This is a genomic window from Actinoplanes cyaneus (genome assembly GCF_016862095.1).
In the GTDB taxonomy this organism is placed as follows: domain Bacteria; phylum Actinomycetota; class Actinomycetes; order Mycobacteriales; family Micromonosporaceae; genus Actinoplanes; species Actinoplanes cyaneus.
This window is the reverse complement of the sequence record NZ_BOMH01000001.1, coordinates 1-115,343: the sequence shown is the minus strand read 5'-3', so window position 1 is coordinate 115,343 and position 115,343 is coordinate 1. Positions and strand designations below refer to the sequence as shown.

The 115,343-nt window shown below is 70.8% G+C and carries 88 protein-coding genes and 2 pseudogenes (1 of these 90 running past the window's edge); 52 read left to right on the top strand and 38 right to left on the bottom strand.

The window, feature by feature from the left end:
- The 3 genes in view from Acy02nite_RS00445 to Acy02nite_RS00435 are tightly spaced (each overlapping or abutting the next) and all read right to left on the bottom strand, a layout consistent with a single transcriptional unit that may run on beyond the window.
- Positions 1–718 carry the 5' portion of a biotin/lipoyl-containing protein gene (locus Acy02nite_RS00445; protein ID WP_203737353.1) on the bottom strand. It extends 395 nt beyond the left edge of the window, so the window shows 718 of its 1,113 coding nt (coding positions 1–718); its start codon is at positions 716–718; its stop codon lies off the left edge, out of view.
- Positions 715–1,713: an alpha-ketoacid dehydrogenase subunit beta gene (locus tag Acy02nite_RS00440; protein ID WP_203737351.1), complete on the bottom strand. Its 999-nt coding sequence runs from the start codon at positions 1,711–1,713 to the stop codon at positions 715–717. Before Acy02nite_RS00440 ends, Acy02nite_RS00445 begins: the two co-directional genes overlap by 4 nt.
- The gene (locus Acy02nite_RS00435; RefSeq protein ID WP_203737348.1) at positions 1,710–2,639 is read right to left on the bottom strand and encodes a thiamine pyrophosphate-dependent dehydrogenase E1 component subunit alpha; all 930 of its coding nucleotides are present in this window, start codon (positions 2,637–2,639) and stop codon (positions 1,710–1,712) included. Before Acy02nite_RS00435 ends, Acy02nite_RS00440 begins: the two co-directional genes overlap by 4 nt.
- A 309-nt stretch (positions 2,640–2,948) precedes the next feature.
- On the opposite strand from Acy02nite_RS00435, the gene Acy02nite_RS00430 reads away from it, so the two are divergent.
- Positions 2,949–4,058, top strand: coding sequence for a DegT/DnrJ/EryC1/StrS family aminotransferase (locus Acy02nite_RS00430; RefSeq protein ID WP_203737346.1), 1,110 nt, complete (start codon positions 2,949–2,951; stop codon positions 4,056–4,058).
- 2 nt (positions 4,059–4,060) lie between these two features.
- Positions 4,061–5,278, top strand: a complete 1,218-nt coding sequence (locus tag Acy02nite_RS00425; RefSeq protein WP_203737344.1) for an MFS transporter — start codon at positions 4,061–4,063, stop codon at positions 5,276–5,278.
- Positions 5,279–6,170: 892 nt separating this feature from the next.
- Here the strand turns inward: Acy02nite_RS00425 and Acy02nite_RS46290 are convergent.
- On the bottom strand, positions 6,171–7,424 hold the full coding sequence (locus Acy02nite_RS46290; RefSeq protein WP_239173998.1) for an acyltransferase family protein: 1,254 nt from the start codon (positions 7,422–7,424) through the stop codon (positions 6,171–6,173).
- 162 nt (positions 7,425–7,586) lie between these two features.
- Here Acy02nite_RS46290 and Acy02nite_RS00415 point away from each other — a divergent pair, with 162 nt between their 5' ends.
- A complete protein-coding gene (locus Acy02nite_RS00415; protein ID WP_203737340.1) occupies positions 7,587–9,332 on the top strand; it encodes an asparagine synthase-related protein in 1,746 nt (581 codons plus the stop codon).
- Positions 9,333–9,339: 7 nt separating this feature from the next.
- On the opposite strand, the gene Acy02nite_RS00410 is transcribed toward Acy02nite_RS00415, so the two are convergent.
- The 4 genes from Acy02nite_RS00410 to Acy02nite_RS00395 form a co-directional block, all read right to left on the bottom strand.
- Positions 9,340–9,828 carry a hypothetical protein gene (locus Acy02nite_RS00410; protein WP_203737338.1) on the bottom strand — a complete coding sequence of 163 codons (489 nt, stop codon included), beginning with the start codon at positions 9,826–9,828 and terminating at the stop codon, positions 9,340–9,342.
- 598 nt (positions 9,829–10,426) lie between these two features.
- Positions 10,427–11,536 carry a DegT/DnrJ/EryC1/StrS family aminotransferase gene (locus tag Acy02nite_RS00405; RefSeq protein ID WP_203737336.1) on the bottom strand — a complete coding sequence of 370 codons (1,110 nt, stop codon included), beginning with the start codon at positions 11,534–11,536 and terminating at the stop codon, positions 10,427–10,429.
- Positions 11,537–11,544: 8 nt separating this feature from the next.
- Positions 11,545–12,510, bottom strand: coding sequence for an NAD-dependent epimerase/dehydratase family protein (locus tag Acy02nite_RS00400; protein ID WP_203737334.1), 966 nt, complete (start codon positions 12,508–12,510; stop codon positions 11,545–11,547).
- The gene (locus Acy02nite_RS00395) at positions 12,507–13,565 is read right to left on the bottom strand and encodes a Gfo/Idh/MocA family protein (RefSeq protein ID WP_203737333.1); all 1,059 of its coding nucleotides are present in this window, start codon (positions 13,563–13,565) and stop codon (positions 12,507–12,509) included. The genes Acy02nite_RS00400 and Acy02nite_RS00395 overlap by 4 nt, the downstream gene beginning before the upstream one ends.
- Before the next feature lie 229 nt (positions 13,566–13,794).
- Between Acy02nite_RS00395 and Acy02nite_RS00390 the strand changes: the two genes are divergently transcribed.
- A complete protein-coding gene (locus Acy02nite_RS00390) occupies positions 13,795–14,388 on the top strand; it encodes an acyltransferase (protein ID WP_203737331.1) in 594 nt (197 codons plus the stop codon).
- Positions 14,385–14,846 (top strand): hypothetical protein, encoded by a 462-nt coding sequence (locus Acy02nite_RS00385; protein WP_203737329.1) that lies wholly within the window; start codon positions 14,385–14,387, stop codon positions 14,844–14,846. Before Acy02nite_RS00390 ends, Acy02nite_RS00385 begins: the two co-directional genes overlap by 4 nt.
- Before the next feature lie 10 nt (positions 14,847–14,856).
- Here the strand turns inward: Acy02nite_RS00385 and Acy02nite_RS46285 are convergent, their stop codons facing one another.
- Together Acy02nite_RS46285 and ligA are read right to left on the bottom strand one after the other, a co-directional pair.
- The gene (locus Acy02nite_RS46285) at positions 14,857–16,755 is read right to left on the bottom strand and encodes a sensor histidine kinase (RefSeq protein ID WP_239173996.1); all 1,899 of its coding nucleotides are present in this window, start codon (positions 16,753–16,755) and stop codon (positions 14,857–14,859) included.
- Positions 16,756–16,846: 91 nt separating this feature from the next.
- Positions 16,847–18,946, bottom strand: coding sequence for an NAD-dependent DNA ligase LigA (gene ligA, locus Acy02nite_RS00375; protein ID WP_203737327.1), 2,100 nt, complete (start codon positions 18,944–18,946; stop codon positions 16,847–16,849).
- Positions 18,947–19,144: 198 nt separating this feature from the next.
- Here ligA and Acy02nite_RS00370 point away from each other — a divergent pair, with 198 nt between their 5' ends.
- The gene (locus Acy02nite_RS00370) at positions 19,145–19,786 is read left to right on the top strand and encodes an SRPBCC family protein (RefSeq protein ID WP_203737325.1); all 642 of its coding nucleotides are present in this window, start codon (positions 19,145–19,147) and stop codon (positions 19,784–19,786) included.
- The gene (locus tag Acy02nite_RS00365; RefSeq protein ID WP_203737323.1) at positions 19,783–20,451 is read left to right on the top strand and encodes a DUF4166 domain-containing protein; all 669 of its coding nucleotides are present in this window, start codon (positions 19,783–19,785) and stop codon (positions 20,449–20,451) included. The genes Acy02nite_RS00370 and Acy02nite_RS00365 overlap by 4 nt, the downstream gene beginning before the upstream one ends.
- 14 nt (positions 20,452–20,465) lie before the next feature.
- Here the strand turns inward: Acy02nite_RS00365 and Acy02nite_RS00360 are convergent, their stop codons facing one another.
- Complete coding sequence (locus Acy02nite_RS00360) at positions 20,466–20,675, bottom strand: CDGSH iron-sulfur domain-containing protein (RefSeq protein ID WP_203737322.1); 210 nt, start codon at positions 20,673–20,675, stop codon at positions 20,466–20,468.
- Between the two features lie 50 nt (positions 20,676–20,725).
- On the opposite strand from Acy02nite_RS00360, the gene Acy02nite_RS00355 reads away from it, so the two are divergent.
- Positions 20,726–21,673 carry an iron-containing redox enzyme family protein gene (locus Acy02nite_RS00355; RefSeq protein ID WP_203737320.1) on the top strand — a complete coding sequence of 316 codons (948 nt, stop codon included), beginning with the start codon at positions 20,726–20,728 and terminating at the stop codon, positions 21,671–21,673.
- 304 nt (positions 21,674–21,977) lie between these two features.
- Here the strand turns inward: Acy02nite_RS00355 and Acy02nite_RS00350 are convergent, their stop codons facing one another.
- The 3 genes from Acy02nite_RS00350 to Acy02nite_RS00340 form a co-directional block, all read right to left on the bottom strand.
- Entirely contained in the window at positions 21,978–22,739 is a 762-nt protein-coding gene (locus Acy02nite_RS00350) for an ABC transporter permease (RefSeq protein WP_203737314.1), read from the bottom strand.
- A 73-nt stretch (positions 22,740–22,812) separates the two neighbouring features.
- Positions 22,813–23,553 (bottom strand): ABC transporter permease, encoded by a 741-nt coding sequence (locus Acy02nite_RS00345; RefSeq protein ID WP_203737312.1) that lies wholly within the window; start codon positions 23,551–23,553, stop codon positions 22,813–22,815.
- The gene (locus Acy02nite_RS00340; protein WP_425548084.1) at positions 23,550–24,491 is read right to left on the bottom strand and encodes an ABC transporter ATP-binding protein; all 942 of its coding nucleotides are present in this window, start codon (positions 24,489–24,491) and stop codon (positions 23,550–23,552) included. Before Acy02nite_RS00340 ends, Acy02nite_RS00345 begins: the two co-directional genes overlap by 4 nt.
- 193 nt (positions 24,492–24,684) lie before the next feature.
- Between Acy02nite_RS00340 and Acy02nite_RS00335 the strand changes: the two genes are divergently transcribed.
- Positions 24,685–26,322, top strand: coding sequence for a PHP domain-containing protein (locus Acy02nite_RS00335; protein WP_203737310.1), 1,638 nt, complete (start codon positions 24,685–24,687; stop codon positions 26,320–26,322).
- An 84-nt stretch (positions 26,323–26,406) separates the two neighbouring features.
- Positions 26,407–27,150 (top strand): hypothetical protein, encoded by a 744-nt coding sequence (locus Acy02nite_RS00330; protein WP_203737308.1) that lies wholly within the window; start codon positions 26,407–26,409, stop codon positions 27,148–27,150.
- 194 nt (positions 27,151–27,344) lie between these two features.
- Here the strand turns inward: Acy02nite_RS00330 and Acy02nite_RS00325 are convergent, their stop codons facing one another.
- The 7 genes and pseudogenes from Acy02nite_RS00325 to Acy02nite_RS47720 all read right to left on the bottom strand — a co-directional run.
- Positions 27,345–28,370, bottom strand: a complete 1,026-nt coding sequence (locus tag Acy02nite_RS00325; RefSeq protein ID WP_239173994.1) for a hypothetical protein — start codon at positions 28,368–28,370, stop codon at positions 27,345–27,347.
- 1,257 nt (positions 28,371–29,627) lie between these two features.
- The gene (locus tag Acy02nite_RS00320) at positions 29,628–30,044 is read right to left on the bottom strand and encodes a GNAT family N-acetyltransferase (RefSeq protein ID WP_203737306.1); all 417 of its coding nucleotides are present in this window, start codon (positions 30,042–30,044) and stop codon (positions 29,628–29,630) included.
- Complete coding sequence (locus Acy02nite_RS00315; RefSeq protein WP_203737304.1) at positions 30,041–30,211, bottom strand: hypothetical protein; 171 nt, start codon at positions 30,209–30,211, stop codon at positions 30,041–30,043. Before Acy02nite_RS00315 ends, Acy02nite_RS00320 begins: the two co-directional genes overlap by 4 nt.
- The gene (locus Acy02nite_RS00310) at positions 30,208–33,000 is read right to left on the bottom strand and encodes an FAD-binding and (Fe-S)-binding domain-containing protein (RefSeq protein WP_203737302.1); all 2,793 of its coding nucleotides are present in this window, start codon (positions 32,998–33,000) and stop codon (positions 30,208–30,210) included. Before Acy02nite_RS00310 ends, Acy02nite_RS00315 begins: the two co-directional genes overlap by 4 nt.
- A 146-nt stretch (positions 33,001–33,146) precedes the next feature.
- Entirely contained in the window at positions 33,147–34,463 is a 1,317-nt protein-coding gene (locus tag Acy02nite_RS00305) for an FAD-binding oxidoreductase (protein ID WP_203737560.1), read from the bottom strand.
- 53 nt (positions 34,464–34,516) lie between these two features.
- Positions 34,517–35,359, bottom strand: a complete 843-nt coding sequence (locus Acy02nite_RS47725; RefSeq protein WP_425548086.1) for a sulfurtransferase — start codon at positions 35,357–35,359, stop codon at positions 34,517–34,519.
- 69 nt (positions 35,360–35,428) lie between these two features.
- Positions 35,429–36,376 (bottom strand): annotated as a pseudogene (locus tag Acy02nite_RS47720) (ketopantoate reductase family protein); the annotation flags it as partial.
- Positions 36,377–36,475: 99 nt separating this feature from the next.
- On the opposite strand from Acy02nite_RS47720, the gene Acy02nite_RS00295 reads away from it, so the two are divergent.
- The 11 genes from Acy02nite_RS00295 (at position 36,476) to Acy02nite_RS00245 (ending at position 53,701) form a co-directional block, all read left to right on the top strand.
- A complete protein-coding gene (locus Acy02nite_RS00295) occupies positions 36,476–37,312 on the top strand; it encodes a LysR family transcriptional regulator (protein WP_203737298.1) in 837 nt (278 codons plus the stop codon).
- Between the two features lie 432 nt (positions 37,313–37,744).
- Entirely contained in the window at positions 37,745–38,482 is a 738-nt protein-coding gene (locus tag Acy02nite_RS00290; RefSeq protein ID WP_203737296.1) for an alpha/beta hydrolase, read from the top strand.
- Positions 38,479–39,684, top strand: a complete 1,206-nt coding sequence (locus Acy02nite_RS00285) for an LLM class flavin-dependent oxidoreductase (protein ID WP_203737295.1) — start codon at positions 38,479–38,481, stop codon at positions 39,682–39,684. Before Acy02nite_RS00290 ends, Acy02nite_RS00285 begins: the two co-directional genes overlap by 4 nt.
- Positions 39,681–40,820 (top strand): acyl-CoA dehydrogenase family protein, encoded by a 1,140-nt coding sequence (locus Acy02nite_RS00280; RefSeq protein WP_203737293.1) that lies wholly within the window; start codon positions 39,681–39,683, stop codon positions 40,818–40,820. The genes Acy02nite_RS00285 and Acy02nite_RS00280 overlap by 4 nt, the downstream gene beginning before the upstream one ends.
- Positions 40,817–42,445: an ABC transporter substrate-binding protein gene (locus Acy02nite_RS00275; RefSeq protein WP_203737291.1), complete on the top strand. Its 1,629-nt coding sequence runs from the start codon at positions 40,817–40,819 to the stop codon at positions 42,443–42,445. Before Acy02nite_RS00280 ends, Acy02nite_RS00275 begins: the two co-directional genes overlap by 4 nt.
- Before the next feature lie 15 nt (positions 42,446–42,460).
- Entirely contained in the window at positions 42,461–43,417 is a 957-nt protein-coding gene (locus Acy02nite_RS00270; RefSeq protein WP_203737289.1) for an ABC transporter permease, read from the top strand.
- Complete coding sequence (locus tag Acy02nite_RS00265; protein WP_203737287.1) at positions 43,414–44,283, top strand: ABC transporter permease; 870 nt, start codon at positions 43,414–43,416, stop codon at positions 44,281–44,283. Before Acy02nite_RS00270 ends, Acy02nite_RS00265 begins: the two co-directional genes overlap by 4 nt.
- Positions 44,284–44,356: 73 nt before the next feature.
- The gene (locus Acy02nite_RS00260; RefSeq protein ID WP_239173990.1) at positions 44,357–45,976 is read left to right on the top strand and encodes a dipeptide ABC transporter ATP-binding protein; all 1,620 of its coding nucleotides are present in this window, start codon (positions 44,357–44,359) and stop codon (positions 45,974–45,976) included.
- Positions 45,963–47,705, top strand: a complete 1,743-nt coding sequence (locus Acy02nite_RS00255; protein WP_203737285.1) for an ABC transporter ATP-binding protein — start codon at positions 45,963–45,965, stop codon at positions 47,703–47,705. The genes Acy02nite_RS00260 and Acy02nite_RS00255 overlap by 14 nt, the downstream gene beginning before the upstream one ends.
- A gap of 50 nt (positions 47,706–47,755) precedes the next feature.
- Complete coding sequence (locus Acy02nite_RS00250) at positions 47,756–49,504, top strand: ABC transporter ATP-binding protein (protein ID WP_203737283.1); 1,749 nt, start codon at positions 47,756–47,758, stop codon at positions 49,502–49,504.
- Positions 49,505–50,014: 510 nt separating this feature from the next.
- The gene (locus Acy02nite_RS00245) at positions 50,015–53,701 is read left to right on the top strand and encodes a S8 family peptidase (protein WP_239173988.1); all 3,687 of its coding nucleotides are present in this window, start codon (positions 50,015–50,017) and stop codon (positions 53,699–53,701) included.
- A 16-nt stretch (positions 53,702–53,717) separates the two neighbouring features.
- Here Acy02nite_RS00245 and Acy02nite_RS00240 read toward each other — a convergent pair whose 3' ends face one another.
- Entirely contained in the window at positions 53,718–54,665 is a 948-nt protein-coding gene (locus Acy02nite_RS00240; RefSeq protein WP_239173986.1) for a helix-turn-helix domain-containing protein, read from the bottom strand.
- Between the two features lie 317 nt (positions 54,666–54,982).
- Here Acy02nite_RS00240 and Acy02nite_RS00235 point away from each other — a divergent pair, with 317 nt between their 5' ends.
- Complete coding sequence (locus Acy02nite_RS00235) at positions 54,983–55,891, top strand: alpha/beta fold hydrolase (RefSeq protein ID WP_203737281.1); 909 nt, start codon at positions 54,983–54,985, stop codon at positions 55,889–55,891.
- Positions 55,892–55,954: 63 nt separating this feature from the next.
- On the opposite strand, the gene Acy02nite_RS00230 is transcribed toward Acy02nite_RS00235, so the two are convergent.
- Positions 55,955–57,055: a saccharopine dehydrogenase family protein gene (locus Acy02nite_RS00230; RefSeq protein ID WP_203737279.1), complete on the bottom strand. Its 1,101-nt coding sequence runs from the start codon at positions 57,053–57,055 to the stop codon at positions 55,955–55,957.
- A 102-nt stretch (positions 57,056–57,157) separates the two neighbouring features.
- Between Acy02nite_RS00230 and Acy02nite_RS00225 the strand changes: the two genes are divergently transcribed.
- On the top strand, positions 57,158–57,724 hold the full coding sequence (locus tag Acy02nite_RS00225) for a TetR/AcrR family transcriptional regulator (RefSeq protein ID WP_203737277.1): 567 nt from the start codon (positions 57,158–57,160) through the stop codon (positions 57,722–57,724).
- A 251-nt stretch (positions 57,725–57,975) separates the two neighbouring features.
- Here the strand turns inward: Acy02nite_RS00225 and Acy02nite_RS00220 are convergent, their stop codons facing one another.
- From Acy02nite_RS00220 to Acy02nite_RS00185, 8 genes are all read right to left on the bottom strand, one after another.
- A complete protein-coding gene (locus Acy02nite_RS00220; RefSeq protein ID WP_203737274.1) occupies positions 57,976–58,335 on the bottom strand; it encodes a hypothetical protein in 360 nt (119 codons plus the stop codon).
- Positions 58,336–58,535: 200 nt separating this feature from the next.
- Positions 58,536–58,970, bottom strand: coding sequence for a VOC family protein (locus tag Acy02nite_RS00215; protein ID WP_203737273.1), 435 nt, complete (start codon positions 58,968–58,970; stop codon positions 58,536–58,538).
- Positions 58,971–59,113: 143 nt separating this feature from the next.
- On the bottom strand, positions 59,114–62,974 hold the full coding sequence (gene fxsT / locus Acy02nite_RS00210; RefSeq protein WP_203737270.1) for an FxSxx-COOH system tetratricopeptide repeat protein: 3,861 nt from the start codon (positions 62,972–62,974) through the stop codon (positions 59,114–59,116).
- A gap of 7 nt (positions 62,975–62,981) precedes the next feature.
- Positions 62,982–64,022, bottom strand: a complete 1,041-nt coding sequence (locus Acy02nite_RS00205; RefSeq protein WP_203737268.1) for a TIR-like protein FxsC — start codon at positions 64,020–64,022, stop codon at positions 62,982–62,984.
- Positions 64,022–64,672 carry a TIR-like protein FxsC gene (locus tag Acy02nite_RS00200; protein WP_203737266.1) on the bottom strand — a complete coding sequence of 217 codons (651 nt, stop codon included), beginning with the start codon at positions 64,670–64,672 and terminating at the stop codon, positions 64,022–64,024. Before Acy02nite_RS00200 ends, Acy02nite_RS00205 begins: the two co-directional genes overlap by 1 nt.
- A 137-nt stretch (positions 64,673–64,809) precedes the next feature.
- Positions 64,810–66,906, bottom strand: coding sequence for an FxsB family cyclophane-forming radical SAM/SPASM peptide maturase (locus Acy02nite_RS00195; RefSeq protein WP_239173984.1), 2,097 nt, complete (start codon positions 66,904–66,906; stop codon positions 64,810–64,812).
- 347 nt (positions 66,907–67,253) lie between these two features.
- Entirely contained in the window at positions 67,254–67,808 is a 555-nt protein-coding gene (locus tag Acy02nite_RS00190; RefSeq protein ID WP_203737262.1) for a hypothetical protein, read from the bottom strand.
- A complete protein-coding gene (locus tag Acy02nite_RS00185) occupies positions 67,805–68,350 on the bottom strand; it encodes an RNA polymerase sigma factor (RefSeq protein WP_203737260.1) in 546 nt (181 codons plus the stop codon). The genes Acy02nite_RS00190 and Acy02nite_RS00185 overlap by 4 nt, the downstream gene beginning before the upstream one ends.
- Before the next feature lie 587 nt (positions 68,351–68,937).
- On the opposite strand from Acy02nite_RS00185, the gene Acy02nite_RS00180 reads away from it, so the two are divergent.
- The 4 genes from Acy02nite_RS00180 to chrA all read left to right on the top strand — a co-directional run bounded on the left by Acy02nite_RS00180 (position 68,938) and on the right by chrA (position 73,696).
- On the top strand, positions 68,938–69,375 hold the full coding sequence (locus Acy02nite_RS00180) for a Fur family transcriptional regulator (protein ID WP_203737258.1): 438 nt from the start codon (positions 68,938–68,940) through the stop codon (positions 69,373–69,375).
- Positions 69,372–71,612, top strand: coding sequence for a catalase/peroxidase HPI (gene katG / locus Acy02nite_RS00175; RefSeq protein ID WP_203737256.1), 2,241 nt, complete (start codon positions 69,372–69,374; stop codon positions 71,610–71,612). Before Acy02nite_RS00180 ends, katG begins: the two co-directional genes overlap by 4 nt.
- Before the next feature lie 116 nt (positions 71,613–71,728).
- Positions 71,729–72,484 (top strand): metalloregulator ArsR/SmtB family transcription factor, encoded by a 756-nt coding sequence (locus Acy02nite_RS00170; protein WP_203737254.1) that lies wholly within the window; start codon positions 71,729–71,731, stop codon positions 72,482–72,484.
- Positions 72,485–72,526: 42 nt separating this feature from the next.
- Entirely contained in the window at positions 72,527–73,696 is a 1,170-nt protein-coding gene (chrA, locus tag Acy02nite_RS00165; RefSeq protein ID WP_239173982.1) for a chromate efflux transporter, read from the top strand.
- Here the strand turns inward: chrA and Acy02nite_RS00160 are convergent.
- Positions 73,659–74,555: a LysR family transcriptional regulator gene (locus Acy02nite_RS00160; RefSeq protein ID WP_203737250.1), complete on the bottom strand. Its 897-nt coding sequence runs from the start codon at positions 74,553–74,555 to the stop codon at positions 73,659–73,661. The two genes, chrA and Acy02nite_RS00160, sit on opposite strands and share 38 nt — an antisense overlap.
- Positions 74,556–74,625: 70 nt before the next feature.
- On the opposite strand from Acy02nite_RS00160, the gene Acy02nite_RS00155 reads away from it, so the two are divergent.
- Together Acy02nite_RS00155 and Acy02nite_RS00150 are read left to right on the top strand one after the other, a co-directional pair.
- Positions 74,626–75,492, top strand: coding sequence for an EamA family transporter (locus tag Acy02nite_RS00155; RefSeq protein ID WP_203737248.1), 867 nt, complete (start codon positions 74,626–74,628; stop codon positions 75,490–75,492).
- A 52-nt stretch (positions 75,493–75,544) separates the two neighbouring features.
- Positions 75,545–76,525, top strand: coding sequence for a phosphotransferase family protein (locus Acy02nite_RS00150; RefSeq protein WP_203737246.1), 981 nt, complete (start codon positions 75,545–75,547; stop codon positions 76,523–76,525).
- A gap of 53 nt (positions 76,526–76,578) precedes the next feature.
- Here Acy02nite_RS00150 and Acy02nite_RS00145 read toward each other — a convergent pair whose 3' ends face one another.
- Positions 76,579–77,520, bottom strand: coding sequence for a hypothetical protein (locus Acy02nite_RS00145; RefSeq protein ID WP_203737244.1), 942 nt, complete (start codon positions 77,518–77,520; stop codon positions 76,579–76,581).
- A gap of 124 nt (positions 77,521–77,644) precedes the next feature.
- Between Acy02nite_RS00145 and Acy02nite_RS00140 the strand changes: the two genes are divergently transcribed.
- From Acy02nite_RS00140 to Acy02nite_RS00100, 9 genes are all read left to right on the top strand, one after another.
- Positions 77,645–78,154: a SigE family RNA polymerase sigma factor gene (locus tag Acy02nite_RS00140; protein WP_203737242.1), complete on the top strand. Its 510-nt coding sequence runs from the start codon at positions 77,645–77,647 to the stop codon at positions 78,152–78,154.
- Positions 78,151–79,248 (top strand): hypothetical protein, encoded by a 1,098-nt coding sequence (locus Acy02nite_RS00135; RefSeq protein ID WP_203737240.1) that lies wholly within the window; start codon positions 78,151–78,153, stop codon positions 79,246–79,248. Before Acy02nite_RS00140 ends, Acy02nite_RS00135 begins: the two co-directional genes overlap by 4 nt.
- A gap of 28 nt (positions 79,249–79,276) precedes the next feature.
- Positions 79,277–80,008: a YqjF family protein gene (locus tag Acy02nite_RS00130; RefSeq protein ID WP_203737239.1), complete on the top strand. Its 732-nt coding sequence runs from the start codon at positions 79,277–79,279 to the stop codon at positions 80,006–80,008.
- A 45-nt stretch (positions 80,009–80,053) separates the two neighbouring features.
- Positions 80,054–80,686: a TetR/AcrR family transcriptional regulator gene (locus Acy02nite_RS00125; RefSeq protein WP_203737237.1), complete on the top strand. Its 633-nt coding sequence runs from the start codon at positions 80,054–80,056 to the stop codon at positions 80,684–80,686.
- 117 nt (positions 80,687–80,803) lie between these two features.
- On the top strand, positions 80,804–82,630 hold the full coding sequence (locus Acy02nite_RS00120) for an acyclic terpene utilization AtuA family protein (protein WP_239174020.1): 1,827 nt from the start codon (positions 80,804–80,806) through the stop codon (positions 82,628–82,630).
- Positions 82,631–82,656: 26 nt separating this feature from the next.
- Positions 82,657–84,192 carry an acyl-CoA carboxylase subunit beta gene (locus tag Acy02nite_RS00115; RefSeq protein ID WP_239174018.1) on the top strand — a complete coding sequence of 512 codons (1,536 nt, stop codon included), beginning with the start codon at positions 82,657–82,659 and terminating at the stop codon, positions 84,190–84,192.
- Positions 84,192–86,066, top strand: a complete 1,875-nt coding sequence (locus Acy02nite_RS00110) for an acetyl/propionyl/methylcrotonyl-CoA carboxylase subunit alpha (protein ID WP_203737552.1) — start codon at positions 84,192–84,194, stop codon at positions 86,064–86,066. Before Acy02nite_RS00115 ends, Acy02nite_RS00110 begins: the two co-directional genes overlap by 1 nt.
- Positions 86,067–86,094: 28 nt before the next feature.
- Positions 86,095–87,237, top strand: coding sequence for an acyl-CoA dehydrogenase family protein (locus Acy02nite_RS00105; RefSeq protein WP_203737227.1), 1,143 nt, complete (start codon positions 86,095–86,097; stop codon positions 87,235–87,237).
- A 122-nt stretch (positions 87,238–87,359) separates the two neighbouring features.
- Complete coding sequence (locus Acy02nite_RS00100; protein WP_203737226.1) at positions 87,360–88,301, top strand: hypothetical protein; 942 nt, start codon at positions 87,360–87,362, stop codon at positions 88,299–88,301.
- Between the two features lie 6 nt (positions 88,302–88,307).
- On the opposite strand, the gene Acy02nite_RS00095 is transcribed toward Acy02nite_RS00100, so the two are convergent.
- Positions 88,308–89,489, bottom strand: a complete 1,182-nt coding sequence (locus Acy02nite_RS00095) for a putative acyl-CoA thioester hydrolase (protein ID WP_203737224.1) — start codon at positions 89,487–89,489, stop codon at positions 88,308–88,310.
- Between the two features lie 95 nt (positions 89,490–89,584).
- On the opposite strand from Acy02nite_RS00095, the gene Acy02nite_RS00090 reads away from it, so the two are divergent.
- Positions 89,585–89,998 (top strand): DUF6582 domain-containing protein, encoded by a 414-nt coding sequence (locus tag Acy02nite_RS00090; protein WP_239173980.1) that lies wholly within the window; start codon positions 89,585–89,587, stop codon positions 89,996–89,998.
- 4 nt (positions 89,999–90,002) lie between these two features.
- Positions 90,003–91,055, top strand: coding sequence for an acetate/propionate family kinase (locus Acy02nite_RS00085; RefSeq protein ID WP_203737222.1), 1,053 nt, complete (start codon positions 90,003–90,005; stop codon positions 91,053–91,055).
- 18 nt (positions 91,056–91,073) lie between these two features.
- On the opposite strand, the gene Acy02nite_RS00080 is transcribed toward Acy02nite_RS00085, so the two are convergent.
- Together Acy02nite_RS00080 and Acy02nite_RS00075 are read right to left on the bottom strand one after the other, a co-directional pair.
- Positions 91,074–91,547, bottom strand: coding sequence for a hypothetical protein (locus tag Acy02nite_RS00080; protein ID WP_203737220.1), 474 nt, complete (start codon positions 91,545–91,547; stop codon positions 91,074–91,076).
- Between the two features lie 85 nt (positions 91,548–91,632).
- Positions 91,633–92,244 carry a M48 family metalloprotease gene (locus Acy02nite_RS00075; RefSeq protein WP_203737219.1) on the bottom strand — a complete coding sequence of 204 codons (612 nt, stop codon included), beginning with the start codon at positions 92,242–92,244 and terminating at the stop codon, positions 91,633–91,635.
- Between the two features lie 87 nt (positions 92,245–92,331).
- On the opposite strand from Acy02nite_RS00075, the gene Acy02nite_RS00070 reads away from it, so the two are divergent.
- Together Acy02nite_RS00070 and Acy02nite_RS00065 are read left to right on the top strand one after the other, a co-directional pair.
- Complete coding sequence (locus tag Acy02nite_RS00070) at positions 92,332–104,076, top strand: LamG-like jellyroll fold domain-containing protein (protein WP_203737217.1); 11,745 nt, start codon at positions 92,332–92,334, stop codon at positions 104,074–104,076.
- Positions 104,061–104,723 (top strand): hypothetical protein, encoded by a 663-nt coding sequence (locus Acy02nite_RS00065; RefSeq protein WP_203737215.1) that lies wholly within the window; start codon positions 104,061–104,063, stop codon positions 104,721–104,723. Before Acy02nite_RS00070 ends, Acy02nite_RS00065 begins: the two co-directional genes overlap by 16 nt.
- Positions 104,724–105,360: 637 nt before the next feature.
- Here the strand turns inward: Acy02nite_RS00065 and Acy02nite_RS00060 are convergent.
- Positions 105,361–105,921, bottom strand: coding sequence for a GntR family transcriptional regulator (locus Acy02nite_RS00060; protein ID WP_203737212.1), 561 nt, complete (start codon positions 105,919–105,921; stop codon positions 105,361–105,363).
- 157 nt (positions 105,922–106,078) lie between these two features.
- On the opposite strand from Acy02nite_RS00060, the gene Acy02nite_RS00055 reads away from it, so the two are divergent.
- The 10 genes from Acy02nite_RS00055 (at position 106,079) to Acy02nite_RS00010 (ending at position 114,741) form a co-directional block, all read left to right on the top strand.
- Positions 106,079–106,402, top strand: coding sequence for a hypothetical protein (locus tag Acy02nite_RS00055; RefSeq protein ID WP_203737210.1), 324 nt, complete (start codon positions 106,079–106,081; stop codon positions 106,400–106,402).
- A 26-nt stretch (positions 106,403–106,428) separates the two neighbouring features.
- Positions 106,429–107,760 (top strand): FtsK/SpoIIIE domain-containing protein, encoded by a 1,332-nt coding sequence (locus Acy02nite_RS00050; protein WP_203737550.1) that lies wholly within the window; start codon positions 106,429–106,431, stop codon positions 107,758–107,760.
- Positions 107,761–107,854: 94 nt separating this feature from the next.
- Complete coding sequence (locus Acy02nite_RS00045) at positions 107,855–109,180, top strand: replication initiator (protein WP_203737548.1); 1,326 nt, start codon at positions 107,855–107,857, stop codon at positions 109,178–109,180.
- Positions 109,177–109,365: a helix-turn-helix domain-containing protein gene (locus tag Acy02nite_RS00040; RefSeq protein WP_203737209.1), complete on the top strand. Its 189-nt coding sequence runs from the start codon at positions 109,177–109,179 to the stop codon at positions 109,363–109,365. The genes Acy02nite_RS00045 and Acy02nite_RS00040 overlap by 4 nt, the downstream gene beginning before the upstream one ends.
- Positions 109,355–110,626, top strand: coding sequence for a tyrosine-type recombinase/integrase (locus Acy02nite_RS00035; protein ID WP_203737207.1), 1,272 nt, complete (start codon positions 109,355–109,357; stop codon positions 110,624–110,626). The genes Acy02nite_RS00040 and Acy02nite_RS00035 overlap by 11 nt, the downstream gene beginning before the upstream one ends.
- 233 nt (positions 110,627–110,859) lie before the next feature.
- Positions 110,860–112,041 (top strand): helix-turn-helix domain-containing protein, encoded by a 1,182-nt coding sequence (locus tag Acy02nite_RS00030; RefSeq protein WP_203737205.1) that lies wholly within the window; start codon positions 110,860–110,862, stop codon positions 112,039–112,041.
- 229 nt (positions 112,042–112,270) lie between these two features.
- On the top strand, positions 112,271–112,621 hold the full coding sequence (locus tag Acy02nite_RS00025) for a hypothetical protein (protein ID WP_239173978.1): 351 nt from the start codon (positions 112,271–112,273) through the stop codon (positions 112,619–112,621).
- Positions 112,615–113,154, top strand: a complete 540-nt coding sequence (locus tag Acy02nite_RS00020; protein ID WP_203737203.1) for a hypothetical protein — start codon at positions 112,615–112,617, stop codon at positions 113,152–113,154. Before Acy02nite_RS00025 ends, Acy02nite_RS00020 begins: the two co-directional genes overlap by 7 nt.
- Positions 113,155–114,032: 878 nt before the next feature.
- Positions 114,033–114,521 carry a DUF3990 domain-containing protein gene (locus Acy02nite_RS00015; protein WP_203737201.1) on the top strand — a complete coding sequence of 163 codons (489 nt, stop codon included), beginning with the start codon at positions 114,033–114,035 and terminating at the stop codon, positions 114,519–114,521.
- Between the two features lies 1 nt (position 114,522).
- Positions 114,523–114,741 (top strand): hypothetical protein, encoded by a 219-nt coding sequence (locus Acy02nite_RS00010; protein WP_203737199.1) that lies wholly within the window; start codon positions 114,523–114,525, stop codon positions 114,739–114,741.
- Positions 114,742–114,936: 195 nt separating this feature from the next.
- Here Acy02nite_RS00010 and Acy02nite_RS00005 read toward each other — a convergent pair.
- Positions 114,937–115,343: pseudogene (locus tag Acy02nite_RS00005) on the bottom strand (phosphoesterase); the annotation flags it as partial.

The following is a 115,343-nucleotide window of genomic DNA, read 5'->3' as shown; positions in this document are numbered from 1 at the left end:
CGCAGAGGGCCCGGAACTTGGCGCGCACCGCCGGTGACCGCCCGATCGCGATGATCGCCGCGTCGTAGGAGCCGTCCGCGAAGAGGGACCCGACCAGCGACGACCCGCCGACCACCGGGATCCCGTGCACCGTGGCGCCCCACCGGGAGGCGTCGTCGTCGACGATCGCCACGGCCTGCTGTGTCGTGCTGCCGGCCAGGATGTCCAGCACCTGGGTCGCCCCGAGAGCCGCCCCGACGATCAGGATCCGCTGACGGCCGGGCGCGCCGGGCAGGGGGACGGGCAGGTCGGCGGGAGCGGTGACCGGCACGGCGACGGTGGCTTCGACGTCCTTGACCGTGATGAGGCGGTCGAGTCCGAGGGTGGCCAGGTCGATCCCGAGCTCGGCGGCCCGCTGCTGGGCCTTGACCGTCGCCCTCGGGCCGGCGGTGGGCCTTTCCGCGACGAGGGCGGCCTGCTGTTCGACGTACGAGGTGCGGGCGGCGGAGTCCGCGAAGAGGTGCGCGATCGGCTGTGACAGCGGCACCTCGGTGCCTTTGGCGGCGCCGTGCAGCAGCACCCCGGCGACGGGGGCGAGCACCTCGAGGACCGCTTTGCTCGTCTCCACCTCGGCGAGCAGTTCGTCCTTCTCCACCTCGGCGCCGTCCTCGGCGAACCACATCACCAGGATGCCGTGCTCGCTGTTGACGTCGTTGGTGGGAACCAGAACCGGATTCAACTGGCCCTCCTGATGGCTGCCTCGATCTGAGCACTACCGACCAGCACGGCCGATTCCTTGGCCTTGGACGACGGGATGATCGTCGGCTCGCTGGCCACCACGTCCACCGGCCGCCGCAGCGTGCCGAACAACTCGCGGGAGACCACCGATGCCGCCTCGGCTCCCCAGGACCAGCCGCCGGCGCCTTCTTCGACGGTGACCAGGCTGCGGGTCGCGGTGACGGAGGAGAGCACCGGCGCCCAGTCCATCGGGGCGATCTGCGCCGGCACGATCAGCTCGGCGAAGATCTCCTCCTCGATGGCCAGGCGCTCGACGATCTTGGCCGCGAGGTGGGCCTGATATCCGTAGGCCAGCACGCTGACGGTGCAGTCCTCGCGGGGCACTGCCGACAGCCGGACCGTCGGGAGCATGCCGGAGGAGGTGGCGATCAGGTCCCCGACCATGCCGTTCACCGGCAGTGTCAGGTGCTGGGGGTAGAGCAGCTTGTGCTCCACGTAGAGCACCGGCTCGTCGCGCCGGAGGAAGTCCGCGAACACCACGCGCGGGTCGTGGTAGAGCGACGCGGCCACGACGCGCAGATGCGGCACCCCGAGGAAGTGCTTCTCCAGGCTCTGGCTGTGGGTGGGGCCGTAACCCCGATGGCCGCCGGTCGCGGCGCGGATGATCACCGGGCAGGTGGCCTGATCGGCGTACATCGTCTGGTACTTGGTGATGTGGTTGACGACCTGGTCGAACATCAGCGTCAGGAAGTCACCGAACATCACCTCGGCGATCGGGCGGTACCCGGCCAGGGCGAGCCCGGCGGAGACCCCGGCGATCGCTCCCTCGCTGATCGGCGTGGTCCGCACCCGGGCCGGGAACGCCGTCGACAGTCCGCGGGTCACCTTGAAGGCGCCGCCGTACGGGTCGGCGATGTCCTCCCCGAGCAGAACCACCCGCTGGTCGTCGGTGAGCGCGCCGCGCAGCGTGTCCCCGAGCTCCTTCGCGAAGATCACGGCAGGGCCCTCGCCGTCGCCACGACCTCGCCCAGCGCGGTCTCCACCTCGTCGTCGATCCGCAGCCGGTCGGAGTCGGAGAGCCGCCGGCCGTGCACCACGAGCGGCTCGACGAGCCAGCGTTCGGCGATCTCCTGCTCCGGGCGCTCGTCGTCGCTCTTCGAGTGGTGGCACAGCCGGTACGTGTGGATCAGCAGCACCCGCGGCCCCTCACCGGCGCGCACCGCGGCGATCTCCTGACCGGCGGCCTGACTGATCTCGGCCACGTCGGTGGAGTCGACGGAACGGACCGGGACGCCGAACGCGGAGAACCGGCCCGGGAACGAGCCGGCCATGTTGGCGGCGATCGGCGTGCTCTGCGCCCACCGGTTGTCCTCGCAGACGACCAGCAACGGCAGCTTCCACAGCGAGGCCATGTTCAGCGTCTCGTAGACCACGCCCTCGCCGAGCGTCCCGTCGCCGATGAAGACGACGCTGACCGCATCGTTGCCGGAGAGCTGGTTGGCCAGGGCGATGCCGGCCGCGTTCGGCACGATGCCGCCCTGCACGCCGTTGGACTTGAAGCCGGGCGCGCAGATGTGCTGGCTGCCGCCCAGGCCGCGGCAGACGCCGGCCTCCTTGCCCATGATCTCGGCCATCAGCCCCAGCGCGTCGCCGGAGTGCGCCAGGTAGTGCCCGTGGCAGCGGTGGTTGCTGAAGATGTGGTCGCCCTCGGTGAGGTGCTCGGTGACGGCGACGGCGTCCGCCTCCTGCCCGATGCAGGCGTGCGTGGTCCCGTTCAACGCACCCTCCTCGAAGAGCTGGAGCAGCGTCTCCTCGAAGCGCCGGATGAACCGCATCCGCCGGTAGCGCCGGTGATCGAGCGGTTCGCCGGGAACACCGGTGAGCCGCTCGTCGGTGCGCGCCGGCGCGAGCGCCGTCGACATCAAGATGATTCCTCCCCGAGGGCGTGATCCCAACGGGCCCGACCCTACCGACGGCGCGTCCTCCATTGCAGACACCTTCAGCCATCGTGGAGCCGACGGGGATCGTCGAATACGAGCCGAACGGCCGGTCCGCCGCACCCAACGGATGGCACCGGCCCGCGTGCGGCGCTGACTACAGTAGACGAGCCGGCGACGACGTACCGTGACGAAGACCGGCCTGCCGGATAGCCGTCACAGCACTGCCGCAGGGGTCGCCCCGGTAGTAGCGTCCGTCCACTCCAGACCCCTCAACTCCGGAGCGCACCCGACATGATTCCGCTCGTCGATCTGCAAGCCGCCCACGCCGAGGTCGCCGAGGAGGTCGACGCCGGCTTCAAACGGGTGCTGGCCACCACCGGGTTCGTCGGCGGTCCCGAGGTCTCGGCGTTCGAGCGCGAGTTCGCCGACTTCTCCGGCGTGGCGCACGTCGTCGGCGTCGCGAACGGCACCGACGCGGTCGAGCTGGCCCTGCGCGCGGCCGGGGTCGGGCCGGGCGACGAGGTCGTCGTCCCGGCGAACACGTTCGTCGGCACGGCCGAGCCGGTCGCCCGGATCGGCGCACGCGTCGTGCTGGCCGACATCGATCCGGCCACCTACCTGGTGGACGTCGACAGGATGCTCGCGGCGGTCGGCCCGAGGACGAAGGCCGTCGTGCCGGTGCACCTCTACGGGCAGCTCGCCGACGCTCCTCGCCTGCGCGAGGCACTGGCGGACACCGGCGTCGCTGTCGTCGAGGACGCCGCCCAGGCCCAGGGAGCGCTGCGCCACGGCCGGGCCGCGGGTGCCGACGGCATCGCCGCGACCAGCTTCTACCCGGGCAAGAACCTGGGCGCCTACGGTGACGCCGGCGCGGTGCTCACCCCCGATCACGATCAGGCGATTGCGGTACGGACGCTGGGCAGCCACGGCGGCCTCCAGAAGTACCGGCACGACCTGGTCGGCGTGAACTCCCGCCTCGACGCGCTGCAAGCCGTCGTCCTGCGGGCCAAGCTCGCCCGGCTCGGCACCTGGAACCAGCAGCGCCGCGCCGCCGCCGCCCGCTACCACGAGCTGCTCGCCGGCGTGGACGTCGTCCGGCCCGCCACCCTGGAGGGCAACGAGCACGTCTGGCACCTCTACGTCGTGCGCATCCCCGGCGGCCCGTCGCGGCGTGACGCCGTCCTGGCGAAGCTGCACGAGGCGGGCGTGGGCGCGGGCATCCACTACCCGTACCCTCTGCACCTGACGCCCGCCTTCGCCGACGAGAAGTACCCGGCCGGCAGCTTCCCCCTCGCCGAGCAGGCAGCCGGCGAGATCCTGTCGCTGCCGCTCTACCCGCAGATCACCGCCGACCAGCAGGAGCAGACCGTGCGGGCGCTGAAAGTGGCCTTGGAGAGCTGAGCGTGTACATCACCATCCGGGACCGGCCGGGCAAGAACGGGACGGCCGGCCCCAAGGCGCGAGTGGCCACGACGGTCGTCCTGCTCGGCGTGGTCAGCCTGCTCACCGACATCTCGTCGGAGATGGTGACCGCCGTCCTGCCGCTCTACATGACCGCCGAGCTCGGCCTGAGCCTGCTGGCGTACGGCGTCGTCGACGGCCTCTACCAGGGTGTCAGCGCCCTGGTCCGGATCTTCGGCGGCTACCTTAACGACCGCACCAGCCGCCCCAAGTGGGTCGCGGCGTTCGGCTACGGCATCTCCGCGCTCAGCCGCATCGCGCTGATCCCGGCGCACAGCTTCGCCGCGATCACCGGCGTCATCACCGCCGACCGTCTGGGCAAGGGTTTTCGCACCGCCCCGCGGGACGCGCTGATCGCCGACGCGTCCGAGCCGTCGATGCTGGGCCGGGCGTTCGGCGTGCACCGGACCCTGGACACGATCGGCGCCGCGCTCGGCCCGCTCGCCGCGTTCGGCCTGCTTCTGCTCGTCCCCGGTGGGTACTCGTCGGTCTTCGTGGCGTCGTTCGCGTTCGGGCTGCTCGGCGTGACCATGCTGGTGCTGTTCGTGCCGGATCTGCGTACGCCGGGCGGGGGCCTGGCCGCGAAGCGGTTGTTCCGCGAGCTGGCGAGCCCACGACTGCGTAAGCCGCTGCTCGCGGCCGGGCTGCTCGGCCTGTGCACGGTCAGCGACGGCTTCCTCTACCTGTCGCTGCAGCACAGCGGCGAGTTCGCGGCCCGCTGGTTCCCGCTGATGTATGTCGGGACCAACGTCGTCTACCTGACCCTGGCCATCCCGCTCGGGCGGCTCGCCGACCGGGTCGGGCGCGCCCGGGTGTTCCTCGGCGGGCACGCCGCGCTGCTGCTCACCTACCTGGTCGCGGGTGGTTCCAGCGGTGGCCTGATCGCCACGCTGGTCGCGCTGGGCCTGCTCGGGGCGTACTACGCGGCGACCGACGGCGTGCTGCCCGCGCTGATCAGCAAACGGGTCCCGGCCGCCGCCCGGGGCAGTGGCATCGCCGCCGCGCAGACCGTCGTCGTGCTCGCCCGCTTCGCCGTCTCGCTGTCCTTCGCCGGGCTGTGGCAGCTGCTGGGGCCGCAGCACGCGCTCTACCTGGCGGCCGGTTTCCTGGTCGCCGGCATCGGTGTGGCCGGGTGGCTGCTGAAGGGCATCGACACGTGAGTCCGCGTTCCAAACTGGCGGCGTTCGCCGTCGTGCTCGTGCTGGCCGTCGGCGGCACCCTCTGGTCGATCCTGCACACGCGGCAGGAGAAGGCCGACGAGGTCGCCGCGGCGCCGCCCGTGCCGGTCGCCGAGCTGGCGACGGTGACCGCCGAGCCGCATGTGGTGTTCCGCAGCACGGCGATCGGCGACGACTACGGCAAGGTGGCGATGGTGCCGCTCGACAACCCGGGCGGGCCGCGCGCGTTCACCGGGGTCACCTGCGATCGGGTCTACGCCCACCGCGACGAGGCCGTGTGCCTGTACTCGAAGCCGAGCCTGGTCACGACGTACACAGCGGAGATCTTGAATCAGAGGTGGGAGGTGCGCGCCCCGCTGCCGCTCAACGGCGTGCCGAGCCGCACCAGGCTCTCGCCGGACGGCTCGTGGGCGGCCACCACCACGTTCGTCTCCGGTCACGCCTACTCCTCGCCGGGCGACTTCTCCACCGAGACGCTGGTGACCCCGTCGTCCGGGGGCAAGAGCCTCAACCTCGAGACCGACTTCACGTTGTACGTCGACGGCAGGCGCACCACCGCGCAGAACCGCAACCTGTGGGGCGTCACGTTCGCCGGCGACGGCGACCACTTCTACGCGACCGCCGCGTCCGGTGACAAGACCTGGCTCGTCCGCGGCAGCCTTCGCGACCGTGCGCTGACCACGCTGCGGGAGGACGCGGAGTGCCCGTCGCTGTCGCCGGACGGCACCCGGGTCGCCTTCAAGACCCGCAACGGGCAGCCCGAAGGCCAGTGGATGATCGCCGTTCACGACCTCGCGACCGGGAAGTCCACCCTGCTGACCGAGAAGCACAGCGTCGACGACCAGATCGAGTGGCTCGACGACCAGCGGGTCCTTTACGGCCTGCCGCGCTCCGGCAGCGGCCCCTCGGCCAGCGACGTCTGGGTCGTCCCGGCGGACGGCACCGGCACCCCGTCGATCTTCGTCCCGGATGCCTGGTCGCCCGCGGTGGTGCGCTGACGGGGCGTCCAGTGCTTGAGTGACATGGCGGGGCGCTCCACGAGGTGCCACGACGGGATGGCCAGCGCGAACGTGCCGAGGCTGGCGAGCACGACGTAGGCGAACAGGCCCAGCTCCGGCACGCCGAACAGCGCCAGCAGCTGCTGGACCGGGAACGCGTAGATGTAGAAGCCGTAGGAGTAGTCGTGGCGCCGGCCGACCCGCCGGAACGGCTTCGGCAGGCGGATCGCCAGCCACAGCGTCAGGTACGCGAACGCCGGGTAGCCGACGACGTCGAAGCCGCCGAACTGCAGGCTTGCGATCAGCACCACGGCGGCGACGATCGCGCCGAGGTCGTTGAGGACGATCCGCTTGCGGTACACCTCGAACAGGGCGCCGAGCAGGAAGACGTACGTCAGATACACCAGCGAGTACGTGTCGAGGCCGCCGATGCCCAGGAACGGGCCGTGATCACCCTGCGGGCCGGGGATGTGCGGGGCCGTCACGAAGTCGCGGACGATCAGCGCGAACAGGCCGCCCGCCAGCACGGCGACCACCCATCGGGCGCGCTTGAGGACGCCGATCAGCGCGAGCCCGGCGACCATGAAGTAGCAGAGCACCTCGTACAGCAGGCTCCACAGCGAGCCGTCGAAAACCGACGAGCCGGTCAGCTTGCCGTACGGCGTGTCGAGCAGAAGTCCCGAGATCCCGTACTGCCGGATCGCGATCGCGGCGTTGTTCACCACGTAGCCGAACGGGCCACCCGGCTCGCTGAACACCCCGGTCAGGCTGCCGCGCTCGATCAGCGCGACGACCGGGGCGAAGACCAACGCCGTCACGATCAGGCACACCCACAGCCCGGGCAGGATCCGCAGGCCGCGATGCCACAGGTAGCGGGGGAGCGGGACCCGGCCGGCACTGCGCGTGATCAGGAACCCGGAGATCGTGAAGAACCCGAGGATGCCGATCTCGCCGAGCCCGGTCTGCCCGTGCGAGAGCCCGCCACCCGGATCCGGCTCGCCGTAACCCAGCGGCAGGGAATGGGAGACCAGGACGGCGAAGGCGAACAACAGGCGAAGGAAACCGAAACTGTTATCCGGCCCGGAGAAGGCCGCGTCGACAGTCCGCCGCGTCCAGATAGGAGCCCGCATCCAAGGATTAGACCACGCGCCGGGAAGTCAATTCCACAGCGTCGGAAGAACGACTCGGCAGTACGGGAAAGGGAGGCCGAATGTCGGATCCCGCTGCCCTCTCGGCGCTTTCTGACCGGCCTCTGTGGATACTAGGGTGAGGCACATGATTGGAATTGTGCGGTGAGGTCGTTCCTCGCGGTTTCCGGGGAGCTCGCTCCCGCCTCCACCGTCCTGGGCCTCCTCGCCGGGGAGCCGGTCGTCACCCGCACCGCGACCGGCTGGGTGGCGATGGGCGGCGCCGGCGAGGCCGACCGGGTCGACGACGGCTCGTTCACCGTCCGGCTCGGCAAGGCCGCCCGCACCCGGGGCGGTGACGTCTCCACCGAGGCGCTCACGGTGCTGCTGCGCGACGGCGTCAAGGCGGACGGGTCGCTGCTGGCCGCGCTGGTCCCGCCGTTCGGCGCGGCCCACAGCGACGGTGTCTCCGTGGTCGCCACCACCGACTGGCTCGGCTTCCAGCAGCTCTTCTGGTGGCAGGGCGACGGGGCCGCCGCCGTCTCCACCAGCGCGCTCGCCCTGGCCGCCCTGGCCGGCGCGGGCCTCGACCGGCAGGCGCTCGCCGTGCAGAGTCTCGTCGGGTGGCAGGTCGGGTCGCGCACCGTCTTCGCCGGCGTGCAGAAGGTCCCGGCCGGCACCCTCGCCGTGCTCGAGCAGGGCCGGGTCACCCTGCACCGGTATGTCGAGGAGTCCCTCGCCGTCGACGGCCCGCCGCCGTCGGTCGAGGAGGCCGCCGCCGAGCAGGCCGCCCTGATGCGCGAGTTCCACGAGAACTACCTGCGGGACCACCCGCGGTCGGTGCTCCAGCTGACCGGCGGTCAGGACACCCGCGTGCTGCTCGCCGCGATCCCGGCCGAGTTGCGGCGCGATCTGCCCGCGCTGACACTCGACGTGCACGGCGGCACGGACTCCCGCTTCGCGACCCGGCTGGCAGGCCTGACCGGCCTGAACCTCCAGGTGCACTGGATGGACGAGGGCCCCGCTGTCACTCCCGCGGAGGCTTTCGACCTGGCCGTACGGGCGGCGCGCGACCTCGACTGCATGGCCAGCCCACTGGCGCTGGCCCCGCTGCTGCGCGCCGAGTCGCGGCTGGACCAGGGTCACCGGCTCTCCGGTCTGGGCGGCGAGACGTGCCGCGGCTTCTACTACTTCGGCCAGCCCAGCGGCGCGACGACCGGTCCCCGGCTCATCGAGAAGCTGGCGACCTGGCGTCTCTACGCCAACGAGGCCGTCTCGCCGGACGCGCTCGCTCCCGACTTCGCCGCGTCCGCGCGGTCCGACGCGCTGTCGGTCATCGTCGAGTCGTTCGAGGGCTACCCGTCGGAGTGGCTGGCCGCGACCGACCACTTCTACCTGTACCAGCGGATGCAGCGCTGGTCCGGCGCGCACGGCTCGGTCGCCGCGGCCAACCGTCACTTCGTCAACCCGATGTTCGACCGCCGCTTCATCCAGCTCGCCCACGCCGTCCGCCCGTCGGAGAAGCGGAACGGCCTGCTCACCGGCCGCCTGATCACCCTGCTGGACCCGGCGTTGGCAGCCGTCCCGCTGGACTCCGGCCTGCTCCCGAACCGTCTTGGCAAGCCCGGTCTGGCCGCGCGCACGGCCGCCTACCGGGTCACCGCGCGGAAGGCCGTCCGCAAGATCCGCCAGAAGCTCCGTGGTCAGGGCCGCCCCCAGCTCGGCGCCGCCGAGATGTCCGCCCTGGTGGTCGCGCACCTGCGAGCCGAGCCTTCCGTCGCGACCCCGCTGCGCGACACGGGCTTCCTGCGCGACGAGTGGCTCGACGACGTCCTCGCCGGGCGTACCGACCCGGAGCCGGCCACCGTCGCCTTCCTGCTCAACCTGCTCGCCGCCGGAACACCCGCCTGACGTGCCCCTATCGCGGGAGCTGGTTGTAGGTCACGTTCCAGAAGTCCGCGATCTCCTGCGAGTCGGTCTCGACTCTCGTGACGTTGCCGCGGCTCATCATGCAGCCCAGCGTCACGGTCATGGGCTGCCGGTCGGCGTACTCGAACACGACGGCGTACTCGACGGCCGGCTGCCACAGGGGGCAGACCGTGGAGTCCTCCTCGGGAAGGTCGTTGAGATACCGGGCGGCCTTCGGCGCGTTCGCGGTCGCCGTCGAGGTCGCGGCCAGGGGCCAGGGCTCGCCGAGAATGGTCTGGTAGTGGCAGAGCAGCGCGAGCCGGGGATCGTCGGCGACGAGCGGACCGCGCACCGACCTCGTCACCTGGTTCCCCGGCCAGGTCGGCGGGCAGACGGCCGGACCGGGGGCGCCCGTGGCGGGCAGCGGCTCATACGGGATGCTGAGCCACTGCAGGTAGCTCCGGCCCGCGATCCCACCGGCCACCACCAGCGCCGTCACGGCCGCCAGGAGAGCACGTGTCCGGCCCCTGAGCACCGGATTCCTCATACGTCTCCTCGCCCCAGCTGATCTTGTCGGGGCATCATCATCCGAAGGCGGCCGCCCCCGCAACACACGAACGCACCCAAGCCGACCCCACTTCGCCGTGACACCGTCGCGCCCACCCGGATGCCCCGTTCCGTCCGGTGCTCGCCCTCGGCCCCGCCTCCGTGCGCTGAAGCACCTCTGGCGGCCAGCTGGTCCGGGTGGGCTGGCCTTCAGGTGTGTGTCCGGGTGCTGAAGCACCCCTGACGGCCAGCTTGCGGGGGTGGGCTGGATCTCGGGGTGCGTCAGGCGGCGTTGCGTGGTGGTGCCGGCGGGACTTGCGCGGGTCGGGGCCGGCTCGGGCGAATGTGCTTTGGGTTGACCGCGCCCACCCGCGGAGGCCGCCCTTTCGGGCTTTGCGTTCTGGGCCGGCCACGGCCCTGCGAAGCCCGCAAGGGTCCCCGCGGGAGCGACGATCTGTACCCCGGCGGAGATAGGCAATGAAGAATGTAAATGGGAAACGCCGATAGGCGAGACCGGCGAATCGGCCCCGCCTATTCTCGCGCCTCGAGGATCAGGCGAGCTCGCGCAAGATGTCGACGATGAATTGCTGATCGTCTTCGGTCACCTTGTGGTGCAGGGGGAGGATCAGGGAATCGCGGGTGATCCTCTCGGTGACCGGGAGCGGGCCCGGCGTGACGTCGGCATAGGCCGGCTCCAGGTGCGAGGCCATGATGCCGCGCCGCGCCGAGACGCCGCGGGTTGCCAGCTCGGCCAGGACGTCGTCACGGCCGGTGCGGTACGGCCGGTCGATCAGCACCCAGAACGACTGGAAGTTGGTCGTCCCGTGGGCCGGGTCCCGCACCGGCACCAGGCCGTCGATGCCGGACAGCAACTCCTGGTAACGGGCGGCCAGTTCGCGGCGCTGCGTGACCAGACCGGCGAGCCGGCCGAGCTGCACCAGGCCCACCGCGGCCTGGATGTCGGTCATCCGGTAGTTGTAGGCGGTCTCCAGGTACGCCTCCAGCACCGGCTGTGAGCTGGCGTGCCGGTCGGCGGCGGACACGTTCATGCCGTGCTCGCGCAGCCGGCGCAGGCGCACCGCGACCTCGGCGTCGTCGACCGTGACCATCCCGCCCTCACCGGTGGTGAGCACCTTGCGCGGGTGGAACGACCACGCGGCGATGGCGGCGCCGGTGCCGGCCGGCTGACCGTAAACGGTCGAACCGGCGGCGCAGGCGGCGTCCTCGACCAGCGCGACGCCCCAGTCGGCGGCGGCCTTGCGGACGGCGGCCGTGTCGAACGGCACGCCGCCCTGGTGCACCGCGATGATCGCGCGGGTCCGGTCGGTGCGGACCGCGTCGATCGTGTCGACGGTCAGGTTGCCGGTGGCGAGGTCGACGTCGGCGAAGATCGGGGTGGCGCCGACGTAGCGGACCGCGTTCGCGGTGGCGATGAACGACAGCGACGGCACGATCACCTCGTCGCCGGGCCGCAGATCGAGGAGCACCAGCGACAGGTGCAGGCCGGTCGTGCAGGAACTGACCGCGACGCCGTGGCCGGCGCCGACGGTCGCCGCGAACTCCTGCTCGAACTGCTTGACCCGGGGCCCCTGGGCGACCCAGCCGGAGCGGACGGCGTCCGCGGCGGCCTGCGCCTCCTCCTCCCCGAGCATGGGGATCATGACGGGGATCACTTGGAGGACCGCCACCAGTCGACGAGCCCCTTGAGACCCTCGGTGAGGCCGATCTCGGCGCGGAAGCCGATCGTCTCGTAGGTGTGCTCGACCTCGGCGAGCCGGCGGGTGACGCCGTTGACCGCGCGGGCCGGGCCGTGCTCGGGCGCCAGGTCCGACTTCATGGCCGCGGACAGCGCGGCGGCCAGGTCCTTGAGGCTGGTCTCCTCGCCGGACGCGATGTTGAACACGTCGTCGGTGACGTCGGCCGTCGCGGCCAGGATGTTGGCGCGGGCGATGTCGGCCACGTGCACGAAGTCCATGGTCTGCAGGCCGTCGCCGAGGATCAGCGGGGGAGTGCCGGACTCGATGCGCTCCATCCAGCGGATCAGCACCTCGGTGTAGAGACCGAAGATGTCCATCCGCGGGCCGTAGACGTTGAAGTACCGCAGCGCCACGTAGTCCAGGTCCTTCATGGCCTTGAAGCTGCGCAGCGTGGCCTCGTTGAACGCCTTCGCCGCGCCGTAGAACGTGTCGTTGTTGTACGGGTGGTGGCGCTCGGTGGTCGGGAACTGCTCGGCCAGGCCGTAGACCGACGCGGACGACGACGCGATCAGCTTCTTCACGCCGGCCTCGGCGGCCGCCTCGATCACGTTGAACGTGCCGTCGACGAGCACCTCGTTGGCCAGCCGCGGCTCCTCGGCGCACTGCGTGATCCGGATCGCGGCCAGGTGGAACACCAGGTCCTTGCCCGCGGTCACGGAACGCACCAGGTCGACGTCGCGGATGTCGCCCTCGACCAGCGTGACCGGGCCGTTCTCGCGCGCCCAGGTCAGGTTCTCCCGCCGGCCGCGCACGAAGTTGTCCAGGACGACGATCTCCGCGGCGCCGCCACGGACGAGTTCGTCGACCACGTGCGAGCCGATGGTGCCCGCCCCGCCGGTGACCAGGGCGCGCGCGCCCTCGATCGATACAGCCGTCACGCCATGTGCCCTTCGTCGATCGTGATCATCGTGCCGCCCTCGGCGAGGCTACGGGAGGCCGCCTGCAGCAGCTCCAGTACCCGCAGCCCGGAGCGGCCGTCGGTGAGTGCGGGCGTCTTGGTGGTGATCGCCCGCGCGTACTCGTCGACCATGGTGCGCAGCGCCTCCCGCTCGGTGAGCGCCGGCGCGACCATGTCGCCGGAGCGGTACGAGATCAGGATGTCCCGGCGCTGCTCGTCGCCGAGCTCGTCCGTGGACGCCACGTCGACGCCCCGGTCGTAGATGGCCAGCCGCTGGCTGGGGTTCAGGTCGTCCCACACGAGCGTGCGCTTGGAGCCGCCGAAGATCGCGGTGCGGATCTTCACGGGGGACAGCCAGTTCACGTGGATGTGCGCGATCGCGCCGTTGGACAGCTTCAGCGTCAGGTACGCCACGCACGCCCGGCCGGCGCCGATCCCGTCCGCGCCGTGCGCCGCGACGGCCACCGGGGTGACCCCCGGGGGCAGCACGAAGTCCAGGATCGACAGGTCGTGCGGCGCGAGGTCCCACAGGACGTCGATGTCGCGCTGGACGAGACCGAGATTGATCCGTACGGAGTCGAGGAAGTGCAGTTCGCCGAGCTCGCCGGAGTGCAGCAACTCGCGGATGCGCAGCACGGCCGGCGTGTAGCAGTAGGTGTGGTCGCACATCAGGGTCAGCCCGCGCTCGTCGGCCTCCTCGACGAGCTGAAGGCCTTCCTCGTACGTGGCAGCGAGGGGCTTCTCCACGAGGACGTGCTTGCCGGCGCGCAGCGCGGACAACGCCACCTTGAGGTGGGTGCCGGCCGGGGTGGCGATCGCGACGGCCTGCACGGCCGGGTCGGCGAGCACCTCCTCCAGGTCGGCGGTGACCTGCACGGTGGAGTAACCGCCGAGGACACGGTGGGCCCGTTCGACGTCGAGGTCGCAGAGCCACCGCAGCCGGAACCGGGTGCTGCCCTGGAAGTTGCGGACGAGGTTGGGGCCCCAGTACCCGGCCCCGATGACGGCGATCCCGATCGGCTCGGACGCGTTCAACAGACTTCCCGTTTCTGTGGTCGGGCATGGCGAACCCTTGGCAAGCTATCGATCCCCTTAGGAGTGACGCCAGGTCCATGTCGGAATCCCGCGCGCCCGCGGCGAAAGCCGATCCGTTCGGCCGTTCCGGTTAGACCAACGGTCACTTGAGGGTCTCGCGTCGCCTTCCTGACATAGCACCGGCAGGGCCTCCGCTACCCTGTGCGCGACCAGAGGTGAAAGGCTTTCCATGACCGACGTGACGGTGGCTCCGACGGCCGATGTGGACTCCCGCGCCGAGATCGGCCCCGGCACCCGGATCTGGCACCTCGCCCAGATCCGCGAGGGTGCTGTGCTCGGCGGCAACTGCACCATCGGACGAGGGGCGTACGTCGGTCCGGGCGTGACGATCGGCGACAACGTCAAGCTGCAGAACCACGCACTGGTCTACGAGCCGGCCAGGCTCGCCGACGGCGTGTTCATCGGCCCGGCCGCCGTGCTCACCAACGACGAGTACCCGCGTTCGGTAACCCCGGACGGCCGGCTCAAGGACGGTCACGACTGGACCGCGGTCGGCGTGACGATCGGCGAGGGCGCGGCGATCGGCGCGCGGGCGGTCTGCGTCGCCCCGGTGACCGTCGGCCGGTGGGCGCTGGTCGCGGCGGGCGCCGTGGTGACCAAGGACGTGCCGGACTTCGCGCTGGTCGTGGGCGTGCCGGCTCGCCGGATCGGGTGGGTCGGCAAGGCGGGCAAGCCGCTGACCCCGAAGGGCGACGGCGGGTGGGTGTGCCCGGAGACGGGCGCCTCGTACACCGAGGCCGGCGGGGTGCTCACCGAGGCATGAAGTACTGGCACGAGTTGTTCATCGCGGGGGTGCTGGCCATTCCGCTGGCCACCGGCACGGCGATCCTCTACTCGGCCGGTTACGACCAGGCGAAGGCGTACTTCGTCGGGCAGCCCGGCCAGGTCGCGCCGTTCCGGGACTGCGTGTGGGTCGAGGACGGGTCCAAGGACGACGGCTGGGAGTGCCGCGGCGTCTTCACCGGCGGCGGGTTGCGCATCGACGACGTGCGCATCCGTTACCGGCCGGCGCAGCGTCCGACCGGTCCGGTCCCGGCGATCGTCAGCGGGCCGGACGCGACGGCCGCCTGGACCGACTCCGGCGCCGAGCTGCTCTTCCCGGCGATCGCGGGGGTGGCCGTCATGCTGATCTCGCCCGGGCTCACCCTGCACTTCTACCGCGACGAGATCGTCGCCGGCATCGCCGGGTGGCGGCGCCGCAGGCAGTCCCGCCGCCCCTGACGGAGCGCCTTCAGCCGCCGCGCTGTCGCCGCGCGCGGCGCGGGATCCAGAACTCCACCTCGGTGCCCTGCCCCGGGCTGCTGTGGATCGTGGTGGTGCCGCCGAGGTCGCGGATACGACCGCGCATCGACTGGGCCACGCCCAGCCGGCCGGCGCGCGCCGCCTCGTCCAGCCGGGACATCACGAAGCCGGCGCCGTCGTCGCGTACCGTCACGCGCACGCCGCCACCCTCGTCCTGGCTCTCATCTTCCAGCAGGACCCAGGCCCGGGCGCCCGGGCCGGCGTGCCGGACCACGTTCTCCAGCGCAGCCCGGACCGCCGCGACCACCTCGCCGGCGGCCGGGAACACCACCGGCGTGGCCGGCGCGGCCACCTCCACCGCCGGCGTGGCGAGCGCGAGCAGGGCCGCCCGCAGATCGTCCCCCGGTGCCGGGCCGGCGAGCGAGCCTCCGCCGCTGAGCAGGGTGCGCAGCGCCACCTCCTGCTCGGCGGCCAGCTCCGCGAGGCGCGCGCCGGAGCCGCCGAGACCGGCGCCCTCGCGCTGCACCAGGGCGAGCACCTGCAGCACGCCGTCGTGGATGGGGCGGGCCAGCCGGTCCCGTTCCGCGGCCGCCGCCTCCAGCCGGATCAGCTCGGCGCGTTGACGCTCGGCCCACCGCTCGGTGATGTGGTGCGCCACGCCGAGGCCACCGACCGCGGCGCCCGCGGCCAGCAGCAGGTAACCGGCGGTGACCATGTGCGGCACCGGCGCCGTGGTGAAGTCGACAGGGGTGCGGCCCCGCACGAAACTGACCTGGGTCGCGAACATCCCGCCGAGCGTCAGCGTGCCGGCCAGCGGGCCCAGCGCGGCCGGGATCGCCCCGCGCCCGGCGAGGACCGGCGCGATCGCGCCCGTCACCGCCGTGGCGGCCGCGGTGACCAGCACGAGCAAAACCAGGGCCGGCAGCACCCGATGCTGGCCGACGGCTTTCTCGGGGTGGCCACCGGCTGCCTCGTACGCGATGAACAGGGCCGAGGCGGCCCCGACCGTCAGCAGCGCCGCGGCCGGGACCCGCCACCTGGTCGCGGCGACGGCCGCACCCGCCGCGACGCCGGCGATCGCGCCCGGCCAGGGTGACACGACCGTCCCGGCGAGCGCGGCGACGGCGAGCGCCAGTGGCGCCGACACGCCGATCTGGACCGTGGCGGCAGCCGCCGCGCCGGCCAGCGACCACTTCCCGGCGACCGCGGCGAGACCGATACCGATCATCAGGACCACCGTGCCGGTGATCGCGACCCGGGCCAGCGGATAGTGGTCGAAGGTGCTCTCGCCGACCCCGAGCCACAGCCCGAGGCGCCCGATCACGTCCAGGGACACCGGCGAGATCAGGAAAGCCGCCGTCGCGGCGCCGGCCATCAGCCGTACGCGTCCGGCGGTCCAGCCGGTGGCCGGCGTCCGGGACCGGACCGCGGGCAGCGGGGTCACCCCGGCAGCCCCGGCAGCCACGGCAGCCCCGGCCGCCGGTACGACAGCCGCCCCGGCTACCAGCACGACGGCCGCTCCGATCACCAGCAGCGCGATTGGAGCGGGACGGTCCTGCCCGGCGAGCGCATCGCCGAACAGCAGCGCGCCGGTCGCCACCCCGGTCAGCCCGGCGCCCCGCCCAGGCGCGCCCCGGTCCAGCAGGCTCTGCGCGGCGCCGAGCACGCCGACGACCAGCGGGGCGAAGGCCACGGCGGGCGCCGCCGGGATCAGTGCCACGCCGGCGAGCAGCAGGACGGGCCAGCGACGCACCAGCAGCAGCGACACCACGACGGCCGGAGCGAGAAGGTTCGTCGGGGTCGCGCCCGAGGACCGGTCCACCACGATCAGCAGGCAGCCGCCGAGCCCGGCCAGGACTGTCCACCGGTGTGCCGCTCGCTCACTCATGTCGATGATCAGCCTACTGATCGGGTGGTGCGGCGCGTGAGTACGGATACTCACCCGCGGTGAGCCCGGGCCGGCTCCCCGGCAGCGCCGGTCAGCTCGCGGCGACGTGCGCGGCCAGCAGCTCCGCGAACTCGTCGGCCGGCATGATCCGCAGCCCCAGCTCCTCGGCCTTCGCCGCTTTCGAGCCCGCGCCGTCGCCGACCACGACGAGGTCGGTCCGCTTGGAGACCGACCCGGACGACTTCCCGCCCAGCCGCTCGACAGCCTCGTTCCCCTCGTTGCGGGTCAGGCCGGGAACCGAGCCGGTGACGACGACGGTCATCGGCGACCCGTCCTCCTTCCGCAGCGGCAGGTCCACCGCGTCGGCCGGATCGGGAGCGCCTGCCTCGGCCTCGGCGAACGGCGTCACGCCCGGCTCCACCAGGGTGATGCCGCGCGCGGCCAGCTTCCCGATCACCGGCGCGAGTTCCGCGAGTTCCGCCGCGATCGTCGCCGCGCGTTCCGGCCCGACCGCCTCGACCTGCTGCAACTGCTCGACGGTCGCCGCGCACAGTGCCTCCATCGAGCCGAAGTGCCGGGCCAGCCGCCGCGACATCGACCGGCCGGTCATCCGCACACCCAGCCCGGTCAGCACCCGGGACAGCGGCTGCCGCTTGGAGCTCTCGATGTTCGCGATCAGTTTCGCCGCCGAGGTGCGCCCGAGCCGTTCCAGCTGGGACACCGCCTCGACGTCCAGGTCGTAGAGGTCGGCCGGGTCGGTGACCATCCCGGCCGCGACCAGGGCGCGGATCACCTTGTCGCCGAGGCCCTCGATGTCCATCGAGTCGCGCGCCGCGAAGTACGCCAGGGATTCGGCCGCGCCGCACGCCCGGCCCTGGGCGCACCGCCACCGCTTCTGCGACCGGTCGATGGCGCCGCCGCAGCGCGGGCAGACCTCGGGCGCCGCGAACGGCACGGAATCCGCCGGGCGCTCGTCCAGCTTGGCGCCGGTGATCTCGGGGATCACCTCGCCGGCCCGCCGGACGAAGACCGTGTCGCCGACCCGCACGTCCCGCCGGACCAGGTCACCGAAGTTGTGCAGGGTGGCCGAGGTGACCACCACGCCGCCGACCTGCACCGGCTCGATCACCGCGACCGGGGTGATCAGGCCGGTGCGCCCGACCTGCACCTCGATGCCGACCAGGCGGCTGGTGCGGGTGTCGGCGGGGAACTTGTACGCGACGGCCCAGCGCGGCGCGCGGCTGGACGACCCGGCCGCGTCCCGGTCGGCGGGGGAGTCCGCCTTGATCACCACGCCGTCGATGTCGAAGCCGAGCTTGTCGCGCAGCGCGCCGAGGCTCGCGATCGCGCCGACCAGCTCGTCCACGCCGGCGCAGCTCGCCATGCCGGCCGCCGAGCCGCCGGTGGTGGAGACGCCCAGCCCGGCGATCGCGGCCATCGCGGCGCTGTGCGTCAGGCCCTCGCCGCCGGGCAAGTCGTGCACCGCGTAGGCCAGGAAGGACAGCGGCGCCACATAGGCCCGGTCCTGCGCGCGCAGTGTGCCGGCGGCGGCGTTGCGCGGGTTGGCGAACGGCCGGCCGCCGTGGGCCGTGCGCAACTCGTTGGCCCTGGCGAAGTCGTCGTCGGTCATGAAGACCTCGCCGCGCACCTCGACCGTCACCGGTTCCGCCAGCCGGGCGGGGAGGCCGGCGATCGCGCGGGCCTGCGCGGTCACGTCCTCCCCGGCGCGCCCGTCGCCGCGCGTGGCGACTTGCACGAGCGCGCCGTCGACGTAGCGCGCGGCGATGGCCATGCCGTCGATCTTCGGCTCGACCGTGTAACCGGCGGCCGGCCGGCCCAGCACCCGGTCGAGACGGGCCGCCCAGGCGCGCAGCTCCTCCTCGTCGAACACGTTCGCCAGACTCAGCATCGGGGTGCTGTGCTCGACGTCGCCGGTCACGCCACCGCCGGCCCCGACGACGTCGGCGGGGGAGTCCGCCACCACCCAGCCGGGCTGCGCCGCCTCGGTCGCGGTCACCCGGGCCAGCAGCGCGTCATACGTCGCGTCGTCCATCGCCAGGTCGGCGCCGGCGTAGTAGGACGACGCGGCCGCCCGCACCCGCTCGATCGCCGCACGGTAGTCGTCGGCGGTGTCGAACGGCTGGGCGTGCGCCGCGTCGACGACAGGGGCGATCTCGGGCTCGGCAGGCATGGTGCGCTCGTTTCCTCGCAGGGTTGCGGTGTCCTCGACCTTGATACCGGACGGGTACGACAAAAGCCGGGGCGGCTCACGACGTACGCCGGAAGGAAGTTGACCTTGGAAGGTCGTGGCCGATTTCGGTCAGCCTCTTGAGCGATCGCTCAAAACTGTTAGGTTTGAGCAGTCGCTCAAGTCTGCGGGAGGTTGAGTATGGCCAGGATCTACGTGGAGACGGTGATCGCGGCGCCGATGGACCGGCTCTGGGCCGCGACCCAGGATCCGCGCGAGCACGCGCGGTGGGATGTCCGGTTCGGGCGCATCGACCCGGTGCCCGGCGAGCCCGGGGCGTTCACCTACGCCACCGCGGTGCTGCCCGGCGTGGAGATCGCCGGGCACGGCGTGCACAGCGGCGAGCGGCGCCGGCCGGACGGGAGCGCGGTGTCGGCGTTGCGGTTCGGCTCCGGCGACGTACGGTCGCTGATCCGCGACGGCTCGGGCTACTGGCGATATGTGCCGCTCGGCGACGGGGTGCGATTCCTTACCGGGTACGCCTACCGCGCCCGCTGGGGACGCCCCGGCCGCCTGCTCGACCTGGTGTTCGGGCCGCTCTTCGGCTGGGCCACCGCCTGGTCGTTCGACCGGTTGCGGCTCTGGCTCGAGCGCGGTGTCCCGCCCGAGCGCGCCCGATGGCACGCCGTCGCCGAGCTGCTGCTGCGTGCGGGGCTGACCGCCGTCGCGATCCGGACCGGCTGGTGGCTGCTGGCAGTCCCGGCAATCGCCCTGCCCCCGCACCCCCTGACGCCGGCCGCGCGCCGCTGCCGGCGACGCCCCCGAAACGAGACGGCACGATGACCTCGGTGTTCCAGCAGGCGCTCGGCGACGACTTCGACCGCCTGCACCCCCGGCTGCAGCGGCGCTTCGGCGTCGACGGCGACCGTGACCAGGGCTGCGTCGGCACGGGCACGATGGACCGGGTGTGGCGCGGCGGCGCGTTCACCGTCCCGTTCCTGCACCTGGGGACGCTGCGGCACGTGCTGTTCCCGGAGACCGGCACGAACATCCCGTTCACCATCGAGAACTACGCCTATCAGGACACGTACGGACGTCCCACGCTCACCTTCGTCCGCACCTTCCAGGTCCGCCCGCACCGGCGCCGCCGGTTCGACGCCACCATGGTCTACCACCCCGGCCGCAATGTGATCGTCGACTACCTGGGCACCACCCAGCACCTCGCCGTCGACCTCGACGTGACCACCGACGGGCACGGTGGCCTGCGGATCCGCAGCGGCGCGCAGGTCTTCCGCGGCGGGCTGCGCTGCCCACGGCAGGTGCTCGGGGACGCCGAGGTGCGCGAGTCCTGGGACGAGCGGGCCGGGTGTTTCCGCATCCGGGTGACGGTGACGAACCGGCGGTTCGGGCCGCTCTTCGGCTATCACGGGAGCTTCACGGCCGCGTACGTGCGATCGGGCGCCCCGGTCCCCGCCGCCGTGCGCCCCCTGCGGGAGAACCCGGCCTGACCCCTCACCACCCCTCACCGCCGGCGCGAGTCGTCCCCCGGCGCCTTGAACTGGATCGTCTTGTGCGTGCCGTCGCAGAACGGCTTGATCGCGGACTTGCCGCACCGGCACAGCGCGACCGTGCCGCGCGACGGATCGATCGGCTCGCCGTCGGCGGTCCGGAGCTCGAAGTCGCCGCGGACGATGAGCGGGCCGTCCTCGTACGGGGTGATGATCGATGTCATGCCGTGCAGATCCCCGTTTCGCGCCCGCGCAAACGGGAATCCGCCCGTCCATGAAGCTGCCCTCCCCGCGGGGATCACTGTCGGACACCCTGATCGGCGCCCTGGGCGGTGCGTCACCGCTCGGCATCGTCGACCCCGACGATGCCGAGGATCTCCAGCTGTCCCTGTTCATCTGCTACGAGCTGGCCTACCGCTCCTGGGACGGCGTCGACGACGCCTGGGAGTGGAACCTCGACCTGCTGCGCCTGCGCGCCGGCCTGGAGGAACGCTTCGCGGCCGGTCTGGGCCGGCCGGAACCCGCCGACCCGGAGACGGTCCCGGCCGCGCTCACCGCGATCGTGGCCGCCGACGACGGGCCGTCGCTCTCCGGTTACCTGCGCGGCCGCGCCACCCACGAGCAGTTCCGCGAGTTCGTCACCCATCGCTCGGTCTATCACCTGCGCGAGGCCGACCCGCACAGCTGGGCGATCCCCCGGCTGGGCGGGCGGGCCAAGGCCGCTCTCATCGAGATCCAGCTCGACGAGTACGGCGGTGGCGCCGTGCACAAGATGCACCAGGAGCTGTTCAAGCAGACCATGACGTGGTTCGGCCTGGACCTGACGTACGGCGCGTACGTGGACGTCGTGCCCGCCGAGACGCTCGCGGTCAACAACCTGATGTCGTACTTCGGTCTGCACCGCGCCCGCCGCGGGGCGATTCTCGGGCACCTCGCGGCGTACGAGATGACGTCCTCCCTGCCGAACCGCGCCTACGCGAACGGGCTGCGCCGTCTCGGCGGGGACGCGAGCGCGACAGCGTTCTACGACGAGCACGTCGAGGCCGACGCCGTCCACGAGCAGATCGCCGCCCACGACATGTGCGGCACGTTCGCCCGCGACGAGCCGGAGCTGGCCGGCCAGGTGCTGTGGGGCGCCCGGTGCGCGCTCGACATCGACAACGCCTGGTCACGATCGGTCCTGGACGCCTGGTCAGCCGGGGGGTCGTCCTTGCGGGTGTGACGTTTCGGGGCTGCCCGCCGGTGGTGTGCGACATGCATGGACCAGGACAAAGCACCCGTTCTCGACGCGATCGCGCGGTTCGGGGAGGACGATGAGTACACGTTCCGCTTGACCCGCTGACCCGCTGACCCGATTGACCCGATTGACCCGTCGAGCGTGACCGGCCGGCCGCGTGGTCTGTCGACCGCGTGACCAGTTCGCGGGATCCGCTTCTGGTCGCGCCCCGGCCGCGGCGCGCCGTTGCCGGCTGGTTCCCACGGTGGTTGTCCGCCCGGACAACCACCGTGAGAACCAGCCCGGGGCGCTAGGCGGCGAGAGTGCGGCCCAGGCGGCGGACCGCGACGGTCAAGCAGAGCGCGCCCATCGCCGCCAGGTAGACGGCCGCGACCAGGATCCGGGGGGAGAGAACGCCGAGCGCCGGGTTCCGCAGCAGCTCGATCGACTGGTAGAGCGGAAGCCACTGCACCACGAGTTGCACCGGTCGCGGGTACACCGACAGCGGGTAGAACGTCGTCGCGAACAGGAACATCGGCAGCATCACGAGCTGGATGTACTGCATGTCCTGCCAGTCCCGCAGGAACGTCACGACCACGACGCCGGCGGTGGCGAACGCGAACGCGATCAGGGCCGCGCCCGGGACGACCAGGATCGCCCACGGGGACTCGACCAGGCCCAACGCGGTGATCACCGCGAGGAACGCCAGGCTCACGAGCGTGCCGCGCAGCACCGCCCAGGCGATCTCGCCCAGCGCCACGTCACGCTCGGACAGCGGAGTGGCCAGCATCGACTCGTACGTGCGATCGGTCTTCAGTTTGCCGAACATCAGGAACGTCGTCTCGTTCATCGCGCCGTTCATCGCCGCGGTGGCGAGCAGCGCCGGGGCGACGAAGGCGGCATAGCGCACCGGCGAGCCGCCGGTCACGCCGGTGACCGAACCGACCAGGACACCGATGCCGACGCCGATGCTGAGCAGGTAGAGGATCGGCTCGAAGATCTCCGCGAGCAGCACGTACCACGTGTGCTTGTAGATCATCAGGTTGCGTTCGACGAGCACGGCCGCGCTCATGCCGCCACCTCCGCTGCGCTCCGGCGTCGCCATGAGTTAGGGACTGAGCTCGATGATTCGCTCGCAAGCTCGCTCATGCCGTCAGCCTCCTAGTGTAGGAACGCCGACCGGCCAGGTATCCGGCGACGATCAGCGCGAGCAGGACGAGCACGTGGATCACGATCGGGCCGGAGCCGCGGCACAGCTCGGTGCCGTGCCAGAGCGGACTGAGCCAGACCAGCGCCCGTAGCGGACCGGGAAGCTGCTCCGCCGGGAAGAACGTGCCGGAGAACATGTACAGGGGCATGATCACGAACCGGAACAGGGCGCTGAGCTTCGCGGGGCGGTCGGTGCTCACGGCGTACGCCGAGATCGGGGTGGCGAAAGCCAGTGCGGTGAGCACCGCGCCGGGCAGAGCCGCCGGTGACGCGGCCCCGAAGACGAGCAGGACCAGCAGGATCGCGGCCGAGTCGAGGGTGGCGCGGAACGCGGTGAACAGCAGGTGCCCGGTGAAGATGTCGGAAGGCTCCATCGGTGTGGTCACGGCGGCGCGGTAGTTCCCGCCGACGCGCGCCGACTGGAAGACCGGGCCGGAACCGTGGATGAAGCCCATCTGCATCGCCGACGCGGCGAGCAGGCCGGGGCCGATGAACGCCAGGTAGGAGCCGCCGTGCAGGTACGCGCTGTTCCGCTCGTCGACGAGCCGGCCCAGGCCGAAGCCGAGCGCGGTGACGAAGAGCAGCGGGTTCGCGATGCTGATCACCGCGGTGCCGCGCCAGGTCCGGCGATAGCGATGCCACCAGTAGCCGAATTCGTGGACCGCGGGCACGCTCATTCGATCAGCGTCCGCCCGGTCAGCGTGAGGAACACGTCCTCCAGGCCCGAGCGGCGGACCAGCGCGGTCAGCGGATCCAGCCCGCGCCGGCCGGCCTCCTCCAGCGCGGCCTCGCCGTCCGAGGTGTAACAGAGCAGCCGGTCCGGCAGGACCTCGATCCGCTCGCCGATCCCGCGGGCCTTCTCCGCCGCCTGTTCGTGCCGGTCGAGCGGGAACCGCAGCTCCAGGACCTCGCGTGTGACATACCGCTCGATCAGCTCCCGCGGCGAACCGTGCGCGACGATGCGCCCGCCGTCCATCACGGCGAGCCTGTCGCAGAGTTGCTCCGCCTCGTCCATGTAGTGCGTCGTCAGGATCAGCGTGACACCGTCCTGCTTGAGCCGGAACAGTCGCTCCCACAGCAGGTGGCGGGCCTGCGGGTCGAGCCCGGTCGTCGGCTCGTCGAGCAGCAGCAGATCAGGCTCGTTGACCAGCGATCGCGCGATCGTCAGCCGTCGCCGCATACCGCCGGAGAGATCCTGGACGCGGCTGGCCCGCTTGTCGGTGAGCCGTGCGAACTCCAGCAGCCGGTCGGTCCGCTCCCGGATCACGTCGCGGCGCAGACCGAAGTACCGCCCGTAGATCAGGATGTTCTCCTCGACGGTCAGTTCGGTGTCGAGCGTGTCGTCCTGCGGCACCGAGCCGAGCCGCGCCTTGATCGTCCGGCGGTCACGTGCGGCGTCGTGGCCGAGAATGGTCAGCTCGCCACCGCTGCGCGGCGAGACGCAGCCGATCATCCGCATCGTCGTGGACTTCCCGGCGCCGTTCGGCCCGAGGAACCCGAACGCCTCGCCGCGCCGCACGTCGAAGTCGATGCCGCCGACCGCGACGTGTTCGGGCGGTCCTTCGTAGATCTTGGTCAGCCCCCGTGCGCTGACCAGTGCCCCCGTGTGATTCACGACCGAACGCTACAAGTAGAGAACCGATCGACGCAAGAAGTTAACTGTTCACTGTAAAAACATGCGTTGTCGAGACGATCTGGATCGGGGCTCTGCTGCAGGCGATGGTCGGACCGGCCCGGTCACGTGGAGATCATCGGCTCGACACGTGGGAGTCAGGTGAGGATCCGCGCGTGTCCCTACGGTCGGGGTCATGAGTGCGCTACCCGAGTGGGCCGACCCCGCCGTACCAGAAGATGATCTTGATCCTCAGGGGGTCAGCCGTCGTGGCATCCTGCGGCGTGCCGGGCTGTTCGGGGCGGCCTTCGCCGCGACCACGGCGTTGCCCGCCACGGCGCCGGCCGCCGCCTCGAGTGGCACGGATCATGACCCTGAGCTGGTCTATCTGGTCGGCGACCACCACGTGCACAGCCAGTACAGCCATGACGCGAAGTACACCCCGTCGCAGGCGGCCCGCCGCGGCGCGCAGTTCGGCCTGGACTGGATGGTGCTCACCGAGCACAGCAACTTCGGACACCAGAACATCGGCGCCGCCCAGGAACACGCCGCGATCGTCGACGCCCGCGCCGAGAATCCGCGCCTGCTGATCTTCCAGGGCCTCGAGTGGTACATCCCGGGTGCCGAGCACGCGACGGTCTTCACCCCGCCCGGCGAGCACGAGGTGGACGTGCTGCGGCAGTTCGAGCAGGCGTACGACGGAAAGCTCCTCGCCCGCACCGAGGGCACCGCCGCGAACGAGGCCCTGGCCGTCGCCGCCATCAAGTGGCTCGCGGCGCAGAAGGCCTCCGGTCGCCTGGACGACGTGCTGGTGCTGGCCAACCACCCGTCGCGGCTCGGCATCGACTCGCCGCACGAGATCCGCGCCTGGCGTGACGCCGCTCCCCACATCATGATCGGGATGGAGGGCGCGCCCGGAGCCCAGGGTGCGGCGCTGCCCGGCCTGCGCGGCGCGACCAGCATCCGCGGTGAGTACGAGAACAAGCCCTCCGCGCAGTCCCACGCCGGTTACCCCCTCGACGCCTACGTCACCTACGGCGGCTTCGACTGGATGACCGCCACGGTCGGCGGCCTGTGGGACGCGCTGCTCGCCGAGGGCCGACTCTTCTCGATCACCAGCAACTCGGACAACCACCGGACCGTGCACGACACGCTGCGCAACGGCGATTACCCGGCCGGGGCGGCCTTCGACAGCCTCGGGAAGGTGCCCGACCCGATCGAGACCGGCGTGGAGCAGCCCGGCAGTGACTTCTGGCCGGGACAGTTCTCCCGGACTCACGTGGGCGTGACCCGCTACGGATACCGCGAGGTGATGGCGGGTCTGCGGGCCGGGCGGGTGTGGGTCGACCACGGTCAGCTCGTCGACGGCATCGACGTGCGGCTGGCCTCGGGCGGCGGCCGATCGGCGACGCTGGGCGGACGGCTGCGTGTGCGCCGCGGTGAGCGGATCACGCTGACCGTCACGGTGGACGGCGCGTCGCGTCCCAACTATCACGGTGTCCTCCCCAGGCTTGCTCATCTCGACGTGATTCGTGGCGTGGTGACCGGCCGCCCGGCGGCGGACCCGGACTCCTGGCGAGCGCCGGGCACCCGCGTGGTGGAGACAGTGGACGTCTCCCGGCGCGGCGGCCGTTACACGGTGCGCATCCCCCTGGGCAAGGTCACCTCCTCCGGTTACGTCCGCGTCCGCGGCTCGGACGGGAAACGGCACGGCGCCGGCCTGCTCGGCGCCGGCATCGACCCGCACGGCCCGATCGCCCACACCCCGGGCGACGGCGACCCGTGGCTGGACACCTGGCTGTACACGAATCCCATCTTCATCGACGTGGCGTGAGGCTGTCGGTAGTGCAGGCGTTACCACCAAGACTCACCCTGGCGTGATGGCCCTCGGGCGGGCGGCTCGGCCAGGCTGGTGCGCATGACATCACGCATCCCTGCCGCGCTCTCCGCCCTGGCCGTGTTCCTCATCGGTGCGTTCGTGCTGGCCCCGGGCCCGCTCTCCGGTGACCTGCCGGGCGGCCTCGGGGCGAGCCTGCGCCAGTCCTTCGAGGAATACTGGCGGGCGGGTCAGCGGGGCCACCTGCAGACGGTCGTCGACTACTGGTTCCGATACCACCTGTTCAAAGGCGCGATCGCGGCGCTCCTGCTGGCCGTCCTGATCGTGCTCGGCGTGCTGATCACGCGAAGGTTCCTGCACTCCGGCGGGCCGCTGCGCGCCGTGGCCGGTGTCGCCGTCGGGCTGCTCGGCCTCGTGGCGCTCGCCGCTGTCATGGCGAACCTGCAGGGAGCGATCGCGCCGCTCGCGTCACTGTTCCCGATGTTGCCGGCCGACGTGCTGGCGCAGATCGCACCGCAGCTGGCCGCGGGCGCTCACCCACCGGCGGCGGTCGCGGTGATGGTCGACGACTTCGCGCTCTACCACGTCGCGATGGCCGTGATCGCCACGGTTCTCGCCCTCACGTTCGTCGCCGCGACGGTCCTGGCCGGCCGGCGGTTCGTGCGGGCGGAGCGGGCCGACCGGCGCAGCCGCGTGGCAATCGGCTCGTTCGCCGCCGTGGCCGCCCTGCTGTCGATGGTCATGGTCGTCTTGGCGATGGCCAACACGACGGTCGCGGCCGACCCGCAGCCGGCGTTCCAGGCGTTCGTCGGCGGCGGATGGTGACACCTGCCGGCCGTTCGTGGCGTGGTCGCCTCGTCGCCGGACTCGGTGACGAGCGGTCGGCTGGGGCGGGGCTCAGGTGACGAGCGGTCGGCTGGGGCGGGGCTCAGGCGACGAGCGGTCGGCTGGGGCGGGGCTCAGGCGACGAGCGGTCCGCTGGGGCGGGGGTCAGGCGACGAGCCCGGTGGCGCGCGGGTTCACGAACGTCGGCGCCGGATCAGGGCTGTCGCGGCGGCCAGGAGCACGACGGCTCCGGCGATCAGGAAAAGCACGAGAGGAAGCCGGGACTTCGGTGTGCCGGCGGCCCGCGCCAGGGCGACGTCCGGGGACGCCGGCGCACCCGACGCCACGGCGGGCGACGACACCGTGGCCGCGGGGGATGACGGTGGGGGCGCATCGGGAAGGGGATAGCGCAGCAGTGACGGCTTCGAGCCCTCCGAGACGGTCAGCAGTGCGGTGCCGTCGGCCGTGTAGGCGACCGATTCGCCCTGGGGCTCGTCCGGCAGGGCGACCTGACGCGGCTTGCCCGAGGTGAGGGCCTTGACGACGTCGCCGCCGGTCACGTCGAACTCGAAGGCGTCGGCGTAGGTTCGCAGGACCACGCGTGACCCGTCGGGGCTGGTTGCCGCGCCGGTGATCACGAGGCGTCCCGCGAACGAGTACGGATTGCTGGTCCCGGTGATCGGGATTGAGACCGAGCCGGCGAGCTTCAACGCCGTCGTCCCGCCCGACTTCAACGGCCCGGCGGGCACGTAGACGCCGGCGGCGCCCGCGGCCTTCGTCACGATGATCGGCGAGCCGTCCGGCGCGATCAGCAGCGCCTCCGCGTCATGGGCGCCATCCGGGTACGAGAGCCGGAGCAGGGCGGGCTTCGACGACCCCGGCGCGAGCTTCCACAACGCGATCGTGTCCCGCGACGCGTCGTTGTCGCCGACGTCCGCGACCCAGAGGGTTCCGTCCTCCGCGAGCTGCAGATCCTCGGTGTCCCGGGGCCGCGACGGGTACGAGACCGTACGCCGGACGGAGCAGCCCTTCGACAGGTAGAAGATCTTCCGGTGGGACGCCTGGTCCGCCCCGTCGTTCACCACCACGTAGCCGTCGGCCGTGGCCACCAGGCCGGACAACTCGTCCAGGCGCTTGTCGTCGATGGTGCAGACAGGCGCGGCCGCCACCGCGGCCGCGAGCAACGGGGCGAGCAGCATGCCCCATTCGACCACGCCCACGCCACCCCCACGAAACGCCGCCGCGGCTCGAGCGGCCGGAACGACGCCCGGACCCGCCGCCGCGCGCCCTGCAACGCCTGATCATGCCGCGGCGGGGGCGGCTGGGCTTTGGCTGTCGCGGCCAGCGGGCCGCCGACCACCTCGATCACGGCGTGGACCTCCACCTCTTGGCGTCCGGCAGCGCCGGTATCCGGCCGTCCCGCAAGCACCGTCGACCATCGGCCTGAGCACGGCAGCGCAGGGTTCGCGCTGGTCGCCACCGTGGTTGTTGCGGCCGCATCACCACGGTGAACGCCAGCCGGAAGCGCGCTGGCTCTGACCGTGGTCATCGCGCCGCGATGACCACCGTGGGAACCAGCCGTGAGCCGCGGGCTGGTCGTCACCGTGGTGGTGCCGAGGGCATTACCACGATGAGCACCATCCGGGCCGTGACGTTCGCTTCTCGGCACGACAAGACGCCGGCTTGGGACAGCCAGCCGTCCCTGATCCAGCCGATTCCGATTGCAGATGAGAACAGCTGGACGCCCTCGCGGTCCTGGTGCTCATTTCCCTTTCTGCGCCGCGTGGAGGAGATGGTTTTTGGCACGCTCCGACGCTTACTCCAGCAATTCTGGGGCGGGATAATAGAGTGGTGGCGCAGATGTCGTTGTTCAGTCGGACCGAGCTTGCAGGAATGCGGGATCGGACGCTGTCGCGTAACTATTCCGCGGAGGCGGAGGAGTTTCGGCGTGAGCATGAGCGGCATCGTGCTTGGGGTTTGCGTCAGCGGCATGCGCGGAAGCTGGTCCGGTCAGGGTGGGGTGCTTCGGCGGCGTGGGCGGCTGTCACCGCGGGTGAGGATCAGCGGCGGGAGGCGGCGTCGACGGTTGCCGCTCCGGAGCGACCAGCGGATCCTGCCCCGAGCCCGTCGGCTCCGGTTGCTGCCCCGTCGGCGGGCCGAGCGTGCGGTGAAACGCCGGCATCGCCGCAACAGGTGTCCGGGCGGCCCGCACCTGGCCGCCCTCAGCTTGTGCCCGGTCGTGGGCAGGCTGGGCTTTTCACTGTTTTAGTGGGTTGGTGTGTGATGGTGGTCAAGGTGGCACTCGATGGGGTGGGATGCCGTCGGGTTCGCCGTGGTCACCGGGCTGTGGTTCAACTCAGGGCGACCATTCTTGATGATTGTTCTTGTTGTTGCCGGGAAGTGTCTGGTGGGCGTGGTCCGCCGATATTCGCGCTGCCTTATGACGCGTGGTGGAGCTTTGCGGTGAGCAGGTCAGATCACTTTTCCGGCGGCTGTGAGCGGAGCGGTTTTGTGCAGAGGACGTCCGGTGCCGGCAGATAGCCGAGTTCCTGCCAGAAGCGCAGCCCCGCCTTGTTGTGCGGCAGCACGAGCAGGTTCACGCGTGGGCAGCCGAGCGCCTCGAAGCGCGATTCCAGCTCGTGGACCAGGGAGGTTGCGATTCCCTTACGGCGATGCGCGGGATCGACGGCGAGTCGGAAGATCCACCCCCGGCGTCCGTCCCAGGTGCCGAGAACCGTCCCGGCGATGATGCCTTCCGGGGCGGCGACCAGGAACAACTCGGGATCGCGGGTGAGCTTTGGCTCCAGCTCGGCGCGGGGGAGGACGTCGGCTCCGGCCGCCGCCCACACGGCGGCGACCGCGTCGTAGTCCTCCCAGCGGAAAGTCCTGATCATTCGCGGACAGCCCCGCAGTCGAGCAGACGCAGGCGAGCCATCGCCGGGCGCGCGATGACGGCGAGCAGACGAGCGCCAGCCACTGCCGGGCGCGCGGTGGCGGCCGGCAGGTGCAGGGCGGGCGACGACGCCGGCAGCGGGCCGGTGAGCAGGTGCGTGCGGATCACTTGCGGGGGAGGGCGTCGGCGAGCAACTGCACCAGGTGTACGCCCGAGACGTCGGCGAGGTCGTCCGCCTGGGTGCGGCACGAGAAGCCGTCGGCCAGGAAGACGTCGCCCTCCTCGGCCTCTGCCAGGGCGGGGAGGAGTTGCTGCTCGGCGACCGCCACCGACACCTCGTAGTGCCCGCGTTCCACCCCGAAGTTGCCGGCGAGCCCGCAGCACCCGCCGAGCCGCTTCACCGTCGCGCCGGTCTGCTTCAGCAGTTTGGCGTCGGCTTCCCAGCCCATCACGGCGTGGTGGTGGCAGTGCGGCTGGGCGACCACCCGGACGCCCTCGAGCGACGGGGGAGTCCAGCCGGGGGTGGCGGCGAGCAGCTCGGCCACCGTCTTCGTCGCGGCGGCGACCTCGCGGGCGGCGTCGTTGTCGACGAGCTCGACGGCGTCCTGGCGCAGCACGCCGGTGCAGGACGGCTCCAGCCCGACGACCGGAATGCCCTGCTTGACCGCCTGGTGCAGCTCGTCGACGGTGGCGCCGAGGATTCGCCGGGCGGCGTCGAGCTGCCCGGTGCTGATCCAGGTGAGCCCGCAGCAGGCTTTGCGGCTGGTGATCCGGGGCGCGTACCCGGCGTCGACGAGCAGGTCGACGGCGGCCTGCGCGATCGACGGCGCGAAGTGATCAGTGAAGCTGTCCACGAACAGGATGACCGGCTTGCCGGTCTTGACCGGCGTGAAACCGGCCTTGAACGTCCGCGGGGCGAACGTCGGGATCGACCGCCGCGAGTCGACGCCGGCGAACCACAGCGCCAGCCCCCGGACACCCGGCAGGCTCGTCATCAGGTTCGCCAGGGCGGGCATCCGCGACGCCAGCCGGGACCACCGGGGCAGCCAGCCGAGCGAGTAATGCGACCGGGGCCGCGCCCGCCCCTTGAAGCTCTGGTGCAGAACCTCCGACTTGTAGGCTGCCATGTCGATCCCGGTCGGGCAGTCCGACGCACACCCCTTGCAGGACAAACAGAGATCCAGCGCATCGTGTACGGCCTCGGAGCGCCAGTCCGGGGCGAGGTCTCCGTCCAGCATCTCCTGCAGCACGCGCGCCCGTCCCCGCGTCGAGTCCTTCTCGGCCTTGGTCGCCAGGAACGAGGGGCACATGACGCCGCCGAGCACTGTCGTGTCGGCGCGGCACTTGCCGACCCCGGTGCACCGGTGCACGGCCTGGTTGAAGTCTCCGCCGTCGTGGTGGTAGGCGAGAGCGAGTTTCGTCCGCACGGGCCGGGCCTGCGCGACGCGGATGTTGGCGTCCACCGGGTCCGGGTCGACGAGGTTGCCCGGGTTCAGCAGATTCGCCGGGTCGAACGTGTGCTTGATCTGCCGGAACAGGCTCATCGCGGCCGGCGAGTACATCCGGCTCAGCAGCTCACTGCGCGCCCGCCCGTCCCCGTGCTCCCCGGAGAGTGACCCACCGTAACTGACGACGAGATCCGCGGCGTCCTCCAGGAACGCCCGGAACTTCCCCGGGCCACCCGGCTTGTCCAGTGGAAAGTCGAGCCGCACGTGCACACAGCCGTCGCCCAGATGTCCGTACGGCATCATGCTCAGCCCGTGCCGCTCACCCAGCGCATCGAAATCGCGCAGGTAGGCCCCGATCTTCGCGGGCGGCACCGCCGAGTCCTCCCACCCGGCGTGCGCGGGAAGCCCGCTCGGTGCGCGCCCGGCCAGCCCGGCCCCGTCCTCGCGAATCTTCCACAGCGGCGCGGCCTTCGCCGGATCCTCCACGATCAGGTGGTCGATCGCCTGTGCCGCGTCGATGAGCTTCTCTGTTCGGAAACGGACATCCTCGCTGTCGTCGCCGGCGATCTCGACCATCAGCCAGGCGGTGCCCCCGGGTAGCGGCGGCACCGCGTCCGGCCCACGGCGGCTGCGGACCACGTCGCAGATCCGGTGGTCGAGCCCTTCGCAGGCGGTCGGCTTGAACTCCAGGATGGCCGGGATGACGTCACCGGCCGTGCCGAAGTCGGGGTAGCCGAGCACGATCAGCGTGCGGTACTTCGGGTCGGCGACCAGGCGCACCGTGGCCTCGGTGATCACCGCGAGGGTGCCTTCGCTGCCGACCAGGAACTCGGTGAGGTTGAACCCGTTCTCCGGTAGCAGGTGCTCGACCGCGTACCCCGAGACCTGCCGCCCGAACGTCGCGAACTCGGTCCGCCCGACCGCGAGGTTCGCCCCGATCAGGTCGCGCAGCGCGTCGACGACCTTCGACTCGGCGAGGTTCTCGCCGTCGATCGTGAAAGCCTTCAGATCAAGGACGTTGTCCGACGTACGGCCGTAGCCCAGTGTCCGCGACCCGCACGAGTTGTTCCCGATCATGCCGCCGATGGTGCAGCGCGTGTGCGTCGACGGGTCCGGCCCGAAGCGCAGCCCGAACGGCCGCGCCGCCGCCTGCAGCGTCGACTGGACGGTCCCGGCCTGCACCCGTGCCGTCCGCGCGTCGCCGTCGACCTCGAGCACCTTGTTCATGTGCCGGCTGAAGTCGAGGATCACGCCCGGGCCGATCGCGTTCCCGGCCACCGACGTGCCCGCGCCCCGCGCCGTGATGGGGATGCCCAACTCCCGGCAGACCGCCAGTGTCGCCAGCACGTCGTCGTCGTGCCGCGGCCGCACGATCGCCTGCGGCACCACCCGGTAGAGCGAGGCGTCGCTGGCGTAGGCGGAGCGGTGCGCCGCATCGGTCAGCACGTCGGGCACCCCGGCCCGGGCCAGGCTCCGGACGAGGTCGGTCGAGACAGCAGCGGTCGTCACGTTGTTCCCAGAACAATCTCTCGGCGGTCAGTCCCCGCACATTACCGACATGCCAGTTCTCCCCGTCGGCGCCTTCCCGCTGCTCGGGACTACCTCACACCCGCGGTCACCCCCAGGTTGCCGTCGCCGCGGGACCGGGGGAGACCTCACAGGGCCTTGCCGGGGTTCAGGATGCCGAGCGGGTCGAAGACGGCCTTGAGGCGGTGCTGGAGATCGAGCGAGAGCGGGCCGGCCTCGCGCGCCAGCCACTGCCGTTTCAGCACGCCGATGCCGTGCTCGCCGGTGACCGTGCCGCCCAGTTCCAGCGCGAGAGCGAAGATGTCGTCGCCCGCCCGGACCGCCGCCTCCGGGATCGGCGAGCCGTGGGACCCGGCGACGATCAGCGGGTGCAGGTTGCCGTCACCGGCGTGCGCGACGGTGCAGATCCGCACGTCGTGACGTGCGGCGATGACGCCGATCCGGCGGACCGCCTCGGCCAGGCGGGACCGGGGCACGGCGATGTCCTCGATCAGCGGGCGCCCCAGGCGCTCGATCGACGGCAGGGCCTGCCGCCGGGCGTACAGCAAAGGCTCGGGATCCTCCGACACCTGGACGGAGACCGCGCCGGCGCGCAGCACCTCGGCCGCGTGCGCCGCCTCCGCCTGATCACCATCGGTCTGCACGATCAGCAACGCCGACCCCGCCGACCGCAGCCCAGGATCGATCGCGTCCAGCGTCGCCTGATCCAGGAGCTCGGCGAGAACGGGCTGGATCCGGGCCTCGGCGAGCGCCACCGACGCCGCCGCGGCGGACTCGACATCCGGGTAGTAGGCGGCGATCGTCGCCGTCGCGGCGGGCAGCGGACGCAGCCGCAGCGTCGCCGAGACGATCACCCCGAGGGTGCCCTCCGAGCCGACGAACAGGCCGGTCAGGTCATAACCCGCGACGCCCTTGAGCGTCGCCCGCCCGGTCGTCAGCAGCTCCCCACCGGCCAGGACGATCTCCATTCCCAGTACGGCGTCACGCGTCACCCCGTACTTGGCGCACCGCAGCCCGCCCGCGTTCGTCGCGACGTTCCCGCCGATCGTCGACAGTTCCAGGCTCGCCGGGTCCGGCGCGTAGCGCAGCCCGTGAGCCGCCGCGGCCCGATCGAGATCCGCCGTGATCACCCCGGGCTCCACCACGGCGACACCGTCGGCGGGCCGGATGTCCAGGATCCGGTTCATCCCGGAGAGGTCGAGGACCACCGAGCCGCTCCCGGCGGCGCTCGCGCCGGTCAGCGCGGTTCCGGCGCCACGCGGCACGACGGGCGTACGCGTCTCGGCGGCGCCTTTCAGCACGGCCCGCACGTCCGCGACGGTACGGGGGAACGCCACGCCCGACGGTGAGCCCGGCGGTTCCCACCCGGACCGGTCGAGCCGGCGCGACGCGATCACGTCCGGCTCGGCGCTCCACGGCACCCCGGTCCGGGCCAGCCACTCCAGGCCGGCGGCCGCCTCCCGGGCGCTCGCCGGCCGGTGATCGCCGGTGAAGGTGCTCACGGCTGGTCCCCGGTGGCCACCGGGCGATCTGAATCGGACGACCACGCCGACCACGAGCCGGGGTAGAGCGCCGCGTCGATCCCGGCGACGGCGAGCGCCGCGATCTGGTGCGCCGCGGTGACGCCGGAGCCGCAGTAGACGCCGACCGGCCCGGGCAGACCGGCGAATCGTTCCCGCAGCTCGTCCACGCTCTTGAAGTACGGAACCCCGGCCCGCAGGTTCTCGCCGGTCGGCCTGCTGATCGCGCCCGGGATGTGACCGGCCCGCGGATCGACCGGCTCCACCTCGCCGCGGTAGCGCTCGGCGGCCCGCGCGTCCAGCAGCGTCCCGGTCCGCGGCAGCGCAGCGGCCTCGTCCGCGGTCAGCACCGGGAGGTGCCCGCCGTCCAGCACGACGGTGCCGGCCGGCCGCGGCCGCGCCGACCCCGACGCTTCCGCGTAACCCGCGGCTCGCCACGCCGCGAGGCCGCCGTCGAGCAGGCGTACGTCGGCGACCCCGCCCCACCGCAACAGCCACCAGGCCCGCGCGGCGGCGAGCCCGCCGCTGTTGTCGTAGACCACCACCGTGGTCCCGGCGCTGATGCCCCACCGCCGGGCGGCCGCCTGCAACTGCCGGAGCGGGGGCAGCGGGTGCCGTCCCGCGCCCGGCGTATGCGGCCCGGCCAGCTCGGTGTCGAGATCAACGTAGACGGCGCCCGGCAGGTGCCCGTCCCGGTAGTGCTTCTCGCCGTCCAGGTCGCCGAGCGCCCAGCGGACGTCCAGCAGCACGGGCGGGTCCGGCTCGGCGGCGCGGCGGTAGACGTCCTCGGCGGAGATGAGCACCGGCGGCCGCTCGAAGATCAGCTCGAGGTCGGTGTCGTCGAGGGACCCGGCCGGGGTGCCCTCGGCGACCGCCCGGTGCAGGCGGGCCTGGATCGCGGCGGTGGCCGGCACCGGCACCCCGTGCAGGCGTCCGAGCAGCACGATCTCGCCGTCCAGGTAATCGGTCTCCGGCTCCGCGGCCCGGGTCAGGCTCTGCCGGGTCGAGTTGCCGGCCCGTGGGTGCGAGGCGATCTCGGCGACGCCGAAGCCGGACTGGTCCGGGGTCGCCGGCACGATCCCGGCGGCCGCGTAGACCGCCTTCGCCTCCGCGCGCAGCCTCGCCACGGCGGCGTCCCGCAGCGCGCTCGGCCGGTACAGCGCGTCGAGGGTGTTCACCAGGTTCCCCAGCAGCTTGGCGGCCTTGTGCGCGGTGATGTCCGCGACGACGTGCACGGTGAAGCCGCCCGCTCGCAGCCCGGCGGCGACGCGCTCGGCCACCGGCGACGGGGCGTCCGGGAAGCGGCCGAGGAAGAGCACGGCCGGGACCGGGTCGGCGTGGTTGACCACCTCGCCAGGGACCACGTACGTCGCGGGGATCCACACCACGCCGCCGATCACCTGCGCGAACGAGCGCAGGGCGGTCCGCTCGTTGTCCAGCCCGTTCTGCAGCGTGACGAGCGGCAGGTCGGTGGCGGCCAGACCGGTGCCGCCGTCGGCGCGTTTCACCGGGCGCCAGGCCCAGTCCCGTACGGCGGAGGTGGTGTCGGTCGATTTGGTGGCCAGCACGAGCACGTCGTTCTCGGTCAGCTCGACCTCGTCCGGACCCGCGGCGACCGGGATGCGCAGCTGGTGGGTGGCCTCGGGCCGCACGTAGCGCAACCCGGTGTCGCGCAGCGCCGCGAGCTGCGCGCCGCGGGCCACGAGCAGCGTCTCGACCCCGGCCCGGTGCAGCTCCGCGGCGATCGAGGCGCCCACCGCGCCCGCGCCGATGACCACATACCGAGAGGAGTGGTCCACATCACCGATGGTGTCGGTAGGAATTGAAGCCGCAGTCATGCAGGTCAGCATGTCTGTCGCACGGTGCGACTGTCCAACACTGAATTCCGATCGGAATCGAATGCGTTTTCTTATCGGTGCGCTGCTAGCGTCCGCCGCATGGGTCAGATCCTGGACATCGTCGCGCTGCGCAGCCTCGTCGCGGTCGCCGACTGCGGCGGCTTCCACCGGGCCGCCGCGACCCTGCGGATCAGCCAGTCCGCGGTGAGCCAGCACGTCCGGCGGCTGGAGAAGACCCTCGGGCGGCCCGTCGTCGAACGTCAGGGACGCGCAGCAGTGTTCACGCCCGACGGGCAGGCGCTGCTGGGGGAGGCCCGGCGCATCCTGGGCGCGCACGACGATGCGTTGCGGCGGCTGATCGGTCCCGGTCGCCCGACCGTCACTGTCGGCGCGACCGAGCACGCCGCCGACCTGATCCTGCCCGCGGTGACCGCAGCGCTCCCCGGCCATCAGGTCCGCTTCCGGATCGACCGCACCCGGCGCCTGGACGCGGCCGTCGACCGGGGCGTCCTCGACCTCGCCGTCCACCTGGCCGAGGCGTCCTCGGTCGACGGCGTCCCGATCGGCGCCCTGCCCTTGAGCTGGTACGCGGCCTCCACCTGGCAGCCGCCGTCGGGCCCCGCGGTCCCGCTCGTCGCGATCGAGGAGCCGTGCGTCCTGCGGCGGCGGGCGGTGGCCGCGCTGTCCGCGCACGGTCGCGATCCGTACGTGGTCTGCGACAGCGGTTACGTGGCGGGCGTCTTCGACGCGGTCCGGGCCGGCCTGGGCGTCGCCCTGATGGCCACGGCCGCGTCCACGCCGGAGGGCCTCACCCGGCGCACGGACCTGCCCCCGGTGACACCCGCGCCCGTCAGCCTGCGCATCCGGGCCGGCGCCGACCCGGCCCTCGCCGAAGCCGTCCGTGAAGGCCTCCGCGCCGTCCTCGCCCCGGCCTGACCATCCACCCCGCCGCAACCCCCAGCCCACCCCGGCATGCGCCGCAACCCCCGGCCCGGCCTGGCGTGCGGCGCGCCTCGGTCTTCCCGGCTGGTGCTCATGGGCGTTATGAGGGACGAATAACGCCCATGAGCACCAGCTGGCAAGGCCGCGTCGCGCCGCGGCCGTGACCGGCGGCGACCTCGCGCCCGCCACTCACGCGACGCGGCTCGCCAGCTCTGACGCGATGCGGCTGGCGTTCTCGCGCGAGGCGGCTCGCTTGCCGGTCACGTGGCGGCTTCGCTCGTGGTTCGGGCGGCTGCGTGCCTTGTGGGCCGTGGACCGATAAGGGGACGTGATCGCAGTGATCGCGGATTCGTGTTGGACAGGGGAAACAAAAGCCTACTAGCTTGGTGGGTGTTCTAGGGTTTGCTTACGGAAGGTCCCCGCCCCATGACTCTCGCCTCCGAGGACGCCGTCCTCACCTGGACCGAACCCGACCCGATCCCGCTGCGCGGGACGCTGGTCCTGCTGCCCGGACGCGGTGAGTCGGCCCAGGTCTACGAGCGTTTCGGCCGCCGCCTGGCCGCCGACGCCTACCGGGTGCACGCGATCACGGCGCCGGCCGACGACCCGGCCCGCGCGCAGGAGCAGCTCACCAGCCTTCTCGCCGCGGCCGACCCAGAACGGCCGCGGATCGTCGCCGGCTCGGACGCCGGGGCCGCGTTTGCCGCGCATCTCGCCGCGACCCGCCGCCTGCCGCGGGCGTCCGCGCTGATCCTGGCCGGTCTGCCGGCCACGCCGAGGGCCGCGGCGGGCCGGGACTGGGACGCCGAGCTGGACGCCCGCAGCTTCTGCCCGACGCACCGCGGCCGGATCAGCGAGGCCGGTGTCCGCCCCGGTGAGTTGTTCACGGACCTGCCCGGCGAGTGGTTCGACCCGGACGTCCCGGGCGAGATCACCGTGCCGGTCCTCGGTGTGCACGGCGCGGACGACCCGATCAGCCCGCTCGACGACGTCCGCCGGTGGTATGCCGCGGTGCCCCGCGCCGATCTGGTGAGCATCGCCGGCGCCCCGCACGACGTGCTCAACGACCAGACGCACCGGACCGTCGCCGCGACCGTCGTGCTGTTCCTGGAACGCCTGCGCAACGGCGCGCTGCTCGCCCGCACCGAGAGGACCTATCAGTGAGCATCCCCGATTTCGGTGAGTCCCTTCCGGAGACCGCGTCACCCGAGGCCGAGTTCATCAGCCTGACCCATCTGAACCCGTCGACCGAGCTGAACCCGGTCCCGTCGCGCGGCATCGACCTCGACTTCTTCAAGCGGTATGTCGCCACGCTCGAGGAGTCCGGTTATGACTACACCCTTCTCCCGTACGGCTCGAACAGCGCCGACTCGTTCGTCACCGCGGCCGCCGTCGGCCAGCTGACGCAGCGCATCAGGCCGATCGTGGCGCTGCGCCCGAACACCACCCCGCCGACCGTCGGCGCGCAGAAGCTGGCCACCCTCGACCAGCTCACCCAGGGCCGCGCGGTGGTCCACCTGATCTCCGGCGGCAGCGACGCCGAGCAGGCCCGGCAGGGCGACTACCTGCCCAAGTCCCAGCGGTACGCGCGGACCTCGGAGTACATCGACGTCCTGCGCCGCTCGTGGACCGAGCCCGCGCCGTTCAGCCACGACGGCGAGTTCTACCGGTTCGACGAGTTCGGGCCGGGCTTCGCGCCGTTCGACGGTCCGATCCCGATCAGTATCGGCGGCCAGTCGGACGAGGCGTTCGCGGTCGGCGGCGCGAAGGCGGACATCTTCAGTTTCTGGGGCGAGCCGCTCGACGACCTGCGCGCCGAGATCGACCGGGTGCACGGCATCGCCCGGGACGCCGGGCGGTCTGCGCTGCCGCGGATCTGGGTGACGTTCCGCCCGATCACCGCGCGGACCGACGAGCTGGCCTGGGCCAAGGCCCACGACTACGTCACCAGGATCGAACAGAACTTCGCCCGCGTACGGCCCCTGCTGGCGGGCACGAATCCGCAGAACGTCGGCTCCCAGCGGGCACTGGCGTTCGCGCGGCAGAAGGAACTCTACGACCGTGCGTTGTGGACCCGTACCGCGGCCGTGACCAACGCGGCCGGCGCCTCCACGGCCCTGGTCGGCTCCCCGGAGACGATCGCCGCCGCGATCCTCGACTACATCGACCGCGGCGCGTCCCTGGTCTCGATCCGTGGCTACGACACCCTGGCCGACGCCGCCGACTACGGCCGGAACGTGCTCCCGCTGGTCCGTCAGGAGCTGGCGCACCGCAGGGCGACGGGTCAGCGCGGCCGGCTGCAGGCCGAGCACCTGGGCAACTACGGCGCCGAGTACCGCCAGTTCGCCACGGCCGGTCAGCCGTGACGTTCGCCGCCCCCGACGTGGACAAGCTGGACGCGGTCACCGCCGAGATCGCCGCCCACGCCGCCGAGTACGACCGCACCGGCGACATCCCGTGGCCCGGCCTGGAAGCGGCGCACCGGGCCGGCCTGCTCACCGCCACGGTCGGCAAGCGTTACGGCGGCCCCGGCCTCGGCCCTCGCGACACCGCCCGCATCCTCACGGCGATCGGCGAGGGCGACGCCTCGGTCGGGCTGCTGGCCGCGAACCTGCTCAACACACATGCCGCGCAGGACGCCCGTCCGACGTGGCCGGCGGCGTACTACGAGGACCTGCTCCGCCGCTCGGAGCAGGGGCCGGCGCTGGCCAACGCGATCCGGGCCGAGCCGGAGCTGGGCGCTCCCGCCCGCGGCGGCCTGCCGAAGACCACGATCACCCGCGCCGGGGACGGCTGGTTGCTCAACGGCCACAAGGCGTACGCCACCGGCGGATCTGCCCTCGCCTATCACCTCGTGTGGGCGGTGGCCGACGACGGCCGGGTCGGGCACGTCGTCGTGCCGGGCGAGAGCGAGGGCATCACCTGGGTGGACACGTGGGACCACATCGGGTTGCGCGCCTCCAACACCCACGACGTGATCTACGAGGATGTCCGGTTGCCGCTGGACGCCTTCGTGGAGATCCCGCGCGGCCCGGACGGCGTCTACCGCGACCCGGCCGCTGCCACCGGCCCGGGCAGTTTCGGTCATCCCGCGCTCTACCTCGGGGTGGCGCGCGCCGCCCGCAGCGCCTTCGCCGAGTACGCCCGGTCCCGGGTGCCCACCGCCCTGGGCCGCCCGATCGCCGAGACCGAGCGCATCCAGTCGGTCGCCGGCGAGATCGAGGTCCAGATCACCCAGGCCGAGACCCTGCTGCACGGCGCGCTGCTGCGCCTGCAGGCGGGCGACGAGCCGGACCTGTCCGCGATCAAGGTGGCGATCGCCCGCTCGGTGATCGCCGCGACCCAGACCGCCGTCGCGGCACTGGGCAATCCCGGTCTCTCCCGGCACCACCCCCTTGAACGCCACCTGCGCGACGCGCTCTGCATCCGGGTCCACCCTCCCCAGGAGGACGCCGTGCTGCTGGCGAGCGGTCGTCGCGTACTGAAGAAGGAACAACAGTGAAGAGATTCGCGGCATTGACAGCGGGACTGACAGCGGCGGGACTGCTCGCCCTCAGCGGTTGCGGCGACGGCTCGGGAACAGCCGCCGCCGGGCAGAAGACCCTCAAGGTCTCCTACTGGCCGGACAACCCGACCTTCTCCTGCATCGACCCGTTCCAGGTCTACTGGATCGAGAGCCGGTCGATCATCCGCAACTTCGCCGACTCGCTGACCGATCAGGACCCGAAGACCGGGAAGATCGTCCCCTGGCTCGCCGAGAAGTGGGAGATCAGCCCGGACGGCAAGACGTACACGTTCCACCTGCGGGACGGCGTCACGTTCGCGAACGGCAAGAAACTGGACGCGCAAGCGGTGGCCGACAACGCGACCGGCTGGATCGCCACCGTCAAGGCCACCAACGGCGCGGCGTACGGCGCCTCCTACATCCAGGGTCTGACCGGCGCGAAGGTCGTCGACCCGCGGACCGTCGAGTTCGACCTGAGCGCCCCGAACTCGTCGTTCCTGCAGGCCACCTCGACCACGAACCTGGCCATCACCGACCCGGCCGAGTTCCAGCTCACCCCTGCCGAACGGTGCACGGGCAAGGGCGTCGTCGGCTCCGGCCTGTTCGCGCTGGACCACTACTCCGCCAAGGTCGAGACGGTCCTGACCAAGCGCGCCGGCTACACCTGGGGCTCGGAGACGTCGGCGAACCGTGGCGAGGCCAAGCTCGACAAGGTCGTCTTCAACTACGTGGCCGAGGACAGCGTCCGCACCGGCAACCTGGTCAGCGGCGCGACCGACATCGCCTGGCCGCGCAACCCGTTCTCGCCGCAGGACGAGCAGCTGATCACGAAGTCCGGCGACACGGTGGAGAGCCGCTCGCTGCCGGGTGTCGCCTACAACCTGTACGCGAACACGTCCGCCGGGCACGTGCTCGCCGACGCGGCGATCCGGCAGGCGCTGAGCAAGGCGATCGACCGCAAGACGTACGCGACCACGATCTACGGCGCCGACTACCCGGCTGTCCAGGGGCCGTTCGAGACGACGACTCCGTACTTCAGATCACTGTCGGACAAGCTCGCCTACGACCCGGACGGCGCCAAGAAGCTTCTCGACGCTGCCGGGTGGGTTGCGGGCGCGGACGGTGTCCGTACCAAATCGGGCAAGAAGTTGATCATCGACTATCCGATCACGGCCGGGTCGGCCGGGCCGGAACTGCTCCAGGCGCAGCTCAAGCAGGTCGGCATCGAGCTCGGCCTGCGCACGCTCACCACCGCCCAGCAGGCGACGTACCTGAAGGAGGGCTCCTACGACCTGACCAGCACCTACTTCACCCGTGCCGACCCGGGCGCGCTGCAGTTCATCCTCAACCCCGAGGTGGCCAACTCGAAGGCGCTCGCGATCAACGCCACCACCCCGGACGTGACCAAGAGGATCCAGGAACTGTTCGCCGAGGCGCTGCAGACCACCGACGAGAAGCGGACCGAGCGGGCGTACGCCGAGCTGCAGGACTACCTCGTCGACCAGGGCGTCACGATTCCGCTGTTCGAGCGGCTCCAGAAGGTCGGCGTCAGCGCCGAGGTGCACGGCTTCGCGTTCACCTCGGAGAGCTTCCTCAAGCTCAACGACGTCACCAAGGACTGAGAGGGACGCGACCCCATGATCCGCTATCTCGTGGGTCGCGTCGTGCAGGCGGCCGCCGTCCTCTGGGCGGCGTTCACCCTGACCTTCGCGATCCTCTACCTGCTGCCCAGCAACCCGATGCAGCTGCAACTGGCCGCCGCCGGCATCCAGGAGGACAGCCTCACGCCGGAGCAGTACGCCGCGATGAAGCACCGCTTCGGGCTCGACGAGTCCATCGCGGCGCAGTACTGGCACCATCTCACGGGCGTGCTGCACGGCGACTTCGGCGACTCGCTGACCCAGCAGGTGCCGGTCACCGACCTGATCGGCGCGCGGATCGGCCCGACCCTGCTGCTCAGCGTCTGCGCCGCGGTGGTGTCGCTGGTCGCGGGGTCGGCCCTCGCCTACCTCGCCACGTTCGTCCGCCGGAACCCGGTCCGGATCGTGCTGACCCGGCTGCCGGCCCTCGGCGCGTCGTTCCCGCAGTTCTTCATCGCGCTGTTCCTGATCCAGTTCCTGTCGTTCCAGCTCGGCTGGCTCCCGGCGACCGGCACCCAGGGCGCGCAGTCGCTGATCATGCCGGTGCTGACGATCTCCGTGGTGACGTCCTCGGTCCTGGCGCAGGTTCTGATCAAGAGCTTCGATCAAACCCTGTCCCAGCCGTACGTCGTGACGGCCCGAGCCAAGGGACTCTCGCGCACCGCCGTGCACCTCAAGCACGCGTTCCGCAACGCGGCGCTGCCCGCCATGACGATCCTCGGGGTGATCGTCGGCCTCACGGTGACCAGCTCGATCGTCGTCGAGACGGTGTTCACGCGGGAGGGCGTCGGCAAGCTCGCGCAGGAGGCGGTGCTCGCCCAGGACGTGCCGGTCGTCCTGGCCGTGGTGACCCTGGCCGCGACCGTCTTCGTCACCGTGAACCTGATCGTGGACCTGCTGTATCCGCTGCTCGACCCACGGATCTCGCACACCCCGGAGGTGGTGCCGGTATGACGGCCGCTCTTGTCGTCGCCGCGGAGGAGACGGTCGGGGAGAAGCCGGCCCGCCGCGCCCGGGCCGGGGTCTTCGCCCGCCGGCCCGGCTTCCTGCTCGCGTCGCTCTATGTCGCCTTCGTCGTCGCTGTCGCGTTCCGGCCCGCGTTGTTCACCGGCCAGGACCCGTACGCCACCGACCCGGCCGCGGCCATGCGGGCGCCGAGCGCCGCGCACCTGTTCGGCACCGACATCTACGGCCGGGACCTCTGGAGCCGCGTGCTGCACGGCTCCCCGCTGACCATCAAGGCCACCCTGATCGCGCTGGTCATCGCCCTGATCGCCGGTCTGGGGCTGGGCATCGTGTCGGGCTTCTTCGGCGGCCTCACCGACTCGCTGCTGATGCGCGTCATCGACGTGCTGCTGGCCATTCCCGGCCTGCTGCTCGCGCTGTCGATCGTGACCGCGCTCGGCTACGGCACGATCCCGGTCGCGGTGGCGGTCGGCGTCGGCATCGTCCCCGGGTTCGCCCGCACGACCCGGGCCGAGGTGCTCAGGGTCAAGACTCTGCCGTACGTCGAAGCGGCCAGGGCCGGCGGCGCGAGCTGGACCCGGGTGCTGCTGCGGCACATCCTGCCGAACTCGTGGGGTCCGGTCGCCGTCCTCGCGGTCCTCGACGCGGGCGTGGCGATCATCGCGATCGCGTCGCTCAGCTTCCTCGGCTTCGGCGCCGCGCCACCGGCCGCCGAGTGGGGCACGCTGATCGCCGACGGCCGCAACTACCTGGTCACCGCCTGGTGGCTGAGCCTGCTCCCGGGCCTGTTCGTGGCCCTGCTGGTGCTCAGCCTCAACCACATCGCCAAGACGTTCCAGGAGGTCACCCCATGAGGGAGCTTGCGACCGAATCATCGAGCTCAGTCATGAACTCATGGCGGCGCCGGAGCGCAGCGGAGGTGACGGCATGAGCCTGGTAGAGATCAGCGGGCTGAACGTGGGGTACGTCCGGCACCGCCACATCCAGCCGGCCGTGACCGGTTTGGATCTGACCGTGGGCCAGGGCGAGGTGGTCGCCATCGTCGGCGAGTCCGGGTCCGGCAAGACCACCACCGGCAACGCCCTGATCGGCCTGCTGCCGTCGAACGGCCGGATCACCGCCGGCTCGATCCTGGTCGACGGGGTGCAGACGGCCCGGGCGAACGAACGCACCCTGCGGAGGCTGCGCGGCTCCACGATCGGCCTGATCCCGCAGGACCCGATGGTGGGACTGAACCCGACGAAGCGGATCGGCGCCCAGATCGCCGAGGCCGTCAAGCTGCGCGGGATCGGCGGACCGGCCGTACCCCGGCAGGTTCTGGATCATCTGGCGCAAGCCGGTGTTCCCGAGCCGGAACTACGGGCCCGGCAGTACCCGCACGAACTCTCCGGCGGCCTGCGCCAGCGCGTCCTGATCGCCATCGCGCTCGCCGGGCGCCCGAAACTGATCATCGCTGACGAGCCGACCAGCGCCCTCGACGTCACCGTCCAGAAGCGCATCCTCGACCACCTCGGCGGCCTCGTCCGCGAGCAGGGGATCTCCCTGCTGATCATCACCCACGACCTGGCCGTGGCGGCCGACCGCGCCGACCGGGTGGTGGTCATGCGCCAGGGCCGCAAGGTCGACGAGGGTGACCCGGCGACCATCCTCACGGCGCCGCGCGAGGGATACACCCGCCAGCTGATCGCGGCCGCGCCCCGGCTGGCCCATCACGGGCAACTGCAGGCCCATTTCGACGTACGCGACGAGCCCGCCCCCGATCCGATCCTCACCCTCACCGGGGTCGGCAAGACGTTCGCCGTCGACGATCCACGGCGCGGCCGTCGCGGCTTCAACGCCCTCGAGGACGTGTCCGTGACCGTGCCCCGCGGCCGCACCCACGCGCTGGTCGGCGAGTCCGGCTGCGGCAAGACCACCACCCTGCGGATCGCGCTGGGGCTGGAGTCGGCCACGACCGGCTCGGTCGTGCTGGACGGCACCGAGATCAGCGGCCTGTCGTGGCGCGGGATGCGGCCGTTGCGACGCAAGGCCCAGCTCGTGCACCAGGACCCGTTCGCGACGCTCGACCCGAAGTTCACCGTCCGCCAGTCGGTGACCGAGCCGCTGGTGTCGTTCCGGATCGGCGACCGGCGCAGCCGCGAGGCCCGCGCCCGGGACCTGCTCGACCAGGTGGCCCTGCCCGCCGCGTATCTCGACCGGCTCCCGGCCGAGCTCTCCGGCGGCCAGCGCCAGCGCGTCGCGATCGCCCGGGCGCTCGCCCTCGAACCGCGGCTGCTCCTGCTCGACGAACCGGTCTCCGCGCTCGACGTGCTCGTCCAGGAGCAGATCCTGCGGCTCCTCGCCGACCTGCAGCAACGGCTCGGACTCTCGTACCTCTTCGTCTCCCACGACCTGTCGGTGGTCGCCGAGATCGCGCACACCGTGTCGGTGATGAACGCCGGACGGGTCGTCGAACAGGGGCCGGTCGCGCAGGTCTTCAGCGACCCGCGCAGTACTTACACCCGTGAGCTGATCGACGCCGTCCCGGGCCGCCGTGCCGCCGCCTGACCTGCGCCGCAAGTCAGCCCTCGCCGCGCAGTTCGCGGGGGCCCGGGCCAACCCCGGGCCGGCCGCCGTCGCCACCGTCGCCGGCCTGATCAACGGCTCCACCATGGTGGCCGGCGCGTCCGCGATCGCCTGGGCCACCGATCACCTCGTGGTCCCCGCCCTGGCCGGTGCGCACGTGCCGGCCCGGGCGTGGTGGCTGAGCGCGTCGTTCATCCTCGGCGTCTCCGCGATCCGGTGGTGCACGATCCTGGTCCGCGGCGTCAGCACCGGCACCGTGCAGTACCGGGCGCAGGCGCAGACCCGGCGCGCCGTCGTGCGCCGGTTCCTCGACCTGCATCCCGACTGGCACCGCGAGCGACCCGCCGGGAAGCTGCTCGCGCACGCGGGCGGGGACGTGGACGCGCTCTGGTCGCCGACGCAGTTCGCGTACTTCGCCGCCGGCATGGTGTTCATGCTGGTGCTGGCACTGACCGAGCTGTTCGCGCGGGCGTTCGCGCTCGGGCTGACCGGCGTCGCGCTGGTCGTGCTGGTGCTCGGGCTCAACGTGACCTACCAGCGGCTGCTCGCCCCGCGGGCCCGGGACGCGCAGGCCGCCCGCGGGGTCGTCAGCGCGGTGGCGCACGAGTCGATCCAGGGCGGGCCGGTCGTCCGGGGTCTCGGGCTCACCGCGGTCGAGGACGAGCGGTTCGCGCCCGGCGTCGAGCGGCTGCGGGCCGCGGACGTACGCCTGGCGTCGGTGAGCTCGGTCTTCGACCCGCTCCTCGAACTGCTGCCGACCGCGGCGGTGCTCGTCGTGCTCGGCCTCGGGGCGCCGCGCGTGCAGCAGGGCAGTCTCAGCGTCGGCGACCTGGTGGGAGTCGTCTATCTGCTGATCACGATCGCCATCCCGTTGAACGTGATCAGCCGGTTCCTGTCGATGCTGCCCATGGCGGCCGCGGGGCGCGAGCGGGTCCACGGTGTGCTCGGGAGTGCTGACGTCGTACCGGACGGGGATCTTGATCTCGGGTCCTCCGGGCCGATGCGGGTGGAACTGCGCGGCGCCGGGGTCAGCCGGCACGGGCGGCGGATCGTCGCGGACCTGGACCTCGTGCTGGAGCCCGGCACGATCACCGTGGTCGTCGGTGCGGTCGGATCGGGCAAGACGACGCTGCTCGACCTGGCCGGCGGACAGACGCACGCGGACAGCGGCGTCGTGCTGCTCGACGGGACCGACGTGCGGGCGCTGCGCCGCGACGCGGTGCCGGCCCGCGTCGCCACGGTGTCGCAGAGCCCGTTCCTGTTCGCCGAGTCGATCCGGGACAACCTCGCGCTCGGCGGATCCTTCTCGGACGAGCAGCTGTGGCGGGCGCTGCGGCTGGCCGCGGCCGACGAGATCGTGCGCGGGCTGCCGGACGGTCTCGGCACCGTGGTGGGGGAGCGGGGCGCGACGCTCTCCGGCGGGCAGCGGCAGCGCGTCTGCCTCGCGCGGGCGCTGCTGCGGGAACCGCGGCTGCTGGTGCTCGACGACGTGACGTCGGCGCTGGACGCGCGCGTGGAACAGCAGGTCCTCGCGGCGATCCGGGACCTGGGGCCGGAGCGGCCGACGATCCTGATCAGCACCGGCCGCCCGGCGGCGCTCAGCATCGCCGATCACGTCGTCGTCCTGCGCGGCGGCCGGATCGTGCCGGCGGAGAGCGCGGAAGAGCCGCGCGCCGCCGCGGGGATCGAGGAGTCGTCGGGTGTCCGCTGAGCCGCGTGCCGGCATGATCGGAATCGGACGCGACGCTCGAGGAGTTGTCCATGTCCGCTGAGCTTCTCGCCGACCTGAGCGGAATCGGGCCTCGGCGGCTGATCGCGACCGCCGTCCGGGTCTCCCCGCAGCTGCGGCAGGGGCTGGGGCTCACCGTTGTGCTCGCGCTGCTGGCCGGCGCCGGGCGCATCATCGCGCCGCTCACCGTCCAGCACGTCATCGACTCCGGGGTCGCGCCCGCGACGGTCGGGCCGGCCGTCGTGACCGGCGCCGCCGCGGTGGTGCTCGCCGGGGTGTCGTCGGTGCTGCTCAACCGGCGGTTGCAGGGACGGGTCGAAGCCGCGCTGGCCGGGCTGCGCCGCGACGGGCTGCGCCGCGTGCACGACATGGCGGCGCCCACCGCCGACCGGATACCCAGCGCCGACCTGGTCACCCGGCTGACCGGCGACCTCGACCAGGTGACGACGTTCCTGCAGGGTGGCGGCGTCCAGTTCCTGACCAACGCCGCGCAGCTGCTCGTCGCCACGGGGATCCTGCTGGTGTACGGCTGGCAGCTCGCCCTCCCGGTCCTGCTCGTCACCGCCGTGCTGGTGGCGGTGATGACCCGTACGCAGCGCGTCGTCGCCCGTCGTTTCGACACTGCCCGGCGTGACCTGTCGGCGTTGCAGAGCGTGGTCGCGGAGTCGGTCGTGGGTGGCCCGGTGATCCGCTCGACCGGCACCCGGGCCCGGACCGGGGCGAAGCTCGACGCGGCGGTGGACCGGTCGCGCGACAGCCTGATCGCGACGCAGGTCCCGCTGCACGCCAACGCCTCGCTGGGCGAGCCGGCGATCTCCGCGATGACCGTGATCGTGCTGCTCGGCGGTGTGTGGTGGGGACAGTTGTCGTCGGGGCAGGTCGTGGCGGCGGTGTTCCTGGTGACGTTCTTCGTCCGGCCGTTGCAGTTCGTGGTCCAGAGCCTCGGCGAGGCCCAGAACGCCCTGACCGGATGGCGCCGGGCCCTCGAGCTGGTCACGACGCCGGGTTCCGTCGACGCCGATGGCAGACCTCTGCCGGCCGGGCCGGTCGGGGTGCGCCTGGACCGGGTGTCGGCGCGGTACGCCGATGGCCCGAGGGTGCTGCACGACGTCTCGCTGCGGATCGCGCCGGGCGAGCACGTGGCAGTGGTCGGGCGGACCGGCTCGGGCAAGTCCACCTTCGCCAAGCTGCTGACCCGGCGGCTGCCTCCCGCGGCCGGGACCATCCTCCTCTCCGGGATCGCCCTCGACGAGCTGGGCGACCTGGGCGGGCGGGTGGTGATCGTCCCGCAGGACCCGTTCCTGTTCGACGGGACGATCGCGCACAACATCCGCCTCGGCGCGCCCGGGGCCACCGACGCTGACGCGGCACGCATCCTCGGACAGCTCGGCCTGCACGACTGGCAGGCGACGCTGCCGGACGGGTTGTCGACCCCGGTGGGCGTGGGCGGGGAACGCCTCTCGATCGGTGAACGTCAGCTCGTCGCCCTGGCCCGGACCGCGCTCGCCGACCCGGACCTGGTCATCTTCGACGAGGCGACATCCGGCCTGGACCCGGCCACGGACGCTGCCGTGCAGCGGGCCCTGACGTCGCTGACCCGGGGGCGGACGACGATCTCGATCGCCCACCGCCTGTCCCTGGCCGAGGTCGCCGACCGGGTGCTGGTCTTCGACGAGGGCCGGCTCGTCCAGTCCGGGCCGCACCGAGCGTTGGTGGGGCAGCCCGGACCATATGCGGCCCTGGCCGCCGCCTGGTCCGATTCTAACAACCTATCTTCCTAGGATGGCTTAGACGCTGTGACGGACGGCTGTGGCCGCTCACGGTTTGCTGGTGCTCATTGCCTGCTCACCGGCCACCCGCGCCGTCGGTCACGGCAGCAGCCGCCACTCGCGGCGCGCATCTTGTTGCGGTCGTCCGCGATGTGGGCGCTGGTCTCAGCAGGCGGGCGCGTCACGGCCCCGGCTGGCGCTGAGGGTTGTATCAGAGGCTGGTTACAACCCTCAGGGCCAGCGCGGCGTGCTCGGCTGGTGCTCACGGTTACATCGGAGCGCCGTTACAACCGTCAGCGCCAGCCGGGCGTGGCCCGTGCCCGGGCGCGCTGGGGCGCATCTTCTGCCTGGACCGGGCGGTGGGTCCGTGATTGCGGGGCGGCGTGACGTGCGGCTGTCCACATCGCGCCATGGCGGAGGTAGGGCAGGGTGCGGATCTGTCCGGCACGTATCGGTGTTCTTGAGAATGCGATCGACGCCCCGGCATCGGGTGGGGCGCCGGTCACGTGAGGGAGAACGACCGTGCGACGACGGGTCCGTACCGCGCTGGTGCTGGTCGCTGTCCTGATCGGAGCCGGGTCCGGGGCCGGTGTGACGCCGGTTCCCGGTCTGGCCGCGCCGCCTGCTGTGCGGAGCGGCGCTGTCCTGGGAGGGACTGTCCCAGGGGGCACCGTTGGGGGCGGGGCGGTTTCGGGTGGCGCCGCGCGGGCGATCACGCTGATCACTGGGGATGTCGTCTCGCTCGCCCCGGCGGGTGACGGGCGGTATGCGGCGACGGTGCGGCCGGCGCCCGGGCGGGAGAGCATCGCGTTTCGCACCACGGAGGCCGGCGACGGGCTGCAGGTGTTGCCGGTGGACGCGGTGCCGCTGATCAAGAGCGGTCAGCTCGATGCCGAGCTGTTCGACGTCGAGCACCTGCTGGCCGAGGGTTACGGCGACGCGGAGAGTCCGGCGCTGCCGCTCATCGTGCAGTCGGGTGCGGACTCCCTGCGTACCCTCCGGACGAGTGGGACCACGGCGTTGCCGAGCGTCGGGGCAGTGGCGGTGCGAGCCGACAAGAAATCGTTGTCGTCGTTCTGGCAGAGCCGCATGAGGGCCCGGGCGGCCGCGCCCGGCAAGATCTGGCTGGACGGCCGCGTCCGCGCGGCGGCCGACCCGAGTGTGGAGCAAGTCGGCGCTCGAGCGGCGGCCGACCCGAACGTGAAACAGGCCGGCGCTCGAGTGGCCGACCCGAACGTGAAGCAGGCCGGCGTTCCCGCTGCCGACCCCGACGTCAAGCAGGCCGGCGCCCGGGCGGCGGCTGACCCGAATGTGGAGCAGATCGGTGCGCCCGCGGCCTGGCGGGCCGGGCTGGACGGCGCCGGTGTCACGGTCGCTGTGCTGGACACCGGTGTCGACGCGACGCACCCGGATCTGGCCGGCCGGGTCACGGCGGCGCGCGACTTCAGCGGCAGTGGCAGCACCGCCGACGGTTTCGGGCACGGCACGCACGTGGCATCGATCGCGGCCGGTGGCCGGGGTGTCGCCCCGGGTGCGCGGCTGCTGGTCGGCAAGGTGCTCGACGACACCGGCAACGGCTACGAGTCGGGGATCATCGAGGGCATGCAGTGGGCCGTCGACAGCGGCGCCCGGGTGATCAATATGAGTCTGGGTGGCAGCGCGACCGACGGCACCGATCCGATGAGCGTGGCCGTCGACGAGCTCAGTGCGGGCGGCGCGCTGTTCGTGGTCGCGGCCGGCAACGAGGGTGGTGACTACACGGTCGGCACGCCGGGCGCCGCGACGTCGGCGCTGACCGTCGGGGCGGTCGACCGGGACGATCGGCTGGCCGAGTTCTCCAGCCGGGGGCCGCGGCTGCAGGATCAGGGGCTCAAGCCGGAGATCACGGCGCCGGGCGTGGACATCGTGGCGGCCCGGGCGGCGGGCACGGCGATGGGCACCCCGGTCGACGAGCTGTACACGGCCGCGTCGGGCACGTCGATGGCGACGCCGCACGTGGCCGGTGCCGCCGCGATCCTCGCCCAGCAGCATCCCGGCTGGTCCGGGAGCCGGCTCAAGGACGGGCTGGTCACTTCGGCCGGTTCCCGGAGCGACGCCTCGGTGTACGGCCAGGGCGCGGGACGCGTCGACCTGGGCCGGGCCACCACGGCGACCGTGACCGGCACCGGCGTGGCCGATTTCGGTCTTCAGGCGGTGAGCCGGACGGTGACCTACGACAACGCGGGCACGACCCCGGTCACGCTGACCCTGGCGGCGAGCATGCCGGGCGTGACCGCGCCCGCGACGGTGACCGTGCCGGCCGGGGCGAGCGCCGCGGTGACGCTCACCCTTGATCGTGACGGTGGCCGCAAGGGGGTGCTGGGCGGCTGGCTGAGCGCGACCGGGCCGGGCGGCGTGCTGGTCACGACGGCGCTGGGCGGGACCGTCGACCCGCCGCACCATCGGGTCACGTTCGCGGCGACCGGGCAGGACGGGAAGCCTACTGCGGTGCCGGTGTTCCAGATGTTCGGCGACGACGGGCGCTTCGACATACTCGGCTATCTCGACAGTGGCCAGGCCGGTTCGGTCGACGTGGCGGAGGGTGACTATCTCGTGGACGCCACCCTCGCCGTGGGCACCGGCATGCATCCGGAGGACACGCTCGTCACCATTCCCGAGTTGCACGTCGACCGGGACCTGACCGTCGTGCTGGACGCCCGCAAGGCGAGGCCGATCCGGATCGAGACGCCGAAGCCGGCCCAGCAGCAGGCGGTGCTCAGCTACTACGTGCACCGGGTGACCGGTGGCGGACGGCAGATCGACAACGGGTTCATGGACTTCAGCGCGACCGAGAGGGTCAACGTGACGCCGACCGCGCCGCTGCGCCGGGGCGTCTACGAGTTCTCGTCGCGGTGGCAGTTGGTGGCGCCGTTCGCGCGGGCCTCGTTCGCCGGGGCGGGCACCTACGATCTGCGGCCGATGCCGGCCACGCCGGTCTTCACCGGCACCCGGCACTACTCGCTGGCCGCGACGGGGAGGAACCGGGCCGTCATCGTCGCGGTGGACGGCGACGAGTACGAGGCCGTCGCGCGGGCCGCCGACGCGGGCGCCGCCCTGGTGCTGCTGATGCGGGGGCCGGACACGGCCGCGTGGAGCACCTGGGATCCGTCGGTGGAGGAGCGCCTGCCGATCCCGGCGCTGCTCATCTCGCACGACGTGGGGACCAGAGTCGCCAGGGCCGGTTCCGTGGACCTGACGATGACCCCGGACAGCCCTTATCTGTACGACGTCCTCCAGGTGTCCGCGGGCCGGGTTCCCGCCCAGATCGTGCACCGGGTGACCGCTGCCAACTCGTACCGCGTCACCAGCCGGTACGCGGACAACGGCGGCCTCGGCTGGGTGCGTGAGCAGCGGTTCGGGTGGCGGCCGTGGCAGGAGTACGCGTGGAACGATCGGCAGCGGGCGGCGGCCACACCGTCCGTACGCGAGGAATGGGTCTCTGCCGGTGACAGCCTCTGGCAGCACCATGTGCACCAGGACTACCCGTGGAGCGACCTGGGGTCCGCTCTGGATTCGGGTTTCGCCGACGTGCCGCGCTCCTATCCGCGGCCCGGCGCCGCCACCGAGACGTGGGCGGGGCCCGTGGTCCGGCCCGCGACCCCGGCCGGTTACGTCAACGAGCGCGCCGGCAACGTGCTGAGGCTGCGGGTGGCGGATTTCGTCGACGCGAGCGACAGGCACTTCACCGTGGACGAGGCCGACCGGTCCGCTGCCCGGCTGTATCGCGACGGCACCCTGATCAGCGAGACCCGCGACGCCTGGCGGGACATCGCGGTCCCGGCGGGCGCGGCCACCTATCGGCTGGCGGTGACCACCGAGCGGGGCGGCGACGAGTGGCAGTACGGCCGTTCGACCAGCACCGAGTGGACGTTCCGGTCGTCGAGGGCCGGCGCCCTGCCGATGCTGCGGATCGGGTATGCGGCGCCGGTCTCGCTCGGCGGCGCCGCCACGACCCGCCCGCACCTGCTCGGGGTCACCGTTCCCGGCGCCCGCTCGGTGGCCGTGTCGGTCTCGCTCGACGAGGGCAGGAGCTGGCGGAGCGCGTACGCCGATGGTGGCCGGTTCGTGGTGCCGGCCGGCACGGGCACGGTGTCGTTGCGGGTGACCGCCGCCGACCGGGACGGCAACACGGTGCGGCAGACCGTGCTGCGGGCCTACGGCCGGTCATGATCCCGATCGAGTGGGACTACAGCCAGCCGCGCCGGGCCGCCTGGAACGCCAGCCCGGCCCGGCTGTCCACCCCGGCCACGTCCATCAGCCGGTCGAGCCGCCGCTGCACGGTACGTTTGCTGACCCCGAGCTGTGTGGCGATCGACTTGTCCGGCATGCCGGCCACGACCAGTGACAGCAGCAGCCGGTCGGGCTCCTCGGCGTCGCCGTCCGGGAACAGCGGGGTGGCCCGCTCCCAGTAGCTCTCGAAGAGCGCGATCAGCGCGTCGAGCAGTTCGCTGGAGCGGATCACCGCGGCGGTCGGCTCGCCCAGGCCGCGCACCGCGTCCGGCACGAGCGGGCAGATCGCCATCGCGCGGTCGGCGATCGCGAGGCGCACCGGCAGGGTGGGCAGGGTCCGGGACTGCTCACCGAGCCGGATCGCCTCGATGATGCTGTCCAGCTCGCCGGGTTTCTCCAGCAGGTCCCGTTCGTAGATCGCCCGGTAGCGGACGCCGCGGGTCAGCGCCGGGGTCTCCTCGGTGTTGTCCGGGCCCTGCATGGCGATCGGGTTCGCCCGGCAGAACCAGAGGATCTCCTCGCGCGCCGTGTCCTGCATCTCGCGCAGCCGCTGGCGCAGGGCGGTGACGCCGACGACGATCTCGACGAGGTGGTCGGCGCTGCGCCGGCGGGCGGTCGTGCGGTATTCCTCGCTCAGCGACGCCACCATCCGGCGGGCGGCCTCCAGGTCCTGCTGTTCGCGCAGCAGAACCTCGCCGAGCGCGACGTCGGGTGGCAGCGCCTCGAACGGCGGGCCGCCGGTCGCCAGGCCCTTGTCGCGCAGCGCCTGCAGCAGCGCGGCGGCCTCGCCGGTGTCGATGCCGGCCTGCGCGGCGAGGTCGCCGGCGCCGGCTCCGCTCATCCGCAGCAGCAGCCGGTAGGCCTGTTGCTCGGCGGGTGGCAGGATATGCAGCCGTTCGGTCACGCGCACACCTTACGAACCGGTCATTTCGTGGAGGCGACGTACCCGTCAGGGCGGGGCACGTGGCCTGCGAAACTCGCCGCTTCGGCCAGGATTTGACACTGATCGATGGCATTGGTGGCCGGAAGGTGGACCCGAGGCTCTTTCGAGTGGCGCTCAACATCTTGTGTCCGGGCAGGTCACCGGTGGTTTGGGCCGGCCCCGCAGGGGAATCGCAGAAATAATGGCGAGACCTCGTGGCGTAGCCGTACCCGGGAGGTTTAGGCTCGAACGCTGTCAGCGGCGGCCTCCGGTTGCCGGCGCAGGGAAGGGCGGGTGAGGTGGCCGACGCCGCGACAGCGACCCGGTTCGTGACCCGCCCGGCGGACGGCCGGCGGATAGCGTTCGAGGTCCTGGGCCCCGCGCACGGCTTCCCGGTCTTCCTGCTGCACGGCACCCCCGGCAGCCGGCTCGGCCCGCGCCCGCGCGGCATCGTCCTGCACCGGCTCGGTGTCCGGCTGATCACCTACGACCGTCCCGGCTACGGCGAGTCCGAGCGGGTTCGCGACCGCGACGTCGCGCACGCCACGCAGGACGTGCGCGCGATCGCTGACGAGCTGGGGCTGGACAGGTTCGCCGTCGCCGGCCGTTCCGGCGGCGGCCCGCACGCCCTCGCCTGCGCCGCGGACTCCGAGCTCGGCGACCGCATCACCCGGGTCGCGGCCCTGGTCAGTCTGGCCCCGGCCGGTGCGCCCGGCTGGTTCGACGGGATGAACGGCGACAACAACCAGCAGTTCGCCCGCGCGGTCAGCGATCCCGGCGAGCTGGAGTCCGAGATCCGGCGCCGCGCCGACGGCATCAGCACCGACCCGGACTTCCTGCTGCGGCTGCTCACCGAGCAGATGACCGTGGCCGACCGGCGGGTGGTCAGCGACGCCGCGATGCGCCGCCAGCTGCGGCTGTCCTACCGCGACGCGATCAAGAACGGGCCGTACGGGTGGATCGACGACCTGCTGGCGCTGCGCCGCGACTGGGGGTTCGATCTCGGCTCGATCACCGTCCCGGTCCGGGTGTGGCACGGCGGTGAGGACACGTTCGCCCCGGCCGTGCACTCGGAATACCTGGCCGGGCAGATCGGCGGCAGCGCGGAGCTCGACGTGCGGCCGGGCGCCGCGCACTTCGACGCGATGCCGGAGCTGCCCCGCACCCTGCGATGGCTCGCCGCCCGCCCCACCCTGGCCCGCTCCTGACGCGGGGTTGCCCCGCGCCCACGTGGCTCGCTCCTGACGCCGGCCCGCGCACGGCGCGACCGATCACGATCGTGGGCGGGCTGCCACGTCGTCGCCGACGATCAGGTACTCGCCGCCGCAGGACTCGGCCAGGGCGGGGCCGAAGAGCGCGGCCGGGGTGTGAGCGCCGGGTTTGCCCTCTCCGTCGAGCAGCCGGCGGACCACTTCGGCGGGCACCGTGCCCGTCCAGGCCTGGGCCTCCCCGACGCGCAGCCAGCCCTCGCGGGTGGTGCCGTCCGCCCAGTCGACGACGGCGTGGCCCCACGAGTGGTCGCGTGGCGGGGGCGCCGCCTTGAACCGCACCTTGGCCAGCCGCCGGCGTGCCAGGGCGCGGACCGCCCCGATGGTCAGCAGGGCGGTCGCCGCGGGCAGGATCGCGCGGGCGACCGGTGACGACGGCGCTTCGCTGGACGCCGAGACCACGTCCGCGGCGCCGCTGGCCCGCTGGGCGGCCATCAGCTCGCCGAGTGGCATGCTGGCCGTGACGACTGCCGAACCGTCGGGCAGGACGAGCCGGATCGGTTCGCCGGCGAGCTTGCCGGCGACGAGCCGGCCGTTCCGGTACCGCCGGCCCTGGAATCGGCCGCCGCCCTCGACTCCCGGCAGACCCTCCACGATGGTGCCCGCGAGCGCGTCTCCGACGACGCCGGCCTCGACGGCCATCGAGGGCACCATGTCGACGCGCACCCGGCGCGGGACCGGCCGCCCCTGGCACAGCTTCACCACCACGCTCTCGGTGGCCGTCACGCCGAACCCGGCGCCGGTGACGGCGGTGCGCCCGGCGGCCGCGAAGTCGTCGCCGCGGCGCAGGGTCGCCGACACCGCGGCGAGGTCGTTGGCCAGGTCGAGATAGTCGCTGGACGGCAGGCACGCGTCCAGCAGGGGCGCGGCGGTGGTCGTGAACGGCCCGATCGTGTTCACGACCACGGCGGGCCGGTCCCGCCGGATGGCGTCCGCCGTCTCGCCGACCGATCGGGCCACCAGCGTCGGCAAGCCGTTCGCCGCGGCGGCGAGCCGTGCGGCGTCGCGTCCGACCAGTACCGGCCGGATGCCCCGGTTCTGCAGTTCGGCGGTGATCGCCCGCGCGCTGCGGCCGGTCCCGCCGAGGATCCACACATCTGTCATGGCACAGCTCCGCCCTGGTGCGGCGAGCATCCCTGTGACGACACGCCGTGTCATCACCATACGGCTGATGGCACGCCGTGTCATCATGCGTAGGATTCCGGTATGGCTCGATGGCAACCCGACGCGCGCGAGCGGCTGCAGCAGGCAGCCCTCGAACTCTTCGCCGAGCAGGGCTTCGCGGCGACCACGGTGCCGGCGATCACCGCCCGGGCCGGCCTGACGACGCGCACGTTCTTCCGGCACTTCGCCGACAAGCGGGAGGTGCTCTTCGCCGATCAGGAGGAGCTTCCCGCGTACGCCGAGCGGCTCGTCGCCGAGGCGGCCCCCGGCGCCGGCCCGACGGCCATCGTTCTGGACGGTCTGCGTGCTGTCGCCGGCGCCCGGTTCGAAGGTCGCAAGGACACTGTCCGGCAGTGGCGCAGCATCGTCGCGAGCGATGCCGGCCTGCGTGAGCGTGAGCTGCAGAAGCGGGCCGCGCTGGCCGCCGCGATCCGCGACGGCTTCCACGCCCGCGGCCTCGATCCGACCCGAGCGGCCCTGCTCGCCGAGACAGCGGTGACCCTGATGTACGTGTCGGTCACCGCGTGGCTCGAGACCGACGACGGCCGGACGCTCGACGACATCATCGGGACCACGTTCGCCACGCTACGGGCGACGCTCGACGCCTAGAGTCGCCCGACCCTGGCGGCCGGGCGCGGGAGCAGGGCCGGCGCGGGTTGTCGGCTGGTCACCATGGGCGTTATCCGCGGTTGATAACGCCCATGGGAGCCAGCTCGGGAAGCGGGAGCCGCGCTGCGGCCGGGCGTGGGAGCAGGGCCGGCGTGGGCTCGGGGCTGGGAGGACTGGGGTCGGTCAGCCGGCGCATGGCGAGGCGGGCCGCGGCGTGTGCCACGGCCCGCCTCGTCGTCTGCGGGGAACTGTCAGCTCAGCGGGCTGCCGACGGCCGGCTGCACCGGGGTGACCGGCTTCGGGGTGGGGCGCACGACCGCCGGGGTCACGGTGTCACGCGCGGGCCGCGCGTCAGCCGTGGAGCCGCTGCCGGTGGTGGGGCCGGCGCTCGGCGTGGGGCGGGTGTCGGCGGCGACCTGGTGCAGCTTGGCGGTGGCGGCGTCGGTGCCGGTGGACAGCAGCGCGGTGGCCTTGTCCTGCGCCTGGCGCACGGTCGGATGCTCGCGCAGCTGCCGGGCGTTCGTGGCGATCTTCTCGTACGCGTCGCGGCCGGCGCGGCTGCCCAGCACGTAACCGACGGCGAACCCCGCGGCGATCTTGACGAGCTTCATGGTGTGCCTCCTCGTTGTCGTCTCAGGTGAACACTTGCCTTGCCCGGGGATCGGCGAACCGAAACAGGACAGGCGGGGATGAGCGACCCTCAGCCCGTACGAGGTGACCGGCGACACGGACCCCGTGGCGGGCCGGGCGCCACGGGGTGGCGTGATCGACATCGCGCGAGCGGAGCGGCGAGACGGGGCGGGGTGACGGGTCAGTCGACGCAGAACTCGTTGCCCTCGACGTCGAGCATCGGGATGCACGACTCGTTCTCCCCGTCCGCGATCAGCTCCTGCACCACCACCGCGCCGAGCGCGACCAGCCGTGCCGCCTCGGCCCGCAGCGCGGCCAAGCGCTCGGCGCCGACCAGGCCGGTGCCGACCCGCACGTCGAGGTGCACCCGGTTCTTGACGACCTTGCCCTCGGGCACCCGCTGGAAGAACAGTCGCGGCCCGACCCCGGTCGGGTCCGTGGCCGCGAACCACTCGCCGCGGCGCTCGGCCGGCCGGGTGGCCTCGTAGTCGGCCCAGGTCGCGAAGCCGCTCGGGGGCTGTGGCACCTCGTAGCCGAGCACCTCGCACCAGAAACGGGCGACCCGCTCCGGGTCCTTGCAGTCGAACGTGACCTGGAACTTCTTGACCGATTCCATTCACTCACCATAGGGGAGCGTGAGTACGTGTGCGGGTCGGGGTGAGCCGCCCCGAGCAGGAGCGGCTGCCCGAGGGGAGCGTGAGTACGTGTGCGGGCCGGGGTGAGCCGCTCCGAGCAGGAACGCTGCGCGAGGGGAGCGCGTCAGTACGTGTGCGGGTCGAGGATCCGGTAGACGCGGCGACGGCGCTGCAACGCCCGCACCGACGGGTGGCCGGGGCCGACCCGCTCGGCGAGACGGCCCGCGACCCGGACCGGGTCACCCTTCTCGGCGATGGCCAGGTTGCCCCAGCTGACGTACGTGTCCGGGTGATCGTCGCCGAGAGCCACCGCCAGCCGTTCCACCACCTCGGCCAGCAGCTCCCGCCCGGCGTCGCCCTGACCGTTCTCGATCAGCAGCAGCGCGAGGTTGTTCTCGGCCGCCATCGTGTTCGGGTGCGCCGCGCCGAGCGTGTCGCGCAGCGCGTCCGCGCCCGCCTGCGCGAGGGGCAGGGCAGGCTCCACGGCACCGGCCCCGGCGAGCGCGACGACCAGGTCGTGCCGGCAGAGCAGCACGTAGGGATGGTCGACCGAGAAACGCCGTACCAGCAGATCCTCGATGTCGGTGAACTCCTCCCGGGCGGTCGCGTAGTCCTCGGTGAGCAGCATCGTCGCGGCGCGGCTCAACCGGGTCAGCAGGGTGGGGAAGGCGTCCTCGCCGAGGCTGATCCGCAGCCTGTCGTAGGCCTCGTCGAGCAGGTCACGCGCCTCGCCGGTCTGCCCGGCGCCGCGCAGGGACACGGCGAGGTTGACCTGCACGGCGAGCGCGTCGCGGGAGTGCTGGCCGTAGAGCTTCTCGTAACCGCGCCGGATCGTGCGCAGGTGCTCGGCCGATTCCTGGTAGGCGCCGGACTCGCGCAGGTCACCGCCGAGGTTGTTGCCGCACAGCAGCGTCCGGTGATGCTCCTCGCCGAGCAGCTGCGTCATCCGGGCGAACGTGGTCCGGTCCAGCTCCAGGGCCCGCCGGAAGTCGCCGTTGAGCCGGTACGACGCGCCGAGGTTGTTGGCGAACGACAGGGTGCGCCGATGCTCGTCACCGAACCGGCTCGCCGACGCGCGATAGGTGCGCAGGTCACGTTCGAGCGCTTCCTGGTACTGGCCGAGCGCGCGCAGGTCACCGCCATAGCTGGCGGCGGTGAACAGCGTGTACGGGTGACTCTCGCCGATCAGCTGCTCCTGCGCGATCAGGGTCTGCTCGTCGAGGTCGCGCGCGGCCACGAACTCGCCGAGCGCCCGCAGCAGGTTCCCGCGGTGGAACCGCAGGTGCAGCAGGCGCACGAGCAGCGGGTGCCGGTCCGGGTCGTCGTCGGGCAGCGCCTCCAGCCGGGCGGTCCAGCACTCGTCGGCCCGGATCGCGTACTCCAGACCCTGACGGAAACTGCCGGCCAGGTAGATGTAGCGGATCCGGTCGATCACCAGCTGGCGCACGTCGTCGTTGCCGCAGCTCTCCGGGTCGGAGCCGTCCAGGTGGCCCCAGAGCAGCCGGAAACCCTCCCAGGTCGCCGGGTCCTCGACCTCACCGGCCGGGCGCGCCCCGGTCAGCACCAGGTGGACCGCGTGCCGGACCTCGTCGCGGCGCTCGGCGTTCATCCGGTCGCGCAGGGCGCTCTGCAGCAGCCGGTGCACGGTGACCCGCTTCATCTCCGGGTCCAGTTTGACCAGTGACAGCCGGTTGATCGGCTGCATCAGCGCGGCGATCACGTCGTGCTCGGACATCCGGTCGGCGAGCTGCCGGGCGACGTCGTCGTCGTACCGGGCGATGACCCTGGCCACCTCGGGGCTGTAGAGCAGGTTCAGCGAGATGTCGGGTTGCAGCATCGACATCAGCTGCAGCAGCCGGTAAGCACCGTTGGACGTGGCCCGCAACCGTTCCAGGATGACCTCCCAGACGGCGGTCGCGGTGGTGCGGACCGCGCCGATGTTCTCCAGGCCGCTCAGGTACTCGTCGGCGGAGCGGCCGGTGTCGTGCAGCCACGCGGCGGCGAGCACGATGAGGATCGGCAGGTCGTCGGCGGCCTCGGCGATCCGGTCGGCGTCGGCGCGGGTCAGGTTCCGGTCCTCCAGCCGGTAGCGCAGGTGCGCGATGCTTTCGGCCCGGGTGAACCCTTCCACCTGCAGGACCTTGGCCACGTCACCCCACTCGGCGTTGCGGGTGGTGATCAGCAGGTGGCCGTTGCCGCGGGGCAGGTACCGCTCGATGTCGGCGTACCGGTCGGCGTTGTCGAAGATCAGCAGCCAGCGCAGCGGGGTGCCCTCCCGGTCGCCGCCACGGCTGAGCCGCCGCACGACCACGCCGGCCGTGTCGTCGAGGGTGGCCCGGCGCGGATAGTTCAGCTCCGCCCCGAGGTCCGACATGATCGTCTCGACGAACTGCGGCGGGTCGGCCGGCACCCACCAGATCACGTCGTAGGCGCCGGCGAACCGGTACGCGTACTCGATGGCGAGCTGCGACTTGCCCATGCCGGCGCCGCCGATCAGCGCGACCGGGGTCCCGGCGGGGCGTTTCAGCATCTCCCGCAGGCGGCGCAACTGCTGGTCCCGGCCGGTGAACCGGGGATTCTTGACCGGCGCGTTCTGCACCTGCGGCAGCTCGCCGGGGAAACGGGGCAGGGTCGCGTGCCAGCCGGCCGAACCGCCGTCGCCGGCGCCGACCAGCCGCAACGCCAGCGCGATCGCCGTCTCCGCGTTCTGCGAGCGCACCGACTCCCAGGCGTCGAAGTCGTCGTGCCCGGGCGTCTCGTCGCCGATGCACAGCGCCACCGCGGACCGGTTCCCGGTGCCCCGGAAGGTGTCCGAGTAGAGCACCACGTCGCGCGAGCCGGGATCGGCCGGGGTGTCGCCGGGACGCCCGCCGTCGCGCACCCGCAGCCGCGCCGCCGAGTAGACCGCGAGCGCCCACTCGGCCCACGCCTGGTCCTCCGGCGCGTACCGCAGGACGAGGGTCTCCTCCAGCAGCGTGGGCCGTCGCTTGAAGCGCGCCTCGACCTGCCGGCGCAGCACCGGGTCCATCGCCGGCAGGCTGGTGACCCGGGCGTCGGTGAGGTAACCGGTCAGCCGCTCGTAGGAGGCGAGCAGGCTGGCCGGGTTGCCCGGCTCGTCGCCGAAGGTCGCCAGGGTCTCCTCGTACGCGTAGTAGGTCTCGTAGGGAACCTCTACGCGGTTCCAGTACTCCCGGCGCACGTCCTCGGTCATGCCGGCCGGCAGCCGCGGGAAGCGCCGCCGGGCCAGCATGCGCCCGGCGGCCGCCTTGTCCTTCTCGCCCGGGTCGACGCGCATCGGCACGGGCAGGATCCGGCGGGTACGCTCGTCGTCGTAGCCGCGGATGCGCTGCGCCACCGTCGCGGCGCCGTCGATGCCCTGCTCGCTGAGGGTGAAACAGTCGACGATGGTGTCCGGCAGGTGGATCGTGCAGATGTCGGCGACGTCGCTGAGCCCGGTGCGGCTGTCCAGCAGGGTGTAGTCGTAGCTGGCCTTCATGTCCTCGCGCATCGCGTCGAAGAACTGCGAGCCGCCCAGCCGGTCGTAGAAGTCCTCCCAGTTCAGGCTGGCGACGCTGGCCGCGTACTCCAGACTGCTGTGCCCGGCCGGGAGCAGGTCGAGCGAGCCGCCGCCGGGGAACGTCCAGTTGATCGAGAACGCATACCGTTCCACCCTGGCGTATTCGCGGTGCCAATCGGCCGGGCGCTGATCGGCCGGGCCGCCGTTGCCGCCCTCCTCGACCGGCAGCGTCGCCCACTGATAGTCGGTGATCATGCCGATCACCCCGCCGGTGGTCATCTCCTGCTCGGCGGTCAGGAACGGGGCGAAGAAGCGGTGCAGGCCGGGCGACTCCAGATCCCAGTCGGCGACCAGCACCCGGTGACCGTTGGCGGCCAGGATCCAGGCGACGTTGGCCAGCGCCATGGTCCGCCCGGTGCCACCCTTGTACGAGTAGAAGGTGACGATCTGGCCCTCGCGCTCCACCATGGTTCGCCTATCCTCGCTTGTCGTCGACGGGCCTGCGCAGACTCGGCCGGGGCGAGCCGGGCGCGGTCACCACCGGGCCGTACCGCAGATACTGCTTACGGGCCTCGGTGACCAGCAGCGGGGCGTTGCGCTCGAACTCTGCCACGGTGTGCACCGGGGTCACCGCGGGCAGCCCGGCGGTTCGCAGGATACCGGTGAGGTCCGACGTTTCCGCCGAGGCGCTCGCGACCACCTGGGCGATCACCCATCGCGGCAGCCCGCCGACGGCCGCACGCACCACGTCCGGGTCGGCGCCGGCCTCGATCAGCATCACGCAGGGGCGATTCCGGGTCCGATCGAGGAGCTCCCGCGGCGGTACGACGGCGGCCGGCACGCCCAGCCGCGCGGCCACCTGCGTCACGTACTCGCCGACCGGCAGCTCGTGGTCCCGGAACTGCCAGCGCAGCGGGTCGCCCCGGCTGATCAGCGACACGATCAGCACCGGCCGATCGGTGCCGGTCGGCTCCGGCGTGAGCGGCTCGGCCGGTGACGGCTCCAGCGGGTAGTCCCGGGCGACCGCCGTGATCCGCTCCGCGAACGCGCCGACCAGCTCCTCGTAGGACTCCCGGTACACGCCGAGCATCGCCAGCGCCCGCAGGCCGTTCGCCCGGTACTCCGCGTTCTTGACGACCGCGGTGAACGCGTCGTCGATCTCCCGGCGGCTCCCCCACGGCGGCAGCGGCACCCACACCACCGGCACCACGTGCCGCGCCGCCTCGGCCGGGCCGAGGAACTTCAGGCGGGAGCGGAACGAGGCGAGCTCGGCGGCGGCCCACGAGTTCCCGAAGTACTGCGGGGAGTAGAGCGGCACGAACACCTGCGCCGACCCGATCGCGGTGGCCAGCTGCTCCTTCTGGTCGGTGCCCGGGAGCAGCCGGGCGTCGTAGAAGCCGCCGTCCCCGGCACGCCGGTGCACCGCCGCCTCCAAATCCTCGAAGAACTTGCGCACCCACGGGTCGGCCCGGCCGGACAGACGCGCCGCGTGGGCGTGACTCAGGAAGAAGATCATCAGATGTCCTCTCCGAACCGGGTACTCAGGCCGGTGAAGTCCACGTCGCCGGCCTCGACGTCATGGGTCCCGTAGGAGTCGGCGATGCGCCGGGCGAGGAACCACCCGACCGCCTCGTAGACCTCCAGGCCCGGCTGACCGAGCTGCAACAGCCCGTAGAGCCCCTGCTTCTGGTACATCTGCGCCATCTCCGGCCGGGGCAGGCCGTCGGCGGTGAAGAACTGCACGTCACGGATCGCCTTCGGCAGACGATCGAGCCGGTACGGCGTCCACCACACCGGAATCACCGGCAGGTCCCCCGGGGACAGGGCGCCGCCGGGCACCGTGCGCCGCGTCCGCCGCTGGAACGCGTTCCACTCGCGCGCGCACCACTCGCTCTGGGTGTACCGCGGCGAGACGAGCGGGACCAGGACCTGGCAGTGGCCGATCGCGTAGGCCAGATCGTCCGACCAGCGCTGGCCGCCGGTCATCTCCGCGTCGATGAAGCCGGCCTCCTGCCCCGGCGGCAGGCCCAGCAACTCGTCGACGTGGCTGTAGACCAGGTCGTAGAACTGCTTCACGTGGTGATCACCGGCGTTGTTCGGCCGGTGGGCGTAGCTCATGAAGAAGACCGGTGACCGGTCGTCGTCCGGGACGGCGTTCGAGGTCACGATCCGCCCCCCAGTCGCGGTGTCCCCTCAGGAATCGAGATCTACGATATCGACCGTAGACGACGCCGGGTATCCCCGCGCGGTTCACCAGCTCCGGCGGTTCACCGGGTGTCGACGGCGGCGCGCATCCCGCTGTTTCACCAGGCGTCGATCGCGGCGCGCATCCCGGTGGCGAAACGGCGGCCGGCCGCGGTCAGGTGGGCACCGCCGAGCAGCCGGTCCAGGGCCACGTCGACCCAGCCGCGCAACTGCGTGTGCCGGGCCGCGGCGGCCGGGCCCGGGCGGCGGCGCCACAGGTCGGCGACGGCCAGGAACGCGTAGGTGCCCTGCAGCACCCCCTCGACCGGGCGCTCGTCCTCACGCCAGGGCACCGCGATCCGGCCGGGGGCACGGGGGTCGAACATCGCGCAGACGTCCAGGACGGCGCCGAGTTTCAGATGCTGCACCTCGTGGACCAGCAGCACCGCGAGCGCGTCCGGCTCCTCCGGGGTGACGGCGACCGCGCCGAAGGCGGTGCGGGCCGAACCGGCGCGCTGCCGGCCCGTCGCGTCGTGGCGCAACGGCACGATCACGCGCAGGGTCGCGGCGATTCCCGGCACGTACTCCGGGGCCTCGGCGCGCAGGTGCTCGATCGCGCCGTCCAGGCGATGCCGCCAGGCGGTGACCTCATCCTCGGTCAGGCGACCGGAAACGATCAGACCGTCGTAACTGTCGCGCAACGGGTCGGTGTCCTCCAGCGACACCGGGACGCCGGCAACCTCGGCGGTGCGGGCCGGCAGCCAGCGCCCGACCGCCTTCAGGTCGCGCACCCCGACCGTCGCGTGTCGGCCGGCGACCTTGAACGCGCCCAGCGTCGGCAGGGCGACCACCCCGTCGCGAACCGGCAGCTCCAGGTGGATCTCCACGCCGGCCCGCACCGCCGCGGCGACGGCGACGTTCCCCAGGTACGAGGCATCGGCGCGGCGCACGAACGGATGCGTCAGCACCTCGCGGACCGCGTCCGGCGCCGCCTCGTCGAGCGCGACCAGCTCCGCCCAGCCCTCCGGCTCACCGGCGCCCAGCGTCACGATCCGCGCCCGGACCAGCGCCTCGTGGATCGGCGCGAGCTGGGCGACCGCGTCCACACTGCCCGCACCGCCCGCCAGGTCGTCGCGCACCCAGGTCGCCAGCCCGTCCCGATCGTCCATGTAGGTGATCAATTCCTTCAGATCGGCGCAGTAGACCGACGGGTTGTCGAACCCGGTGCCGCCGCGGAAACGGTGCGGGAACTGGCCGCCACCACAGCGGTCCACCACCTCGCACGTGCGGCAGGTGGCGCTCAGCCCGGCCAGCCCGGTCTGCCGGATCGCGATCATCGGGTGCGCGGCCACCTCGTCGACCGTCGCGGTGAACACGTCGAGCCCGGTCGCGGCCGCCCCGTCATAGGTGACCTTGAGGGAGTCGACCTGCTCGTAGGTGCCGTCGGTCTCGACCACGACCAGGTCGGCGGGGGTCAGCCCGACGGCCTCGGCGCCGACGACACCGGGATGCAGAATCGCGTCGAACAGGCGGATCGGCACCTCGCGGCCGCTGTCGGTCCAGGCTTGGAAAACCCTCGACAACCAGGTCCCGTACGGCGATTGCTGTCCGTTTCTGTTCGGGGGAGGGGTGTCCCAGGTGGCGTGCGGCAGCAGGAAGTCGATCCGCGGCGGCGCCTCGGCGAGCAGCGCCCGGTAGGTGTCCACCGGGTCGTTGCGCAGGTCGATCGTGCACAGCAGACCGGCGTAACAGTCCCGGTTCTCGTCGCGGCGCAGCAGGTCGAGCGCGTGCCTGACGTGCCGGTGACTGCCACCGCCATGGGCGAAACGCCGATGCCGGTCGTGCGCCATCTGCGAACCGTCGAGCGACACGCCGGCCCGGATCGTGTGCTCCCGCAGGACCGCGCAGACCTCCTCGGTCAGCAGCACCCCGTTGGTCTGCATCCGCAGCTCCAGGCCGGGGCCGATCTGTTCACGCAGCTCAGCGGCGATCTCCTCGAGCCGTGCGGGGCCCACGAGCAGCGGCTCGCCGCCGTGCAGGATCACCCGGACCGTCCGCAGCCGATGCCGGCGGGCATGCTCGGCGATCCGCCGCGCGACCGTCGCGACCACCGCCGGCTCCATCATCGGCGGTTGCCGGCGCCAGCCCTGGTCGGCGTGCTCGTAGACGTAGCAGTAGTCGCACTTCAGATCGCACCGGCTGGCGATCTTGAGCACGAACTGGCTGATGGCCGCGCTAGATGTTGGAGCCAAAGAGCGCCGAGTCGATGCGGCCGTGGTCGTGGGCATCCCGTGTCTCGGCACGGGCCACCTCGGCGGCCCGCCTCGGATCGATGCTGCCCAGTGGTGTCCGGCGCAGGTCCTCCAACGGGGGACGGCGGGTGCTCCGGTCCTCGATGAGATCCACTTTGCTGCCCCCAGGTAACTCGGCGACGACAGCCCAACAATAGAAAAGAGTCGACGTGTTGTCACCGCCGGAACCTTTCCGTTGCGGGCGGGCCGTCGCGCCGCTTCATCCGTACGTCATCCGGGTTTCCGGGCCGTGGACCGTTTCTGCCCGCCCGTCAGGTCCGCTCCGGTCCGCCGGCCTGCTCCGGTCCGCCGGTCTGCTTCGGCCTGGCGGTCCGTTCCGGCCTGCCGGTCTGCTCTGGCCCGCCGGTTTTCTCCGGCCTGCCGGTCAGCTCCGCGCGGCGTCGCAGCAGGCGGGCCCGGGCGTGGCGGGCAGCGCGCAGATTCACGGCGGCCAGCACGCCCAGGGCGAGCGCGACGGCGACGAACTCCGGCTCGATCCGATGCCGGAGCACGGCGATCACGCTGCCGCCGCCGGTGAACAGCGACCAGGCGGCGACGCCGAGCCAGGCGGCGACGACCCGGTCCCGGGCGAACAGGGGAGCGCGGCGCGACACCGCCCACGCGCCGAAGCCCGCCCACGCCAGACCGATCGTGATCAGCACCGCGAACGCCGCCCGGGTGCGCGGCGGCAGCCCCGGCTCGGTCGCCCAGAGCAGGCCGATCAGGGCGCTGCCGGTGAGCCCGGCCAGCCCCACGGCCACGTAGCCGATCCGCTTGCGCGCCGACAGCGGCGCTGCCAGCCGCGCCAGCACGTCCTCGGGAGTCACTGCTCGTACCCCTTCCTGGCCAGTTCCCGGCGCAGCAGCCGCCGGGCCCGGTTCAACCGCGATTTGACCGTGCCGACCGGCACCCCGCAGATCTGCGCGCACGCCTGCAGCGACAGATCCTCCAGGTGGAACAGCAGCAGCACCTCGCGTTCGCGCACCGGCAGCGCGGCCAGCGCACCGGCGACCAGCTCCCGGTCGGCCACCGCGTCGGCCGCGTCACCGCCTGTCGCGTCACCGTCCGCCACGTCGCCGCCTGCCGTGTCGTCCAGGGCTTGTTCCGGGGTGGCGTAGGCGTCACGGAGCCGGTTCATCACGGCCCGGCGGGCGATCACGAACAGCCACGGCGCGAACCGGTCCGGCTGCCGCAGGCGGGGCAGCCCGCGGATGATCGCCAGCCACACCTCCTGCGTTACGTCGTCGTCGGGTCCGCCGAGCATCCGGGCGACGTAGCGCTCCACCGCCGGATGCCAGGCCCGCACCAGAGCGGCGAATGCGTCACGCTCACCGAGCTGACACCGCACCACCAGCAACTCCTCGTCCATCGGCCCTCCTCCACCCGGTTCAGTCGGTGCCCGGCGCGTGCAGGTTCACGGAAGTTTGCTGCACCACCATGCCGGGACAGGGGTTGCCGGACCCTTCGTGCCGGCGCCGCGACGTCGACACCCCGGTCAGGCTCCCGCACACGAGGACGCGGTCCGGGCCATGCCGCCGATCGCCGCGCGCCGCACCCCCGGCCCGGCTGGCGCCAGGCCGCTGCGGCACACCGGGTCGCGGGGCTCGGCGGGGTGGCTAGCTGGTGCTCACGGTGGTTGTCCGGGCCGGACAACCACCGTGAGCACCAGCCGGGGCGGGAGGCGCGCAGCGGGCCCGGGCCGGGATCGGCAGGCGGAGCCGACCGGCGGGGCGGTTGGCGCAGCGGTGCGTGGTGGGGAGGGGACCGGGGTGGCGGCGGGCGCCGGGCGGGCCGGCGCCGGGATGACGTCGCGTCACCGTGCCAAGGGCGGGGAGGCTGCGGTCGGGGGAGAGGCTGGCCCGTACCGCTGGATCGGATTTCTTGTTCGGGTTTCAACACACCGGCAGGATCACAAAAACTTGATTGGTTCCAGATTAGGGGTCTAAGGTTCCTCGGGTGACGTCCGACTTCGAGGCACAGCTGCGAGCGGTCTCGTTGCGGGTGACACGGCCACGACTGGCGGTGCTCGCCGCGCTGCGGGACCACCCGCACGTCGACACCGACACGGTGATCGCGCTGGTCCGCGCCGATCACCCCGCCGTCTCCCACCAGGCGGTCTACGATGTGCTGCGTGCGCTCACCGACACCGGTCTGGTGCGGCGCATCCAGCCCGCCGGCGTGACCGCCCGCTACGAGATGCGGGTGCGGGACAACCACCACCATGTCGTGTGCCGCTCCTGTGGCGAGATCGCCGACGTCGACTGTGCGGTCGGCAACGCCCCCTGTCTCACCGCCTCGCACGATCACGGGTTCGTGATCGACGAGGCGGAGGTCGTCTATTGGGGCACCTGCCCCGAGTGCCTGACCCGTCCGGAAGAAGAAGGAACCAGATGAGCGACAACCTTGACCCGAAGGCCTCCGGCTGCCCGGTCGCCCATGACTCCGTGACCGCCCACGGCGGCAGCGAGAGCGAGAACCCGGGGATCCCCTCGCCGGAGCCGAAGACCGGTGGCCGCCCGCGGACCAACCGTGACTGGTGGCCGAACCAGCTCGACCTGTCGGTGCTGCACGCGCACTCGTCGAAGGGCAACCCGCTGGGGCCGGACTTCGACTACGCGAAGGAGTTCGCCAAGCTCGACGTCGAGGCCCTCAAGCAGGACATCACCACCGTCCTGACCACCTCGCAGGACTGGTGGCCGGCCGACTTCGGTCACTACGGCGGCCTGATGATCCGGCTGAGCTGGCACGCCGCGGGGACGTACCGGCTGCAGGACGGCCGGGGTGGCGCCGGTGACGGCGGTCAGCGGTTCGCCCCGCTCAACAGCTGGCCGGACAACGCGAACCTGGACAAGGCGCGCCGCCTGCTCTGGCCGGTCAAGGCGAAGTACGGGCAGAAGATCTCGTGGGCCGACCTGCTGGTCCTGGCCGGCAACGTGGCCCTGGAGTCGATGGGCTTCAAGACGTTCGGCTTCGGTTTCGGCCGCGTCGACGTGTGGGAGCCGGAGGAGATCTTCTGGGGTCCCGAGGACACCTGGCTGGGCGACGAGCGCTACGCCTCGGAGAAGTCGATGGCCGAGGGCGTCGGCGCCACCGAGATGGGTCTGATCTACGTCAACCCGGAGGGGCCGAAGGGCAGCGCCGACCCGCTCGCGGCGGCGCACTTCATCCGTGAGACGTTCGCCCGGATGGCGATGAACGACGAGGAGACCGTCGCTCTCATCGCCGGTGGCCACACGTTCGGCAAGACGCACGGCGCCGCGGTCGCCACCGACCACGTCGGCCCCGAGCCGGAGGGCGCGCCGATCGAGGCGCAGGGCCTGGGCTGGCTGAGCACGCACGGCACCGGCGCCGGCAAGGACGCGATCACCTCCGGTCTCGAGGTCACCTGGACCGACAAGCCGACGCAGTGGAGCAACCGCTTCTTCGAGATCCTGTTCGGCTACGAGTGGGAGCTGTCGACCAGCCCCGGTGGCGCGAAGCAGTATGTCGCCAAGAACGCCGAGCCGATCATCCCGGACCCGTTCGACCCGGCGAAGAAGCACCTGCCGACGATGCTGACGACCGACCTGGCGCTGCGCGTCGACCCGGCGTACGAGAAGATCTCGCGCCGCTTCCTGGAGAACCCGGACGAGTTCGCGCTCGCGTTCGCCAAGGCCTGGTACAAGCTGCTGCACCGTGACATGGGCCCGATCGCCCGCTTCCTCGGCCCGTGGGTGCCGGAGCAGCAGCTCTGGCAGGACCCGGTGCCGGCCGTCGAGGGCCCGCTGGTCGGCGAGTCCGAGATCGCGACCCTCAAGGCGAAGGTGCTCGACTCCGGCCTGAGCGTCAGCGAGCTGATCGCGCTGGCGTGGGCGTCGGCCGCGTCGTACCGGTCGACCGACAAGCGCGGTGGCGCCAACGGTGCCCGCATCCGCCTCGAGCCGCAGCGCAGCTGGGAGGTCAACCAGCCGGTCCTCCCCGCGCTCACCACGATCGAGGGCATCGCGGCCGAGTTCAACGCGTCGTCGCCGGTCAAGGTCTCCGTCGCTGACCTGATCGTGCTCGCGGGCACCGCCGCCGTCGAGAAGGCCGCGAAGGACGCCGGCGTCGCGATCAGCGTCCCGTTCCACCCGGGCCGCACCGACGCCACCCAGGAGCAGACCGACGTCGAGGCGTTCACGTTCCTGGAGCCCCGCGCCGACGGCTTCCGCAACTACCTGCGCCCCGGTGAGAAGACCCAGCCGGAGATCCTGCTGATCGACCGGGCGTACATGCTCGGCCTGTCCGCGCCGGAGCTGACCGTCCTGCTCGGTGGTCTGCGCACGCTGGGCGCCAACTTCGGCGGCAGCGCGCACGGTGTCCTCACCGACAAGGTCGGCGTGCTGTCCACCGACTTCTTCGTCAACCTGCTCTCGCCGGGCACCAAGTGGCGGGCGTCGGAGTCCGAGGAGCACGTCTACGAGATCCAGGACGCCACCACCGGCCAGGTCAAGTGGACCGCCACCGTGGTCGACCTGATCCTCGGCTCGAACTCGCAGCTGCGGGCGCTGTCCGAGGTCTACGCGAGCGCCGACGCGAAGGAGAAGTTCGTCAAGGACTTCGCCGCCGCGTGGGTCAAGGTCATGGACAACGACCGCTTCGACCTGGTCTGAGTCCTGCGCCAACGAGCCCGGCTGCTTCGGCGGCCGGGCTCGTCCCATGTCCGGACCCGCCGGTCAGCTCCGCCCTCCGGCTATTGCATCAAATCGATTTGATGTAATCTGCGGGCGTGACGTCAGAGGCAGCCGGCACCCTCGCGCCTCCCGGGTTCGTGACCGCCGCCGGGCACCCGGTGCGGTGGCGGCTGCTCAGCGAGCTGGCCCACGGTGACCTCGCGGTGCGCGAGTTGACCGCGCTGCTCGGCCAGCCGCAGAGCCTCGTGTCGTACCACCTGGGCAAGCTGCGCAAGACCGACCTGGTGACGACGCGGCGCAGCAACGCCGACGGCCGCGACACCTACTACTCGCTGGACCTGACCCGCTGCCGGGACCTGCTCTCCGGCGCCGGTGCCGCGCTGCACCCCGGCCTGCGGCTCGCCCGTCCCGAGCCGGTCGCCGCCGTGACGGGCCGGGTGTTGTTCCTGTGCACGGGCAACAGCGCCCGGTCGCAGATGGCCGAGGCCCTGCTGCGGGACCGCACCGTCGGGGCCGTGGAGGCTTTCAGCGCCGGGAGTCGCCCCAAGCCCGTCCATCCGTCCGCGGTGGAGGCCATGGCGGCGCGCGGCATCGACCTGTCCGGGGCCGCGCCCAAGCATCTCGACGAGTTCACCGGGCAGCGGTTCGACCACGTGATCACCCTGTGCGACCGGGTCAAGGAAGTCTGCCCCGAATTCCCCGGCCATCCCCGCCCGATGCACTGGAGCACGCCGGACCCGGCGGCCGGCCCCGGCGGACCGGCCGCCTTCGAGCGCGTCGCCGGCGAGCTGGCCCAGCGCATCGACTTCCTGCTGCATGATCTCGCCCACCGTTCGGAGAGGACATCATGACCAGCCCTGCCGATGACGGCACTGCCGGCGTGCGGTTCGCCGGTGCCTGAGCTGCCCACCACCGAGCACCGTGCCGATCTCGGGACCGTCCTGAAGGAGTGGGGCCGGATCGGCTGCGTCGGTTTCGGCGGCCCGCCCGCGCACATCGCCCTGTTCCGCAAACTCTGCGTCGACGACCGGAAATGGCTCGACGCGCAGGAGTTCGAGGACGCCATCGCCGCCTGCAACCTGCTGCCCGGTCCCGCCTCCACCCAGCTCGCGATCTTCTGCGCCTGGCGGGTCCGCGGCCGGGCCGGCGCGCTGGCAGGGGGAGCCGCGTTCATCCTGCCGGGGCTGATCGCGATCCTGGCCCTGGCCGCGCTGTTCCTCAGCGACCCGCCGACCTGGGTCAAGGCCGCCGGGGCGGGGGCGGGCGCGGCGGTGGCCGCGATCGCCCTGCAGGCCGGTGCCGGTCTGGTCCCCGCCGGGTGGCGACGCGCCCCTCAGCAGAGCCACCGGGTGCGGTGGGCTGTCTACCTGGTGCTCGGCGCGGTCGCCGCGGCGACCGTCGGCCCGTGGCTGGTGCTGCTGCTCATCACGTGCGGCCTCGCCGAGATCCTGGCCCAGCGCCTGCCCGCGACCGGCCGGCGACCGGCGAGCGCCGTCCCGCTGCTCGCGGCGGCCGGGCTCGGCGGTGGCGTGCTGCTCCCGCTGGCCTGGACGGCACTCAAGGTCGGGGCACTCTCCTACGGTGGCGGGTTCGTCATCATCCCGCTCATGCAGGCCGACGCGGTGGGCCAGCACCACTGGATGACCGCCGCGCAGTTCCTGAACGCCGTTGCCCTCGGCCAGATCACCCCCGGCCCGGTGGTGCACACCGTTGCCGTGGTCGGCTACGCCGCGGCGGGCCTGGGCGGGGGTCTGCTCGCCGCCGCCGTCGCGTTCAGCCCGTCCTTCACGTTCATCCTGGTCGGCGCCGACCGTTTCGACCGGCTCCGCGGCAACCGGCGGGTCCGGGCGTTCCTCGACGGCGCCGGTCCCGCCGCGATCGGCGCGATCCTCGGCTCGGCCGTCCCGCTGATCCGCGCCCTGAGCGAACCGTGGCAGTACGCCGTGCTGGCCGGCGCCGCCGTTCTCACCCTGGGCCTGCGCCGCGGTCCGGTCCTGACCCTGCTGACCGCCGCCGCGGCCGGTGTCATCGTCGTCCTGGCCGGGGGACATCTGCCGCAGTGACCTCCGATTCCCCGTACGCCTCGCGGCTGAGCCGGACGAGGTCGCCGAGCTGTCCCGGGGGATCGTCGCGCCACCAGGCGAGCCAGACCGGGATCGGCGGCGCCTGACGCAGCACGCGGTAGGCGACACCCGGGCGCGGATTCTGGTTCGCGGTCGCCTCCGACGTCACCCCGACCGCCTGGTTCGCGGCGATCAGCGTCAGCCACTCGTCGACGCCGGTGGTGCGCCGGACCGCCGGCGGGCGCGGCCCCGGATCCCACAGATCGAGCGTGGTCGTGCCGGTCTGGGCGTCGATCGCGACCGTGTACCGCGCGAGATCCGAGATCCGCAGCGAACGCCGCCGCGCCAGCGGGTTGTCGGTGGCGACCGCCGCGTACCGTGCCTCGCTGCCGACCCGCGCCGACGCGAACCGTGGATCGTCGAGCGGCGTGCGGATAACCGCGACGTCGGCGGCGCCTTCGCTCAGCCCGGCCGTGACGCTGTTGGTGTGGACGAACACCAGCGGAATCCCGGGTTGTACGCCGGCCCACGCCCGCTGCAGGCGCCGGGTGTGCTTGCCGAGCGCGGCCCACGCGTAGCCGACCCGCAACTCGGTGCGCGACTGCTCGGCGATCCGGTGCAGGTGCGCGATCTCGTCGAGCACACGCCGGGCGCCGGCCAGCACGTGCGCGCCCGTGCCGGTGAGGCTGACGTGGCGGGTGGTGCGCTGCAGCAGACGTACGCCGAGAATCTGCTCTGCCGCCGCGACGGAGCGGGAAACCGCGGCCTGGGACGTGTTCAGCGCGGCCGCGGCGTCGGTGAACGTGCCCGCGTCGACCACCGCGACCAGCGCCCGCAGGTGACGCAACTGCAGATCCATGCGCTCAGCGTATAAGTCGTGCGCGGTCGTCATTTCCCTCCCGGTGTCCCCGCGGGCTTCGATGAGCGGCATGACGGCACAACTCGAGGCTCCCGCGACGACCCGCGCCGGTCGCGGCATCGGCGGCGGGCTCGTGACCATGATGGCCGGCGCGGCCAGCAACCAGGCCGGCGCTGCCGTCGGCGCGCACGCGTTCGCGACCATCGGCCCGGCCGGGGTCGTCGCCGTCCGGCAGCTGGTGGCCGCCGCCGTGCTGCTGCCGGTGGGCCGCCCGCCGCTGCACCGGTTCCGCTGGCCGCAGTGGTGGCCGACGATCCTTCTCGGTCTCGTCTTCGCGACGATGAACCTGAGCCTCTACACCGCCGTCGATCGGATCGGGCTCGGGCTGGCGGTCACCCTGGAGTTCCTCGGGCCGCTCGGGGTGGCGCTGGCCGGCTCCCGGACCCGGGCCGACCTGGTCTGCGCGCTCGGCGCCGGGATCGGCGTGTACGTGCTCGTCCTGCCGCGGGGTGGCAGCGACTGGGCCGGGATCGGGTGCGGGCTGCTCGCGGCGGGGTGCTGGGCGTCCTACATCCTGCTGAACCGTCTGCTCGGGCGCCGCCTGCCCGGGCTGCAGGCGCCGGCCGCGGCGACGACGGTGTCCATGCTGCTGTCCCTGCCGGTGCTGGCGTGGCTGATCACTTCCGGCCGGATGACGAGCGCGTCGCTGCTGTTCGCGGCCGGCGCCGGGGTGTTCAGCTCCGTCATCCCGTACGCGGTGGATCTGGTCGCCCTCCGCCGGGTCCCGCCGCGCTTCTTCGGTGTCGTGATGAGCGTCCATCCGGTCTTCGCCGCGCTGGCGGGCCTGATCCTGCTCGGTGAGGCGCTGCGACCGCACGAGTGGCTCGGCATCCTGATCGTCGTCGCCGTCAATGCCCTGGCCGTCTCCCGGCGATAGTCTCTTCCCCGGTCGGCCTCTTCCCCGGTCGGCCGAACACGGGGAGCCCGCGATGGAGAGCATCACCAAGAACCGGCAGAGCACGGTCGTGCTGCGCGCGATGGTCGAGCGCGCCTACGGCCCCGGCGAGGCGCCCGCCGGCGACGACTGGTGCAGTGAGCTGGGGCACGGCTGGTTCAACGTGGCGTACCGGATGCGGCTGCGCTCCGGCCGCGAGGTCGTCCTCAAGATCGCGCCACCGCCGCACATCGAGGTGATGACCTACGAGCGGGGCGCGATGGCGACCGAGCTGACCGCGCTGCGACTGATCCGCGAGCAGACCGCCGTGCCGGTGCCCGCCGTCCACTTCGCCGACCGCAGCCACGAGCTGTGCGACGCTGACTACTTCTTCATGGAGTTCGTCGACGGCGACAACCTCGGCATGCTGCGCGGCAAGCACTCGCCGGCGGAGCGCGCCACGTTCAACGAGACGCTCGGCGCACTGAACCGTTCGCTCAACGCCGTCGCCGGCCCGCACTTCGGCCCGCTCGACGGGCCGGGCTTCCCGACCTGGCGCGCCGCCTTCCTCGACATGATCGAGGGCGTGCTGCGCGACGGCGAACGCCGCGACGTCGACCTGGGCCACCCGTACGAGGCGGTGCGCGCGGCGATCGCGGCCCACGCCCACACCCTCGACGAGGTGACCGAACCCCGGTTCGTCGAGTGGGACATGTGGGACAACAACGTGATGGTCCGCGACGGGCGGATCGTGGCGATCATCGACCACGAGCGGGCGTTCTTCGGCGACCCGTTGATCGAGGCCGGTTTCACCGGCAGCGAGATCCCGGCGTACGGGGACTCGTCCGCCTTCATCCGCGGTTACGGCCGCGGCCCGGCCACCCCGGACGAACGCGTGCGGCGCCGCCTCTACTGCCTCTACCTCGCCCTGATCATGACGATCGAAACGGCGTACCGACACTTCCCGGGCACGGAGAACTACGACTGGGCCCGCGTCCGCATCGACGAGACGCTGGCGCTCTTCGACCAGGCGTGACGCGTTCGCCGTGACGCAGCCGCCGGAGACCTCCGCCGGTGCCCGGCTGCCGCTCAGCCGGTGGCCGGTGAACCGTCGAACTGCCAGCTCGCCGCTGCCACGTCGTAGATCGCGACGAGATCGGTCCCGCCCGGCAGCGGATCGCCGAGCCGCCGCCGCGCCGGGAGGGCAGTCAGACCGATCGTGACCAGCTCAGCGGATGCGGTGATGAACTGCCCGGCCCATCCGGAACTCCGGTCGAGCAGCGCGGCGACGAGGTCACCGGGCGGATCTGCCACCGTCGTCCTCAGCTTGTCCTCCAGCTCCATCCTGGTGATTGCCTCTGCCGTGCCTTCCTCCGCCGTGCCTTCCTCCGCCGTGCTTGCCGGCGGCGGGCCGGGCATCGCCACCTCCACCAGTGCTGCCAGGCCTTGCAGGGCGAGCTGCCGGCCGAGCACGGCCGCGGCGACACCCGGATCGGCTGACTCCATCCAGAGATGGGTGTCGTCATGACCCGACGAGAACAGGTGACAGCCGGGAAGGGTCGGCAGCAACGGCCGGGTGAAGTCGGCGGTGCCGACCGCCAGCCCGATCTCGTCCAGTTCCGGCGAACTCGGCGGCTCGGCCAGCCCGACCAGCGTCAACTCATACGGGTACCAGCCATCGAGGAAGCGGGGGAGATCATCGGACTGGATCACCAGGGCCTCCTGGCTGAGCCCGAGAACGCCGGTGGCCAGCGCGCCGAAGTCGTGCACCGCGCAGTCGACCCCCTGGTGGGCGGCGATCCGGGAAGGCGCCCACTGCTGATAGTCGTCATCGAGGAAACTGGTGGTCGCGATGTCCAGCACCACAATGGTCTGCCGGGCGGCACGGGCCACCAGGTCGGCGATCTCCGCGGCCGCGACCCGCCTCGCCTGCACCGTCCAGCAGCCCTTGACCTGCTGAACGCCGAACTCCAGGGGGAACGGCGGATAGTGGAGATCGACCCGGTTGACCGTGCGGTGACTGTCGGACACAGTCCGGACCATAGCGGTCCGCACGGACATGCTTCGGCGGGCCCAAACGGTGCGGCCGCTACTGATTCTCGAGATTCTCGGCGGGCGTGTCATCAATCGACGGCGGTGGAGGCGTTTTCCGGGCGTGACGTTCGAAGAGTTCGTATCGACCCGGCTGGGCAACCTGGTGCGTTACGCCACCGTGGTCACCTGGGACGCGCACCTGGCCGAGGACATCACCCAGAACGTCCTCGTCCGGGCGCAGGCCCGCTGGTCGCGGATCGGCCGGATGGACGCGCCGGAACTCTACGTCAAGCGCATGGTGGTCAACGAGTTCCTGTCGTGGCGGCGGCGCCGGGCCGCGCAGTCCATCCCGGTCACCGCGGAGACCCTCGACGGGTTCCTGCCGGCGACGCGAGATCTGGCCGCGGACCATGACGAGAGGGACGCGATGCTCCGGCTGATCGCGACCCTGCCGCCACGGCAGCGCGCGGTGATCGCCCTGCGCTTCTACGAGGACCTGGCCGTCGAGCAGATCGCCGAGATGCTCGGCTGCCGAACGGTCACCGTCCGTACCCACCTCGCGCGTGCGCTGGCCACCCTGCAGGGTGCGTTGCCGGCCACGCTCGTGACCGCCGAGGAGCTGCCGCGATGATCGAAGACCTTGTCCGTACGGCCCAGGAGCGCCAGGCCGACCGAGCCGTCCCCGCCGAGCGCCTCCTGGCCGCCTTGCCGCAGCGCGCCGCAGGGGCCCGCCGTCGCCGTCAGTTCGGGGTGCTGGGCGCCGCGATGGCCGCCGCTGCCGTCGTTGTCGCTGTCACCGTCCCTGTCGTCGCCTTGCGCGGCAGCGTCCCGGAGCCCGCCGTGGTGGCGGATGCACCGAGTCTGTCGCCCGGGGTACTGGTAACGCCCACGGGCGCCGCCCAGCTAGGCATGATCGCTATACGATACGGACCGGCCTGGATCCCGTCCGGGTTCAGCGAGAGCATCCGGCAGGCCGACTCCGCCGGCCCGTCCGGCCAGAGCCTGACACGGGTATGGAAGAAGCAGGCCGGCGCTGGTGACCCCTGGAGCGGCGCATCGATCGCACTGACCATTCGCACCGAGGTGGTGGACCCCGCAAGAACGCTGGACACCTCCGGGCAGAAGGTCGACATCAACGGCGCCGAGGGATGGTTCTCGCCGTCCCGGGGCGATGGCAAAGCGGCCCTCGCCTGGGTGGCCGGCTACGACACGGTCCTGATGATCTCCACGAGTCATGTCGAGGTCATCGCGGCGGACCTGCTCCGCATGGCCCGGTCGGTGGGTCCGGCACTCGCGCTCACGTCCGTTCCGGTGTTGCTGGGGTGGCTGCCCGACGGCTGGGAGACCGGGGGAGTCACGATCAGTGGGCCGAGCGCGGCAGCCTGGCGGTACGAGATCACCGCAGGTCGGAGCCCCGTCGCCTCCCCGGGACCGGAGAAGAGCGTCGCCGACTCCAGCTCGGTGTCGGTCGTGGTCGGCACGGTCACCGAGGCCCCGGCCGGAGGCGAGAAACTGACGGTTCGCGGCCGTCCGGCCCGTCACCCGGTCCGCACCGACGCAGCCGGTCACGGCCTCACCTACCTGGTCGTCGATCTCGGGCAGGGGCGCGTCATGACGCTGACCGGCGAGGGGATCACGCTCGGCGATCTCACCAGGATCGCCGAACAGGCCGCTCTTCCGCCGATCGGGTTCACGCCGAAGGATCTGGGCTGGCTGGACCACTGATCACCGCCCGTACGGCAATCTTGTTCTCATGGTTGTCGAAGAGATCACGGCGGAGACGGTACGGCCGGTGGCGCGCGCGGTTCTCGGGCAGCGCTGGACGGATCTGGCGTTCCTGCACTGGGCTGTCGAGCCGGAGCGGGTCGCGCCGCTGCTGCCGCCGGGGACGCGGCCCGACACGATCGACGGCGTCACGTACGCGGGGGTGATCGGCTTCCGGATGGAACGGGTCGGTTTCCTCGGCGGGCCGGGCGTGCCGTATCTGGGGACGTTCTGCGAGACGAACGTCCGGCTCTACAGCGTCGACGCGCAGGGCCGCCGGGCGGTGGTCTTCCGTTCCCTGGAGGCGGAACGGCTCCTCCCGGTGCTGGTCGCCCGGGTGAGCCTGCGACTGCCGTACATGTGGGCGCGGATGCGGATGACCCGCCGGGGCGACGAGTTGTCGTACGTCTCGAAGCGCCGCTGGCCCGGCCCGCGCAGCGCCACGAACCGCATGCGCATCCGGGTCGGTGATCCGATCGCGGAGCCGAGCCCGCTGGAGCATTTCCTGACCGCGCGCTGGGGGCTGCACACCCGGGCGTGGGGCCGCACCCGCCACCTGGCCAACGATCATCCGCGCTGGCCGCTGCACCGGGCGACCCTGCTCGACCTCGACGACTCCCTGCTGGCCGCCGCGGGGCTGCCGGGTATCACCGCCGAGCCCGCCAGCGTCCTCTACTCGCCCGGCGTCCCTGTCGTTTTCGGTCCGTTCACCACCTCCTGACGTCCGCTCGGGCCGTCCCGCCCGGGGGAAGCGATGATGAGGACCATGGGCCGATCACGAACGAATCCCGCGCCGACCGCCCCGGTGACCGCGCGGGGCCGGCGGACCCGGGACGCGCTGCTCGCGGCCGGCCGGGAGCTGCTGGAGACCCGGGGCTGGGCCGGGTTCACGCCCGAGCAGGTGGCGGCGGCGGCCGGCGTCTCCTACGGGACGTTCTACACGTACTTCGAGTCCAAGGACGACCTGCTGCGCAGCATCGTCCGTACGGTGGCCGACCAGATGTTCACCGAGAGTCTGGTCGCTCCGGAGACGGCTGACGACCCGTACGTCCGGATCGTCGCCTCGAATCGTGGCTATCTGCGCGCCTGGCGCAACGCGTCGCGCGTGCTCCGGCTGGTCGAGCAGGGCGCCGGTGAGGACGACACGCTGCGGAAACTGCTGCTCGAGGTGCGCGAGCTCTACGTGCATCGCGGCGCCGAGGGGTTGCGCCGGCTGCAGGAGGCGGGTCTGGCGAATCAGGATCTCGACCCGCGGATGACCGCGATCGTGCTCGGCGCGATGGTCGAGCAGATGGCGCACGTCATCTACTCCCTGCGCGAGCCGCTCGACGAGGACGACGTGGTCGACCACATGTCGAAGCTGTGGGCGGCGGCGATCGGGCTCCGCGAGCGTCCTTGACAATTTTGTCAGATTGCCTAACGTGACTCCCGTCGCCAGCAGGGGGAGGGCCGGGCTGAAGTGCGCACCATCCGCGTCGGCAACTGCTCCGGCTTCTACGGTGACCGGTTCTCCGCGATGCGCGAGATGATCGAGGGCGGGCCGCTCGACTATCTGACCGGGGACTACCTGGCCGAGCTGACCATGCTCATTCTCGGTCGTGACCGGCAGAAGAACCCCGATCTGGGGTATGCCAAGACGTTCCTGCGCCAACTCGCCGACTGCCTCGATCTCATCAAATCGCGCAATGTCCGGGTCGTCACGAACGCCGGTGGGCTCAACCCGCGCGCTCTGCGCACGGCGATCATCGCCCTGGACCCGGCGCTCAGCGTCGCGCACGTGGAGAGCGACGCCGGCAACGCCTATCTCGGGGCGTTCGGCATCGCCGAGGCGTTGAGAAGTGACGCGCAGATCGTCGTCACCGGCCGGGTCACCGACGCCTCGCTCACCCTCGGGCCGGCCATCGCCGCCTTCGGCTGGACCCACGACGACCTCGATGAGCTCGCCGCGGGAATCGCCGCCGGCCACGTCCTGGAATGCGGCGCCCAGGCCACCGGCGGCAACTTCAGCGGATTCACGACGATCGACGTCAGCCGGCCGCTGGGCTTCCCGATCGCCGAGATCAGCGCCGACGGAACGGTCGTCATCACCAAGCACCCCGGCACCGGGGGCGCGGTCACCCAGGACACGGTGACCGCGCAACTCGTCTACGAGATCGACTCTCCGCGATACCTCAACCCGGATGTCACGACCCGCCTCGACACGGTCCAACTCGTTCAGGACGACACGGACAGGGTCAAACTGTTCGGCGTACGGGGTGAGCCCCCGCCCGCCACCACGAAGGTCGGCGTCAACCGGGTCGCTGGTTTCCGCAACGCGATGACGTTCGTCCTGACCGGCCTCGACATCGAGCAGAAGGCCGCCTGGGTCCGGGCCCAGCTCGAAGCGGCCCTTCCCGCCCGGCCGGCCGAGCTCACGTGGGACCTGGTCCGCACCGACCGCACCGACCCGGCCACCCAGTCGGAGGCGTCCGCCCTGCTCCGCTGCCACGCGAAGGATCCCGATCCACAGGTCGTGGGCCGCGCCTTCAGCGGCGCCGCGGTCGAGCTGGCCCTCGCGTCGTACCCGGGATTCCACGTCACCACGCCGCCGGCCGACGCGACCCCGTTCGGGATCTTCACGGCGACGTACGTCCCGCAGTCCGAGGTCCCGCACGTCGCCGTCCTTCCCGACGGCACCGCGGTCCACATCGCACCCCCGCCGCATACGTCCGCGCCCCCACCTGCCGATCCGCCCCCCGGCCCGGCAGCGCGCGGCGAAAACCCGGCTGGTCCTCAGGTGTCGTTCCCACCCCCGGACACACCCCTGATGACCAGCCGGGACCCCGCCGCCATCCGCCCGCCGGGCTCAGCCGGCGCTGAGGGTCGTCCCGGAGGTGCCGTGAGTGCCGGCCGGGACGACGCGCCCGCCGCCGTCCGCCCGCCGGGCCCGGCTGGCACTGAGGGCTGTTCCGGGACCCCGCAAGCAGCCGTGAGCGCCAGCCGGGAGGGTGCGGGGCGGACGGAGCGGGTGGCGCTGGGACGGCTCGTGCACGCGCGCTCCGGAGACAAAGGCGGCACGGCCAACATCGGCGTGTGGATCCCGGCCGGGCATCCGCGGCGACGCGACGCGTACGAGTGGCTGCGCGACTGGCTCGACGCGGATCGGGTCGGGGACCTGCTGCCGGAGACCGGTCCACTGGACGTCACCGTTCATCGGCTTCCCCACCTGTGCGCGCTGAACATCGTCGTGGACGGCCTGCTCGGCGACGGGGTCGCCGCCTCCACCCGTTTCGACCCGCAGGCCAAGGCCACCGGCGAGTGGCTGCGCGCGCGGAACGCCGACATACCGACGGAGCTGCTGTGACGACGTACGAGCACCATCGGGCAGCGATGCTGGAGCGGATCGCTGACCTGGCGGAGCAGCATGCCGCCGCGCTCGCCGGAGGCGGGGCGAAGAGCGTCGACCGTCACCACCGGCGCGGCAAGCTCACCGCGCGGGAACGGATCGAGCTGCTGATCGACGACGACGCGCCGTTCCTGGAGCTGAGCACCCTCGCCGGGTGGGGGACCGACTTCACCGTCGGCGGGTCGGTGGTCACCGGGATCGGCGTGGTCGAGGGCGTCGAGTGCATGATCGTCGCCAACGACCCGACCGTCCGGGGCGGCGCCAGCAACCCGGTCACGCTGAAGAAGAGTTTCCGCGCCGCGCAGATCGCCGCCGAGAATCGGCTGCCCACGATCAACCTGGTCGAGTCGGGCGGCGCGGATCTGCCCACGCAGAAGGACATCTTCATCCCGGGTGGCCGGCATTTCCGCGGGCTCACCGAGGCGAGCGCGGATCGGCGGCCGACGATCGCGCTGGTGTTCGGCAATTCGACGGCGGGCGGCGCGTACGTGCCCGGGATGAGCGACTACGTCGTCATGGTCGCGGGCGGGGCGAAGGTCTTCCTCGGCGGCCCGCCGCTGGTGAAGATGGCCACCGGCGAGGAGTCGGACGACGAGTCGCTCGGCGGGGCGGAGATGCACGCGCGGACGTCGGGGCTGGCGGACTACCTGGCCGCCGACGAGGCCGACGCGATCAGAATCGGACGTCAGATCGTACGGCGGCTGAATTGGCGCAAGCTTGGCCCGGCGCCCCGGGCGTCCTATGACGAGCCGTCGCAGGATCCGGAGGAACTGCTCGGCATCGTGCCGGCGGACCTCAAGATCCCGTTCGACCCGCGCGAGGTGATCCGGCGCATCGTCGACGCCAGTGAGTTCGACGAGTTCAAGCCGCTCTACGGGACAAGTCTGGTGACCGGGTGGGCGCAGCTGCACGGCTACCCGATCGGGATCCTGGCCAACGCGCAAGGGGTGCTGTTCAGCGCGGAGGCGCAGAAGGCCGCGCAGTTCATCCAGCTCGCCAACCAGGCCGACACGCCGCTGCTGTTCCTGCACAACACGACCGGCTACATGGTCGGCAAGGAATACGAACAGGGCGGCATCATCAAGCACGGCGCCCAGATGATCAACGCGGTGTCGAACTCGGCGGTTCCGCACCTGTCGGTGGTGATGGGCGCGTCCTACGGCGCCGGGAACTACGGGATGAGCGGCCGCGCCTACGACCCGCGGTTCATGTTCAGCTGGGTCGGCGCGAAGTCCGCAGTGATGGGCCCGGCGCAGCTCGCGGGCGTGGTGTCGATCGTGTCCCGGCAGGCCGCTGCCGCCGCCGGGCGCCCCTACGACGAGGAGGCCGACGCGAGGACCCGGGCGATGATCGAGGCGCAGATCGAGCGGGAGTCGCTGGCGTACTTCACCTCCGGGATGCTCTACGACGACGGCGTCATCGACCCGCGTGACACCCGGACCGTCCTCGGCATCTGCCTGTCCGTCATCCACAACGCGCCCGTCCAGGGCGCCCGCGGCTACGGGGTGTTCCGACTGTGATGATCCGCAAGCTGCTCGTCGCGAACCGGGGTGAGATCGCCCGCCGCATCTTCCGGACCTGTCGCGCGCTGGGTGTCGAGACCGTCGCCGTGCACGCCGAGATGTCGGACCTCCATGCGGCCGAGGCGGATGCCGCGGTCGTCGTCGAGTCCTTCCTGAACATCGATCAGATCGTCGAGGCCGCCCGCAGATCGGGCGCCGACGCGGTCCACCCCGGCTACGGCTTCCTCTCGGAGAACGCCGGGTTCGCCCGCGCCGTGGAGGCCGCCGGGCTGATCTGGATCGGTCCCACGCCCGACGCGATCGAGGCGATGGGCGACAAGATCCGGGCGAAGAAGCTGGTGTCCGCCGCGGGCGTGCCGGTGCTCGACGGGGACGACACGTTCCCGCTGCTGATCAAGGCCGCCGCCGGTGGTGGCGGTCGCGGGATGCGGGTCGTCACCGATCCCGGGACGCTGCGGTCCGAGCTCGCGGGGGCCTCCGCCGAGGCGCAGTCGGCGTTCGGCGACGGGACCGTCTTCACCGAGCCGTACCTGCCGCAGGCCCGCCACGTCGAGGTGCAGGTGCTCGGTGACCAGCACGGGCGCATCTGGGTGGCCGGTGACCGGGACTGCTCGGTCCAGCGCCGGCACCAGAAGATCGTCGAGGAGGCGCCGGCGCCCGGCCTGCCGGACACCGTGCGCGCCGAGCTGCACCGGCACGCCCTGGCGGCGGCCGAGGCGGTCGGCTACCGGAGCGCGGGCACCGTGGAGTTCCTGGTCGACGGCGACCGGATCTTCTTCCTGGAGATGAACACCCGGCTGCAGGTCGAGCACCCGGTCACCGAGGCCGTGACCGGGCTCGACCTGGTCGCCTGGCAGGTGGCGATCGCCGAGGGGCGGGCGCTGCCGGCGGAGCCGCCGCCGTCATGGGGGCACGCGATCGAGGTGCGGCTCTACGCCGAGGACCCGGCGGCCGGGTTCGCGCCGCAGACCGGCCGGCTGCGCGCGTTCGACTTCGGCGCGCCGGGCATCCGGGTCGACAGCGGGGTCGAGGCCGGCAGCGAGGTAGGCGTTCGCTACGACGCCATGCTTGCCAAGATCATCGCGTACGGGCCGGACCGCGCGTCGGCGATCCGCCTGCTCGCCGACGCGCTGCGCCGCGGCGTGCTGCACGGGATCACCACGAACCTCGCGCTGCTGCGGGCCATCCTCGCCGACGACGACTTCGTCGCGGGGCGGGTCGACACGGCGCTGCTGGACCGCAGACTCGCCGCGTGGACGAGCGCCGGGCAGGACCACGCGGTCCGCAAGGCGGCGCTCGCGGCGGCGCTGGGATCGGCGGTCCGGACCGCGACGTCCGCCGGCGTTCAGGCGCGGATGCCGGTGGCCTGGCGGAACGTGCCCAGCCAGGAGCGGGTGCGGACGTTCCGGCACGCGGGCGTCGAACACCGGGTCACCTATGCGGGCCGGGGCGGCCGGCTGGAGTCGTCGTGGCTGCCCGGCGTGCGGATCGAGTCGGCCGCTGCGGACCACGTGATCCTCGACGATCACGGGGTGCGGGAGACCTATCGGGTGACGGTCGCCGACGGCGGGGTGGACGTCGACGGGCCGGCGGGATCGTTCGACCTGCACGCCGTACCGAAGTTCGCCGATCCGGCGGCGAACCTGGCCGCGGGATCGCTGCTGGCGTCCATGCCGGGCCTCGTCGTAGCACTGCACGTGGCCGAAGGTGATCAGGTGGCGGCGGGTGCTCCGATCGTCGTCCTGGAGGCGATGAAGATGCAGCAGACGCTGACCGCGCCCGCCGCCGGGGTCGTCTCCTCGGTCGCCGTCGAGGTCGGGCGGCAGGTCGCCGCCGGTGAGGTACTTGCCGTGATCGAGGAGTCGTCGTGACCGCGTTCGTCGAGCCCGAGGAGTCGTCGTGACCGCGTTCGTGGAGTCCGAGGAGCGGCGGGAGTTGCGCGACGCCGTCGCCCGCCTCGGCCGCAAGTACGGCGAGGACTACTTCTACGCCGCCGCCCGGGACGGCCGCAAGACCACCGAGCTGTGGCAGGAGGCCGCCGCGCTCGGCTACCTCGGTGTGTCCATCCCGGAGGAGTACGGCGGTGGCGGCGGCGAGATCGGCGACCTGGCCGCGGTCCTGGAGGAGCTGGCCACCGCAGGCTGTCCGCTCCTGCTCATGGTGGTGTCACCCGCGATCGTCGGCACGGTGATCGCCCGGTTCGGCACCGCCGAGCAGAAGCAGCGGTGGCTTCCCGGCCTGGCGCGCGGCACGGCGACGTACGTCTTCGGGATCACCGAGCCGGACGCCGGGTCGAACACGCACCAGATCGCCACGCAGGCCCGGCGTGACGGTGACGACTGGATCGTGAGCGGCTCGAAGACGTACATCAGCGGGGTTGACGAAGCCTCTCATGTCTTGATCGTCGCCCGGGTCGGCGGGCGCCCGTCGCTGTTCATGGTCCCGACCGACGCCCCCGGCTTCACCCATCGCAAGATCGACATGGGGCTGGTCGCGCCGGAGGACCAGTTCACCCTCTTCCTCGACGACGTGCGACTGCCCGCCGACGCGCTGATCGGCAGCGAGGAGGCCGGTTTCGACCAGCTGTTCGCCGGACTCAACCCGGAGCGGATCATGGCGGCGTCGTCGGCGACCGGGATGGCCCGCTGGGCGCTGCGCAAGGCCGTCGCGTACGCCGGGGAACGTGCGGTCTGGGGTGTGCCGATCGGCGCCCACCAGGCGATCAGCCATCCACTCGCGAAACTGCACATCGAGATCGAGGCGGCGCGGCTGCTCACCCAGAAGGCGGCAGCGCTGCACGCCGCCGGTGAGCTGAAGGCCGCCGGCGAGGCCGCGAACATGGCCAAGTACGCGGCCGGGGAGGCCGTCTGCGCCGCCGTGGACCAGGCCATCCAGACGCACGGCGGCAACGGGCTCGCCACCGAGTACGGGCTCGTCCAGGCCCTCGCCACGTCACGGCTGACCCGGATGGCGCCGGTCAGCCGGGAGATGGCGCTGAACTTCGTGGCCCAGTTCTCGCTGGGGCTCCCGCGGTCGTATTGAATCGACGCCCCGCAAGGCCCGGAGTCGACCGCAACGGCGGCGGCCGGCGCGGCGCATCCACTCGGCCTGCCTGACGAGCGGGCTCGCCGACAGCAGGCGCGGGTGTGCTGGATAATGCCGGCGTGATCGACGAGCTGATCGGCAGAGCCGCTGCGGACGACGACGACGCGATCGAGGAGTTGACCGAGATCGCCGACGCCGAGCCGGAGCGCCTGCGGCCGTATCTGGGGCGGATGCTCGACGCGGGCGTGCTCTGGCCGGGCACGATGTACCGCGCGGCCGGCGCCGACGTGGTCGCCCGGGTGGTCGCGCTGGTCGACGCCGGGGAGGAGCCCGAGCTGATCGGCCGGTGCCTGTTCGTGCTCGCGCACAGCCGGCATCAGCTCGCCTACGAGGCGATGCGCCGGTGGATGGACCGGCCGCCGCCCGGCGCGGACCTGCTGCACGTCGGAATGCCGGAGTACGCCCAGGAGGGCGGCTGGACGATCGACCCCGACGGCAGCCGGCGGGAGTTGTGCGGGGACGTCGCCCACGAGTGGCAGCCGCGCGAGGCGCCGGCGCCGCAGTTCAACCCCGAGTGCCCGTGGTGCTCCTCGCCGCTGTGGACGGCCGCCGACCTGGACGGCTCCGAGCCCGCGCTGGCGCACACCGGCTGGGCCGGCCGCCTGAGGTTCCGGACCTGTTTCTACTGCTCCTGCTACACGACGCTGTTCAGTGAGGTCACGCCGGACGGCGGGAGCACGTGGTGGGCCGGGAACACCAGGCCCAGCTTCCTGCAGGTCAACTCCCGTCCGGAGGAGCCGCCGTCCCTGCTGCCGGTGGTGGGGCGCGCCCGCTCGAACCCGTTCCGGGCGGGCGCGTGGAGTGCGGGCGGGTCGACGCTGGGCGGTCATCCGCAGTGGATCCAGGACGCCGAGCACCCCGCGTGCCCCGGTTGCGGCCTGGTCATGAACTACGTGGGCCTGATCGGCGGCGCCGACCTCTACGAGTTCGGTGAGGGCGCGTACTACCTGCACGTCCACGCGTCGTGCGGGTTCGCGGCGGTCACCTACCAGCAGTCCTGAGGTCGGTCAGCCGGCGGACGGGCCGTGGTTGCGGAACTCCCACAGGCGGTTGTGGTTGACGTCGTTCAGGTCGCGGCCCTCGTCGACCCGGGCCACGAACGGGCGCGCGGTCGTGGCGGCCGGGGCCCACGGGTTCGCGGTGTCGAAACCGGCGCCGAGACAGCTGTCGCGGATCACGAGTTGGCCGTTCGGGGTGCTGCCGGGCAGATAACCGGTCGCGCTCGCCCCCTGATCCCAGGCGCGGCCGAGGTGTCCGGTGGGCGCCGCCCGATATCCGGCGTCGGCGACGATGCGGGAATGGGTGACCAGGAAGCCGTACGGGAAGAGGGGGTGGGTGTTGGGGGCGAAGATGACACCCCCGGATGCCTTTCGTGACGACACCAGCCGGAATTCGTCGTGCTCGAAGACCGCGGCGGCCCGTCCGAAGACGAAGTCCGTGTCGCCCTCGATGTAGGAATGCCGGACGGAGACGCGCGCGATGCGGTTCACGTCGTCGGCATTGGCCAGGAACGTGTCCTGCCGGCTGATCAGGCGCATGTTCTCCAGTTGCGTGCGGTCCGCGTCGGTGCGCAGCGCGAGCGCCTGATGCGTGCCGCGGTCCACCGTGTCCAGCAGCGTGTTCGTGATCGTCAGTCCTTTGAGCTGCAGATCCGTGCTCTGCGCCCAGACCACCGTGGCGCACAGCGCGGCCGTGGCGGTGGTCTTGGTGGCGCACGACTGGAACATCGGCCAGGCGGGGTCGCCCTCGGTGTACCGCCCGTCGGCGTTGACCTGCGCGGCCCATTGCGCCGGGGTGATCGTGGCATCGACGGTGAATTCAAGATTCACCTTGTGGGCCGGCCCGTCGCCGAAGATGGTCAGCGGTGGTGTGCCGGAGGGAATGAAGACCGTTCCCGTGTACGTCCCGGGCCGCACCGCGATGTAGAGGCGTCGCGTGCCACCGGCGCGATAGGCGGCGTTCACCGCTTCCTGAATGCCGGTCGACGGGTCGGCCACGAAATCCGGGTGCCGCGGGGTGCGAATCGGACCCGGGCGCCACGGGTCCGCGATCGGGCTCGCGTAGGTGCCGGAATAGCCGAGGTACTGGGCGGCGGTGAACGGCGCGGCCTCGGCGGGGGACAGGATCGGCCGGGCCGGCGTCCCCGGGGCGGCCAGCAGCGAGGCCAGCACGGCAAGCACGATCTTCATCGCGTCCCCTCCTCTAGGAATGCGCTTTCCTGCAGCACCCTACCGTCGATAACCGTCGATGTCTGCATTCCGGCCGGATGGGTATGCAGGAGTCCATGGCCAAGAAGAAGACCGCCCCGCTGGACGCTGCCGACCGCAACGCGATGCCGGACAGCGAGTTCGCCTTCCCGCGGCTGCGCAAGGAGCCGCTGAGCGACGCGAAGCACGTCCGCAACGCGCTCGCCCGCTTCGACCAGGTCCGCGACGCCAGCGACGACGAGCGCGACGAGGCGTTCCGCCGCATCCAGCGGGCCGCCCGCAAGTTCGGCGTGGACGTGTCCGAGAAGAGCTGGCGTGAACTCGGCAAACCCACCAAGAGCATGAAGTCGTCCAGCAAGCCGCGCGATCCGGGCGGCTCACGATCCGAGCGTTCCAAGGCCGAGTTGTACGCCGAGGCCCGCGACCGCGGCGTCGAGGGCCGCTCCACGATGACCAAGGCGGAGCTGATCCGCGCCCTGGAAAAGCGCTGAAGTCGTGAGTGTCCTGACCGTCAACGCGGGATCGAACAGCCTGCACCTCGTCGTCATCGACGGCGACCGCCGGGACATCTCCGGCGCGCCGGGTTCGGACGAGGCCCGCGAGGCTGTCGCCGAGTTCGTCGGAAGCCACGAGAAGCCCGGCATCGTCGCGCACCGGCTCGTCCATGGCGGGGACCTCGTGAAACAGGCGACCCTCGTCGACGACGAGCTCAGGGCCGGCCTCGACAAGGTCGCCGACCTCGCCCCGCTGCACGTGCCGCCAGCGCTGGCGCTGCTGGACACGCTGCGTGACCTGCTGCCGGACGTCCCCCACGCGGTCTGCCCGGACAACGCCTTCCACGCGACCCTCCCCGAGCACGCGGCCACCTATGCCCTCCCGGAGGAGTGGCGCAAGCGGTGGGGGCTGCGGCGCTACGGTTTCCACGGGCTGTCCTACGCGTACGCGCTGCGTCGCACCGCCGAGCTGCTGCACCGCCCCGCCGAGCAACTCCACGTCGTCCTCGCCCACCTCGGCGGCGGTGCCTCGGTCTGCGCGGTCCGCGACGGCCGCAGCGTCGACACGTCGATGGGCTTCACCCCGCTCGACGGCGTCCCGATGAGCAAACGCTCCGGCGCGATCGACCCGGGAATGCTGTTGTGGCTGCTCGACGGCCGGTTGACCCGCGAGGAGCTGAGCGACGGGCTCTACCACGGATCGGGGCTGCTGGGCCTGTCCGGCGGGCGTTCGGGCGACACCCGCGAGCTGATCGGCGACCCCGCGCTGGACGTGTTCACGCACCGGGTCCGCCGGGAGATCGCGGCCGCCGCGACGTCGCTCGACCGGCTCGACGCGCTCGTCTTCACCGGCGAGATCGGCTGGGACCAGCCCGAGGTGCGGCGCGACGTCTGTGCGGGGCTGGGGCTGCTCGGCGTACCGCTGCCGGTCGTCGATGACCCTGAGGCAGACGGCCCGGTCAGCCCGGCGGGCGCCACGGTCCCCGTGCTGGTCGTCGAGCCGCGCGAGGAGTTGCAACTCGCCCGGGAGGCGGCCGCGCTCCTCCCGTCGTAAGCGCGGTTGCCGCCTGGGCTATCGCGGCTTGGTCAACGCCTGGAGCAGCCGGCTGACGTGCTTGTCGACCTGGCCGCGGTCGTAACCGCGCAGGGCGACGTCGAAGGTGATGTTCGCGAGCGCGTCGCGGGCGGCCGCCCGGGAGAACTCGCTGTCCGAGGCGAGGGCCCGCCGCGCCTCCGCGAGCACCGTGTCCACCGGAACGCGGTTGTAGCCGCGCAGGGCGACGTCGAACTTGACGTCCATCAGCGCGTGCCGGGCGGACTCGCCGTCCTCGGCGAGGGCCCACTCCGCCTCCGCCACCGCCTTGCTGACCTGATCACGGTCGTAGCCGCGCAGGACGACCTCGAACGTCGTGTTCGCCAGCGTGTCGCGGGCGGCCGCCCGGGCGGCGGGGCTGCCAGAAGCGGCGGCCTGCTGCGCCTCCGCGAACGCCTTGTCCACCTGAGAAGGGTCGTAACCGCGCAACACCACGGTGAAGTCATGTGCCATGTCCGAGAACGTTAAAGCCTCGGGATCACATCGTTGCGATACGCCTTCGCTTTCTGTCGCCGTCCGGGTGCGTCGGGCGGGCGGGTCAGGATGCGGCTTCGGCCAATTCTGCGAGCTTCGCCTCGATGCTGTTTCGCAGGTCGCCGAGGGAGCCGGCGCTGACCACCTGGACGTTCGCGGCGGCGGTTCCGCTGTCCACGGTGATGAACCTGGCCTCGGGGTTCGTTCCGGCGACCTTGGTCGCGGCCGTAACCTGCGCATCGCCGACCGCGATGATCACCTGGCAGCCGCTGCCGGTCAGGGAGTTGGCGAAGCCTTCGGCGTTCTCGGGTGTCTGCGGGCCGCTGACTGACAGGTTCTGCACACGAACCTGGGTCGTCACCGAACTCTGCTGCATGGAGGTCCAGACCGAGGTGGCGGGTTCCTTCGTGACCCCGTCCTGGTCGGTGAGCAGGCAGGCGGTTGCGTCCAGGTATTCCCGCTGACGCGGTGCAGGGTCCGGCCACAGCGTCCAGGTCGCGATCCCGGCGACGACGGCGACGAGCAGTCCACCGGCGACGAAGCGCCCACGCCCCTGGGTGAGGAGGGCTCGTGGCCGATGCCACGTACCACGGCTTGACCTTGACTTTTGCGGCACCGGCGGAGGGTACGCAGACGAACGCATAAAGATCAAGATCTTGCATAGATCAATTGTCATGGCCCATGATTCGCCGAATCTTGGAAGAAGCTGTGAACACGGGGGCTCCACATGCGACGGCGGATAGCTGTCATCACTGCGCTTGCCTTGGGTCTGTCGGCAGGCGTGCCACCGGACGTCGTTCCCGAGCATGGCGGGTGGCCGATCTCGGGTCTGCTCTCTGCCCTGCGGCAGACGCCGGCGCTGGCAGCGGTCGCCGGACTGCCCAAGCAGGAGCGCGGCCACGCGACAAGCGACGTCGACCACTACGTGCCGACCGGTAAAACGCAGGCCAACGGTGGCGTGGGTTCGGCGCCCGGCCGCGGCAAGGGCATCGTCGACCCGGAGCAGCCGGACAAGCCGGTGCAGAAGGCCGGTGTCACGCCGAAGAAGCCCGGTGACGAGAACAGCTTCGACAAGCGGACCAGCAAGCGGCTGCCCAAGCGGTCGGCGGCGAACTATGACGAGTACGAGAACGAGGACGGTTCGTTCACCCGGGTGTTCTCCGGGGAGCGGACCAACTTCAAGGCCTCGGACGGCTCGTACCAGCCGATCGATACGAACCTGACCAAGCAGGGTGACCGGCTGGAGGCCGGCGCGAACTCGATCGACGTCTCGCTGGGCGCGGCCGGCGCCGACACCACCCCGTCCGCCGCACGTAAGGCAGCGAACGCCGCCGCGCCGTCGGCCTCGCCGTCTGCGTCCGCTTCCCCGTCTGCGTCTGCCTCCAGAGCTGCTTCGGTCGCACCTTCCGCGGCTGCGCCTTCCGCGGCTGCGTCGCAGGGCACGCGTGTCGAGTCGGCTGATGATGCGCTGGCGAAGGTTACGACAGCGTCGGGTTACTCCATGGCGTACGACCTGGCCGGTGCCGCCGCGGTGCCCGCGGAGGTGGACGGCTCGTCCGCGACGTACCGCGACATCCTGCCGGGAACCGACCTGGAGGTGCGGGCCACCAACACTGGTGCCAAGGAGACGCTGATCCTGGAGTCGCCGGCGGCCGGTAATGAGTGGGTGTTCCCGCTCAAGTTGCAGGGCCTGACGGCGAAGAAGCAGAGCGACGGCTCGGTGGGCCTGGTGGCCGCGGACGGCAAGGTCGCCATGTGGATTCCGCCGGGCTTCATGCAGGACTCGAAGGTGGACCCGCAGTCGGGCGCGCCGGCTGAGTCCAGCGCGGTCGAGTACAAGCTGATCACCGTTGACGGTGGGCCGGCGCTGAAGGTGACGGCGGACGCGGCGTGGCTCAACGACCCGGCGCGGCAGTACCCGGTGCGGATCGACCCGAGCATCGAAACGGACGATACCGGTGATGTGTTCACCGACAACAGTTCGGCGACCACCGGGCACAACCACGGCGACAACCTGCCGGTCGGTACCTGGGACGGTGGCACCACCATCTCCCGGTCGTTCATACGGTTCGGCAGCTTCGACAACGACGGCATGGTCGGCACGCAGATCAAGTCGGCCAAGCTGTTCATGTTCCACACCTGGTCGTACAACTGTGGCGATCACAAGCCGGTCTACGTCCGGCGCGTCACCAGCAACTGGAGCATCGCCGATATCGTGGCGAAGAAGGGCGTTCTCGAATCCGGGCCCAGCTACTCGGCCCCGATCGCCGAGTGGGTGATCGGCGACAACAACCCGGCATGCGGCAACTCCGGCAGTGACCGGGGCAAGGGCGCGATGCGGTCGGTGTCGCTGCCGACGCAGACGTTCAACGGCTGGTCGACCGGCACGATGGGCAACTTCGGTCTGGCGCTGACCGCCTCGGAGAGCGACTCGACGGCGTTCAAGCGGTTCACCTCGGCCTACTACGGCGGCTACGAGACCGACCCGCGGCTGGAGGTGACCTACGACTTCAACACCGAGCCGCAGGTCAACGCGCAGTACCCGGCGTATGGGGCTAGTGCGGCGACGTTGACGCCGGAGTTGGTCGCGGACGCGGTCGACCCGGACAACTGGCCCAAGACGCTGCAGTACAACTTCTTCGTCTACGACGCGGATCAGAAGACCCAGCTGGCCACCTCGGGGTGGCAGACGAAGAAGTCCTGGACGGTGCCGGCGGGCACGTTCACCTGGAACGACTCCTATTACTGGACGGTCCAGGTCGGCGACGGTCTGACCGACAATGGCCAATACCTGGTCAAGAATCTGCTGACGACGCCGGTTCCGCAGCCGTCGATCACGTCGGCGTTGTCGCAGAATGCCGGTCAGGGGTTCGACCCGGTGATCGGTAACTACACGACCGCCGCACGAGACGCGATGGTCAACACCATCGGGCCGCCGCTGGAGATCAGCCGGCAGTACAACAGCAGCGACCCGCGTATCGGGCAGGGCTTCGGCGCGGGCTGGTCCAGCATCACCGACGTCAAGGCCACCGAGAAGCCTGTCACCACGAACGGCGCGCAGCGGCTCAACACCGTCGTGGTGACCTACCCGACCGGCCGTGAACTGGCCTTCGGCCGTAACAACGACGGCAGTTACATGTCACCGGCCGGCCAGGCTGCCACGTTCACCGAAGCGTCGGTCGACGGCAAGCGTGTCTACCGGCTGACCGAAAAGGACGGCACCACCTACGAGTTCAAACAGCTCCTGGCAGGTTCGCCGGAATTCCCGGTGGCCTCGATCAAGGACGTGTCCGGGCGCACGCAGACGTTCACCTACACCGACGGCCGGCTCACCAGGATCACCTCGGCGTCCGGACGGGCCCTGACCCTGTCCTGGACGGGAACATCTCTCAAACACGTCGGCTCGGTCTCCACCGACGCGGCCACGCCGGGCGATGCGAGCACGGTGAGCACCTGGACGTATGAGTACGCCGGAGACGCGCTGACGAAGGTGTGTCCGCCGACGAGCTCGGGTGACTGCCACACGTACCAGTACAACGCCACCGGTTCGCTGTATCCGTCCGCGATGGTCAACGCGCGGCCGCATTCGTACTGGCGGCTGAACGAGAGCACCGGTACCAAGGCGACCAGTTCGATGCTGGAGAACGCCGGCGCCGACGTCGGCAACTACAGCGGGGTGGCCCTGGGCCAGCCCGGCCCGCTGTCCGGTACGACCTCGACCGCTGCCGGGTTCGACGGTTCCTCCTCGCAGCTGCAGATCCCGGCGAATCTCGCCGCCGACGGCGCGAACCAGGCGATCAGCATGTGGTTCAAGGCGCCCACCGGCGGCGGCGACGGCGTGCTGTACAGCCAGTCGCTGGAACCGGCGGCCTCGACCGCGACGACCACCAACCGTGCGTACAACCCGACGCTGTACCTCGGCTCCGACGGCCAGCTGATGGGCGGCTTCGCCAAGGCCCCGAGACTGGGGTCCTCGCTCGGCACCCTGACCGCCGTCGGCCAGGGGCAGTGCATCACCGTGCCGGGCGATGTCTCGACGAACGGCACCCGCCTGCAACTGATGAAGTGCGGCAACACCGCGAACCAGATGTTCACCTGGACCACCAGCCGGCAATTGCAGGTCACCACCGGCGGCGTGGTCAAGTGCGTGGACATCCAGGACCAGGAGGGCATCAACGGCGCGGACCTGCTCATCAACAGCTGTGCCTCCACGGCGGGCAGCCAGCGGTGGGACGTGCAGACCGACGGTCAGATCGTCAACGAATCCTCCGGCCTGTGCATGGACTCGATCGGCGACGGCACGCAGAGCGGCGCCATGATGCACATCTGGGCGTGCGGCAGGACCCGGCCCAGCGACCAGCTGTTCCTGCCCCGCGTCCACACCCCGATGGCGGCGACCGCCACGGTCAACGGTGCGGCCTCGCCGGTCAAGGTGAACGACAACGCCTGGCACCACGTGGTGCTGTCCGCCTCCGGTAACCGGCAGGACCTCTACCTCGACGGCAAGTCCGTCGCGTTCGAGACCGGTGTGAGCGTGCAGGACATGACCCCGGCCTCCGCGTTCATCGGCAAGGGCTTCCTCGGCGGCGGCTGGCCCAACCAGTCGCACAACGGCGCCTACGGCAACACCGGCACCCGGGACTACTTCACCGGCACCATCGCCGACGTGGCCCTGTTCGACACCCCCGTCGAAGGCCAACTGGCAGCCGACCTGTACGGCACCCGCAACCCGGTCAACCTGCTGACGAAGGTGGCCCGACCCTCCGGCAACGCCACCGCGGAGGTCTCCTACGACCCGATCACCAGCCGGGTCAGCAAGGTGGTGGACGGCAACGGCGAGACCTGGACGCCGGAGAAGCCTGCCCTTGCCGGCTCGACCAAGATCTACGAAAGCGCCGTGCTCGGTGGTGCGCCGACCAACTACTGGCGGATGGCCGAGTCCGGGGTGACCCAGGCGGTCAACCAGGTCAACGGCGGTACCGCGACCTACAACACAGTCGGCCTCGGCGCAGCCGACAGCCCCTTCGGCGCCGAACACGGCAAAGCGGCCGTGTTCAACGGCACCAGCTCGTACGTCACCCTGCCCTCAGATGTGGCACCGGCCGGGAACAGCTCGGTCTCGATATGGTTCAACACGACGAGCACCAGCGACGTTCTCGTGGGCAAGAGGGACACCAGCTCGCTTGACGCCCCGACGATGTGGGTCGGCTCCGACGGCAAGCTGCGCGCGCTGTCAGCCACGACGACACCCACAGGCCCGATCAACGCGATCGGTGTCCCTGGCAAGTGTGTCGACGTCGACCATGGCGGCACCACGAACGGGACACCGATCCAGCTTTTCACCTGCAACGGCTCCGCCCCGCAGAACTGGACGCTGGTGCCGGCATCGACGAGCAACGAATCGGTCTACATCAAGGCCCTCGGCAAGTGCATGACGGCGTCGGGCAGTGCGACGACCAGCGGTACGAAGGTGGTGCTCGCGGGTTGCGAGGGCCTCGCGTCGCAGACCTGGTCGCCGAGCGCCGGTGGCTTGCGCAACGGCTTCACCGACGTGTGTCTGGACAACCCGCAGGGATCCACCAAGGACGGCACTGGCCTGCAGCTTTGGACCTGCAACGCGAGCCCTCCGCAGATGTGGTCCCCGTCGCTGGAAAGCAAGGCAGCGGTCAACGACGGCAAATGGCACCACGCGGTCCTGACCACCAACGGCCTCACCCAGACGCTGTACGTCGACGGCGCCAAGGCCCAGTCGTCGACCGGCCCCGCCCGCATGACCCCCGACGCGTCGGCGGCGTACACCCTCGGCACCGGATACGTCGATGGTGCCGACGGCCGGATCGGCCGGAGCGGCAGCTTCTTCCAATTGGATCCGGACACCACCAGCTACTTCAAGGGCACCCTCGGCGAGGTCGCGTTCTACGCCTCCGAGATCGACGCGACCCAGGCGCAGTACCAGTTCAAGGCCCGCGACGCGGTCAAGGCGGCACCGTCGGGTCAGATCAACTACGTCGTCACCGGGCCGAACGATCCGACGACCGGGCAGCCGGCGAAGACCACGACGATCAACGATCTGACGTACGGCCGCAAGGCCGCGGAGATCGACGCGCTGGGTAACACGACGCGGTTCGGCTACAGCGGCAAGGGCAACCTGCGCACGGTCACCGACCCCAACGGCAACATGACCATCAACGAGTACGACGTACGCGGCAACGTCGTGACGGTCACGACCTGTCAGGATAGGTCGGAGAAGAACTGCTCGACCTCGTACTCGCTGTATTACCCGGACGCCACGACGGCCAAGCCGGCGCCGAACATCCGCAACGACAGGTTGATCGAGCTGCGCGGCGCCGGTTCGTCCTCGGCCAGTGACAACACGTACCTGACCAAGTACGAGTACGACGACCAGGGCAATCGGGTCAGCGAGACCGACCCGCTGGGTCGCCGCACGACGATCACCTACACCGATGGCACCACGCGCGGTGGTTTCCAGGGCGGGACGGCTCCGGCGGGTCTGCCGTGGCGGGTGGTCAAGCCCGGCGGTGGTATGCAGACGATCCTGTACTACGCGAACGGTGACGTCGCGGAGACGACCGATCCGGCCGGCGAGGTCACGCGGTACGAGTACGACGGCCTCGGCCGTACGGTCGCCGAGATCGATGTCGTCAAGGGCGCGCCCGCGGCGAAAGTGAAGTACACCCACGACGGCCTGGACCGGGTGGTCACGGTGGAGGACGCGGCGATCACCAACGCGGTGACCGGCGCGGTGCATACACCGGTGACGACCCTGTCGTACAACATCGACGGGCAGTTGACCGCCGAGACAGTGTCGGATGCGACCGGTGGTGACGCATCGCGGACGGTGAAGTATGGCTATGACAGCCATGGCCGGCGGACCTCGGAGACCGATGAGCTCGGGAACAAGACTGAGATCGGGTACGACTCCTACGGTCAGGTGAACCGGCAGACGCACGCCGACGGCTCCACGGTCATCACCAACTACGACGCGCTCGGCAACGAGGTGTCGACTGTCGTCAAGAACTTCACCGGCGACCCTGACTCGCCCTCCGCGGCACGTGATCTCAAGGTCCGGCAGCTGTCGTACGACCCGGCCGGTCGGCTGGCGTCCGAGACCGATGCCATGGGTTGGGTCAACGAGTTCGAGTACACCGACAACAACCTGCTGGTGTCGGTGACGCGCACCAACGGCTGCGACCCGAAGAAGATGTCGGGCTGCACCAAGCAGTCGTTTGTGCTGGAGAGCAATACGTACGACCTCGCGGGCAACGTCGTCACGCAGATCACCAACAACGGCCGTACGAAGACGACCCGGGCGTACGACGCCCTGGGCCGCAACACGTCCGCGACCCTCGAAGTGACGGAGGAGGGCGAGAGCACCACCAAGCGCACGACGACGTACACGTACTCGGCCGAGGACGAGCTGCTGAGCACGACGCTCAGCGACGGCACGAATGTGATCACCTCGGCTGCCAGCACGTACGACCGGGCCGGCCGGGTCCGGCAGCAGACCGGTTACAACTCCGCGGGCGTCACCCCGAACCTGCGGTGGAAGCTGGACGAGAAGTCCGGGACCACGACTGCCGACGCGGCCGCCAACAACCGCGGAACCCTGGCTACCGGCGTCACTTGGTCCGATGAGCGTGGAGGTGCGGCTGCCTTCGCCGGTGGCAAGTCCGGCACGATCTCCGGGCAGGCTCCGGTGGACACGCTGCAGCCGTACACCCTGAGCGCCTGGGTAAAGCTGGACAACAAGGAGGCCGACCGGTATGTCGCGTCCTTGCCCGGCGACATCGGCAGCTCCGCGCTGAAGGTCTACTTCGAGAAAGATACGTCGTCGTGGCGTCTGGCCATGGCGGTACGTGACGCCAACGGCGAGACCAGCTGGCCGAGCAGTGCCAGCACCTACACCGACGGATCGGCGACCACCGGAGAGTGGACGCACCTGGCGGTCACGGTCACGCCGAACGCCGCGGTGGGCGCCACCAACACCGCCCAGCTGTATGTGAACGGCGCGGTCAAGGCGGCCCTGTCAACAACCAAGCAGTTCAACAACCAGGCGACCGGCCTGCTCGTCGGTGGGCAGGACGAGACCAGCGGAATCTTCGCCGGTCAGATCGACGACGTGCAGGCGTACCAGAAAGCGTTGTCCGCGGCGGAGATCGCCCAGCTGCAGAGCGGTGCGCTCCCGGCGTCCGGCACCGCGGTCAACCGGACCAGCTTCAGCCTGGACAGCGACGGGTCGGTCACCTCGGTGACCGACCCGAAGGGGGAGATCACCTACGTCGCGAATGACGCGGTGGGTCGCGCCGTGCAGACCACCAGTCCCGAGATCACCGCGGTCACCGGTGAGGACGCCGCGAAGCGGATGCACGCGATCACCCTCACCGGGTTCAACACCTTCGGCGAGGTCACCGAGCAGCAGGATCCCCACGGCAACGTCTCGATCAATCGGTACGACGGCGTCGGCCAGCTGGTGGAGCAGCAGCTGCCGGCGTACACGATGCCCGACGGGAAAACGGTCCTGCGGCCGAAGATCACCGCCGAGTACAACAATGTCGGTCAGGTCACCTCCAGCACCGACCAGCTGGAAGCCGTCACCCGCTACACCTACGATCAGCTCGGCCGCACCACCAAGATCGTCACCCCGGACGGGCATCCGACCCGGTACCGGTACGACGACAACGGTGAACTGATCTCGCACACCGACCCCAACGGTGCGCAGGCCACCTCCACCACCGACTACCTGGGCCGCACGATCACCGCGACCGAGGCGGTCCGGCAGGCGGGTACGGGCTATACCACCGAGTACAAATACGATGACAGCCCGTGGCCGACGAGTGTGAAGTCGGCCGGGGGGCTGGTCACCAGCCTGAAATACAACAGCGTCGGCGAGCAGACCGTGGTGACCGACGCCGCGCGTGGCGTGACCAGAACGAAGTACGACGGTGCCGGACGTCCGGTCAAGGTGACCGCGCCGGACGGCAGCTACACCACGGGCACCTACGACATGCTCGGCCGGACGGTCGCCTCCTCCAAGTACGCGGCCGTCACCGGTGAGCTGCTGAGCACCCAGACCCAGCGGTACGACATCACCGGCAACGTGCTGGCCCAGAGCAACGCGTTCAACCCGGCGGTCGCCGCGAACACCGATCTGCCGGGCAGCAAGCACGAGACGACCTTCGAGTACGACGAGGTCGGACAGCTGATCAAGCAGCGTGAGCCGATCAGCGCGTCCGACGCGATCGAGTCGACGTTCGGCTACGACGAGGGCGGCCGGCAGACCCGCTTCACCGACGGCCGTAACAACCGGTTCGTCACGACGTACAACTCATGGGGTCTGCCGGAGAAGCAGATCGAGCCGGCCACCGCCAGCACCCCGGGCGCACCCGACCGAACCTTCACGATGACCTACGACGCCGCCGGCCGGGCGGTCCGCCTGGATTCACCGGGCGGGGTGAGCACGACGTCGGAGTACGACGTGATGGGCCGCCTGACCAAGAGCCAGGGCAGCGGTGCTCAGGTCGAGACGAAGGATCGTTCCTTCACCTACGACCTGACCGGGCGGGTGACCTCGTTCACCGGCGCCGCAGGGAAGAACACCGTCGAGTACGACGACCGCGGCCTGGTCACGAAGATCGACGGGATCTCCGGCAACTCGACCTACACCTACAACCCGGACGGCGCACTGACCAGCCGCACCGACGGCGCGGGAACGACGACCTATACGTACGACCCTGCCACGGGTCGCCCGTCAAGGGTCGACAACGACACCGCCGGTGTGCACATGGGTTACAGCTACGACTCGATGTCCCGGGTGGAGCACATCGCCTACAGCGGTAACACGAGATCGTTCACCTACAACAAGTACGGCCAGCTGGAATCCGACGAGGTCAAGACCCCCGCGGGCGCCACCGTCGGGAAGATCGCCTACGGGTTCGATCTCGACGGCAACATGACCAGCAAGACGACGACCGGCTTCAACGGGTCGTCGACCAACACCTACAAGTACGACTGGGCGAACCGGCTCACCCAGTGGGACAACGGCGTCACCCCGACGATCTACGCCTACGACAAGTCCGGCAACCGGGTCCAGGCCGGAAGCAAGACCTTCGAATACGACGAGCGCAACCAGCTCACCCGGGAGAATTCCACCGGCACCGCCTACCAGTACTCACCGCGCGGGACCCTGACCTCCACCGTCACGAACGGGGTGGAGACCAAGACCGTCACCGATGCCTTCAACCAGGTCATCTCGCAGGGGACGAAGAACGGTGGGACCTCCACCTACTCTTACGATGGTCTGGGCCGGCTGATCCTGCCGAATCTGACCTACACCGGCCTCGGCAACGACGTCGCGGCCGACGGCAGCACCGTCTACGTCCGGGATGTCGGCGACGACCTGGTCGGTGTCGCATCCGGCAGCAATCAGCGGTACGCCTGGACCGACCTGCACACCGATGTGGTCGGCGAGTTCAGCGCCACCGGCGCCACGTTGTCCGGTTCGGTGTCCTACGACCCGTGGGGCAAGATCCTGGCGAGCGGCGGCATGATCGGCAAGCTCGGCTACCAGCAGGAGTGGACCGACCAGGGCACCGGCAAGGTCAACATGCTGTCGCGCTGGTACGACCCGGAGACCGGCGCGTTCGACACCCGCGACACTGCGAACAACGACCCGACCTCGGGCACTGGGGCGGCGAACAGGTTCGCCTACGCCGAGGGCAACCCGATGACCAACACCGACCCGAGCGGTGAGGGCGTCGGCGGCAAGTGCGGCAAGTACGACTACGCCTGCGAGGTGCAGAAGTACCAGGCCGCCCTCCAGGTCTACAACACCGCCATGGAGGTCCGCGAACGCGGCATCAAGGCGGTCGGCGCGGACATCGTCGCCCAGGAGGCCGAGTACGTCCGGGCGCTGCGCGAGAGCAACACCAGCCTGCTCGACATCCTGCTGCAGGTCGGTGTCGGGATGCTGCTCGACATGATCGGCTACAACTCGGTGGTCGGTTGTCTGGGCGGCAGCATCATGGACTGTGTCGACCTGGCGTTGAGCGCTGTCGGCCCGATCAAAGCGCTGAAGATCGGCAGAACACTCTTCAAGTCCGCTGAGCGGGCGTTCTCGGGTTACCGCATGTGGAAGCGCATCGTCGAAGGTGCGCGCACGGTGATGCGCCGGGCGCAGGACCTGGTGAATGCGGCCCGCAAGAAGCTCGGCGACCTGATGAACAAGGTCCCGAAGAAGCCGAAGCCGCCGAAGAAGAAGCCGAAGCCGCCGGCCAAGAAGAAGCCCAAGCCGAAGCCGAAGCCGGAGAAGAAGCCGGCGCCGTCGAAGCCTGCGAAGAAGCCGAAGCCGGAGAAGGCTCCGAAGAAGCAGGACAAGCCGAACAAGAGCAAGCCCCAGAAGACGAAGCCGAAGTCCGCGAACAAGTCCGAGCCCAGCAAGAGCAAGAAGAAGCAGTCGTCGTCGCGCCAGGAGGACGATGACGACAACGATTCGGACGGCGGCGGCAACGAGACCGGCGGGGAGTCCTGCCCGATCCCGCAGCCGCAGGAGAAGGATGAGACGCACAGCTTCGATCCGTCGACGCTGGTGCTCATGGCCGATGGCACGACACGGCCGATCTCCGAGGTCAACATCGGTGACTCGGTCCTGACCAAGGACCCGGCCACCGGCGAGATCAGCCCACGTGAGGTCACGCTGCTGCACTCCAACCGCGACCTGGACCTGACCGACGTCACGGTCTCGGCGAAGCCGGCCGACGCCGTCACGGGGACCGAGACCGAGGTCGAGGGCAAGGGTGGTCGTAGCACTCGAGGACCCACCGATGGGACGGTCCTCAAGACGACGGCGCACCATCCCTTCTGGGACGCGACGACGGAGAAGTGGGTCGACGCCGCGGACCTAGTGCCGGGTAAGTCGACGCTGGTTGGCCCGGACGGCGAGATCCAGTACGTCACCGGCGTCCGCAACTTCGCCGGCGCGGCGGTCATGCGCGACCTCACCGTCGCGGACATCCACACGTACTATGTGATCGCCGGTGCAACGCCGGTACTAGTTCACAACAACAACAACGGTCTGCCATATGATGCATGCCCGGTCATGTATTCGGTTAACAAACTGCGGCACGGTGCCTACGGAGAGGATGAGACTCGTGCTGATTTGGAGGCCGGTGGATACACTCATATCACCGATGAGGTCACGTTCACGGACAGGAACGGAAACCCATTCAGGGCGGACTTCATCGCGAAGGATCCAGCTGGGAACTGGATTGCCATAGAGACCAAGACCAGCGGAGGCGGTGCCTCTGGCCGCCTCGCGGGACCTGATGTGGTGTCCAAGATGGGCATAGATCAGGTTACCGGATATTACGATCTTGTACATGGCGGGCTGACCTTATCGACGGATAAGCTATCCCAATACGGTTTCAGTCACGGGGCCAAATTCACCGTCTCGAACTTTGGAAAGAGCAGCAAACTATGTCCGCATTGTTAGGTTCATTGCTTCAGTCTGAGCTGACGCAGCGACTCTCGGCAGAGGGCTGGCGGCTGGATCCTGTTGCCCGCGAGCCGCGATATTCGCACGGCGTGGGTGACGTGTTCTGGCAATTTGGTTTGAACGCATCAGGAGACGGGCCGGTTTCGTTTTCACCCGCTGTAGGTGCTCGTCATCCAGAGACGAGCCGGCTTTATGTGAAGTTTCAGGGTCTGCCCCCGGAGCCTGAAGTATCCTTCGGCGTCTGTTCGGTCGGCCAGGGACTTGCCGACCTCGTTCGATGGGAAGGGCAGGGAGTCGCTGTTCCGCACCGCTGGAGACTTCACGAAGAATCCGACGTTGCACGCGTCGCAGAGGTCATGGTCTCGGACCTGCTTGGTGCCGGGTTGCGCTTCCTGTCGACCTTGAGCAGCGCCGCCGACATTTTTTTGCGTTTAGAGAGCGATCAGTCCAGGTATCAGGCTCTTAATGGACACTTAGCCATCGTCGCAGCCCTTCTTGGCCACCAAGAGTCGGCCCTTTCGGCCTTGCGTTCTTATGCTGCGGAGGCTGATCGCCAGCAAGATCCTGCTCGATCGTGCACTTGGAACTTCATCTCTTCGTATGTAGGTCATTTTGGAATTGGTGACGATCTGATTTCCGGATGATCATATTCCGGGGGAATTGCAAAGTCGAGGCTGATTGCGCGAACGATTCCTTTCCGCTCAGTGTTGAGCGATTGCCGAACTTCTCCAATTTTTTGTGCGTGATGACCTTAGTATCGACGAAATGCCGGCCGAGTTCTTTGAGCTAATCTGGAATGCTGCCGATCCTGGTGCGGCCGGAATAGAGAAGACATGGCGAAGTCATTCAAACGTTGATTCGTCCGACGATCCGAGGTGTGAGTCTGGAACCGGGCAGCTGAAAGTATTTCGGCTTAGCTCTCGGACTTGCCAATGGTTTTGTGGCGGGAGTTATTGACTGTAGGCCGTGGAGTCGTGGTTGTGCATCTCGGTTGCTGTCACGGCTGATGTCAGTCGATCAAGTAAATTTACATGCATCGATTGATTCGGGTGGCCTGCTCCCAGGTTGGTGGTTCGGTGCGGGCGTTATGATCACCGCGGGCTTCCGTTGATCGATCGGCTGCTGGCTCGATGGCGGGCGTGCGCGCGTGGCCGTAGGCCTTGAGCGCGTGCGCGCGGCCCGGCTTCGGCCGGGCCGCTTCTTGATCCTGTATGGCTTTTCTTAGCCAATCGACCCGTTCGCGGAGCGCTCGCGTGATCGCGGCTCCTGGCGAGCTGGGCGTTACGGGCGCGGCTTGCGGGTGCGGCGCGGCTTCGCCGCCTCGGTGGGCGGCTCGGTGGTCGCGGGTTCGATGCCGGCGTTGGCCTCGTATTTGGCGATGTCGTCGTCGAGGCTGTGGTGGGCGGCCTTGAGGTCCGCGAGTTCCTGGGTGGCGGCGTTCATCGCGTGCAGGTCTTTGGCGAGCATGGCGTCGACGATGCGTCCGGCGATCTCGTTTTGGCGGAGCAGGAACTCGGCGACGCGCCGGTTGAGGTCGGGGTCGTCGGCCATGGCGGGAGTGCCGCCGTGGTCGGGGACGGGTTTGCCGTCGGTGCCGGCGCGTTCGCGGGCGAGTGGGTGCACGAAGGTGCCCTTGCCGACGACGGCGTAGGTGAGCCCGAGGTGTTGCAGCTCGCGTAGCGCCCGCTGGGCCGTCATCGAGGCGACACCGTAGTTATCGGCCATCTTGCGTGCGGTGGGCAGCGCGTCGCCGGCCTTGAGTGTGCCGGTGCGGATCTGGTCCACGACGTCGTCGACTACCCGTTGGAACAGGGCGCGTTTGTCATCGGCGTCGTGTGGCATGTGCTGATCGTAGCCATCTCGTCCTGTATGGGCTACACGTGCTTCCCAACATTCATCGATCGGTACCCCTTGACTTCGCTCAGATTGTCACGTGAAGCTTAGGGAGCCTAGTAACCATGCCGTCGTGGTGTGGTGGGCTCGTCTCAAGGAGTTCGACATGTTGGTACTGCCGATCGATGGCAGTCGGGCGTTGCTGGTTCTGGCCGCGCCCGCACCGCAGTACAAGGACCGGGCCGCCGGGATCGTGGCGACGGACCGGGCCACGGGCGCTCCGCTGGTGGAGGTGCCGGTGTCGCTGACCGTGGAGGGTGGGCAGCCGCAGTTGTTGCGGGTGTCGGTGCCGCAACCGGCGGTGCCCAAGGAGTTGGCGGCGGGTCAGATGGTCCGCGCGTCGCAGTTGGTGTTCGTGTCGGGGGAGAAGAACGGCCGGACCTGGCAAATATTCCGGGCCGCGTCGTTGACGGCGGTGAAGCCTGGATGATCCGGCCACCCGATCCCGACCTGATGATGGCCGTCCCGGCCGTGGTACTCGCCGCTGCCGGGCTGGCTGTTCTGATCTGGCTGACAGCGCATCTGGTGCGCTATGCGGCCACCGCCCGTTCGTTGCGTCCGGTGCTGCGCCGGGCGTGGCGGATCAAATACACGTGGAAACGTACCGCCTGCCGGGTCGGGTTGGTGCAGACCGAGCGATCCCGGCCGCCGTGGTGGTCCTCGCGCCCGGCCACGACCGTGGTGACCCGCGAGTTGGTGCCACCGATCACCGTCACGGTGGAACGGTGGGGTGTGCGGGTGGACGCCGCGACCATCGGCCGTCTCGGCATCGACGAGTTCCAGAACGCCGCCGGTCACCTCGCCGACGCGTGGCGCGTCGGTCACGTCCGTGTAGAGCAGCCGCGACCCGGTCTGGTCCGGCTGCGGGCGCTGCTCACCGATCCCCTCACCCAGCACGCGGCCTGGATCAACGATGACGCCGCCGGTCCAGAGGTGTGGCTGGCCGGTATCGACGCCGACGGGCAGCCGGTGTCCATCCGCAGTTCCGGCGTCTCCGGCGTGGTCGTCGCCGGGCTGGCCGGCTACGGCAAGACCTCGTTCATCAACGCCCGGTTCTGCCAGCTCGCTCGATCGTCGGCGGTGCAGTTTGTGCTGATCGACGGTAAGGGCGGCCCGGACTACGACGACCTGTTCGTCCGCGCCTGGCTGCACGCCAAGGACGACCCGCAACAGGTCCGCGACCACCTCGCCCAGGTCCGAGAGCTGTTGATCGTCCGGCAGCGGTCCATTCGTGCCGTGCTGGGGGTGAAGAACGTGTGGCACGTCGGCCCGTCGCAGGCGTGGCCGCTGGTCGTGGTGGTGATCGATGAGGCCCACACGTTCCTCAACGAGACCAAGGGCAACGACGCCGACTCCAAACGCCTCGACGCTCTCGCGAGAGAGACGGCGCGGCTGGTGGAGGAACTGATCCGCAAGGGCCGCAACGTCGGCATTCAGGTCGTCCTGGCGACGCAGAAGGCGACCGGTGACGCCATCCCGACGAAGATCCGCGACAACTGCCAGGTCGCGGTGTCGTTCGCGCAACGCACCAGCGAAGCGGCCACGGCAGTGCTCGGCTCGGACATCACGTCTGCGCCGGACGAGCATCCACGCCGCTTGCAGGACCCGGCCTACGTCGGAGTGGCGTCGATGGTCGCCGAGGGGCGGCCCGGCTTCACCCTCGTGCGCTGCCCGTACGTGCCGGACGCGACCGCCGATGCGATCGCCTGCCAGACGTCGCATTTGGTGCGCGATCCGCTCGCCCTGCTGCCGGTGGGGGAGGAGGTGGTGCAGGATGCCTCGGCCTGAGCGTCGTCGACGGCGGCAGCGGCCCATTCCGCCAAGAACAACATCGCTGCCACCGCCTGTTGAGACCCCCAACCAGAAGTCGAAGGCCGGTCCGATCGTCGCACCCGTCACACCGCCTGTCGACTTCGGCGCGCTGACCCGCATCGGTGCCGCGTCGGAGATACAGCGCCGTGCCGGGGCGTGCACTCGGCCGGTTTTCATGGCTGGTAGTCGCCTGCTGATCGAGGCGGACACCGGCCGTGTCCTCGACCATGCCGAAGGGCAACGGGTCGGGGTGCGGTGCCGGAATCGGCGGGCGGCGGTATGCCCGTCGTGTGCCGGGCTGTATCGGCTGGACGCCTTCCACCTGTTCGCCGCCGGGCTACGCGGCGGCAAGAACACCCCGGCGGAGGTCGCCGGCCATCCTCGACTCTTCGTCACGTTGACCGCGCCGTCATGCGGCCCGGTCCACCTCGGCCCCGGCCACGGCGGCGCGCTGCGTCGGTGCCATCCGCGGCGTGGCTGCGGTCGCTGGCATCCGGCCGGTGACCCGGCAGTCGGTGCCGCTCTCGATCCGGCGGGCTACGACTACGCCGGGCAGGTGCTGTTCAACGCCTACGCGGGGCAGTTGTGGGCGCGGTTCACCATCGACGTGCGCCGTCACCTCGCCGCCACAGCAGGATTGACTCGCACGGCGGCGGCCCGGCAGGTCCGGGTGGTGTTCGCCAAAGTCACCGAGTTTCAGGCCCGTGGCGTGGTCCACACCCACGCCATCGTCCGCCTCGACGGATCGGCCGGACCTGGTACACCCGCGCCGAACTGGGCAAGTGTGCGACGGCTGGAGACAGCGATCCGGCGCGCCGCCACCACAGTCCAGGTCACCACACCCAGCACGCGACGGGTGTCGGCACGGACGTTGCGCTGGGGAACGCAGATCGACGTCCGGCGCATCGGCGCGGGCGGGCGGCTGCCGGACGTCGCGGTGGCCGGGTATGTCGCCAAGTACGCCACCAAGGCGACCGAGAAGGCCGGAATCGACATCCGGCCGCTGCACTGCCGCACCTGCGACGGCAACGGCGTGATCAGTGGACTCCTGTGCCGCGCGTGTTCCGGCTCCGGTCGACGGCGGGGTACCGCTGCCGCCCTCGACCGCTTGAGCCCGCACGTGCGTGCCCTGGTCGACACCTGCTGGCGGCTCGGCGGACAACCCGAATACGCCGGGCTGCGGCTGCGTCGCTGGGCGCACCAGCTCGGCTTCCGCGGCCACTTCGCCAGTAAATCGCTGACCTACTCCACCACCTTCGCCGCGCTGCGCGCCGAACGCCGCGCCTGGCACCGCAGCGGCCAGGCCACCCGCCTCGGGCTCGCCAATACCCCGTTGCTGGCCGTCGGCGACTGGCGCTACACCGGCAGGGACACGGATCGGCGGTGGCCGGTGTGAGCGTCGATCTGTTCACCGTCGACGACGTGATGGCCCGCCTCCAGATCGGCCGGCACACCGTCTACCAGCTCATCCGTTCCCGGAGGCTCCACTCGGTACGGATCGGCCGCTGCCGACGCATCCCCGCAACCGCACTCGCCACCTACCTCGACACGCTGAGCAAGGAGGCCGACGATGGCCGGTAACAGAAGGGCCAACGGCGAAGGCACCATCTTCCAGCGCGCCGACGGCCGCTGGTGCGGGGCTGGCTACGTCCTCGCCGCCGACGGCACCCGCAAACGCATCTACGTCTACGGCACCACCCGCCGCGACGCAGCCGACAAACTCGCCACGAAACTCGCCGACTCCAACCGCGGCCTGGTCGTCGCGGCTGATCCGAATCTGACCGTCGACGACTACCTGACCGCGTGGTTGACCGGGGTCGCTCGGCATCGGCTCCGCGCGACGACATACGTCACCTACGAGACGCTGATACGGAGGTTCCTCATCCCCGGCCTCGGCAACCGGCGGCTGGCCACGCTCACGGTCCGCGACGTGCGCACCTTCCTCGACCGGCTACCGAAGGTGTGCCAGTGCTGCGCCTGGGGCTGGGACGCCAAACGCGACCCCGAGCATCGGGTCAAGGCCCGGCGGCCACGCTGCTGCGCCATCGGCAACTGCTGCGCCAAGAACGTCAGCCCGAACACGGTCCGCTACGTGCGGGCGGTGCTGTCCACAGCCCTGGCCGACGGCGTCCGCGAAGACATCCTCGGCCGCAACGTCGCCTCCGCCGTGCGGCTGCCCACACCGCGCAGCGACTTCCAACCCTTCACCCTCGGCGAATCGCGCCGCTACCTGCTCGCTGCCGCCTACCACCGGCACGGGCCACTGTTCGAACTCGCCCTGCGCACCGGGCTACGCCGTGGGGAACTCCTCGGCCTGCGTTGGGACGACATCGACCTCGACGCCGGACACCTCCACGTCCGGCGCACCCTCGCCCGCACCCGCGGCGGAGCAACATTCCAGCCGGTCAAGACCCACCGCTCCGCCCGGCGCATCGTGCTCCCGCGCGACTGCATCACCGCGCTGCGCCGCTACCGCACCCGTCAGGACATCGACCGCCGCGCTGCCGCCGACGACTGGACCGAACGAGGACTCGTGTTCACCAACACGGTCGGTGGACCACTCGACCCGGCCACCGTGCACCGCCACCACCAGACGATTTGCGAGCTTGCCGACGTCCGCTACATCCGCTTCCACGACCTCCGCCACACCTGCGCCAGCCTTCTGCTGGAACAGGGCGTCGAACTGGTCACCATCAAGGACCTGCTCGGCCACGCCCAGATCCACACCACCGCCGACATTTACTCCCACGTACGGCTCCGCACCCAACGGACCGCCATCGAGACCATCGGCGACGCACTCAACGCCGACGACGACACCGATGAAGGCGAAAAGGAGACATGACAGCAACAGGGCCGCTCCGCCACAACACGCGCGGAGCGGCCCTGTCACATCAGCCGGTAGGACCCCTGGACATCGATGGTCTAGGGTGGGGAAGACCGGGTTCCTCCCGTACCCGCCAAGGCCTTGCGGCCTGTGCAACTACGGCCACGGTCTTCCCCGGACGGCTCCAGCCGGTTCGGCTCTGACTCGTTCCCGCTGGGCCTGCACCCAGCATCACCGGTCAAGGGATCGCCATGGAAGACCAACCCCGTCTACTGCCGTCTACACCCGGCAACGACCTCGGCGCCCAACTGCGCGCCGCCCGGTTGAACGCCGGCCACAGCCTCGCCGCCATGGCCGCGCTCACCCACTTCAGCAAGCCCTACCTCGGCCACATCGAAACCGGCCGCCGCCTCGCCACCCCGGACGTCATCGACCGCTACGAACAGGTCCTCGGCGTCCCCATCGGCGTCCCACTCGACCCGGTCCGCGTCACCCACGAATGGCTCCTCAACCAGCCACCACTGACCGAACGGCTCCACGCCGGACGACGCATCGGCGCAGACACCGTACGCGCGCTGGAAGACCGCGTGATCGAGTTGAGGCACCTCGACGACACCGTCGGCAGCCGCCACCTGCTACCGCTGGTGCGCGCCGAGCTCGTCGACGCCGCCCAGCTCGCCCGTGAGGGCGTCTACCCGGCTCGGCTCGGCGTCCGGCTTCTCACCGCGGTAGGCGAGCTGTCCCAACTCGGAGGGTGGATCGCCAGCGACGCCGGCCACTACCGCCACGCCCAACAGCTCTACCTCTCCGGAGTGACCGCCGCCCAGGACGCCGGCGACCGCGCGCTCGGCGCCCAGCTGTTGTCCAGCCTCGCCTACCAGATCACCAACATCGGGAGCCGCGAAGACGGCCTACTCATCGCCCGGTCCGCCGGCACCGCCGCGGACGACGCCACCCCCGTAGTACGCGCGCTGCTGCTGGAACGCCTCGCCTGGGCTGCCGCCCGCTGCCACGACGCCGACACCACCCGCCGCGCCCTCGACGCGGTTGACGGCGCCTACGAACAGCGCTCACCCGGCATCGCCGAACCCGAATGGGTGTACTGGCTCGACCGCAACGAGATCGACGTCATGGCCGCCCGCTGCCACATCCAACTCGGCACCCCGGCCGCAGCCGAACCCCTGCTACGCCGTGCGCTGTCCGGCTACGACCACAGCCACGCCCGCGAAACCGCCCTCTACCAAACCTGGCTCGCCGAAGGCCACGCCCGCACCGGCAACATCGACGCCGCCCGCGACACCCTAGAGCGCATCGACACCACCGCCGTCGACGAAGGCTCCGTCCGACTACACCGCCGAATCACCGCCGTCGAACACCTGATCGGCCGCCGACACGGTGGCGATACGGAAGCCGCAGACTTGCCGCCCAAGTAGGTAGACCGCCGTCGGCGTACGCCCCCGTTGCTGTCAGCACTGCTGTCAATGCGGCCTTCGACCGCCGCCGACATGCTCTCGTGATCTGTGAAACTCCAGCTCAGCGCGGCTATAGACATGGCTGCCCGACCGTAGCCATCGCGAATACGCCCACACGTACTATGTGCTCGCGGGCACCAAACCCGTCCTCGTACACAACAACGATTGCCCCGAGATCTTCTACCGGGCCATGAGCGAGAAAGAGTTCAAGCAGCTTGGGCCCAACGGCGAGATTACCGTCAAGGGAACCGAGAACTTCGTCACGCAATCGCGCTCATACCTCGAAGGACTTCGGAGTCGGGTCGGAGGCCGTGGTGGCCGAAATGCCGACAAGTACACTGCTCTTGTCCGCTTTGAGATGGCTCCCGGAACGCGCGACGCGCTGATCGCGGCAGGAAAGAAACCAGAAGAAATCGGGCAAGATATCAACGCTGTTCACCTCAAAATGGAGCGCGGGTCGGAGACCTTCGGTCTCAGGCCGGGATCCGTAGACGTCTTCAACTCGATGATAAAGGGATTTCGAAGGATGGATGATTGGTGATGCCGTCGGGCGAAACGGTCGTCGACGTGGTGGATTCCTTGCTCGGGGGATTCATTACGCCAGAGAGGGCTGCGGAAATAGAAACCAAGTTCCCGATCGTGGCCGATTCCATCGTCGGCTGGATCAGGGACTCCGCCGCTGCTCAGAACTGGTCCAGAGTGGAACGGCTCGCCAATCTGGCCGCTCGAATTCGGCCGCTCGGGCTTGGCGATGTCTTACGCGAACTCCTTGACGCAGATATCGCCGAACTCAACAATGAGGATGTGGTGGACATCCTGGGCGAGATTCGCGAAGCGGGTGCCGCCGACAGTATTTTCAGAGTCGTGGAGCGATCGGCGGAATCGGACGCCCCTGCTTATTGGCTTTGCCAGAAGGCCATCCTGTCATTGAGTGATCTTGAAACAGATGAGGCAAATGGATACTTGCTTACGCTGACGCGCCCTTCTTGGCCTGGACCTATCCGGTGGCATGCCGCCGTCGCTCTTCAGATTGAAGACGACCTAGGTTTTGAGGAAGACCGAATGCTGGGGTAATGGAGCCATTGTCGGCGCGGGTGAGTCGCAGTTGTCAGGCATCTGCTACATCGGTGGTACGGCTGTTGACCACCAGCAATCGGTGCCTTGCTCAGGCGGTCAGGCAAGTGCAGGCCGTTACATTGGGTGACGGCGGCCCTCCAGTTGTGGCTAGAAGGGCGCGGTTGCCCGTCTGGGTTGCCGTCACGGTTGCCGTCACCTTGCGACACAAATAGACGAACTGCAATGTCTGGGTCGAAGCCAGATCTCGCGGGGAGAACGCGTGCTTGGTGATTGGGATTGAGCCTCGGGCAAGGTGGGCGTGCGCGCGGGGCCGTAGGCCTTGAGCGCGTGCGCGCGGCCCGGCTTCGGCCGGGCCGCTCTTGATTATGTAGAGCAAATTTGGACCAGCTCGCTCCCGTAGCTGCGCTGTGTCGGTGCTCGGTGCTCGGTGCTCGGTGCTCTGGCGGGCTTGATGGCGGCTGGGTGGCGCGGTGGCGGGGCGGGTGCCGTGAGGTGCCTGCCCGGTGGTGTCGGCGGCTACGGGGCCGTAGTGGTCTCCGGGGTCAAGGGACGCCCGTAGGGCGGTCGCAGGGCGACGCGTAGCGCCCTTGAGGCCGGAGGGGCGGTCCTCGTACGCTCGCGCCGCCCGTAGACCCTCGTTCGCGGCCTGGGTCGGTGTTCGAGGGGAGGGTGGCGACGACGTCCCATGGGCGACCTGCCGAGCCCTTCGAAGTGCGGCGGCGTGCGCTGGCGTCTGTCCGGGTTGCCGTCACCGTTGCCGTCAACCAGGTCCTCAGCCGATGGCCGACACGGTTCCGATCGATGAAAGTCCAGGTCAACGACATGCCGTCGTAGGTCACACTCCGTGCCGGTCGTGAACATGCCACACGTACTATGTGCTCGCCGGCACCAAGCCGGTCCTCGTGCACAACTGCGGTGACGACGATGACGTAATCACCCTGTATCACGGAACGACTAAGGGTGGCGCCGAGAACATTCGCAAGAATGGCATCGATCCGACCTACGCTGATCCCGACAAGGACTTTGGCCAAGGCTTCTACACCACGACAAGCCGGTCTCAAGCGGAAAGTTGGGCGAGAGGCCGGTACGGTAAAAACGGCGAGGTCATGCAGTTCCAGGTGAAATTGTCAGATCTCGTGGGAACGAAGGGCAAAGTTTTCCCCAATTCGGGTGGTCCTGAGTATGAGAAATTTGTTCGCGGCCAGCGGACAGGGTCGGATCCGATGCATGGCTATGATTGGGTGGAGGGTCCGATGGTCACCAATGTTGGACCGTTCAAGAAGGGTGCCAAGGCCAAACTCTGGGGACAGCAGTGGTCCTTCCATAGCAAAGCTGCGGCCGCTGCCCTGAAGCTGGTCAGTTGATATGCCTCATCGCTTCGAGTTCTTCTTTCCCGTCAGTGACGAGATGGTGGAATTCGTTACCGAAGTGGTCCTCGACATGTCACGTATTTTTGAGATTCCCGTTGCCGAGGCGTTGAACATAGTAAATCTGCATTGGGAGTCACTCGAAGTGGGTGACGACCGCCTGCTCGGGCATGAGGAGACCGAATTCTGGGCCAGAACAATCTATGAGCAGCATTAGGTGGTTTTTTCGGATGGGTTGACGACGTCTACGCGCAGGGCGTCCGGCGTCGTCCGCCCGGCCCGATTCTGCTCCCGCGGCGAGCCTCTTCCGAGCCTTCGACACAGCGTCGGACGTTACGGGCCTTGAAGAGATAGCCCGTCGGCCCCTGGTGGGGCCGGCGGGCAATCCGCGTCTCTGTGGATTCGGCGTCGACTATCCGGCGATGAGTGGTGACGAGGTTCGTCTGAGGGTGATGCGGTCGATCTCGGTGTAGGGCTTGCCCGTGCCGGGCAGGGCGCCCGCCAGCGTCCGCACCGTGAGCGTCGTCTCCCCACCCGCCCGGTTCGGTGGCACGACGTCGACGGCGATGAACGCGTACCCGTCGTAGCGGACCTGCGACCACTCCACCGCCTCCGGCACCCGCAGCCCGGTCGGCGCGCCTTTGCCCTTCTTCGGCTTGTTCTTCTCCTTGGCCCAGAAGTAGCTGTTGGCCACGGCCGTGGAGGTGTTCTCCTTGCCGCTCGGCTTGTGGCCGCGAAAACGCTGACCTTCGGGCAGCTTCTGCTCGCCTTTCGGCGTGACGCCGGTCGGCGCCGGGGCCAGGGTGCCGGGCGCCGGGC

What these genes read in the sequence shown, in the direction of transcription:
- Acy02nite_RS00435 (WP_203737348.1), bottom strand. Translation starts at nt 2,639, where the DNA reads ATGTCGACGGCGCTCGCGCCGGCGCGCACCGACGAGCGGCTCACCGGT.
- Acy02nite_RS00430 (WP_203737346.1), top strand. Translation starts at nt 2,949, where the DNA reads ATGATTCCGCTCGTCGATCTGCAAGCCGCCCACGCCGAGGTCGCCGAG.
- Acy02nite_RS46290 (WP_239173998.1), bottom strand. Translation starts at nt 7,424, where the DNA reads ATGCGGGCTCCTATCTGGACGCGGCGGACTGTCGACGCGGCCTTCTCC.
- Acy02nite_RS00405 (WP_203737336.1), bottom strand. Translation starts at nt 11,536, where the DNA reads ATGATCCCCATGCTCGGGGAGGAGGAGGCGCAGGCCGCCGCGGACGCC.
- Acy02nite_RS00390 (WP_203737331.1), top strand. Translation starts at nt 13,795, where the DNA reads ATGACCGACGTGACGGTGGCTCCGACGGCCGATGTGGACTCCCGCGCC.
- Acy02nite_RS00385 (WP_203737329.1), top strand. Translation starts at nt 14,385, where the DNA reads ATGAAGTACTGGCACGAGTTGTTCATCGCGGGGGTGCTGGCCATTCCG.
- Acy02nite_RS46285 (WP_239173996.1), bottom strand. Translation starts at nt 16,755, where the DNA reads ATGAGTGAGCGAGCGGCACACCGGTGGACAGTCCTGGCCGGGCTCGGC.
- ligA (WP_203737327.1), bottom strand. Translation starts at nt 18,946, where the DNA reads ATGCCTGCCGAGCCCGAGATCGCCCCTGTCGTCGACGCGGCGCACGCC.
- Acy02nite_RS00370 (WP_203737325.1), top strand. Translation starts at nt 19,145, where the DNA reads ATGGCCAGGATCTACGTGGAGACGGTGATCGCGGCGCCGATGGACCGG.
- Acy02nite_RS00365 (WP_203737323.1), top strand. Translation starts at nt 19,783, where the DNA reads ATGACCTCGGTGTTCCAGCAGGCGCTCGGCGACGACTTCGACCGCCTG.
- Acy02nite_RS00360 (WP_203737322.1), bottom strand. Translation starts at nt 20,675, where the DNA reads ATGACATCGATCATCACCCCGTACGAGGACGGCCCGCTCATCGTCCGC.
- Acy02nite_RS00355 (WP_203737320.1), top strand. Translation starts at nt 20,726, where the DNA reads ATGAAGCTGCCCTCCCCGCGGGGATCACTGTCGGACACCCTGATCGGC.
- Acy02nite_RS00350 (WP_203737314.1), bottom strand. Translation starts at nt 22,739, where the DNA reads ATGAGCGCGGCCGTGCTCGTCGAACGCAACCTGATGATCTACAAGCAC.
- Acy02nite_RS00345 (WP_203737312.1), bottom strand. Translation starts at nt 23,553, where the DNA reads ATGAGCGTGCCCGCGGTCCACGAATTCGGCTACTGGTGGCATCGCTAT.
- Acy02nite_RS00335 (WP_203737310.1), top strand. Translation starts at nt 24,685, where the DNA reads ATGAGTGCGCTACCCGAGTGGGCCGACCCCGCCGTACCAGAAGATGAT.
- Acy02nite_RS00330 (WP_203737308.1), top strand. Translation starts at nt 26,407, where the DNA reads ATGACATCACGCATCCCTGCCGCGCTCTCCGCCCTGGCCGTGTTCCTC.
- Acy02nite_RS00320 (WP_203737306.1), bottom strand. Translation starts at nt 30,044, where the DNA reads ATGATCAGGACTTTCCGCTGGGAGGACTACGACGCGGTCGCCGCCGTG.
- Acy02nite_RS00295 (WP_203737298.1), top strand. Translation starts at nt 36,476, where the DNA reads ATGGGTCAGATCCTGGACATCGTCGCGCTGCGCAGCCTCGTCGCGGTC.
- Acy02nite_RS00290 (WP_203737296.1), top strand. Translation starts at nt 37,745, where the DNA reads ATGACTCTCGCCTCCGAGGACGCCGTCCTCACCTGGACCGAACCCGAC.
- Acy02nite_RS00270 (WP_203737289.1), top strand. Translation starts at nt 42,461, where the DNA reads ATGATCCGCTATCTCGTGGGTCGCGTCGTGCAGGCGGCCGCCGTCCTC.
- Acy02nite_RS00265 (WP_203737287.1), top strand. Translation starts at nt 43,414, where the DNA reads ATGACGGCCGCTCTTGTCGTCGCCGCGGAGGAGACGGTCGGGGAGAAG.
- Acy02nite_RS00260 (WP_239173990.1), top strand. Translation starts at nt 44,357, where the DNA reads ATGAGCCTGGTAGAGATCAGCGGGCTGAACGTGGGGTACGTCCGGCAC.
- Acy02nite_RS00250 (WP_203737283.1), top strand. Translation starts at nt 47,756, where the DNA reads ATGTCCGCTGAGCTTCTCGCCGACCTGAGCGGAATCGGGCCTCGGCGG.
- Acy02nite_RS00230 (WP_203737279.1), bottom strand. Translation starts at nt 57,055, where the DNA reads ATGACAGATGTGTGGATCCTCGGCGGGACCGGCCGCAGCGCGCGGGCG.
- Acy02nite_RS00225 (WP_203737277.1), top strand. Translation starts at nt 57,158, where the DNA reads ATGGCTCGATGGCAACCCGACGCGCGCGAGCGGCTGCAGCAGGCAGCC.
- Acy02nite_RS00220 (WP_203737274.1), bottom strand. Translation starts at nt 58,335, where the DNA reads ATGAAGCTCGTCAAGATCGCCGCGGGGTTCGCCGTCGGTTACGTGCTG.
- Acy02nite_RS00215 (WP_203737273.1), bottom strand. Translation starts at nt 58,970, where the DNA reads ATGGAATCGGTCAAGAAGTTCCAGGTCACGTTCGACTGCAAGGACCCG.
- fxsT (WP_203737270.1), bottom strand. Translation starts at nt 62,974, where the DNA reads ATGGTGGAGCGCGAGGGCCAGATCGTCACCTTCTACTCGTACAAGGGT.
- Acy02nite_RS00205 (WP_203737268.1), bottom strand. Translation starts at nt 64,022, where the DNA reads ATGATCTTCTTCCTGAGTCACGCCCACGCGGCGCGTCTGTCCGGCCGG.
- Acy02nite_RS00185 (WP_203737260.1), bottom strand. Translation starts at nt 68,350, where the DNA reads ATGGACGAGGAGTTGCTGGTGGTGCGGTGTCAGCTCGGTGAGCGTGAC.
- katG (WP_203737256.1), top strand. Translation starts at nt 69,372, where the DNA reads ATGAGCGACAACCTTGACCCGAAGGCCTCCGGCTGCCCGGTCGCCCAT.
- Acy02nite_RS00160 (WP_203737250.1), bottom strand. Translation starts at nt 74,555, where the DNA reads ATGGATCTGCAGTTGCGTCACCTGCGGGCGCTGGTCGCGGTGGTCGAC.
- Acy02nite_RS00155 (WP_203737248.1), top strand. Translation starts at nt 74,626, where the DNA reads ATGACGGCACAACTCGAGGCTCCCGCGACGACCCGCGCCGGTCGCGGC.
- Acy02nite_RS00150 (WP_203737246.1), top strand. Translation starts at nt 75,545, where the DNA reads ATGGAGAGCATCACCAAGAACCGGCAGAGCACGGTCGTGCTGCGCGCG.
- Acy02nite_RS00135 (WP_203737240.1), top strand. Translation starts at nt 78,151, where the DNA reads ATGATCGAAGACCTTGTCCGTACGGCCCAGGAGCGCCAGGCCGACCGA.
- Acy02nite_RS00130 (WP_203737239.1), top strand. Translation starts at nt 79,277, where the DNA reads ATGGTTGTCGAAGAGATCACGGCGGAGACGGTACGGCCGGTGGCGCGC.
- Acy02nite_RS00125 (WP_203737237.1), top strand. Translation starts at nt 80,054, where the DNA reads ATGGGCCGATCACGAACGAATCCCGCGCCGACCGCCCCGGTGACCGCG.
- Acy02nite_RS00120 (WP_239174020.1), top strand. Translation starts at nt 80,804, where the DNA reads ATGCGCGAGATGATCGAGGGCGGGCCGCTCGACTATCTGACCGGGGAC.
- Acy02nite_RS00115 (WP_239174018.1), top strand. Translation starts at nt 82,657, where the DNA reads ATGCTGGAGCGGATCGCTGACCTGGCGGAGCAGCATGCCGCCGCGCTC.
- Acy02nite_RS00110 (WP_203737552.1), top strand. Translation starts at nt 84,192, where the DNA reads ATGATCCGCAAGCTGCTCGTCGCGAACCGGGGTGAGATCGCCCGCCGC.
- Acy02nite_RS00095 (WP_203737224.1), bottom strand. Translation starts at nt 89,489, where the DNA reads ATGAAGATCGTGCTTGCCGTGCTGGCCTCGCTGCTGGCCGCCCCGGGG.
- Acy02nite_RS00090 (WP_239173980.1), top strand. Translation starts at nt 89,585, where the DNA reads ATGGCCAAGAAGAAGACCGCCCCGCTGGACGCTGCCGACCGCAACGCG.
- Acy02nite_RS00080 (WP_203737220.1), bottom strand. Translation starts at nt 91,547, where the DNA reads ATGGCACATGACTTCACCGTGGTGTTGCGCGGTTACGACCCTTCTCAG.
- Acy02nite_RS00075 (WP_203737219.1), bottom strand. Translation starts at nt 92,244, where the DNA reads ATGACAATTGATCTATGCAAGATCTTGATCTTTATGCGTTCGTCTGCG.
- Acy02nite_RS00065 (WP_203737215.1), top strand. Translation starts at nt 104,061, where the DNA reads ATGTCCGCATTGTTAGGTTCATTGCTTCAGTCTGAGCTGACGCAGCGA.
- Acy02nite_RS00060 (WP_203737212.1), bottom strand. Translation starts at nt 105,921, where the DNA reads ATGCCACACGACGCCGATGACAAACGCGCCCTGTTCCAACGGGTAGTC.
- Acy02nite_RS00055 (WP_203737210.1), top strand. Translation starts at nt 106,079, where the DNA reads ATGTTGGTACTGCCGATCGATGGCAGTCGGGCGTTGCTGGTTCTGGCC.
- Acy02nite_RS00050 (WP_203737550.1), top strand. Translation starts at nt 106,429, where the DNA reads ATGGCCGTCCCGGCCGTGGTACTCGCCGCTGCCGGGCTGGCTGTTCTG.
- Acy02nite_RS00035 (WP_203737207.1), top strand. Translation starts at nt 109,355, where the DNA reads ATGGCCGGTAACAGAAGGGCCAACGGCGAAGGCACCATCTTCCAGCGC.
- Acy02nite_RS00030 (WP_203737205.1), top strand. Translation starts at nt 110,860, where the DNA reads ATGGAAGACCAACCCCGTCTACTGCCGTCTACACCCGGCAACGACCTC.
- Acy02nite_RS00025 (WP_239173978.1), top strand. Translation starts at nt 112,271, where the DNA reads ATGAGCGAGAAAGAGTTCAAGCAGCTTGGGCCCAACGGCGAGATTACC.
- Acy02nite_RS00010 (WP_203737199.1), top strand. Translation starts at nt 114,523, where the DNA reads ATGCCTCATCGCTTCGAGTTCTTCTTTCCCGTCAGTGACGAGATGGTG.